This window comes from Micromonospora sp. WMMD1128 (genome assembly GCF_027497235.1).
Taxonomy (GTDB): Bacteria; Actinomycetota; Actinomycetes; order Mycobacteriales; family Micromonosporaceae; genus Micromonospora.
Window position 1 is genome coordinate 4500413 of record NZ_CP114902.1, and the last position, 113039, is coordinate 4613451.

The following is a 113039-nucleotide window of genomic DNA, read 5'->3' on the forward strand; positions in this document are numbered from 1 at the left end:
GGTCGTTCACCTTCTGACCTGACCTAACCATGGGATCCGCTTCGTTGCGCTCGGTCGTTCCATAACGGATGAGAGGATAGAAGCGAGAGAAGTCACGCGTCAGATTGCGGCGCTTGTGGGCAGCCTCTTCAAGCACTGTCGGTAGCAGTACCCGGTACGCCTTCTGCTGCAATTCAGCAGAGCATAGGAGTAAGTCTCGGCTAGCCAACTTTATCTGGAATCGAATGCTCTGCTCGCCCATCTCTGCCACTTGACCTGCAACTAATAACCTCCCGAGTCGCAGGTGCAGGACCAGTAGCAGTCGACCAAGCCGAGCCAGCGTCTCGTGGAGCCCTTCGTCGAGGCACGTAAGGGCCGCCAGAACGATCTTCTGTCGCAGCTCGACCAAGCTCTCGTTGTACTCTCCGGTCAGACGAACCACGTCGTCGTGAATAACGTCTGGATTGGTGGCGAACTCAACTAAGCTGCTCGCGATCAAATCATGCGATGTTACGCCGCCGGCGATCTGCGCGACGATAGTGCGAGCCTCGCGTCGATATTCATCGAGCCTCGACAGCTTTAGCGCTCGGCGCTCCTTGCGTTCATTCCACCACAGAGTCATGCCTACGCCAGCCAACGCGATCAGGGCTGTCACAACCGACAGGTATGCGACAATTAGGTCACGGTTAGTCTCAACTCGGCCCACCACACCGATTTAACAAGGCCAGCGCCATCCCTGTCTGCCGCCGACCCGCCGTCTGGCGAGCGGGCCTCTGCCCGGCCCGCCACGTCAATCGGCCTTGACGGACGGACGGGCGCTGCCGGAACAACCTGAGTCGGTGTCGGCTCTCGTGTCACGGACCGCGCCCCCGGCGGACACCGTCACAGTGGCGCAGTTGACCCAGCCTCGCCCGGCACGGACCCGGCTCCCGTCGGAGCTGGCCACCGGCGGCCACCCTCCCCTCCCAGGTGAGGGGTTGATCTGACCCAGGGCTGCTGCGTAGCCGGCTCTTGGACGACCGGAATGCCGTCGCGCGGGCACCGCCCCCATGCTTGGCGCTTGCCGCGCGGACCCGGCACGCGTCCTCCTTGCGCCGCGCCGCTCTGGCGCGGCGGCGGCCGGCTGCCGGCGACAGACCTCCGCCACTCTCAAGTATCCCCGTCTGCGGCGGCCCCTCCGGGCTTTCCGCTCTCCGCGCCAGCCGACGGGCGTTCTGCGTGGCCGGCGTGGAGCGACAGCGGAGCGACGGACACGCGCCCAAGCGGCGGCGCGTGCGGCCCGCTCAGGGCCGCCTTGATAGACGTACAGAAAGTCCTCCCACACCGGCCCGGCAGCCGGCGAGCCGCCCCTGGGAAAATGACGGCATGGACCACTTCGAGGGTCGGTGCTGGCTGGCCTGGTGGGCGAACTCGTCCACCCTGCTCGACTGCGTCGAAGTGGCCGTTGTGGTTGCCGCCGTCACCGGCGGCTGGGACGCCGACGGTAGCCTGGTCAGCGAGAGCGACGAGGACCGTGAAGCGTTTGCATCCCTGTGCGAAATCGACCCCGTCTTCACGCTTCGATTCGAAGACGAGAGCGCTGTCGCCGTTACTGTGCATCCCACCGATGGACACCGCCGCTTCGGCCTCACCGAGTACACCGGTGAACCGCCCCGAATCTTGTAGAGACTTCGGAGGTGCCCGTTCAGCCCTGGTCCGCTCCGACATCTGGCAGGTCGAGATAGGCCAACAGCCGCATGACTCCGGCAAGGTGTTGCAGGTCGTGCCAGAGCACCGGCGGGCCGTCCGCCGGCTGGCGCAGCAGCGCGTGCAGTTCGGCAAGGTCGTCGCTGGTCTGCCCGACGTCGATCCCCGCTACCGGGTCGCTGCCGATCTCGAACGCGGTCCGCAGGTCGACGTTCCAGTAAAAATCGACGCCGACGCGGGACAGATCGATCTCTGTTCCGAACCGCTCCTCCACCACGTCCAGCAGCGTTTTGCACACCTGCCGAAGTTGCTGAACCTGCAGGATGTCGGCCACGTCCACCAGCCTCTGACTACACCCAGACAGAGCGATCACTGTTTGCTGTACTTGACTGCTACGCAAGCAGAAAGGCCACCTCCCGAAGCCGGGAAGTGGCCTTTGACCTGCGTGGGCGATACTGGGATCGAACCAGTGACCTCTTCGGTGTGAACGAAGCGCTCTCCCGCTGAGCTAATCGCCCTCAGCGCGCATGACTCTACCCGATGGGGAGCCGGACCCAAAAACCGGGCCTCAGTGCGTCGCGAGGTAGTGCAGCGCCCGCGCCACCACGTCGATGCCCAGGCTGTACTTGAGCGACAGCCACACCACCACGGACACGAAGACCAGCCCGACCAGGCCGAGCACGAAGCGCATGCCGAGCGATCGGCTGGTGACCCAGCGCGTCCAGGCGTTGACGTGCCGGCGGGTGAACGCGAGCAGCCGGCGGGCCCAGTGGAACTCGACCGCCCAGACGCCGAGGCCGGCGATGACGAGCAGCCAGCCGGGGCCGGGCAGCGGGATGAGGGCGATGCCGACGGTGACCACGACGGCGCCGAGGATGCCGATGAATATCTTGAGGGCGATGCGGCCGGTGGGGTTGGCGCGGATGAGGTCGAGCGTGGTGTGCAGGCGGGCGCGCCAGCCCCGTCGCCGTCGTCGCTCCATGAGAGCGGTTTGCGAACGCCCGTCGACCGGCACGTCGTACCCCCGATCGGCTGCGGTCCTCGTCGCCACCGAGGAGGTCCTCCTCGCGGCCATTTCCACCCCCAGTGTCGCCCGGGACCGTCACCCCTGCTGACGACTGGACGTTACCGGAGTAAGTCGACGACTGAACCACCCGTTGCCGGGCGGAACGACGGAGTGGGCGGAATCGGAAATTTTACTCGGGGCCGGGCTGGTCCCGGGGGCTTTCCGACCCCCTTCCCACCACTGGGTGAAGTCAGCGTATGGCGGAGCGTAGCCAGGAGCAGCACCTGAGTATGGGAAAAGCGGGACACGCGCGTTCCGCAGCGGTGCCGGGGGGAGAACGTCCATGAGTGTCATTCGACCGACGACCGTCGAGGTTGAGACGTCGCTAAGGCTCGTCGCGCCTGACGCCACCGCCTTGCCGGTGCGTGCCAGCCTGCGTTACGACCCTGCTGACCCGTATGCGGTCCATGTCCTGTTCCATGCCGAATCGGCCGGTGGCGAGGCGGTGAGCTGGTCGTTCGCCCGCGAGCTGCTCGTCACCGGGCTCGACGAGCCGGCCGGCATCGGTGACGTCAGGGTCTGGCCGTGGGCCACCCCGCGCGGCGACTTCGTCGCGCTCGCGCTGTCGTCCCCGGATGGCAACGCGCTGTTCGAGGTCCCGCGCAGCGTGCTGGTGCGTTTCCTGCGCCGGACCTACGTCGTCGTTCCGCGCGGCCGGGAGGCCGAGCACCTGGACGTCGACACCGCGGTGAACCGGCTGCTCGCCGGTCGCTGACCACGCCACACCCGGGGCCGCGCGGATCTGCCGAGTCCGCGCGGCCCCGGGCCGTCTTCCACCCCCACACCCCGGGGGTACGCGGGTCAGCCGCGCGTGGTGATCCCGCCGTCGACCGGGATGACCGCCCCGGTGAGGTACGCGCCGGCGCGCGACGCCAGGTAGATCGCGGTGCCCGCCATGTCCTCGGGGCGTCCGATCCGGCCCAGCGGCACCTGCTGCCGGATGGCCGCGCGTGACTCGGGGTCGTCGAGCGCGAACGCGGTCATCTTGCTCTCGAACGGGCCGGGCGCGATCGCGTTGACCGTGATCGCCTCACCGGCGAGTTGGTGGGCGAGGCCGCGGGTGAGCATGTGCACGGCCGCCTTGGTGGCGGAGTAGGCGTACACCTCCATCCACGGCACCCGGAGTCCGTCGATCGACCCGATGTTGATCACCCGGGCCGGGTCGTCGGGGTCGGCGGCGGCGCGCAGCGCCGGCAGCAGCGCGGTGGTGAGCCGGAAGACGGCCTTGACGTTCACCGCCCAGAGCTTGTCGAAGGCGCTCTCCGGGTAGTCCTCCAGCGGCGCGCCCCAGGTGGCGCCCGCGTTGTTGACGAGCACGTGCAGCCGGTCGTGGCGTTGCCGCACGGCCTCGGCCAGGCCCAGCGCGCCGGTGTCGCTGCTCAGATCCGCCGGGATCGCCTCGCAGTGCCCGTCGGCGGAGAGTTCCTCGGCCACCGACTCGCACACGTCGGCCTTGCGGGAGGAGATGACGACCCGGGCGCCGGCCCGCACGAATCCGCGCGCGATCATCAGCCCGATCCCCCGCGAGCCGCCGGTGACCAGGACCGTCTTGCCGTCGACCGAGAACAGATCCGTCATGCCCATCCCATCGCCGTCCTCCCGGGTCACGGCCGTCGGCCGACCCATTCCTTACCGATCGGTAACCTAACCGTCCGTCAGGCGCCCCGACAAGGGTGAACCGCCGAGATGCAAGGTGCGGCCAAGCCGGTTAACGTCGGGTCAATGGTCACTACCGGTCAGCCCTCCCCGGCCTTCCGCACCGGCCTGTCGGAGCCCCGCCTCAGCGCCGACGAGATTTTCACCGGCGCGCTCGACGATCTCACCCCGGCACCCGGCTGGCCCCGGCCGGTCCTGCTCGACCACGATCTGCTGATCCTGGTCACGCACGGCCACGGCACCGCCGAGCTGGACTTCCGGGCGGTGTCCTGCCGGCCGGGCACGTTGCTGCACGCCCGGCCCGGCCAGGTGCTGCGTTGCCTCGGTCCGCAGCTCGACGCCACGGTGGTGTGCTGGGGGCCGGACGCGCTGCGCGGCCTCGACGTCGACCCGGACGCGGTGCCCACCTACCGCCAGCTCGCCGGGGAGGACGAGGACGCGGTGATCAGCGAGGTGACCCAGTTGGCCGTGGACGCCGACCGGCACGCGCTGGTGCCCGCCGCCGCGGCGCTGCTGCGGCACCAGCTCGCCGTGCTGCTGCTGCGGCTGAGCCTGCTGCCGCATCCCGGGGACGGGCCGGCGCCGGGCGCCGAGGCGGAGACGTTCCGGCGGCTGTGCCGGGAGGTGGAGCGCGGCTACCGGCGTACCCGCCGGGTGGAGGACTACGCCGCCCAGCTCGGCTGCTCCGTGCGTACCCTGACCCGGGCCTGCCTGGCGGTGACCGGCCGCAGCGCCAAGCAGGTCATCGACGAGCGGGTGGCGTTGCAGGCCCGGCGGTTGCTGGCCGCCACCGACGAGCCGATCGCCGGGATCGGCCGGCGGCTCGGTTTTCCCGAGCCGACCAACTTCGGCCGCTTCTTCACCCGGGAGGTCGGGGTGAGCCCGGGCGCGTTCCGGGCCGCCCGGGAGCAGCCGCTTCCGGTCCGTTCGGTGCGCCCGCGCCCTCCCGCCGACTCCCCCGTGCGGGCCGGCCAGGCATGATGTCAGGGTGCAGATCTCCGCGCGCGGCGACTACGCGGTCCGGGCAGCCCTGAGCCTGGCCACCGCGTACCCCACTCTGTTGTCCACCCAGGCCATCGCGGCGGAGCAGGAGATGCCCCGCAAGTTCCTCGAGGCGGTCCTGGCGGACCTGCGTCGCTCGGGGATCGTGCGGGCCCAGCGCGGCGCCGAGGGTGGCTACACGCTGTCCCGGCCGCCGCGCGACGTCACCATCGGGCAGGTGTTGCGCGCCGTCGACGGCCCGCTGGCCGGGGTACGCGGCCTGCGCCCCGAGGAGACCCGGTACGACGGCGCGGCGGAGAACCTGCCCCGGCTCTGGGTGGCGGTGCGCGCCTCGGTGCGGCGGGTGGTCGACGAGGTGAGCCTGGACGAGCTGGTCAGTGGCCGGTTGCCGGCGCACGTGCGCAAGCTGACCACCCAGCCGGACGCGTGGGAGCCGCGTTGACCGGGACGGTCACCACGACTCGGGCGTGGTGACGGGTCGGCCGCGCGGGTCGTCGTCCGCACCGAGGCCGAGCGCCAGCGGTTCGCCGAGCACGACGGTGTGGTCGTCGGCGGTGAGCCGGCGGACCACCCGGCAGAGCAGCACGGCCAGCGCGTCGCCGATCAGCGGCACCCCGAACGGGCCGGCGGTCCAGCCGGGGTGGACGGTGAGCCGGTCGATGCCGCTGGTGGCGAAGATCTGCGCGATCTCCTGCTGGTCGGGGGCGAGCAGGTGCACCGCCACGTGTTCGGCGTGCGCGACGGTGGGCCAGCTCGCCGAGGCGTGACCGAGGCGGACCGAGACCAGCGGCGGGTCCAGCGACACCGAGGTGAACGAGGTGGCGGTGAAGCCGGCCGGCGGCAGCGTCGGCAGGTGCCGGCCGCCGTGCAGGCCGGGCGTGGTGACCACGGTGACCGTGGTCGCCTGGCGGCGCAGCAGGCCACGGAACGAGTCGACGTCGACCGGGCGCAGCTCGACGGTGGCGGGCCGCTCCACGGTGGTCACGACGCCACCGCCTTCTTCCATGCAGTGAGATGTTGATCGTTACTCTCGCGCTGATCTTCTTCTACCAGCATCCGCCACCCCCTATAACCTACCCGTTGGATAGAGATTGTGCCCGGTGCGACATCCACCGTCCAGAGCGGAGGCGACCGGGTTTCGCTTTTCGTCGATCCGGGCATGTTCGATCCCGCAGAGGCAGGGAGACGAAGGAGGCACCCCCGATGGGCGTCCAGTTCCGTAAGCGCAAGAAGTTCGGGCCGCTGATCCTCCACTTCACCCAGAACGGGTTTTCCTCGTGGAGCATCAAGATCGGCCGCTGGTCCTGGAACTCGAACACCCGCGCCCACCGCGTGGACCTTCCGGGGCCGCTCTCCTGGAAGCAGGACAAGGCCTGATCCCCGGGCGAGGAGTGGGGTGCCGGCGATACGCCGGCACCCCACTCGTCGTTCGGGCGGGTGTGGCGGTCAGGCGGTCCGCACGGCGCTGATCACCACGTCCCCGCCGAGCCGGCCGGGCTCCGGGTCGCGGGTCACCGCGCCGTCGTCGAGCAGCGAGACGAGCGCGCGGTTGGCGTCGGCGGCCCGGTAGACCGTGGCGGTCGCGGCGAACCGGCGCAGCTCGGTCACCGTGAGCGGGCCGGAGCGGCCCAGCTCGGCCAGCAGCTCGCGGCGCAGCGGGCCGGGCTCCGGGTCGGGACCGATGTCGAGCAGCCGCCCCGTCGGGTCGGCCGGGTCGCGGTAGCGCACCCCGGCGAACTCGTCGACCGCCCAGAGCGCCTCCTTCAGCGCCTCCAGGCCCCGGTCCGAGCCGGTGCCGTAGCCGAGCAGCCGGGCCGGCGCGTCGCCGGCGGGCACCAGCTCGACCTCGGTGGCGAGCGGGAAGCCGGCGGCGGTGAGCGCCGGGCGCAGCGACCGGCCCGGCTCGGTGACAAGCAGCAGCTCGGCCGGGCGGCCGGACGCGACGGCGGCCAGCAGCGCCCGGTCGGGCTCGCCGCCGTCGACCACGGCGAGCAGCGGCGCCCCGGCCGCGCCGGCCGCCTTGAGCGCCACCGGCAGCCGGTCCGGCCGGCCGGACACCACGTGCACGGCGACGTCGGCCGGCAGGGTGGCCTCGACCGCGCCGATCCGCGTCGGCAGGTCCGCGTCGCCGTCAGCGAGCACCAGCACGGTCAGCCGCCGCCCGCGCAGCCGGTCGGCGAACTCCCCCACCACGCCCAGCGCCGCCTCCGCGCCGGCGGCGGCGTTGCCGGCGTACGCGAGGGCGAGCGTGGCCCGCCGCGCGCGCTGGAGTGCCGCGGGGAGCCAGTGGTCGAGCTGGCGGACGAGCAGCTCGCGCAGGACGGCGTCGGTCGACATGGTGCCGTTTCTACCGCACCGCGGGACCGGTCCGGCCGGGAACCCCGGTCAGGACGGGACGGAGACGCCCACGCCGCCGCGGGTCTGTCCGCCGTAGCGCTGCCGCTCGCGGTCGAGGTCGAGCCGGCCGATCCGCTTGCGGGCGGCGAGCGTGGCGTCGTCGAGCAGGTCGGCCGGGACGATCCAGACGATCTCGAACTCCAGCCCGTCCGGGTCGCGGCCGTAGAGGCTCTTGGTGGTGCCGTGGTCGGAGGCGCCGGCCAGAGCGCCGGCGGCGGCCAGCCGCTCGGCGGTGGCGCCCAGCTCGTCGAGCGTGTCCAGTTCCCAGGCGAGGTGGTAGAGGCCGACGGTGCGCCGGCCGGCCTCGGACGCCCCGGCCGCCGCGCCGATCTCGAACAGGCCGAGGTCGTGGTCGTTGGTGGAGTCGGGCGCCTGGAGGAAGGCGGCGCCGCGGAAGCCGTCGGGCGTCATCGGCACCCGGCGGAAGCCCAGCACGTCGCGGTAGAAGGCGACGCTGCGCTCCAGGTCACTGACGTAGAGGACGGCGTGGTTGAGGCGGTGGATTCCCATGCCACCGACGGTAGCGCGGCTTAGTTGAGCATTCAACTATTGCCGGTATGATGGGCGTCATGACCAGGTGGCTGGACCCCGACGAGCAGCGGACCTGGCGGGCCTTCCTCGCCGCCTCCCGCGCGCTGATGGACACGCTCGACCGCGAGCTGCAACGCGACGCCGGCATGCCGCACGCCTACTACGAGATCCTGGTCCGGCTCTCCGAGGCCCCCGACCGGCGGCTGCGGATGAGCGAGCTGGCCGACGCCACCGGCTCCTCCCGCAGCCGGCTCTCGCACGCCGCCACCCGGCTGGAGGCCGCCGGATGGATCCGCCGGGAGGACTGCCCCACCGACCGGCGCGGCCAGCTCGCCGTCCTCACCGACGACGGCTTCGACACCCTGGCCGCCGCCGCGCCCGGCCACGTCGAGGGGGTACGCCGACACCTGTTCGACGCGCTCAGCCCGGCCCAGGTCGACCAGCTGCGCCGGATCAGCGAAACGCTCGCCGACCACCTGACCGGATCGGAACCAAACTGATCCACTCCGGGGCTTGTACTAAACGTCGCCGGATGAGCACGATGGGGCGTGTCCTCCGGCTTCGCTGACCTGACCGTCCAGGCGCACCAACTGGTGTCCGAAGGCGACCTCACCGGCGCGCAGCAACTGCTCGCCGACGCGCTCAGCGACGCCGATCCCCGCCCCGGCAACGCCTCCCCCGAGCTGGCCGAGGCGGCCGGTCTCCAGGCGCGGCTGCTCGTCGCGCTCGGCGAGCCGCACTCCGCCCGCGGCTGGGCCGCGTTCGCGTACGCGGCGGCCACCCGGCTGTTCGGGCGCTCCGACGAGCGCACCGTCACCGCCGCCGCGACGCTCGCCGCGGTGCTGCACCGCGTCGGCAGCGACGCCCGGGCCGCCCGGCTCTACTCGGACGTCATCATCGAGCTGACCGCCCGTGACGGGCCGGAGTCCCAACGGGTGCTTGCCGCGCACGCCGACCTGGCCACTGTGGAATACGCGCGCGGCCAGTGCGACGTGGCCCGGGACCGGCTCCAGGACGCCTGGGAGCTGCACCGCGAGGTCTACGGCGACGGCCACCCCAGCGGCATCAAGATGCTTGCGAAGCTCGGCGCGATGGAACGCGACTGCGGCCGGTACGACGACGCGCACGAGCACCTGGCCCTCGCCGAGGACCTGTGCCGCCAGCACCTGGCCGTGGACGACCCGCTCGCCGTCCAGGTGGCCGGGCTGGCCCGCGCCGCCGCCGACCCCGACCACGTCTGCGCCGCGCCGCCCGAGCCGCCCGCGCGCGAGACGCCGGTGGTGCCCGCCGCCCGCGTCCCCTCGTCCGCCGAGGGGCCGCCCGACCTGCCGCCCTACGCCCCGCCCGCGCTCGACGACCCGGTGGAGACGCCGCTCTACCACCCGCCCGGCCGGGCCGCCGACACCGCGCACGTGCCGACGCCCCGTACCCCGCCCGAGGCCGACGGCGACCCGTACGACGACTACCCGTGGCCGCCCGACGAGCCGGCGGAACAGCCGTGGCGACCGGACGAGCCGGCCGAACAGCCCTGGCGGTCGAGCGAGCCGGCGGAACAGCCCTGGCGGTCGAGCGAGCCGGCGGAACAGCCCTGGCGGTCGAGCGAGCCGGCGGAACAGCCCTGGCGGTCGAGCGAGTCGACGGAACAGCCCTGGCGGTCGAGCGAGCCGGCCGAGCAGCCGTGGCGACCGGGTGAGGAGGCGCTGCCGCCGACCGTGGCCGGGCTCGCCGACGACGCGCCGGGCGTACGCCGGGTGCCGCCGCCCCCGGAGTCGCCGTCGCGCTACCTGCCGGTGCACGTGCCCCGCCCGCCCGTCCCGCCCCGGCGGGAACGTCCCTGGCTGCCGCTGGCGGTGCTCGGCGTGGTGGTGGCGCTGCTGCTCGGCACCATCGCGGTGATCGCCGGGGTGTCCAAGGTGGGCTCCCGCGACGCCCCGGTCACGCCGACGACCGGGCCGTCGGCGGGCCCGTCGAGCGGGCCGCCCGCCTCCACCCGCCCCACCGCGAGCGCGCCGCCGGCCGCCCGTCCGGGCACCCCACCGGGCCGGTTCACGCTCACCGACCGGCGCGACAGCATCGTGCTGAGCTGGACGTACCCGCGCGGCGCGGAAGGCCCGGTGGTGGTCGCCGGTGGCCGCGCGGGTCAGCCGCAGGGCACGTTCGCGACGTTGCCCGCCGGCAGCGGCGACTACATCGCCTACGGGCTCGACCGCACCACCGACTACTGCTTCACCGTGGCGCTCGTCTGGTCCACCGACACGGTCGCCCGCGCCGGGCCGGTCTGCACGAAGCGACGCCGCTGACCGTCACTCCGGGTCGGCGTCGGCGAGCACCGGCAGGCGTACCGTCACCCGCAGCCCCGGCGCGGCGGCGCCCGGCGTCGCATCGGCCAGCTCCACCGTGCCGCCGGCCCGGCGCACCAGCTCCCGCACGATCGCCAGGCCGAGGCCGGCGCCGCCGGCGTCGCGGGCCCGCGCGTCGTCCAGCCGGGTGAACCTGGCGAACACCCGCTCCCGGTCGGCCGCCGGGATGCCCGGCCCGTCGTCGGTCACCGTGACCAGGTGGTACGGCCCGTCCGGGCCGGAGACCGCCAGCTCCACCCCGTTGTCCGCGTGCCGCAGCGCGTTCTCGACCAGGTTGACGAGCACCCGGCGGAGCTCCCCCGGATCCCCCTCGGTCCACCGTGCCCCGTCCGGCGACGTCAGCCACAGCGGCGGGGACGGGTAGCGGGCGGCCACCCCGCGCAGCAGCTCGCCCAGCTCCACCGGACCCACCGGCGCCAGCCGCCCGTCTCCGGCGCGGCCCTGCGGCTCCGGCCCCCCGCCCCCGGCGCGGCCCTGCGGCTCCGGCCCCCCGCCCCCGCCCCCGGCGTGGCCCCGGTGCTCCGGCTGCCCGGCCCCGGCGCGGCCACGACGGTCCGGCGGCGGCTGCTCGTCCAGGCGGGCCAGCAGCAGCAGGTCGTCGACCAGGCGACTCAGCCGCTCGGTGTCGGCGAGCAGGTCGTCGGCCACCGCCGGCCAGTCGGTGTCGTCGCCGAGACGCCGGGCCACCTCCAGCTCGGTACGCATGTTCGTCAACGGGCTGCGCAGCTCGTGCGCGGCGTCGGCGACGAACGCCCGCTGCCGGTCCCGGGACGCGGCCAGCCGGTCCAGCATGTCGTTGAGCGTGACCGCGAGCCGGTGGATCTCGTCCTGCCCGGCCGGCACCGGCAGCCGTTCCGCCCCGGCCCGCCCGGTGATCTCGGCGGCGCCGCTGCGCAGCTCCTCCACCGGGCGCAGGGTCGCCCCGACCACCCGCCAGGCCACCACCGCCAGCCCCGCCACCAGCAGCGGGAAGCCGACGAACAGCAGGTTGCGCACCACGTACAGGCTGTGCCGCACGTCCGACAGCGACTTCGCGACAAGCACCGTACGCGGCTCCGCGGGCGTGCCGGCCGGCACCGTCACCACCCGCACCGGCCCGGACATGCCGACCCGCCGCCCGTCCACCACCAGCCGCTGCCGCTGCCCCGGGCGCAACCGGTCCGGGCCGAGCATCGGCACGAGTCGGTCCGCGTCGATGGAGGCGGCCCGGATCCGGCCCTGCGCGTCGACCACCTGCACGCGCAGCTGCCCGCCGGCCACCGGCAGCGGATCCGGCAGCGCGTCCTCGGCGGTGAGCAGCGCCACCGCGTCCGCGGTACGCAGCGCCTCCGCGTCGACCGAACGTTGCAGCGTCCAGCCGAGCGCGCCGAGCAGCAGCGCGCCGCCGAGCGCGAATCCGAGCACCAGCCCGAGCACGCCGAGCGCGAGCAGCCGGGCCCGCAGGCCGAGACGCGACCACGGGCGGCTCATGTGGCCAACCGGTAGCCGGCGCCGCGCACCGTCTCCAGCCGCTCCCGGCCGATCTTGCGACGCAGGTAGCCGACGTAGACCTCCACCGCGTTCGGGGCGGTCTCCACCGAGGCGTCCCAGACGTGGTCCAGCAGCTCGGTCTTGGACACCACCTCGCCGGCACGACGCATCAGGTAGTCGAGCAGCGCGTACTCGCGGCTGGTCAGCGCGACCTCGACGTCGGCCCGGGTGACCCGCCGTCGAGCCGGGTCCAGGCGCAGGTCGCCGACGGTGAGCACGGTCGGCCGGCGGGGCGCGCCGCGCCGCAGCAACGCCCGCAGCCGGGCCAGCAGCACCACGTACGAGAACGGCTTGGTCAGGTAGTCGTCGGCGCCGCAGTCCAGGCCGTCGGCCTGGTCGTACTCGCCGTCCTTGGCCGAGAGCATCAGCACCGGCAGCCAGCGCTGCTCGGCGCGCAGCCGGCGCACCACCTCGTAGCCGGAGAGGCCGGGCAGCATCACGTCGAGGATCATCGCGTCGTAGTCGCCGTGCCGGGCCGCGTCCAGCCCGGCCGGGCCGGTGGCCGCCACGTCCACCACGAAACCCTCCGCCGACAGGCCCCGGCGCAACGCCGCGGCGAGCCGCGTCTCGTCCTCCACCACCAGCAACCGCACCGGTCCAGGGTGCCACCCCCGGGTCACCCGTAGGGGATCAGCTCAGCGTCCTCACAGCGACGATCCCGCAGCATGGTGCGCAGGAGGTGCACACTATGTCTGTGATGAAGAACCGCGCCGTGCTGCGCTGGCTGGTCCCGGTGACCGCGGGGGTCGCCGTGATCGGGGGCGGCGCCGCCATCGGCGCGTTCGCCGCCGGCGCCGACCCGGCCCTGCCCCCACGCAGCGCCGCCCAGCTCCTGGACGACCTGCGGACGTCCCGCCTGGACGGGCTCTCCGGCACCGTGGTGCAGCGCGCCGACCTCGGCCTGCCGCCGATCGCCGCGCTCGCCGGCAAGGCCACCGGCAACGAGCTGGCCGGCCTGGTCTCCGGCACGCACACGCTACGGGTCTGGTACGGCGGCGAGGACCGGCAGCGGCTGGCCCTGGTCGACACGCTCGGCGAGCAGGACGTGCTGCGCAACGGCCGCGACGTCTGGACCTGGAACAGCCGGGAGAACACCGCGGTCCACCGCGAGCTGCCCGCCGACGGCAAGGACCTGCCGTCCGCGCCGGCCACCCCGGCCGACGCCGCCCAGCAGGCGCTGGCCGCGATCGACCCGACCACGGCGGTGACCGTCGGCCGGACGGCCACCGTGGCCGGACGGGACGCGTACGAGCTGGTGCTCACGCCGCGCGACAAGGCGTCGCTGGTGCACCAGGTGCGGATCGCGCTCGACGCGGAGGAGCACGTGCCGCTGCGCTTCGAGGTGCTCGCCGACGGTCAGGACGAGCCGGCGTTCGAGGTGGCGTTCACCCAGGTCGACTTCCGCACCCCGGCCGCCGACCAGTTCCGGTTCAACCCGCCGCCGGGTGTGAAGGTCACCGAGGAGTCCACCGACGCGCGCCCCGGCCCGGCCGGCAAGGCGTCCGGCAAGGTGCCCGGCTCGAAGCCCGGCCAGGCCGACGCGAAGCGGCCGGACGTGCGTACCGTCGGCACCGGCTGGACCACGGTGGTGGTCGCCGAGCTCGGCGACGCGGGCGGAGCCGACGGCGCGAAGGCCGGCGCGGACGCGCCGGACGCGGACATGCTCGCCCAGGTGCTCGGCGACCTGCCGAAGGTGAGCGGCGACTGGGGCAGCGGCCGGCTGCTCAGCGGCAAGCTGTTCAGCGTGCTGCTGACCGACGACGGCCGGGTGGTGGCCGGGCTGGTCACGCCGGAGCGGCTCTACCAGGCCGCGAAGGGCTGAACGACGCCGGGCTCGGGGCTCGGTCGGCACCCGCCGGCCGGGCCCCGAGCCGTGTCCGGGCTTGGTCGAATGGCGGGCGACGCGCTATCTTTCTCAGTTCAGACACAAAAAAGAATGGCATTTGAATGCCATTCTTGCGGCAATTCTAGTCAATGAGGAGCCGGCTTGTCAACGCACTCCGACGTGTCGGGTGAGCTGCACCAGGGCGACGAGATCGGTCGCGAGCAGGAGTACGTCTCGATGCTCTACGACCGGCTGGACGGGCTGCGCGAGCAGGCCGCCCGCCGGCTCGACGAGGAACTGCGCCACACCGGCGGCACCCAGCAGGCCCGCTCGCAGCGCGACTCCACCGTGGCGATGTACGCCGACCAGGTCGAGCAGTACTCCGCCGTCGAGTCCGGCCTGTGCTTCGGCCGCCTCGACGGCGACGACGACGCCGCCCGCTACATCGGCCGGATCGGCATCTTCGACCCGGCAGGCGACTACGACCCGCTGCTGATGGACTGGCGCGCGCCGGCCGCCCGCCCGTTCTACCTGGCCACCGCCGCCAACCCGCAGGGCGTACGCCGACGTCGGCACCTGCGCACCCGCGACCGCAAGGTCACCGGGCTCAACGACGAGGTGCTCGACATCACCGCCGCCTCCCCCACCGCGCACGAGGAGGTCACCGGCGAGGCGTCGCTGCTGGCCGCGCTCAACGCCGGGCGCACCGGCCGGATGCGCGACATCGTCGAGACCATCCAGGTCGAGCAGGACCGGATCATCCGCGCCGACCTGCCCGGCGTGATGGTGGTGCAGGGCGGGCCGGGCACCGGCAAGACCGCGGTGGCGCTGCACCGGGCCGCGTACCTGCTCTACACCCACCGCCAGCAGCTCTCCACCCGGGGCGTGCTGCTGGTCGGCCCGAACGCCACGTTCCTGCGCTACATCTCCCAGGTGCTGCCGGCGCTCGCCGAGACCGGCGTGCTGCTGCGTACCCAGGCCGACCTGTTCCCCGGCGTGCACGCCCGACGCGTCGAGCCGGCCACCACCGCCGCGCTGAAGGGCCGCGCCCTCTGGGCCGAGGCGCTCGCCGAGGCGGTCCGGGACCGGCAGTGGGTGCCGGCCGAACCGATCGCCGTCGAGCTGCCGCAGCGGGAGGTGCTCACGCTCGACCCGGAGACCGTGCGCCAGGCCCGCGACCGGGTCCGCCGCACCGGCCGCCCGCACAACCTGGCCCGCGCGCTGTTCGACATCGAGATCGTGCACGCGCTCGCCGACCAGGTGGCCGAGCGGATCGGCGCCGACCCGCTCGGCGGCGACAACCTGCTCTCCGAGGCCGACCGGGCGGAGATCCGCCGCGAGCTGCGCGAGGAGCCGGAGATCGTGGCCGCGCTGGACGAGCTGTGGCCGGTGCTCACCCCGCAGCGCCTGCTCGCCGACCTGTTCGCCTCGCCGGAGCGGCTCGCCACCGCCGCGCCGACGCTCACCGACGCCGAGCGGGCCGCCCTGCACCGGGAACCCGGCGGCTGGACCCCGGCGGACGTGCCGCTGCTGGACGAGGCCGCCGAGCTGCTCGGCGAGGACGAACGCGCCGCCGCCGCCCGCCGGGAGCGGATCCGCACGATGGAACGCGAGTACGCCGAGGGCGTGCTGGAGATCTGGCGCGGCTCCCGCTCGATCGACGTCGAGGACGAGGCCGACGGCGGTGAGATCCTCGGCGTGACCGACCTGATCGACGCCGCCCGGCTCTCCGAGCGACAGGAGGAGTCCGACCGGCTCACCACCGCCCAACGGGCCGCCGCGGACCGCACCTGGGCGTTCGGGCACGTGATCGTCGACGAGGCGCAGGAGCTGTCCCCGATGGCCTGGCGGCTGCTGATGCGCAGGTGCCCGAGCCGGTCCATGACGATCGTCGGGGACGTGGCGCAGACCGGCGCGCTCGCCGGCACCCCGTCCTGGGGCCAGGCGCTGCGCCCGTACGTGGCGGACCGGTGGCGGCTGGAGGAGCTGACCGTCAGCTACCGCACCCCGGCCGAGATCATGGCGGTCGCCGCCGGCGTGCTCGCCGAGATCGACCCGGCGCTGCGCCCACCCCGCTCGGTACGCGCCACCGGCGTACCCCCGTGGGACCGGACGGTCCCGGCGGACCGGCTCGTCGGCGAACTTGTCGAGGCGACCGCCCGGGAGGCCGCCTCGCTCGGCGACGGCCGGCTCGGCGTGATCGTGCCGACCGGGCGGGTGGCCGAGCTGGGCGGCGCGGTCGTGGCGGCGCTGCCCGAGGCCGCCGTCGGCGAGCAGCCGGAACTGGCGAACCGGGTGGTGGTGCTCACCACCGAGCAGGCCAAGGGCCTGGAGTTCGACTCGGTGCTGGTGGTGGACCCGGACCGGATCGTGACCGAGTCCCCACGCGGCCACAGCGACCTCTACGTGGCCCTCACCCGAGCCACCCAGCGCCTCGGCATCCTCCGGATGTAAGGAGGGGGCCCCGCTTAACGTTTTCGGTAGAGGCGGGGCCCCTTATTAACACCACTCACCCGGGGTCGGCGCCCTCGTCGGTGACGTTGCCGACCTGGGCGCCGGGCGCCGAGGCGTCACTCGTGGAGCCGCCGGCCGGGGTGCTCAGACCGCCGGTGGTGGCGTCCCCGGTGGTGGTCGGCGCCACCTTGCCCCGGTGCTGCTCCGGCTGCCGGGCCACCCGACGTGCGCTCGCCGGGCCGGCCGTACCCCCGGTCGTGGTCACCGCGCCCTGGCCCCGGGTCGGTCCGCCGTCGCGCAGCACGGTCGGGTCCACCGGCACGTCCGCCGGGTCGTCCGGGTCCAGTTCCTGCCGCATCCGCTCGACGTCGGTCTGCGGCACCGTGACCTCGTCGAGCGCGCCCTCGCCGTACACCCCGCCGGCGACCCGCTGTTCGGCCTGCCGGGCGGCGTCCTGCCGCATGTCGTCCTCACGCACGTCGACCACCTCGCAGCTCGTGATGTGGCTGTCGGTCATGCGTGCCCGACCCCCGACGGCTGAAACCGCCCACCGCCGCACCGCACTCCTTTCGTCGATCTTGAAGTTGTGGCACCTCCGATAACCGACAAAAAGGTCGAATCATGGCACCACAAGTCCAAGGTCTGTGCCGGCAAGGGCGCTGGCACGGCGCGGACAAGGGGCGGGTGCGGGGCGGGGATACGGCCGGGATCCGGCGGTTAGCTTGTCTCGGGGGCCGGGTAGACGGAGGGTGCCCCCGCCACAGAGCGCGAACCGTGCCGTGGCCGACCTGCGGTAGCGGGGCGAGGGTGTGCAGGTAACGACTCATCAAATCCTGAGGAGGACCAGATGAGCACGCAGGCTGCATCCACCAGGCCGATGAACCGGCCGATGTCCGACGTCCAGAACCGGACCGGCATGCAGGAGTCGCCGACGCGTCCGATGCCGTCGATGCACGACGGTCACCGGGAGGAGATGCCCGCCCCCGGCACCGAGACGAAGCAGGCGTTCCTCACCACCGAGTTCTGGGTGTACGCCGCAGCCGCCGCGGTCGTCGTGATCGCCGCGTTCTGGAAGGGCACCACCGCCAACGGCCTGAACATCAACAACCCGAACCAGGCCTGGTGGTACCTGACCGCGCTGACCGGCGCGTACCTGGTCAGCCGGGGCCTGTCCAAGGCGGGCAGCGCGCGCCGCTCCGGCCGGGAGCGTCGGGGCCGGCACTGACCGCTCCGCATGCGAACGGCGACGCCCCCGGGATCCGTCCCGGGGGCGTCGTCGCGTGTGGTCACTCCTCGCCGAAGTCCCCGCCGTCGTCGTCGCCACCGAACGCGTCGTCCATCAGCTCACCGGCGACCAGACCACCGGCGACGCCAAGCGCGGCGCCCGCCACCACGCCGCCCATGCCGGGGCCGCGCCGGCCGTGGTGACCCGGCGCGCCGTAGTGGCCGGGCGCGCCGTAGTGGCCCGGGGCGCCAAAGTGGCCGGGCGCGCCGTAGTGGCCGGGCGCGCCGTAGCCCTGGGCGCGCAGGCCGCCGTACCGGGAGGTGGTCTCCTGCAGCCAACCGTCGACCACAGGCACCCAGTCGGTACGGGCGGCGTCGGTGTGCGGGACGGAGTATCGCCCGAAGGCGTCGTGCCCGGCGGTGAGGAAACCGCCGCGCTTGTCGCACTCAAGGATCACCTCGATGCCCTGCTGGCTGGTCACGAACGTCAACTCGACCTCGTTGACGGTCTGCGCGTACTGCGGCGACGCGAAGAACTCGATCTCCTGGTAGAACGGCAGCGTCTGCGGCACGCCGTAGATGTGGCCGCGCTCCAGGTCCGCGTGCTTGAACCGGAAACCCAGCGCCTGGAACGCGTCGAGGATCCGCTCGTGGATCGGCAGCGGGTGCACCGACACCTGGTCCAGGTCGGACTTGTCGACCGCCCGGGCCACCGCGACCTCGGTACGCAGGCCCATCGTCATGCCGTGCAGCCGCTGGCCGTAGACGTCGGTGACCGGGGTCTCCCACGGCACCGGCAGCTGGAACGGGATGGCGAGCTGCTGCTTCGGCGCCAGCTCGAACGCGCCGCTGACCGGCATCCGGTGGAACTCCATGATCCCGGCGTACTCGCTGTCGCCGCCCTCCATCTCGACCCGGGTGACCAGGCCGACGCTGATCTGTTCGATGCGCGTCGGCGCGTCGCCGCCGACCAGGTTGACGTGCCCGTCCAGGGCCAGCCCGGGTCGGGTGTTCGGGTTGGCGAGCACCGTGTCGACGCTGGGGCCGCCCACGCCGAACGCGCTCAACATCTTCTTGAAGACCATCGTCTCTCCCGCGGGACGGCGCTCCGACATGGACCGTCGGGCGCATGGTGAGGGGACCCTAACCGCCGTCGCTGAGAAGTACCTGTGAGACGCGCAGAGTCACCGCGCGCAGGCGCGATCATTATGAACTGGAGATAACGCGCGCAGCCGACGGCGGGTGAGTCAGCCGACCTCCACCACGGTCAGCTCGCCCACCTGTTCGCCGAGTTCCCGGCGGGCCTCGACGGGCAGGCCGCCGTCGGTGATCAGCACGTCGGCCTCCTCAAGCGGGGCGATGGTGGCGATGCCGATGGTCTCCCACTTGGTGTGGTCGGCGAGCACCACCAGGCGGCGGGCGGCGCCGATCAGTCGGCGGTTCACCGCCGCCTCCAGCAGGTTGGGGGTGGTGAAGCCGGTGCGGCGGCTCATCCCGTGTACGCCGAGGAAGAGCAGGTCGACGTTGAGCGCGGCGATGGCCGCCTCGGCGACCGGGCCGGTCAGCGCGTCCGACGGGGTACGGATGCCGCCCGTCAGCACGACTGTCTGGTCGGTGCGCGGGTTCTGGTAGAGCGCGTCGGCGACCGGGATCGAGTTGGTGACCACGGTCAGTCCGCGTACCTCGGCGAGGCGTGCGGCGAGCGCGGCGGTGGTGGTGCCGGCGGAGAGCGCGACGGCCATGCCGGGTTCGACGAGCCCGGCGGCCCGCTCCACGATGGCCCGTTTCTCGGCCTGCTGCCGCGCCGACTTGGCGGCGAAGCCGGGTTCCTCGGTGGAGCCGGGGCCGGCGAGCGTCGCCCCGCCGTGCACCTTGTCGATCAGGCCGCGCTCGACGAGCACCTCCAGGTCACGCCGGATGGTCATGTCGGACACGCCGAAGCGGCTCACCAGGTGGCTGACCCGGACGCCGCCGCGCTGGCGGATCAGCTCCAGGATGGCGCTCTGCCGTTGCTGGGCGAGCATGTGGACCTCCTCGGCGCGCGAGCGGCAGGGTACCGGTCAGGTGGTCGCGGGCACGCGGTCCTCGCGGACCACCGCCACCTCGCCGGGCGGCACCGTCAGTTCGCCGTCGCACCGGTCGCCGGTGAGCAGTTCGACGCCGGTGACCGGCAGGCGGGCCGGCTCGTCGGTGTGGTTGACCACGAACAGCCAGCTCCGGTCCGCCGACCGGCGGCGGACCACCTCGACGCCGGCCGGCACGGGCGCCGCCGGGCGTACCCCGGCCTCGGCGAGCAGCCGGGCCACCAGCTTGTCGGTGGCCGCGTCGTCGAGCCGGGTGCCGACGTACCAGGCGGCGCCCGCGCCGACCACGCGCCGGGTCAGCGCCGGCACGCCCGGCAGGGGTCCGTCGGCGTACGCGGCAAGCACCTCGGCGTCCTCCGCGTGCAGCCACTCGGTCCACACGTCGGCGCGGGCGCCGTCGTCGAGGCGTACCGTCTCGCCGGCGCGCAGCGGGAAGAACTCCTCCACGCGTACGCCGAGCAGGTCGCGGAACGCGCCGGGGTAGCCGCCGAGCCGGATGTGGTCGTGTTCGTCCACGATGCCGCTGAAGTACGTGACGAGCGCGGTGCCGCCGGCCTCGACGAACCGGCGCAGCGCGGCCGTGTCGGCGTCGCGGGTGAGGTAGAGCGTGGGCACCAGGACCAGCCGGTAGCGGGACAGGTCGGTCGACGGGTGCACCACGTCCGCGGTGACGCCGGCCCGCCACAGCGCGCCGTGCAGCGCGGCCAGCCGATCGGTGTACGTGACGTCGACGCTGGGGTGGGAGTCGAGTTCCGCGCCCCACCACGCCTCGTAGTCGAACAGCAGGGCGACGTCGGCGTCGACCCGGCTGCCGCGTACCTCGGCAAGCGCCCGCAGGTCGGCGCCGAGCCGGCAGACCTCGCGGAACACCTTGGTCTCCGGCCCGGCGTGCGGCACCAGCGCGGAGTGGAACTTCTCCGCGCCGGCACGGGAGGCACGCCACTGGAAGAACAGCACCCCGTCGGCGCCGCGCGCCACGTGCGCCAGGCTGTTGCGGCGCATCTGGCCGGGCGTCTTGGCCACGTTGCGGGGCTGCCAGTTGACCGCGCTCGTGGAGTGCTCCATCAGCAGCCAGGGCGCGCCGCCGGCCACGCCGCGGGTGTGGTCGGCGGCGAACGCCAGGTCGACGTGCGGCTGCGGATCGGCGGCGGAGAGGTAGTGGTCGTTGGCGACCACGTCCACGTCGGACGCCCAGGAGTGGTAGTCCATGTGCTTGATGCCGGCGCCGACCATGAAGTTGGTGGTGACCGGCTGGGCGACGAGCCGGTTCAGCAGCTCCCGCTCGGCGCGGAGCTGGGCGCGTTGCTCGTCGGAGGAGAAACGCAGGAAGTCGAGCTGCTGGGTCGGGTTGGCGAAGGTCGGCGCGGCGCGCGGCGGGTTCACCTCGGCCCAGTCGTGGTAGCGCTGGCTCCAGAACGCGGTGCCCCAGGCGGCGTTGAGCGCGTCCAGGTCGCCGTAGCGCTCGCGCAGCCACCGGCGGTACGCCTCGGCGCTGACGTCGCAGTAGCAGTGCACGTTGTGGCAGCCCAGCTCGTTGGAGACGTGCCACAGCACGACCGCCGGGTGTGCCGCGTAGCGTCGGGCGACCGCGTCGACGAGCGCGAGCGAGCGGTCCCGGAACACCGGTGAGCTGGGGCAGTACGCCTGCCGGCCGCCGGGCCACAGCACCGTGCCGTCGGCGCGGCGGGGAAGCGTCTCCGGGTGCCGGTGGGCCAGCCACGGCGGCGGGCTGGCGGTGGCGGTGGCCAGGTCGACGCTGATCCCGCCGCGGTGCAGCAGGTCCAGCGCCCGGTCCAGCCAGCCGAACTCGTAGCGGTCCGGGGCGGGCTCCAGCAGGGCCCAGGAGAAGATGCCGACCGAGACCAGGTTGACCCCGGCGCGGCGCATCAGGTCGACGTCCTCGGCCCACACCTCCTCGGGCCACTGCTCCGGGTTGTAGTCGGCGCCGTACCAGATGCCCTCGCCGTGCCAGGTCCGCATGAGAGCTGAGGGTGCCCCCGAACGCCACCCAAGTCAACACTTTCCAACATCGACAGATGTTACAACGTTTACCATCTTTTTCCCCTGCCCAGTACACCTTTCCGCCCTATTGACAGCGCCGAATCAAGGGGTAGCTTCAACCGCCACCGGCTATTTCTGTTCGGACGTGTGGATTCTCGGTGGATCTCGTCGCACACCTCTCCACGCAGGAGGCGCAATGTCCCGTCCCCGCTCGCAAGCCGAATACCTCGCCCGACTCGTACCCCCGTCCGTCGCCGGCCTGCGACGGCGCTCGCTGCTGGCCGGCGCGGCCGGCGCGGGCGCGCTGCTCGGCACCGGCGCGCTCGCCGGCTGCGGCGACTCCGACTCCGGTTCCGGCGGCGACGCGAAGACCGTCTCGCTCGGCTCGAACCAGTCGGACCCGAAGCCCAAGGACGTCACCGCCAAGGTGATGGACGGTTTCAAGACGTCCTCCGGGGTCACCGTCAACATCAACACGGTGGACCACAACACGTTCCAGGAGAACATCAACAACTATCTCCAGGGCAAGCCGGACGACGTGTTCACCTGGTTCGCCGGCTACCGGATGCGGTTCTTCGCCGCCAAGGGCCTGGCCGGCGACCTCAGCGACGTCTGGGGCAAACTCGACGGCTACTCCGACGCGTTCAAGAAGGCGTCCACGGGCGACGACGGCAAGCAGTACTTCGTCCCGGCGTCGTACTACCCGTGGGCGGTCTTCTACCGCAAGTCGGTCTGGCAGCAGCGCGGCTACCAGGTGCCGACCACGCTCGACCAGCTCACCACGCTCGGCGCGCAGATGAAGAAGGACGGGCTGAACCCGATCGCCTTCGCCGACAAGGACGGCTGGCCGGCGATGGGCACGTTCGACATCCTCAACCTGCGGATCAACGGTTACCAGTTCCACATCGACCTGATGGCCGGCAAGGAGGCGTGGACCTCCGACAAGGTCAAGAAGGTCTTCGACACCTGGGCCGGGCTGCTCCCCCTGCACCAGCCGGACGCGCTGGGCCGCACCTGGCAGGAGGCCGCCCAGTCGTTGCAGCAGAAGAAGAGCGGCATGTATCTGCTGGGTCTCTTCGTCGGCCAGCAGTTCAGCGGCGCCGACCTGGAGGACCTCGACTTCTTCACATTCCCCGAGGTCGACTCCACCATCGGCGCGAAGGCCCTGGACGCGCCGATCGACGGCTACATGATGGCCCGCAAGCCGAAGTCCAAGGACGCGGCCACCAAGCTGCTGACCTACCTCGGCTCGAAGGACGCCGCCGACATCACGGTCAAGAACGACCCGAGCACGCTCGTGGCCAACAGCGGCGCGGACATCGCCAGCTACACCGCGCTCCAGAAGAAGGCCGCCGACCTGGTCGGCTCGGCCACCGAGATCGCCCAGTTCCTCGACCGGGACACCCGGCCGGACTTCGCCTCCACCGTGATGATCCCGGCGTTGCAGCAGTTCATCAAGGACCCGAAGGACATCGGCGGGATGCTCACGAGCGTCGAGAACCAGAAGAAGTCGATCTTCACAAGCTGACGGCGGAAGGGGGAAGGACACCATGTCCGACCTGCCCCTGATCCAAGCGGATCGCGCCGTGCCGCCACCGGCCGCGACCACCACCACGGGTGGTCGCGGCCGACGGCTACGGCTCCTGTCCCGCACCGACCGCGTGGTGATCACGCTGATGGTGGTGGTGCCCCTGCTGCTCGTCCTCGGCCTGGTCTGGTTGCCGGCGGCGGCGACGGTGCTGCTCTCCGGCACGAACTGGGACGGCATCGGCCCGGTCGGCGAGATCGACTGGGTCGGGTGGAAGAACTACGACGACGTGGTGCACAACTACCCGCCGTTCGTCCCCGCGGTGCGGCACAACCTGCTCTGGCTGGCCGCGCTCTTCGTGGCGGCCACCCCGTTCGGCATGTTCCTCGCCGTGCTGCTCGACAAGGAACTACGCGGCAGCCGGTTCTACCAGACCGCGCTCTACCTGCCGGTGGTGCTCTCGCTGGCGCTCGTCGGCTTCATCTGGCAGCTCATCTACAGCCGGGACCAGGGCCTGCTCAACGGCGTGTTCGGCGGCAAGACCGACTGGTACGGCGACCCGGACGTCAACATCTGGGCCGTGCTGGTGGCCGCCGGCTGGCGGCACGTCGGCTACATCATGCTGCTCTACCTGGCCGGCCTCAAGGGCGTCGACCCGACCTTGCGGGAGGCCGCCGCCGTGGACGGCTCCTCGGAGACCAGCACGTTCTTCCGGGTCGTCTTCCCGGTGATGCGCCCGATCAACGTCATCGTGCTGGTGGTGACCGTGATCGAGTCGCTGCGCGCGTTCGACCTGGTCTGGGTGATCAACAAGGGCCGCAACGGGCTGGAGCTGATCTCCGCGCTGGTCACCCAGAACGTGGTCGGCGAGGCCAGCCGGATCGGCTTCGGCTCCGCGCTCGCGACCATCATGCTGGCCGTGTCGCTCGTCTTCATCACCATCTACCTCTGGACCGTCATGCGGGAGGACAAGCGATGACCGCCGCCGTCTCCCCCGGGCGCCGCCGGCCGGTGCGGCCCGCCCGGGTCGTCCTGCACGTCTTCCTGGGTACGGTCGCCGTCGGCTGGCTGTTCCCGCTGCTCTGGGCGGTGCTGACCTCGTTCCGCTCCTACCGGTACACCGCCGTGCACGGGTACGTCTCGCTCGGCGGCTGGACGGTCGACAACTACGTCACCGCGTGGCGCACCGCCGAGTTCGGCAAGCACTTCCTCAACTCGCTCTACATCACCGTCCCGGCGGTGCTGCTCACGCTCTTCCTCGCCTCGTGCGTGGCGTTCGTGATCGCCCGGTTCAGCTGGAAGCTCAACATCGCGCTGCTCGGCCTCTTCACCGCGGCGAACCTGCTGCCCCAGCAGTCCCTGCTGATCCCGCTGTTCCGGATGTTCACCGAGATCCCGCTGCCGGCCTGGATGAGCGACTCGGAGCTGCTCTACGACAGCTACTGGGGGCTGATCCTGGTCAACGTGGCGTTCCAGTGCGGCTTCTGCGTCTTCGTGCTGAGCAACTACATGAAGGCGCTGCCGCACGAGCTGTACGAGGCGGCGATGGTCGACGGGGCGAGCGTGTGGCGGCAGTACTGGCAGGTGACCATGCCGCTGTGCCGACCGGCCCTGGCCGCGCTCGCCACGCTGGAGGTGACCTGGATCTACAACGAGTTCTTCTGGGCCACCGTGCTGATGCGTACCGGCGACAAGTTCCCGGTGACCAGCTCGCTGAACAACCTGCGCGGCGAGTTCTTCACCGACAACAACCTGGTCTCGGCCGGCTCGGTGCTTGTCGCGATCCCCACCCTGGTGATCTTCTTCCTGCTGCAGAAGCAGTTCGTCCGGGGTCTGACGCTGGGAGCCTCCAAGGGATGACGATCGTCCACCTGCGCCGCGCGCGGACCAGCCTGGTGCTCGACGCGCGCGGCCCCGGCCTGCCCCGGATCGTGCACTGGGGTGCCGACCTGGGGCCACTGTCCACCGAGGACCTGCCCGCCCTCGTCGACGCCACGGTCGCGCCCGTGGTGCCGAGCAGCTTCGACGCGCCGACCGTGCTGTCGCTGCTGCCCGAGGCGAGCGCCGGGTGGAGCGGGCGGCCCGGACTGGCCGGTCACCGCGACGGCCGGGACTGGTCGACGGCCTTCCGCCTCACCGGCATCGAGCTGCACGACGAGCTGTTAGGAGGGGCCCCTTCATCTACCCCAGGCGTTAACAAGGGCCCCCTCCTTCTGACCGTGCGGGCGGTGGACGCCGACGCGGGGTTGAGCCTCACCGTCGAGATCACGCTGGACGCCGCGGGGGTGCTGACGCTGCGGCACCGGCTGCGCAACGACGGCGACGGCCGCTACGAGCTGCGGGAGCTGACCCCGGTGCTGCCGGTGCCGGCGGTCGCCACCGAACTGCTCGACCTGACCGGCCGGTGGTGCCGGGAACGCGCGCCGCAGCGGCACCCGTGGCCGATGGGCGCCTGGGTCCGCGAGGGGCGGCACGGCCGCACCGGGCACGACGCCACGCTGCTGCTGGTCGCCGGCACCCCCGGCTTCGGCTTCGGGCACGGCGAGGTGTGGGCGGTGCACACCGCATGGAGCGGCGACCACGTCACGGTGGCCGAGCGCCGTCCCACCGGCGAGGCGACGCTCGGCGGCGGCGAGCTGCTCGCGCCCGGCGAGATCGTGCTCGGGCCGGGCGAGGAGTACGCCACCCCGCTGCTCTACGCGGCCTGGTCGGCCGACGGGCTGGACGGGCTCAGCCACGCGCTGCACACCCACCTGCGCGCCCGGCCAGGCCATCCGCGCACGCCCCGGCCGGTGACGCTCAACGTGTGGGAGGCGGTCTACTTCGACCACGACCTGGACCGGCTCCGCGGGCTCGCCGACCGGGCCGCCGAGGTGGGGGTGGAACGCTTCATCCTCGACGACGGCTGGTTTCGCGGCCGGCGGCACGACCTCGCCGGGCTCGGCGACTGGTTCGTCGACGAGCAGGTCTGGGCGGGTGGGCTGCAACCCCTCATCGACCACGTACGCGGGCACGGCATGCAGTTCGGGCTCTGGGTCGAGCCGGAGATGGTCAACCCCGACTCCGACCTGTTCCGCGCCCACCCCGACTGGGTGCTCCAGGTGCCCGGCCGGCTGCCCCCGCCGTGGCGGCACCAGCAGGTGTTCGACCTGGCCCGCCCGGACGCGTACGCGTACCTGCTCGGCCGGCTCGACGCGGTGCTTACCGAGCACGCCGGCATCGCCTACCTGAAGTGGGACCACAACCGCGACCTCACCGAGGCCGGGCACGCCGGCCGGCCCGGCGTGCACGCCCAGACGCTCGCGGCCTACCGGCTGCTGGACGAGCTGCGCGCCCGCCACCCGGGCCTGGAGATCGAGAGCTGCTCGTCCGGCGGCGCCCGGGTCGACCTGGAGGTCCTGCGCCGCACCGACCGGGTCTGGGCCAGCGACTGCAACGACGCGCTGGAACGGCTCGCCATCCAACGCTGGACCGGGTTGCTGCTGCCACCGGAGCTGATCGGCACGCACATCGGCCCGGAGCGCTCGCACACCACGCGCCGCGTGCACGACCTCGGCTTCCGGGCGGTCACCGCGCTCTTCGGCCACCACGGCATCGAGTGGGACATCAGCGCGATCGACGCGTCCACGCGGGCCGAACTCGCCGCCTGGGTCGCGCTGCACAAGCGGCTGCGCCCGCTGCTGCACGGCGGTCGGGTGGTCCGGGTCGACCACCCGGACCCGGCCGTGCAGGCCCACGGCGTGGTCGCCCACGACCGCTCCCGAGCGGTGTACGCGATCAGCCGGCTGGCCACGTCCGTCGCGCAGGCGCCGGGCGCGGTGCGGCTGCCGGGGCTGGACCCGGCGCGGCGCTACCGGGTGCGCCCACCGGCCGGGGTGCCGGCACCGGCGGCGTTGGAGTTGACCCCGCCGGCCTGGCTGGCCGTCGCCGTCGCCGGTGCTGGCGCCGGTGCCGGTACTGGTGCTGGCGCTGATGCCGGTGCTGGTGCTGATGCCGGTGCTGGTGCTGGTGCTGGTGCTGGTGCTGGTGCTGGTGATGGTGCTGGTGCTGGTGCTGGTGCTGGGGTGGTGCTGGCCGGGTCGGTGCTCGGCGTGGTCGGCCTGCAACTGCCGGCCCTGCATCCGGAGCAGGCGCTGCTGCTCGAGGTCACCGCCGTCTGACCAGTTCGGGTGTGTCTGTCGTCGCTCGGGCAACGTCAGACGCACCCGAAGCCGAGCGGACGTCAGATCGGCCGGCGGTGCCGTGCGTCAGGCCGGCCAGCGGGTTGGTGCCGTGCGTCAGGTCGGCCGGCGGGTGGTGTCGCGCAGGGCCAGGGCCACGGTGGCGAAGAGGGCGGCGCCGCAGCCGACGCCGGAGACCAGGCCGACCGCTCCCGCGTCGCCGCCGAAAGCGTAGGTGAGAAAGCCGGCCACGCCGAGCGCGGTCATCACCGCGCCGAGCCAGTGGTAGCGCGGCATCCTCCAGACCGCCGCCAGGCCGAAGAAGTGCACGCCGACCACCACCGCGACCCAGGCCACCGCCACGGCGGGCCGGTCGAGCACGCCGTTGATCACGGCCAGGCCGCCGAAGAGGGCGACCGCCTCCAGCGCCACCACGATCCAGTAGCGGCGGTCCATGAACCCGGCCGCCTCCGGTCCCTGCGCTGCCGGTGGGGCGTGCCGGGCCACCCGGAACAGGCCGACCAGGAGCAGTGCGGCCACCAACAGACCGAGCACCCGCACCACGAGCGGCCACGGCGAAGGCAGTCCTCCGCTGTTGACCAGGATGAAGACGGTCCCGAACGAGATCGCCACGAGCGAGCCGATCACCAAACCCGACGGTCGTCCCCTGGTCCCCGGCGTACTCATCGCGTCCCCTCCCGACGATCGCGCGCCGGCCGGTCGGCGCGACGCGCGCCAGATCGTACGGCAGCTCGGCCCGTACGCCCGCACCTCGCCCAGTGTCAGGATTCGAGCCGAGGCCGTTTCCTGAGGATCGTCGCCGGGCGCCTACGCCTCTGCAACGTATGTTCCCGACCCCGGCACGCCCACCACGATGCCGTGCGCTTTGAGGATGTCCACGGCACGTGCGACGGTGCGCCGGGCCGAGCCGTACTCAGCGGCAAGTGCGTCGTACGTCGGCAGGCGGGTCCCGCGCGGAAACTCCCCGGCGCCGATGCGGCGGGTCAGATCGTCGGCGATCTCCTTCGCCGTGTGCGGGATGGGCACGGGCGTCATCGTGCCGCCTACCCGGATCAGCACCGTTGACACGCCTGGCACTACTTGCCTTACTTGCACTTCTGGCACTACATTTTCAGGAAAGGCGCGGCCCGTAGTGGACGTCATGTCGGTGCGGGCAGTCGGCCATCGGAGGGCGTCCTGACCCCCGGCACGGATCAGGGCGCCTCACCGACTTGTAACGGAGGTGGATCGGTGCTGTCGGAGGAAGAGCCGATGCGCGTTCCAGTCAACACCAACGTTTGGTGGTGGCCTACCCGGATTGACCGGTTGGAGTGCGGCGAGTGCGGCTCACCGTTGCCAATGCATCGACTCACGGCGCTGTCCGAACTGGCTGAGGCTATCGAGGACCACGCCCGAGAGTGCGTCGCCTTCCGAGAGGACGGTTCGGGTTAGGAGCGTTTCCAGGCGAGGATGAGTACGCCGGGTTCGTCTTCGTCGCTTCGCGCGGATGCTCTCGACGGGCGCCGGAGACACCCATAGCGTTCCACCCATGCCCCGCCCGGCTAGTGGGTGGAACGGAATGGATGTGTCAGGGCGCCGGAGTGACCGCCGAATGGTTCGGTCGAAGCGAAGCCGGGGCGGCGGAGGCTAAGTCGTCTCTGCCCTCACGGCAGGCACGCCGACGGTCCGACCGCACCGGCCTGAGGCGTACCCGAAAACGGGTGGCCGGGTCCGTGCGGACCCGGCCACCGGCGTGCGCGGGGTCGGTCAGCTCGCGGTGCAGGTCACCGCGGGCGTGCTGTTGGTCCCGGTCCAGCTGCCGATGAAGCCGAAGCTGGTGCTCGCGCCGGCGCCGAGCCGGCCGTTGTAGTCCACGTTGCGGGCGGTCCAGGTCGACCCGCTGTTGCTGACCGTGGCGTTCCACGCCTGGCTGACGGCCTGGCCGTTGGCGAACGTCCACTTCACCGTCCAGCCGCTGATCGCGGCGGAGCCCGCAGTCACCTTGACGTCGCCCTGGAAGCCGCCCTGCCACGAGTTGGTGACGGTGTAGGCGGCGGTGCAGCCACCGGCCGGCGGGGGCGTGCTGGTCGGCGGCGTGGTCGGGCTCGGGCTGGTGGTGGGGCTGGTGGTCGGGCTCGGGCTGGTGGTGGGGCTGGTGGTCGGGCTGGGTGAGCTGCCGGAGTAGACCGACGCCTCGCGGGAGGTGGCGGTGATGCCGTTGGCCCCGGCGAAGATGCGCTGGCCCCAGGTGGTGAGCTGGGCCGGGTTGAAGTTGGTGGTCATGTCCAGGTATTCGACGCCGCCGCCGTTGCCGCTCCACGACCAGCCCAGGTAGCCGATCCGGTTGGCCTGGGCGTACGACATGATGGTGTCCTCGTCGGGGTTGCCGTCGGAGTGGTTGAAGCCGAACTCGCCGACCACGATGGGCAGCCCGGCGGTGCGGAACCGGCCCAGGTAGTCGGTGATCTCCGCGGCGGTGTCGAAGACGCCGTACATGTGGATGGAGAAGACGGTGTTGCGCTGCGGGTCGGCGGCGAACACGGTGCCGGCGTTGTCGCGCATGGTGAACGTCCAGTCTTGGCCCCAGTTCGGCGCGTCCACCATGATCGTGTGGGTGAGGCCGCCGGCGCGCAGCCGCTTGATCGCGTTCGAGGTGTCGGTGGTCCAGGCGCTGTAGCCCTGGTTGCCGAACGGCTCGTTGCCGATGTTGACGATGACGTACTTCTCCTGACCCTTGAGCACGTCGGCGATGCTCAGCCAGTAGTCGGTGGCCTTCGCCAGCGTGGTGGCCGCGCCGTCCTCGCCGTACCCGGTGGTGTCGTGCGCCTCCAGCACGCAGATGAGGCGGTTGGTCTTGCACAGCGAGATCACGTTGGCCACGTCGGCGGCGCTGTTCTTCGTCCAGCGGTCACCGGTGGCAAGGACCACCCGGACGGTGTTGGCGCCGAGCGCCTTGATGTTGGCGAACGAGCTGGTCTGTTGCGGGTACCAGGTGTGCGCGTGGTTGACCCCGCGCATGACGAACTCGGTGCCGTTGGCGTCGTAGAGCCGCCCGTTGGAGACGGAGAAACCGGTGGCGGCCTGCGCCGGCTGCCCGAAGGCGAAGACGGAGGCGAGGGCCGTCAGCAGGGCGACGCCCGCGACGGAGAGCATTTTCTTCATGGCTGTCCTCAGAAGGTGGCGACGTCCCGGACGCCGGCATCAGCGTAGGACGATGCGCCCTCGAAGGCAACCGGTTAAGTCCTGCGGCGGCCCGTGTCGCCACGGGCCGCCGCAGGGGCGGTCATCCCCACCACAGGATGGTGCGCCTCCCGGCCTGAACCGGTTAAGCCGGACTCTAGGCAGCGTCGAACCACGCGTCAAGGTTGACCGGCGCCCGGCGGGGTATCCCGGGACGATCCACCCCGGAAGGAGAGGCGCCATGGTCAACGTCGGCTACACCCTGATGTGCGAGCAGGCCGGCCCGAAGGACCTGGTCGACCACGCCGTGCGCGCCGAGGCCGCCGGTTTCGACCACCTGGTCATGTCCGACCACTACTACCCGTGGCTGGAGTCGCAGGGCCACTCCCCGTACGCCTGGTCGGTGCTCGGCGCGGTCGCGCACGCCACCACCCGGCCCGAGCTGCTCTCGTTCGTCACCTGCCCGATCCGGCGCTACCACCCCGCGGTGGTGGCGCAGAAGGCCAGCACCATCGGCGTGCTCTCGGACGGGCGGTTCACGCTCGGCCTCGGCGCCGGGGAGAACCTGAACGAGCACGTGGTGGGCGGATGGCCGCACGTGCAGCAGCGGCACGAGATGTTCGAGGAGGCGCTCCAGATCATCCGGCCGCTGCTCAACGGCGAGACGCTGACGTTCTCCGGCAACCACTTCGACGTGCCCGACGCGTACGTCTGGGACCGCCCGGAGCGTCCGGTGCCGATGGCGGTGGCCGCGTCCGGCCGGCAGTCGGCCACGCTCGCCGCCGAGTACGCGGACGCCATGATCGCCACCGATCCGCTGCCTCACCTGATCGACATGTATGAGGAGGCCGGCGGCGCGGGCCGACCCCGCTACGGCCAGGTGGCCATCTGTTACGGCCCGGACGAGGACGAGTGCCGCAAGATCGTGCACGACCAGTTCCGCTGGTTCGGGATGGGCTGGAAGGTCAACGCCGACCTGCCGAACCCGGACGCGTTCGCGGCGGCCACCCAGTTCGTCCGCGAGGAGGACGTGGCCGAGGGCATTTCCTGCGGTCCGGACACCGACCGGCACGTCGAGGCGTTCAAGAAGTTCGTCGACGCCGGCTTCACCCACGTGGCGCTGGTCCAGGTGGGTGGGGACAGCCAGCCGATGTTCATCGACTGGGCCCGGGAGGAGCTGCTGCCCCGACTGCGCGAGCTGTGACGCCGTGCGTTTCCGGAACCGGCCGCGCCACCGCAGGGGCGGCAACAGAATGAGCCCATGAACCTGCTGACCGTGCTGCCGCTGACGCTGGTGATGATCGCTGGGCCGCAGCTGATCAGCGCGGTCTTCCTGGCCGCCAGCCGCGACCCGCGCCGCAGTTCGGTGGCCTTCCTGGCGGGCGCCGCGCTGGGCACGCTGATCCCGTTGACCGTCTGGTACGGCGTGTTCCGGCTGGTGCGCCACTCCGCCGGCAACGGGACGAAGGACAGCGGCAGCCGGCACCTGATCGACTGGATCGTGCTGGTGCTGCTGCTCGTACTCATGGTGATCACGTTCCTGCGGCGCAAGCGGAACCAGCCCCCGGGCTGGATGCGCAGGTTGGAGGACCCGCGGCCCACGTTCGCGTTCGGTCTCGGCGTGGTGCTCTTCCTCGCCATGCCCAGCGACGAGGTCACCATGGCGTCGGTCGCCGGCAGCCTGGCCGGCCACGACAAGCCGTGGTGGCACCTGCTGCCGTTCCTGGTGCTGACCGTGCTGCTGCTGGCGCTGCCGCTGCTCGCGCTGGTGTTGCTCGGCGCCCGCGCGGAGCGCCTGCTGCCGAAGGTCCGCGACTGGTCGAACGCGCACTCCTGGATCATCAGCGAGGCGGTGATCCTGATCTTCGTGGCGATCGTGCTGTCCGACCTGGCCTAGCCGGCCGCGAGGTCCAGCTCGGCCAGCACCGGGTAGTGGTCGGAGGCGACGTCGGCATCGCCGTCGCGGACCACCCGCACCGCCCGGACCCGCTCGGCCAGCGCCGGCGTGGCGAGCAGGTAGTCCAGCCGCATCCCGGCGAACTCCGCGCCGCCGTGCCCGGTCGGCACGGTCAACCCGCCGGGCCCGTCGCCGCCGGAGCGCGGCCAGAGGTCGACCAGGCCGCCGTCGAGCAGCCGGGCCACCGCGCGGGTGTCCACGGTACGGCCGTCGCGGCGCAGGTGCCGACGCCGGTAGCCGGGGGCGAGCCCGGCCAGCCGGTCGGTGTGGTCGACGGCCGGCTCCAGCGTGTTCAGGTCCCCGACGAGCAGGGCCAGCTCTCCCCCGGTGCGCCGCACCGCCGCCGCCAGCCAGTCCGCCTCCATCCGCCGCCGCCCACCCGAGTACGGGTTGAGGTGGGTGCTGAACACGGTCAGCGGCCCCGCCCCGGTGGCCACCTCGACCCGGGCGGCGGCGTGGTGGAACGGCCGGCGCACCCGCCCGGTGCGCAACACCCGCAGCGGCGGCCGGACCAGCACCGCCACCGGCTGGCCGAAGCAGGACCGGGCCAGGTACGGCACCAGCCCCGTCCGCTCCGCCAGCCCGCCGAGGGTACGGTCCAGCCCGCGCAGCTCCTGGAGGGCCAGCACGTCGGGGCGCTGCGCGGTGACCACCGAGACGATCCGGTCCCGGCGGTCGGTGCCGTCGCGGTCGCGCCCGCCGGTGCGGATGTTCCAGGTCATCACCCGCAGCATCGGGGTCAGTCCGCCCGGCCGGCCCGGGCCAGCTCGTCGTCCAGCTCGTCCACCTGCTCCGACTCGATCGCCGGCTGGTTGCCCCGCGCCACGTCGGCGTTCGGCCGGACCACCCACCACAGCAGCGACAGCCAGAGCGTGCCGAGGATGATCGCGCCCATGAAGTCGGTCGGGTGGTGCATGCCCCGGTACATCCGGGAGGTGGCCACGCCGACCGGCATGATCACGGCCATCGCCACGAACAGCCACCGCCACCACCTGTCGGTGCGGGGGAACACGATGATCGCCATCGCGGCCCAGAGGCAGATGGTCGCCGCGATGTGCCCGGACGGGAACGACGAGGTGGGCATCTGCCCGTCCAGGTTCTCCACCGGCGGGCGGGGCCGCTCCACCACCCGCGCGCTGGACAGGAAGAGGCTCAGCTCGCCGAACATCGCCAGCACCACGAACAGCACCGGCCGCCAGCGACGCCACACGGCCAGCACGATCGGGCAGAACACCAGCGAGACGAGCAGGATGGCGTGGGTGTCGCCGAACTTGCTCCACCACCAGCTCAGATCCGTGAGCGCGTCGGTGTGCCGGGCGGCGAACCAGCGGGGCACCTCGGTGTCGAGCCAGTCGAAGACGGTGCCCTTGGCGTGGTAGCTGACGTACATGCCGAACGCGTAGAGCGCGCCGAAGACGATCACCCAGCCGACCAGCAGCTCGGCCACCGCGGACCGGGGGTGCTCCAGCACCTTCTCCTCGGCCGGGGCGGGGGCGATCTCCTCGCCCGCCTCCGGCTCCAGGCCCTCGGTGAGCGGCGACACCGGCCGGCCGCGCTCGCGCCGCCACAGCCGGAAGGCGTACGCGGTGACGCCCAGCCAGGCCGCGCCGAGCAGCCAGCCGCCGAGCACGTCGGAGACGAAGTGCACGCCCAGCGCGATCCGGGTCAGCCCGACCAGGAAGATCAGCACGGCGGCGACGGCGATGGCCGGTTTGCGCCAGCGCGGCGCCATGGCCGGCAGGAACACCAGCAGCAGCGCCCCGTACGCGACGAACGAGCCGAGCGCGTGGCCGCTGGGGAAGCTGTTGCCGGGCGCGCTCGCGACCGGCACGTCCACCACCGGACGCAGCCGCCCGACGAGCGCCTTGAGCGACGGGTCGAGGATCAGCCCGCCCACACCGGTGATGATCAGGTAGACCGCCAGCCGGGACTGCCGACGGATCAGCAGGCCCACCACGGCGATGGTGACCAGCCAGATCAGCACCGGCCGGCCACCCAGGTCGGTGATCGCCTGGAGCACCGTGACCAGCGGGTGGTGCGGCGCCACGAGGTTGTTGAACCACTCGGCCGCCTCGTGGTCGGCGTGCTGGAGCGGGCTCCACCGGAACCGGACGAGCATGAGCAGCACGCCGAACGCCACGCCCGCCCCGGCCACCGCGAGCAGCCCGACCAGGCTCCGCTCCGCGAAGTGGCCGAGCGGCCGGCGACCGGACTCCCTGACCTCGGTCACACCGCACCTCCCTCTTCTTCTGCGAGGCGCGGTGTACCCGATCGGTGTGTTTCGTACACGCCGGGCCGGCGCGGCGTCAGAGCGCGGTCATCTCGCCGGTGTCGAACAGCTCCTCGCGCTGCGCGTCCGGCTCCCACAGGTCCGGCTGGGCCGGCTCCTCCACCCCGATCCGCATCGCCTCCAACTGGGCGGCGAAGGCCAGCCCGCCGAAGAGCGCCATCCCGGTGAGGTTGGCCCAGAGCAACAGCGCCATCATGCCTGTCAACGCGCCGTAGGTCTGACCGAAACCGCCGCTGTACCGTACGTACGCGGCGAGCAGCAGGCTGGCCACCCACCAGATGGCGATGGCGATGCCGGCGCCGAAGAAGAGCCAGGACAGGCCGGGCTGCCTGCGTCGAGGGGCGTGCCGGAACAGCGCGGCGACGGCGAGCACGGTCAGGCCGAGGCTGAGCGGCCAGCGGACCACGTCCCAGATCACGGTGGCGACGACGCCCCACTCGTAGTGCCGGCGGACCGAGTCACCCACCGCGCCGCCGCCGACCAGGATCAGGAACCCGACCAGCGCGGGCACACCGGCGACCACGGCGAGCACCGCGGCGCGCACGTACTTGGGGAACGCCGGGCGGTCCCGCTCCACGCCGTAGATCCGGTTGGCGCCGCGCTCGATCTGCGCCATCGTGGTGGTCAACGCCACCAGGCCGGTGATCAGGCCGAGGGTCAGCGCCAGCTCGCCGACGTCCTCGGTGCGGTCCGAGTCGGACAGCAACTCCTGCACCATGGACTCGCTCTGACCCGGCGTGATCGCCAGCACCGTGTCGGCCACGACCTTGCCGCCCTCGTCCACCCCGAGGTCGGTGATCAGACCCGTGAGCGCGATCAGGAACGGCACCACGGCCAGGCAGAGCTGGAACGCCAGGGCCCGGGAGTGGCTGAAGCCGTCGCCGTAGCGGAACCGGATGAAGGCGTCCCGCAGCAGGTGCCAGCCCCCGTGCCGCCGCAGCGTGTGCCAGGCGTCGTCGGCGGAGAGCTCCTCGGAGGCCATCAGCCGGGTCTCGGGGACGAGCTTGGTGCTACTCACGGCGCGCCTCCTCGACCAGGTGCTCGCCGCGCTCACCGGCCGCCTCGGCGTCCTCGGCCAGGTCGGGGTGGTCCTCGGGCTGCGGGACGCAGAGCCAGAGCGACTCGGGCCGGATGGTGGCGCTGAGCGAGCGGCCCGGCTCGATCAGGTCGCCGTCGAGCTGGCGGGGCTGGGCCCGGTTGCTGGCGATCTCGACGGTGCGCGCCCGGAACACCTCCATCCGGGGCACGCTGCCGCGGCGCCGCATCACCGCCCAGCCCATGGCCACCCAGTGCCCGAGCCGGCGCGGGGTCAGCACCGCCACGTCGAGCCAGCCGTCGTCGGGCTCGGCGTCGGTGAGCAGGCGTACCCCGCCCTGGAGGCGGCCGACGTTGGCGACCAGGACCGAGCGGGCGCGGCGGCGCAGTGGCGGCCCGCCGTCGATCCGCACCGAGACGCGCATCGGCCGGTCCCGCAGGTGACGGGCGGCGCCGACCAGGTAGGCCGGCCAGCCGATCCGCTTCTTGGTGGTCTCGGAGGTGGAGTCGAGCATCTGGGCGTCGAAGCCCATCCCGGCCATCACCGCGAAACACTGGTCGTCGACCACGCCGACGTCGAGCCGGCGCATCCCGCGCTCGACGGCGACCTGGAGCCCGGCGGCGAGGTCGCCGGAGAGGCCGAGGTTGGCGGCGAGCAGGTTGCCGGTGCCCTGGGGCAGCACGGCCAGTGCCACGTCGGTGCCGGCGAGCGCGGTGACGCAGGCCATCACGGTGCCGTCGCCGCCGCAGGCGAAGACCACCTCGGCCCCGGCCTTGACTGCCTCCTCGGCCTGGCCGCGACCCGGGTCCTCGACCGTGGTCTCGTGCCAGGTCGGGGCCGGCCAGCCGGCGGCGTCGAGCGCGCCGTCCACGGTCCGCCGGAACTCGTCCAGGTCGGCGACCTTCACCGGGTTGACCACCACGGCGGAGCGCGGGGTCGGGTTCTCCGCGGTCACCGGGCGCTTGTCGTCTGCACCGTCCACGGCGTCAGTGTGCAGGACGCCGGGCGCGGCGGCGAGCCGGCGGGCGCGGTCGTTGCGAGGACCGCAATCAGGTTTGAAATCCCGACCCCGCGTCAGGCCGCCTCGCGCAGCGCCGCCTCGACCCGCAGCCGCAGGTCGTCGAGGTCGGCGCCGGCCTCGGTGAGCACCTGCGCGGCCAGTCCGTCGCCCTCCCGGAGCAGGCCGAGCAGGATGTGCTCGGTGCCGATGTGCCGGTGGTGCAGCCGCAGCGCCTCGCGCAGCGACAGTTCGAGCACCTTTCTGGCCCGGGGTGAGAACCGGCCGCTGCCGTGCCGGCGCCGCCACCACCGGCGTGGGCGTGGCGCCGCCTCGCGCAGCGCGTCCGGGCCGAAGGACTCCTCGATCCGGGCCACGATCGCGGCGAGGTCGATGCCGATCTCGCGCAGCGCCGCCGCGTCCGCCGCGCCGAGCCCGTCGACGCCCTGCGCGGTGTGGCGGGCCACCGCCGCGCGCAGGCCGTCGGCCTGGATGCCGTCGGCCGACAGCAGCCGGACCGCCAGGTTGTCGCGATCGGCCAGCACGCCGAGCAACAGGTGCTCGGTGCCGACCGGACGCCGGCCCTCGGTCCGGGCCTCGTCGACCGCGTGGTGCACCACGGCCCGGGCCCGGTCGGTGAATCGTTCCAACATCATGCCTCCCAGCTCTGGCGCACCGCCGGCCGCCCGGCGTGCTTCTTGTGGACCGCCTGCCGGCTGACCTCGAGCGCGTCGGCGATCTCCTGCCAGGACCAGCCCTGCCGCCGGGCGTTGTCCACCTGGACCACCTCGAGCCGTTCGAGCAGCCGGCGCAGGGCGAGAACCGCGCGCAGGCCGACCTTCGGGTCGGTGCTGCCGGCCGCCGCCGCGAGTTCCGTCGCTTGACTCATGCTGTCAATGTAGGTTGACACCCGTCTTCTGTCAACCCCGGTTGACAGGAGACACGCCCTCGCCTAACCCCCGCCCACCACCACCCGGTGTTACGTTCCGTAGGTGTTCCGTCGCCGTCCGCTGGACCAGCCGGTCGGTGTCGCGCGCCGGCTCGCCGCCGGCCGGTTCACAGTGGAGATCGCCGGGGGCAGCGTGGTCGGGCACCACTACCCGGAGAACTACGACGTGCTGCACGTCGACGAGACACTGCCGCTGGCCGTGGTCTGCGACGGCATGGGCGAGGGCGACGGCAGCCGGGTGGCCGGCGCGACCGCGACCCGGACCTTCGTCGAACAGGTCCGCGCCGCCTGGCCGACCGTCGACGCCGCCGGGCTGCGGACCGCCGCCGCCGTGGCCCAGACCCGGGTACGCCAGGCCGGCGCGGCGCTCGTCGGGCTGACCGGGTGCACGCTCACCGCGCTCGTGGTCGAGCCGGACGGTGGCCAGGGCTGGCTGGTGCAGATCGGCGACTCGCGGGCGTACCGGCTGCGCGACGGGCTGCTGGAGCTGGTCACGGTCGACCACACGATGGCCTGGCTCGGCGTGCTGCACGGCTGGTGGCCGGCCGGCTCGCCGGAGGCGGTCCGGGCCCGCTACCAACTGCTGCGCTACGTCGGCCACCCGGACCGGCCCGATCCGGACCTGCTCGCCGTGCCGCTGCGGCGCGGCGACACCTGGCTTCTCTGCACCGACGGGGTGAGTGACCAGCTCGGCTACCACCGGCTGCGGGACCTGCTCGCCGCCCGGCGGGACCCGAAACGCACCGCCCAGGCCCTCCTCGACGCCAGCCTCGACGCCGGCGGCGACGACAACGCCACCGCCGTGGTGCTGCGCGTCCACCCCACCCTGCCCGCCCCGCGCTGAGCATCCCGACGCCCGCCGATTCCGGCGACCCGGTCCGGCCGACCCGACCACCCGTCTACCGTGGGGGAAAGCGCGGTCGGGAGGTGAGCCGCAATGGCCGCACCCGGCCACGGCGCGGTGGTCGTCGGCGTGGGCCCGTCGACGGAGGCCCTCACGGTGGTCCGCACGGCCGCCGGCGAGGCCGCCGCACACGACCGGCCGCTGCACCTGCTGCACGCGTTCAACTGGGCCGCGACCTCCGGCCCGGCCCCGGCCGGCGGCACCCGCACCGACGCGGAGGACCTGCTCGAACGGGCCAGCCAGATCGCCGCCGCCGCCGCGCCGGAGGTGCCGGTGAGCGGCGAGATCGTGGAGGGCTCACCGGTCGAGGCGCTGCTGCGGGCCGCCGACGCCGCGTTCCTGGTCGCGCTCGGCGACGGCGGCATGGCCACCTGCTCGGCCTGCGTACCGGCCGACGCGCCGGCCGTCGAACTGGCCGCCCGGGCCGGCTGCCCGGTCCTGATCGGTCGGACCGAGCCGGCCCCGCCCGGTCCGCTGCTCGTCGGCTACGACGGCTCACCGGGCTCCCGCGCCACCCTCGGCTACGCCTTCGACTGCGCCGAACGCCGGGGCGCCCGGCTGCTCGCCGTCCGGGTGGTCGAGCCGGACCGCGGCGACGACGACGGCGTACTCGAAGAAGCGGTCAACCGGCACGCCGCCCGGCACCCCAGGGTGGCCGCGAGCTGCCAGACCGTGCGCGGCGACCCCCGGACCGTCCTGCTCGACCGGTCCCGCTCGGCGCAGCTCGCGCTCGTCGGCGCGCGGGGCGACGGGCCGGTGCAGTCCAGCCTCGGCGAGGTCAGCCAGTCCCTGCTCTACCACTCGCCGGCCCCGCTGATCGTGGTACGCGGGCTCGACCCGGACGCCCGGGACGGGTCATGACGCCCACCCGGCCCGGGACCTCCGGCCCTGACCGGCGCCACCGCCCACGGGAGAGATTGGACGTGCCGGGGACGGCAGACACCTCCCCGAGTGGCAGACGACCCCGAGCCACGAGAGGCTAACGCAGCATGGAGACCGCGCTGGACCTGCACAGCCCCCTGACCGACGACGACCTGCGCCGGCTGGACGCCTACTGGCGGGCGGCGAACTACCTCACCGTCGGGCAGATCTACCTGCTCGACAACCCGCTGCTCCGCGAGCCGCTGCGGCCCGAGCACATCAAGCCGCGGCTGCTGGGCCACTGGGGCACCAGCCCGGGCCTCAACCTGCTCTACGCGCACCTCAACCGCGTCATCGTCGACCGGGACCTGTCCGCGATCTTCGTCACCGGCCCCGGCCACGGCGGCCCCGCGCTCGTCGCCAACACCTGGTTGGAGGGCACCTACAGCGAGCTCTACCACCACATCCCGCGGGACGAGTCCGGCATGCAGCGGCTGTTCCGCCAGTTCTCCTTCCCCGGCGGCATCCCCAGCCACGTGGCGCCGGAGGTGCCGGGTTCGATCCACGAGGGCGGCGAGCTGGGGTACGCGCTGAGCCACGCCTACGGCGCCGCGTTCGACAACCCGGACCTGCTCGTCGCCTGCGTGATCGGCGACGGCGAGGCGGAGACCGGCCCGCTCGCCGGGAGCTGGCTGTCGAATGTGTTCCTCAACCCGGCCCGGGACGGGGCGGTGCTGCCGATCCTGCACCTCAACGGCTACAAGATCGCCAATCCGACCGTGCTGGACCGGATCCCCGCCGAGGACCTGCTGGACCTGATGCGCGGCTACGGCTACCACCCGTACGTGGTCGAGGGCGACGACCCGACGGCGGTGCACCACCTGCTCGCCGCGACGCTCGACCGGGCGGTCGACGAGATCGCCGAGATCCAGCGCCGGGCCCGTTCCGGCGGCGACGTCGAGCGCCCCCGCTGGCCGATGATCGTGCTGCGTACGCCGAAGGGCTGGACCGGGCCGGCGGACGTCGACGGCAAGCAGGTCGAGGGGACCTTCCGCGCCCACCAGGTGCCCATCTCCGAGGTACGCGACAACCCGGCGCATCTGGCCGAGCTGGAGCGCTGGCTGCGCGGCTACCGGCCGGAGGAGCTGTTCGACGCCACCGGCGGCCCGGTCGCCGAGCTGGCCGCGTTGCCACCGACCGGCGACCGGCGGATGAGCGCCAACCCGGTCGCCAACGGCGGCAAACTGCTGCGCGACCTGGACCTGCCGGACTTCCGCGACTACGGGTTGGACATCGAGGAGCCGGGCGGCACGGTGGCCGGCGCGACCGGCACGCTCGGCCCCTGGGTCCGCGACGTGATCACCCGTAACCCGGAGACGTTCCGCCTGTTCGGCCCGGACGAGGTCGCCTCCAACCGGCTCGGCGCCGCGTTCGAGGTCACCGACCGCGCGTTCGTCGGCCGCCGGGAACCCGGCGACGACCACCTCTCCCCCGACGGCCGGGTGATGGAGGTGCTCTCCGAACACCTCTGCGAAGGCTGGCTGGAGGGCTACCTGCTGACCGGCCGGCACGGCCTCTTCACCAGCTACGAGGCGTTCATCCACATCGTCGACTCGATGGTCAACCAGCACGCCAAGTGGCTCAAGGTGACCCGGCACATCCCCTGGCGGGAGCCGATCGCCTCGCTGAACTACCTGCTCTCCAGCCACGTCTGGCGGCAGGACCACAACGGCTTCTCGCACCAGGACCCGGGCTTCATCGACCACGTGGCCAACAAGAAGGCCGAAGTGGTCCGCGTCTACCTGCCACCGGACGCCAACACGCTGCTCTCCACCATGGACCACTGCCTGCGCAGCCGGCACTACATCAACGTGGTGGTGGCCGGGAAGCAACCCGCGCCGAACTGGCTGACCATGGACGAGGCGGTCCAACACTGCCGCCGTGGCCTGGGCATCTGGGACTGGGCCAGCACCGACGACGGGGCCGAGCCGGACGTGGTGCTCGCCTGCGCCGGCGACGTGCCGACGCTGGAGACCCTCGCGGCGGCCGACCTGCTGCGCCAGCACCTGCCCGACCTGAAGGTGCGGGTGGTGAACGTGGTCGACCTGATGCGCCTGCAACCGCCCTCGGAACACCCGCACGGCCTGCCGGACAACGAGTTCGACACCATCTTCACCCGCGACAAGCCGGTCATCTTCGCCTACCACGGCTACCCGTGGCTGATCCACCGGCTCACCTACCGCCGGACCAACCACGAGAACCTGCACGTACGCGGCTACAAGGAGGAGGGCACCACCACCACGCCGTTCGACATGGTGATGCTCAACGACCTGGACCGCTTCCACCTGGTCATCGACGTCATCGACCGGGTGCCCGGGCTGCGGTCACGCGCCGCCCACCTGCGCCAGGAGATGGTGGACACCCGCCAGTCCTGCCGCGACCACACCCGCGAGTACGGCGAGGACGACCCCCGGGTCGCCGAGTGGCGCTGGATCCGCGAGACCGAACCGGCCCTGCGGACCGGTGAGCGGGAGCAGTGAGCTCGCCGACCCCGCAGTCGCGAACGAAAGGTAGGCACGGCGAATGAACGAGGAGATCCTGGTCGGCTACGACGGCTCCGCCGACGCGTCGGTGGCCCTGCGCTGGGCGCTTGACGAGGCCGGCCGCTCGGGCCGGCCGGTGCGGCTGGCGTACGTCTTCGAGTGGTTGACCGTGGCCGGCTGGATCGGTCCCGGTGTGGCCCCGGGGATCTGGCCGGACGAGCACGCCCGGGGGCAGGTGGAGGAACTGGTCCGCAAGGCGGCGGCGGACGCCGCCGCCGAACGGCCCGGCGTCACCGTGCACGGTGAGGTGTTCGACGGCCCGCCCGCGCTGGTGCTCCAGGAACGCTCCGCCGAGGCGGGGATGCTGGTGCTCGGCAGCCGGGGGCACGGCGGTTTCGGCGGCCTGCTCGCCGGCTCCACCGCGGTCTCCGTCACCGCGCACGCCCACTGCCCGGTGGTGGTGGTCCGGGACGGCCAGGTCGCCACGTCGGGGCCGGTGGTGGTCGGCACGGACGGCTCCGAGCCGGCGCTGCGGGCGCTCGGTTTCGCCGTGGAGCGGGCCGCTCAGCGGGACGTGCCGCTGCGGGTGCTGCGGGCCTGGGATCCGCCACGCGACAGGTGGGCGTCGCCGGGCTTCGACCCGGAGGAGAGCACCGGGATCGAGCGGGCCGCCGTCGAGGCGGAGCTGGCCCCGTGGCGGGAGACGTTCCCGGACGTGCCGGTGGAGATCTCGGCGGTCCCCGGCAGCGCGGCGTCGTTGCTGGTGGAGGCGAGCCGGTCGGCGCAGCTCGTGGTGGTCGGCAGCCGCGGCCGGGGCGGCCTGCGCGGCATGCTGCTCGGTTCGGTGAGCCAGCAGCTCATCCAGCACGCCGCCTGCCCCGTCGCCGTCGTCCGGGAGTAAGGCGGGGGCCCCGCTTAACGCCTTTGGTAGAGGCGGGGGCCCCGCTTAACGCCCCGCCGACCGCCCCGCCGACCGTCACGCGGGGCGGTCGGCGGGGTTGAGGGAGAAGAAGTCCTCCTCCTCCTGGGCCAGGTGCAGACGCAGCACCGCGTCCAGTCCGTAGAGCGCCGCCAGCAGGTCGGGCACCTCCTGCGCGGGCAGCCGGCCGTCCAGGGTCGCCAGGTGCCCGCCGATCCGCTCCACCAGCCGGACGATCTCCACATGCGCCCGGCTCATCGTCGAGGTCGCCTCGTCGCTGCCGAGCGGGCCGGCCAACGCCGGGTAGAGCTGCCGTTCCTCCGCCTCCTCGTGCGGCAGCACCTCGTCGACCAGCCGGCGGTGCACGTCGCGCAGCGCCGGCCCGCACTCCGGGGCGTCCGGGCGGGTCGCCACCAGGTCCGCGGTGTCGCGCAGCCGGGCCAGCACGTCACGCACGCCGCCGTGTTCCCGCTCGTACCGGTCGAGCAGCTCCCGGGTGTGCGGCGGCACCTCCCGCCGCCGCAGGCCGCCGCCGAGGGCACGCAACGCGTTGAGGATCACCAGCACGTCGATGCCCTCCTGGAGGAACGCGCCGGCCACCGGCGGCAGCCGGCCGGCGGCGGCCACCAGCATGGCCAGCACCGCCAGCCCCATCCCCACGGTGGCGCTCTGCACCGCGACGCGGCGGGCGTACCTGGCGATCTCCACCGCGTCGGCGAGCCGGTCCAGCCGGTCCACGGAGAGCACCGCGTCGGCCACGTCGGCGGAGGCGGTCGCCCCGGTCGCGCCCATCGCCACCCCGACGTGCGCCTCGGCGAGCGCCGGCGCGTCGTTCACCCCGTCGCCGACCATCACGGTCACCGCCCGCGCCGACTCCGCGCGTACCCGATCGGCCTTCTCCCGCGGAGAGCACCGCGCGATCACGTCGTCCACGCCCACGACCTGCGCCACCTGCCGGGCCGTGCGCGGCCGGTCGCCGGTCACCATGATCAGCCGGGTCAGCCCCGCCTCCCGCAACCGCCGCACGGTCCGCCGGGCGTCCGGGCGGACCGGGTCCTCCAGCAGGATCGCGCCGAGCGGCCCCCGCTCGTCGCTCACCCACACGGTGGAGCGGCCGGACAGCTCGGCCCGCTCCCGCGCCCGGTCCGCCCACGGCGGCGGCTCGCCGTCGAGCTGGCCGACCCGGACCGTCCGGCCGTCGACCCGGCCGGCCACCCCGCGCCCCGGTTCCTCGGTCACCCCGGTCGGTTCGGCCAACGGCAGGCCCCGCTCGCGGGCCTGCCGGACCAGCGCGGCGGCCAGCACGTGCGGCGAGAGCTGCTCGACGGAGGCCGCCAACCGCAGCACCTCGTCCCGGTCGCCGCCCGGCGCCACCACCGTCTCCGCGGCCCGCGGCCGGCCGACGGTGAGCGTGCCGGTCTTGTCCATCAGCAGGGTACGGGCGCGGCCGAGCTGCTCCAGCGACCCGCCGTCCCGCACCAGCACACCCCGGCGGGCCACCCGGGACAGCCCGGAGACCACCGCGATCGGGGTGGCCAGCAGCAGCGGGCACGGGGTGGCCACCACCAGCACCGCCACCGCCCGCACGAACTCGCCGGACAGCAGCCACGCCAGGCCCGCCAGCAGCAGCGTGAACGGCACGAACCCGGCCGCGTACCGGTCGGCGAGCCGCACCATCGGGGCCTTGCGCGCCGTCGCCTCCCCGGCCAGCCGGACGATGCCGGCGTACGTGCTCTCCGCCGCGTTGCGGCTGGCCCGCAACCCGAAACCGGCACCCGCGTTGACCACGCCGCTTGCCACCTGCTCGCCGGCGGCGCGGCCGACCAGCCGCGACTCGCCGGTCACCACCGACTCGTCGAGCGTGGCCGCCTCCTCGACCGTGCCGTCCACCGGCACCACGTCACCGGGGCCCACCACCAGCCGGTCGCCGGCGGCCACCCGGTCCAGCGGCACCACCTCGATCCCGCCACCGGGGGTGCGCCGGCGGGCCTGCCGGGGCGCGCGCTCCAGCAGCGCCCGCAGGTCGCGGGTGGCCCGGCGACGGGCGTACTCCTCAAGCGCCCGCCCGGTGGCGACCATCACCGCGATGACGGCCCCGGCCAGGTACTCCCGCACCAGCAGCGCGCCGAGCAGGGCCAGCACGGCGATGACGTCCACGCCGAACTGCCGGCGCCACAGCTGACGCAGCACCGACCAGGCGGCCGGCACCAGGGCGAACACGGTGACCGCGGCCCAGACCAGACCGGCCACGCCCCGCGCGCCCGCGAACCACAGCGCCGCGCCGCCGAGCACGGCCAGCGTGAGCAGCGCCAGCGGGACCCACTCGGCGGTCACGGCCCGCCGGGCCCGGGCCGGCCGTTCGGGTACGCATTCGCGCGGTTCGGTTCCCACGTGCGGATCGTCTCAGTGCCGGCGCGGGGCAGGTAGGGCGAACGCGGGTAATCCGGGAGGTCGAAGGACCCGTGCGATCCGCCCGACCATGCCAGAGGATGGAGCGGCAACCCCACCCGGCGCGTCCCGGGCGTGGGGCACGATGGGGAGAAACAGGAAAGGTCGTGACGATGAGCCACGAGACGCCGGCCACCGACCGCCCGCTGACCACCGCGCTCGCGGAGGCCGCCGGGATGGCCGGCCACGCGCCCTCGGTGCACAACACCCAGCCCTGGCACTGGACCGTCCTGCCCGACGCGCTGGAACTGCGGGTCGTCCGGGAACGGCACCTCAGCGTCATGGACCCGGAGGGCCGGCTGCTGGTGGTGAGCTGCGGCACCGCGCTGCACCACGCCCGGGTGGCGCTGGCCGCCGAGGGCTGGACCCCGGCGGTGGAACGCCTGCCCGACCCGCACCAGCCCGACCTGATGGCCCGCCTCACCGGGCTGCGCCACACCGGCGCCGACCCGGACGCCATGCGCCTGGTGCAGTGCATGCGGGTGCGGCACACCGACCGGCGGCCGGTGAGCGACGAGCAGGTCCCCACCGCCACGCTCGGCGACATCGACCGGGCCGCCACCCGCGAGGGCGTGAATTTGCAACTCCTCAACGACATGCAGAAGATCGAGCTGGCCGGCGCCGCCCAGCAGGCCGCCGTCGTCGAGTCGGAGAGCCCGGAGCTACGCGAGGAGCTGGCCTACTGGATCAGCCGGGCCGGCGCCGGCACCGGCCTGCCGCCGGAGGTGCTGCCCGACCAGGCGGCGCAGACCACCGTGCCGGGCCGCGACTTCGGCACCCCGGGCTCGCTGCCGATCGGCCCCGGCCACGACAAGGCCGCCGTCTACGCCATCCTCTGGGGTTCCGAGGACGAGCCGATGAGCTGGCTGCGCGCCGGCGAGGCGCTCTCCGCCGCCTGGCTCGAAGCCACCCGGCACGGGGTGTCCCTGGTGCCGCTCTCCGGCGTGGTGGAGGTCGACGGCACCCGCGAGGTGCTGCGGCAGACGCTCGCCGGTCTCGGCCACCCCTACCTGAGCATGCGTCTCGGCCTGGCCGACCCGACGCAGGCCGCCCCGCCGCACACCCCGCGGCTGGACGCCGCGCAGACCGTCGACACCTCGGCGGTACGCGACCACAGCTCCTGAGGGTCTCGTCGGCGCGCGCCACCTGGCGATAGCATCGCCCGGTGGCCGCCGCACCGAACCCCCGGCACGAGCACGTCACGCCGTCGCTCGGGCTGACCCCGCTGTCCCGGGTCCGCCTCGACGAGCTGTTGCAGGAGATGCTCGACCGGGTCGGCGAGGTGGTGACCAGCCGGGAACGGCTACGCGCGCTGCTCGACGCGGTCGTCGGCATCGGCTCCGACCTCGACCTGCGCAGCACGCTGCAACGGATCGTGCAGTCGGCGTGCGAGCTGGCCGGCGCCCGCTACGGCGCGCTCGGGGTGATCGGCCCCGACCGTCTGCTGCACGACTTCATCGTCCACGGCATCGACGCTGAGCTGCACGCCCGCATCGGCGAGCTGCCGCACGGGCGGGGCGTGCTCGGCCTGCTCATCGACGACCCGAAGCCGCTGCGCATGCCGGACATCACCCGGCACCCCCGGTCGTACGGGTTCCCGCCGAACCACCCGCCGATGCACAGCTTCCTCGGCGTGCCGGTGCGCATCCGCGACCACGTCTGGGGCAACCTCTACCTGGCCGAGAAGCAGGGCGCCGCCGAGTTCACCGACGACGACGAGGAGATCGTGACCGCGCTCGCCGCCGCGGCCGGCGTGGCGATCGAGAACGCCCGCCTCTACGCGCTGGCGCACCGGCGGGAACGCTGGCTGGCCGCCGCCGCCGAGATCACCTCGGTGCTGCTGGGCGAGGTCCGCCGCACCGACGCGCTGTCGCTCGTCGCCCGCCGCGCCCGCGAGGTCGCCGAGGCGGAACTGGCCCTGGTCCTGCTCTACGACGAGGACGAGGCGCAGTTCACCGTCGAGGTGGTCGACGGCGCCGACCCGGCCGCCCGGGAGCTGGTCGGCGCGGTCCTGCCGGCCGCCGAGACCAGTTTCGCCGGCTCGGCCACCGAACGCCGGCACGAGCAGGTCGACGACCTCGCCGGGGCGGCGCCCTGGCCCCGCCCGGTGATCGCCGGGCCGGCCGTGGTGTCCCCGCTCGCCGCGGCCGACACGCTGCACGGCGTACTCGTGATCGCCCACCGGTCCGACCACGGACCCGCCGCCGACGACGACCTCGCCCTGCTCGCCAGCTTCGCCGGCCAGGCCGCGCTGGCCATGGAACGCGCCCGCGGGCAGGAGGAGCGGGAGCTGCTCGTGGTCCTGGAGGACCGCGAGCGGATCGCCCGCGACCTGCACGACGTGGTGATCCAGCGGCTCTTCGCCACCGGCCTGCAACTGCAGAGCGGCGCGATGAACGCCCGCCCGGAGGCGGCCAAGCGGATCAACCAGGCGGTCGACGACCTGGACGCCACCATCCGCGACATCCGCCGCACCATCTTCGAGCTGCGCACCCCGATGAGCGCGGCGCTGCGCACCGAGATCCGGGAGGCGGTCGAGGCCGCCGCCGAGTCGCTGGGCCACCGGCCCGACCTGGAACTGGTCGGCCCGGTCGACAGCGCCGTCCCGGACGAGCTGCGCCCCGAGCTGGTCGCCGTGCTGCGCGAGGCGCTGTCCAACGCGGTACGCCACGCGCACGCCGACCGGGTGGCGGTGCGGGTGGCGGCGGACGGCGGCCGAATCGACGTCACGGTCACCGACGACGGGATCGGCTGCGACCCGGAGGCGGCCCGCAGCGGCCTGGTCAACCTGCGCGAGCGCGCCGAACGGCTCGGCGGCCGGTTCACCCTGCGCCGGGTCGAGCCGCACGGCACCGAGCTGCGGTGGAGCGTCCCGCTCGACTGAGATCAGTGGGTCTTGCCGAGCAGCCGGGTGGCCAGGACCGCCGCCTGGGTCCGCCGTTCCAGGCCCAGCTTCGCCAGCACGCTTGAGACGTAGTTCTTCACCGTCTTCTCCGCCAGGAACATCTTGCCGGCGATCTCACGGTTGGTGAGCCCCTCGGCGACGTACTCCAGGATCCGCCGCTCCTGCTCGGTGAGGGACTTCAGCTCCCGCGGCTGTTCCACGCCGCTGCGGATGCGCTCCAACACCCGGGTGGTGATCGCCGGGTCGAGCAGCGACTGCCCGGCCGCCACCCGGCGCACCGCGTCCACCAGATCGGTGCCGCGGATCTGCTTGAGCACGTAGCCGGCGGCACCCGCCATGATCGCCGCGAACAGCGCCTCGTCGTCCTCGTACGAGGTGAGGATCAACCCCTTGATCGACGAGTCCACGGCGCGGACGTCCCGGCAGACGTCGATGCCGTTGCCGTCGGGCAGCCGGGCGTCGAGGATCGCCACGTCGGGGCGGAGCGCGGGTATCCGACGCGTCGCCTCCTGGGCCAGGCCGGACTCGCCGACCACCTCGATGTCGCCGCTGCTGGTCAGCAGATCGGCCAGGCCACGGCGGACGACCTCGTGGTCGTCGAGCAGGAACACCCGGATCATCAGTCCTTTCTACCGTTCCCCCGGCGCCCCCGCACGGGCCGAAGGTCCCGTCCGACCCGTCCGGTCCGGGACGGTCGGCCCCGCCCGGGTGGGGACCTCCGGCCCTGCTCAGGGCGCGTCGCGGTGACGCACCGTGGGGGTGGACCGAGCGGAGGGAGCACGACCATGGGATACACCGTCCGGCAGCTGCGGGGCGCGGTCGCCGACGCGGTACGCGCCCCGTCGCTGCACAACACCCAGCCGTGGCGGTTCCGACTGCGCGACGGCGGCATCGAGGTCACCGTCGACCCGCGGCGCGCCCTGCCCGCCACCGACCCGACCGGCTGGGGCGCGCGGGTCGCCTGCGGGGCGGCCCTGTTCAACCTGCGGCTGGCGCTCGCCGTGGCGGGCACCCCGGCCACGGTCCGGCTGCGCCCCTACCCGACCGACCCGGACGTGGTGGCCCGGCTCGAACCCGACGTGCCGCGCCGGCCCACCCCGACCGAGCAGAGCCTGCACGGGGCGATCGCCCGCCGGTTCAGCAACCGCGCGCCGTTCTGGCCCGACCCGGTGCCGGCCGAGGCCCGCTGGCGGCTCGGCGAGGCGGCCCGGGCCGAGCAGTGCTGGCTGGAACTGGTCATCGGCGCCAGCGCGGTCAACGCGCTCGCCGAGGTCGCCCGCAGCGCCCACCGGGTGCTCGAACGCGACCCCGCGTACGTGGCCGAGCGGGTCGACTGGATGCGCTCGGAGCCCGCCCCCGACGGGGTCCCTGCCGCCGCCGGCGGGCCGCAGAGTGAGCCGCAGGACCTGCTGCCGCAGCGCGGCTTCGGCGGACGCAACCGCGCCCCCGGCCGGGACTTCGAACCGGAACCGCTCGTCGCGGTGCTCGGCACCCCCGGCAACACCGGCACCGACCAGGTCGTCGCCGGGCAGGCCCTGCAACGGGTGCTGCTCACCGCCACCGACGCCGGCCTCGGCGCGTCGCTGCTCTCCCAACCGATCGAGGTGCCGGCGGCGCGGGAGGCGCTGCGGTTGTCCCTGGGCCGGTTCGGCACCCCGCAGATGGTGATGCGGATCGGCTACGGGCAGCCGGGACGCGCCACCCCGCGCCGCCCGGTCGACGAGGTGCTCGACCTGCCGGTCGTGCCGGCCTGACCTGCGCGCCCCGGGTCGCTCTCAGGCGGCCGGCAGCGAGGCCAGCAGCGCAGCCTCCCGCTCCGAGGCCAGGCCCACCGTCGCCCGCGCCGGCCGTCCCGCCCGCGCCGGCACCCGACCCACCTCGCGCAGCCACCGCCACGTGTCGGCGACCGTCTCGGCGACCGGCCGGCAGACCAGACCCGCCGCGTACGCCCGCTCCACGTCCCGCTCCTGCAACCAGCGGTATTCGTGGCCGCGTGGGATCCAGACCGGCAGGTCGTTCCACGGCTCCACCCCGGCGGCCAGGATCGGCTCCGGCTCCGTCCAGCGCAGCGTCGCGTCCGACCCGGTCGTCGCCACCACCGCGTCGAGCAGCTCACCCATCGTCGTGTGCCCGGTGCGACTGACCACGTTGTACGCCCCGCCGACGCCCTCGGCGCCCCGGTCCAGCAGCCAGCTCGCCAGGTCGCGGACGTCGACGTACTGCACCGGGAGGTCGCGCGGGCCCGGCGCCAGCACCGCACCACCCCGGGCGATCCGGTGCAGCCACCACGGCAGCCGGCCGATGTCCTCCCCCGGCCCGAGGATCAGACCGGCCCGGACCAGCAGCGCCCGGTCGCCGAACACCTCCACCGCGGCCCGCTCCCCGCCGGCCTTGTTGCTCGCGTAGTCGCCGTCGTCCGCGTCCGGCTCGGCGGCGACGGTCCGCGCCTCCTCCCCGCTGCCCGGGTCGACCGGCGGCGCGTACACCGAGCCGCTGGAGACGTAGACGTAGTGCGGCACCGCGCCGGCCAGCGCCCGCGCCGCGTCCCGTACCGCCCGGGGCGCGCCGTCCCAGGTGTCCACCACCAGATCCCACTCGCCGCCGGCGAGCGCGGCGAGCCCGCCGGGCGCGTCCCGGTCACCCCGCAACCGGTGTACGCCGGCCGGCGCCTCCCCGTGCACCCCCCGGTTGAACACGGTGACCGACCAGTCGCGGCGTACCGCCTCGGCCACCACCGCCCCACCGACGAAGCCCGTGCCACCCAGCATCAGCAGTCGCATGGCCCCCACCCTGCCCGGCAGCCTGGACCCGGGGCACCCCGTTTCTCGGTGAGCGGATCTGCCAACGGCAGAACGGCCCACCCGCCCTGCGCGGCGTCCCGAGGGGCCGGGTGGGCGAGATGTGCCCGAACGCACTCATGCCGCTCCACTCACGGCCTGGCTGGAACGTATGGATCTATCACGACACTTGGAGACACCCACACCGAGTCGTGGCCCGGGTGGAACGCTGTGGACGTCTCGGGCGCGCTGAGACGTCCACAGCGTTCCAGTCGTCGCGTCAACGGCGCGCGGGTGGAACGCTATGGCCCTCTCGGGCGCGCTGAGACGTCCATAGCGTTCCAGTCGTGCATAGCGTTCCAGTCGTGGCCTGGGTGGAGCGCGGACGGAACGATATGGCCGTCTCGGGCGCGTTGAGGCACCCGTGGCGTTCCCGTCGTGGGCCTGGGGGTGTTGACGGCGTGTGGAATCCGGTCGCCGTGTGCGGCCGGGTGGGTGGGGTGTCCGGTTCGGGGGTGGTGGGTGGCACTCTGGCGGCGGAATCGTCGCGGGGGTGCGGGCGTTGTAACCCGGTGAACGACCGAGGAAGGCCAGCGCACCCATGCCGCGCGGTCGACCCGCCCCCGGGAATGACGGTGGGCAGCCGGTCGTTACACAGTCACTCCGGCGCCCCGCGGTGCGGCCCTGCCCCGCGGACCACGTCGGATCCCCCCGAAACTTTGAGCGCCTGACGGTGCTCGCCCGCGCGCCACCCTCCCACGGTGCGTGTGTCGACCCCCGGAATGGAGCCCCCTGATGAACACGATCCTGCGCAAGAGCGTCCTGGGTATCGCTGGTCTGGCGTTCACCGGTGGTGTGTTCGCCGGTCCGATCGCCGCTCACGCCGACACCCCCACCCACACCACCGCCGCCAAGCCCGCCGCCGCCGCGGCCGTGGCGCAGGCCGAGGGCAAGCAGTCGACGATCACGCTCAACGGCGAGCAGACCGCCAACGTCAAGGCGATCATCGCCGCGACGAAGAAGGCGGGCCTGCCCGAGCGGGCGGCGGTCATCTCCATCGCCACCAGCCTCCAGGAATCCAAGCTGGAGAACCTGGGCCACCTCGGCGACACCAACGACCACGACTCCCTCGGCCTGTTCCAGCAGCGCCCCTCCTCCGGCTGGGGCACCCCCGAGCAGATCACCGACCCCGAATACTCCACCCTGGCCTTCCTCAAGGGCTTGAAGCAGGTCGACGGCTGGCAGGACATGCCCCTGACCGAGGCCGCCCAGACCGTCCAGGTGAGCGCCTACCCCGACGCCTACGCCCAGTGGGAGAACCAGGCCACCGACCTCGTCACCAAGCACTGGAACAGCTGACGAACAACGCTGAAGGCCGGCACCCGCAACAACGGGGTGCCGGCCTTCACGCGTACCCGGATCAAGCCGGCGGCAGGATGAACGTCCACGTGGTGGTGGTCGTGCTCGCCGCGGCGCCGACCGCGGCCAGTCCGCCGTAGCTGCCCACCGGGACGCTGCTCGCCGCGTCGGCGAGCAGACCGGTCACCCGGCCGCCGCCGGTCTGCGAGCTGTTGCTGCGGACCGCGACCCCGGCCGGCGGGGTGAGGCTGGTGGTGGCGGCGTCGCCGTGCAGCCAGTACGACACGGCCCAGCTCTGTGCGGTGGTCACCGGCGCGTACGGGGTGGTCCGGGTGGCGGCGCTGGCCGGGTCGGTGGTCCGGGCGAACACCGGCGGGCCCGGCGCGACCCCGCGGTACGCGGCCAGCACCAGGTTGCCCTTCGCCTGGCTGTCCAGTGCCACCCGTACCGCCGTGCCCGCGTCTCCGGCGGTCGCGGTCTTCCACCATGCGGTGGTGGTGGCGTAGCCCCCGTCGAGCCGGTCGAGTCGGTTCCAGCCGGTCACCCCGGTCGGCTCCCCGGTGCCGGTGTGGGTGTTCTGGCTGAGCAGGAGCAGCAGCGTGTCCCCGGGCTGCACGGCGGTCGGGACGGTCACCGTGTGGCTGGTCCAGTTGGCGTTCGCGGTGGCCTGCCCGACGAAGGAGATCCGCTCCGGCACCGGCGCGACGGTGACGTCCACGGTCACGGTGCCGGCGGCGCCCCGGTCGTCGGTGACCGTCAGCGTGACCGGATAGGTGCCGGCCGCCGCGTACGTGTGGGAGGTGGTCGGCACGGACACGGTGTCGGTGGTGGACCCATCGCCGAAGTCCCACAGGTGGTCCTGGACCGCGCCGTCGGCGTCGGTCGAGCCGGCCCCGGAGAACGTGCACACCAGCCCGGAGCAGGACGGTGTCAGGTCCGCCACCGGCGGCTGGTTCGCCGGGCCGCCCGAGCCCTTGAGGATCTTCACGTAGTCGATGTCACCGGCGAAGTAGTCGCAGGTCACCTTCGTACCGTCGCACTGGCTCTTGCCGCCCACGGACAGCGGCCAGGAGTTGGCGATGGTGCTGGTCGGCCCGTTGAGCCGGCTGGTCCGCACGCCGTCGACGTACATCTCCACGTAGGCGGCGGTGCGGTTGCACGTCACCGTGTGCCACTGGCCGTCGGCGATCGGCACGTCGGTGTAACCGGTCCGGGAGGCACCGTCACCGCCGCGGAACAGGCACTTCGGCCGGCCGCCCGGCGCCTCCAACTTCCAGTAGCCGCCGGCGGTGTTGCCCTGTCCCTTCTGGAGGATGTTGCCGAAGGAGTACGTGGTCCGGTAGCGGATGGTCACCGAGAAGTCCCCGGCGTCCGGGTTGAAGTCGGTGCTGTGCGGCACCAGGTTCACGTGGTCCGGCACGTACTCCTGGTCCGTGGGCAGGTGGGTGGCGAAACGGTGGCCGGTCGCCCCGGCGTAGATCGCGCCGGTGACCACCTCGCCGCCGACGGTCCCGTGCCGTCCGCTGCCGCTGCTGTCCCTCAGGAGGGTCGACGAAGCCGGTTCGTCCATGCTCCAGAAGGCCACGGTCCGCGTCGCATTGGCCTGTGCGGGCACGGCCCCCACCGTCACCCCGGCCGCCGCGACGATCGCCGCCACGCCGAGTCGGGCGGTGTTCCGCCGCCATTTTCCCTGCCCGATCGCCCGCATGTGACCGCCTCCCTGCGCATCGGGCCTCACCCTGACATGCGCCGGAGCTGGGCTCCATAATCCGCTCGGAGGATGCCGACCAGGCTGTCGGCGCGATGGGCGACCGATGTGGCCGGTGCCGGCCGGCCGGTGGGATACGCACGCCGATCAACCGGCGGCGGAGGATGTTTCTTCGGGTGGGCGATACTGGGTTTGAACCAGTGACCTCTTCCGTGTCAAGGAAGCGCGCTCCCACTGCGCCAATCGCCCGGGGCAGTTCGCGAGCGGACGACGGGATTCGAACCCGCGACCCTCACCTTGGCAAGGTGATGCGCTACCAGCTGCGCTACGTCCGCGTCGTCACCGGCTCGCGCCGGCGACGGGGGAAACTCTACCCGACGCCCGGACCCACCCGCGGCAGCCCCCCGAGCGATGGCGATTGCGCTGCTCGCCACCGGGGTACTGAGCGACACGACAGCACAACCATCACCCTGAAGGAGGCTGTCGTGGGTATCGGTACGAGCATTTTCCTGATCGCGGTCGGCGCGATCCTCACGTTCGCGCTGAACGCCAACGTCGGTGGCGTCGACCTCGACATCGTCGGCTGGATCCTGATGGCGGCCGGCGTGGTCGGCCTGATCTTGACGACGCTGGTCTGGGGCCGGCGCCGCCAGGTGGTCACCACCACCGCCGAGCAGCCGGTGGAATATCGCCGGGTGGAGGAGCGGCGGGACGTCACGCCGCCGATGTGATCCGACCGCACCGGGGGCCGACGGAGCTGATCGGTCCCCGGCCTGGTCCGGACGGGGGGCGCCCAGCGGCGCCCCCCGTCCGCGTACCCGGGTCAGCCTCGCATCAGCTCGTTCAGCGTGCCGTGGTCGAGCCCCTCGGCGAGCGTCTCGTACGTCCCGGCGCGAAGCGCCTCCGCCGCCGCCCGACCGGCCACCGCGTACGCGGATGCGGCCACCCTCGACCCGAGGCTGATCCGGGCCACCCCGAGCCGGGCCAGCTCGGCGACCGGCGGCGCTCCCGGCCCGACGAGCACGTTCAGCGGCGCCGGGATCGCCGCCACCAGCGCCGCCACGGTCTCCGGGTCGACCGTCCCCGGCACGAAGATGCCGTCCGCGCCGGCGGCCAGGTACGCCTCGGCCCGGGCGACCGTCTCCGGCACCCCGCCGGCCCGGCGCAGGAACGTGTCCACCCGCGCGTTGAGGTACAGCGGAACGTCGGCCCGGTCGGCGGCGGACCGGACCGCGGCGAGCCGGGCACACTGCTCGTCGACCGCGCGCAGCGGCCCGTCCCCGTCGTACCGGGCGTCCTCCACGTTCACGCCGACCGCGCCGGCCGCGAGCACCGCGGTCACGGTGTCGGCGACGTCGTCGGGGGTGTCGCCGAACCCGGATTCGATGTCGGCGGTGACCGGGAGGCGCACCGCCGCGGCGACCAGGCGGATCGCGTCGACGGCGGTCTCCCGGGCGAGCGCGTCGCCGTCGGGCGCGCCGCGGCTCCAGGCCACGCCGGCGCTCGTGGTGGCGACCGCGCGGGCTCCGGCGGCGGCCACGATCCGGGCGCTCGCCGCGTCCCAGGCGTTGACCAGGACCAGCGGCTCGCCGGGCAGGTGCAGGCTACGGAATTGCTGGGCTCGGATGCGCTGTTCGTTCACCCGGCCAGTCTCGGGCACGCGGGGCGCTCGCGGTGTCCCGCCCGAGCGACGAGAAAGGCCGTGTCGAGTGATCGACACGGCCTTTCCGTTGGTGGGCGATACTGGGTTTGAACCAGTGACCTCTTCCGTGTCAAGGAAGCGCGCTCCCACTGCGCCAATCGCCCTCGTCAACTGCCGAGGTGGAGACGGGATTTGAACCCGTGTACACGGCTTTGCAGGCCGTTGCCTCGCCTCTCGGCCACTCCACCGAGGTTGCCCCCGACGTGCGTGGCGGCATCTCCGAGCGGACGACGGGATTCGAACCCGCGACCCTCACCTTGGCAAGGTGATGCGCTACCAGCTGCGCTACGTCCGCACGCCCCCGGCGTTTCCCGGTGACGGATGAGAACTTTAGCCGAGCGGAGGAAGGCTTGCCAAATCGGATCCCCCTTCCGGCGCGTTCGGGGTGAACGGTGCGCACCCCTCCAAGCTTCCTAGGAGCCTGGGTGGGGTGGTCGGCCGAGCGATCACAGGCCCGTCCACCTGCGAATCTAGCCGGCGGGCCGAGTGTCCGGCATCCGACTGTCCCACCCTCGACAGGCCGGTCTGGTAACTCCTCGTGGTCATTCGGATGGGTTACCGTAACGGCGTGACGAGACGAGCCGCCGAGATCCGCCTGGACGCGCTGCTGCGTACGGCCTGCGAGGTGATCGCGGAGCGAGGGCTCGCCAACACCCGCACCGCCGACGTGGCCGAGGCCGCCGGGGTCAGCCAGGCGCTCGTCTTCTACCACTTCGCGACCAAGGACCGGCTGCTCGCGCAGGCCTTCGCGTACGCCGTCGAGCAGGACCTGGCCCGACTCGACGCGGTGCTCCGCTCCACCGCCCCGCCCCTGGCCAAGCTGCGCCGGATGCTCCGGCTCTACGCGCCGACCGGCCGCTCCGCCTCCTGGTCGATCTGGATCGACGGCTGGTCGGAGTCGTTGCGTACCCCGGAGTTGGAGAAACTGTCCCGCCGCCTCGACCTGCGGTGGCGGCAGGACCTGGCGGCGGTGATCGCGGACGGCGTCGCCGACGGCACCTTCGCCTGCCCCGACCCGGCCGGCGCGGCCTGGCGGATCAGCGCCGTGATGGACGGCCTGGCGGTGCAGCTCGCGGTGCACGAACGGGTGATCACCCGTCGGCAGATCGCCGAGTGGGTCCGCCTGGTCGCCGCCCGCGAACTGAGCCTGGAGCCCGGCCAACTCGACTGAGGCCACCAGCTCGACCGAGGCCGGCGCCACCCGCCAGCCCCGGGCCGCCGGCCAGCCCCGGGCCAAGGGCGAAGCGGGCGCGGGCCGGCGGGTGGACGTTCGCCGCGGACAGGTCGCCGCCGTAGTGGGCCAGCACCCGGTGGTCCATGATCCGCCGCCAGAGCGGGGGCAGCAGCGCGGCGACCACCATGGTGGCGTAGCCGGCCGGCAGCTGCGGCGAGGCGTCGAAGCTGCGCAGCGCCTGGTAGCGCCGCAGCGGATTGGCGTGGTGGTCGCTGTGCCGCTGGAGCTGGAAGAGGAAGACGTTGGTGACCGTCCGGTCGCTGTTCCAACTGTGTCGCGGGTCGACCTTCTCGTAGCGGCCGGCGGCGGTGCGCTGCCGGGCCAGGCCGTAGTGCTCCAGGTAGTTGACCACCTCGAGCAGGGAGAAGCCGACCACCGCCTGGAGCACCAGGAAGACGAGCACGCCGGGGCCGAACACCACCGCCAGCACGGCGTAGAGCAGGACGGTCATGGCCCAGGCGTTGAGCACGTCGTTGCGCCAGGTCCACGGGCTGCGACCGCGGAGCCGGAAGCGGCCGGTCTCCAGCCGCCAGGCCGAGCGCAGGCTGCCGGCGACGGTACGCGGCCAGAACGCCCAGAACGACTCGCCGAGCCGGGAGCTGGCCGGGTCCTCCGGGGTGGCGACGCGGGTGTGGTGGCCGCGGTTGTGCTCGACGAAGAAGTGCCCGTACCCGGCCGGGGCGAGCGCGATCTTCGACAGCCAGCGTTCCGCCTGCTCCCGCTTGTGCCCCAGCTCGTGGGCCGTGTTGATGGCGATGCCGTCCACCACTCCGACGGTGGCGACCAGACCGGCGGCGGCCGGCCAGGAGAGCCGGCCGCCGGCCCAGACGGCGCAGCAGAGCACCAGGGCCGCGTACTGGGCGGGCAGGTAGAGGTAGGTGAGCCAGCGGTAGTAGCCGTCGGCCTGCAACGCCGGCACCGCGGCCTCGGGCGGGTTCTCCCGGTCGTCGCCGATCAGCAGGTCGATCACCGGGATGACGCCGAAGACCACCGCCGGGGTGAGCCACCAGGCCCAGCCGGCGCCGCCGGCGTGCCAGATCGACCAGGCCACGAACGGCAGCGCCGGGACGAGCAGGGCGAGCGGCCAGAGCGGTCGGCGGGGGTCCCGCCACGGAACGGTGCCGGTGCGCATCGTCGTACTCCGATCTGTTGCTCCTGACCCGACTGTGTCAGCCGGGGAGCAGTTTTACAAGACCGGAGTTTTTGTAAAGGGGCGTCAGCGCCATTCCCGCCGGACGGTCCGCCGCCGCCCGAACGACGCCGTCTCCTCCTCCGCCGGCTCACCCGCGGGACGGAGCAGGCGCCGCATGCGCAGCAGCAACCCGCCGCCGAGGAAGAGCAGCAGCCCACCCAGCAGGAAAGCGGCCTGCACCACACCGAAGCCCCCGGTCTCGGCCACCGGCCGGCCGGCCGCGCCCGGCAGCGGCGGCTCCACCACCGCCGCGTCGGTCGGCTCGTCCGTCACCGGCTCCTCGGTGGGCGGCTCCTCGCTCGGCGGATCGGTGGGCGCGGCGCTCGTCGGCGACGGCTCCGGCGTCGGCTCGACCGCCTCACCCACCACCTGGCGCGAGGCGGTCCGCCGGGCCAACAGCCGCAACTGCGGGTCGTACGCCTCGGCGGCGATGCTCACCCGGCCGCGCCCCACGTCCTCGGCGAACGCCACCCGGTACTGCGCGGTCACGGTCCGGCCCGGGCAGAGCACCCCCGGATCCAACTGCCGGTCGGTCAGGCGCGCGGTGTCCCCCTCGGTGCGGATCTCCAGCGGGAACGAGCCGGTCTCCTCCACCCGGTCCACCTTGACCTGGTCCAGCCGCAGGCCCTGCACCTGGAGAAGCATCGACCAGCGCACCTTCACGCAGTCGTTGCGGTCGGCGCGGTCGGACCGGGACACCACCGCGGAAAGCGTCTCCACCCGGTTGCCCGCGGTGAACTCGTCCGGCAGGCCGCTCAACTCCGTGGAGAAGGTCGCCGCCGCCCGGGCCGGCGCGGCCCCGCCGTACCCGGCTCCCGCCAGGCAGGTCAGCACCAGCCCGATCCGCAGCGCCTGCCGCCACCCGCTCACCACGCCTCCCCACCTCGGTCGTATCCACCCGCAACGCTAGGAGCGCGACCACCGCCCCGGTAGACGGGCGTGTTCGCACCCAACGTCAACATCGGGGGGCGGTTTCACCGACGGTGGTGAACCGGTCACGGCCACCCGCCGACACGCCCGGGATCGGCGGTGGGCCACAATCTCCGGGTGTCCGAGCTGTCCGCCGCGTTCGTCCGGCTGCACGCCCGCCTCACCCCGGTCGCGTTCGTCCCCGAGGTGCGGCTCTACCAGGCCGACGAGCCGATCGGCCTCTGGGAGCTGACCGAGGGCGAGTTCCGCAGCGAACAGCCGCCCCCGTTCTGGGCCTTCGCCTGGGCCGGCGGGCAGGCGCTCGCCAGGTACGTGACCGACCATCCGGAGCTGGTCGCCGGCCGCCGGGTGCTCGACCTGGCCGCCGGCTCCGGCCTGGTCGCCATCGCCGCCGCGCGCGGCGGCGCGGCGGCCGTCCGGGCCGTCGAGGTGGACGAGCGGGCCGTCGCGGCGGTCGCCCTCAACGCCGACAGCAACGGGGTACGCGTCGACGCCGAACTCGGGGACATCCTCGACTCCGACGCCGGGGACGCCCAGGTGGTGCTGGCCGGGGACGTGTTCTACAGCGAGGCGATGGCCCGCCGGGTGCTGCGCTTCCTGCTCCGGGCCGCCCGCTCCGGCGCGCGGGTGCTGGTGGGTGACCCGGACCGGGCGTACCTGCCCCGCGAACGCTTCCACGAACTGGCCGCGTACGACGTGCCCGTCCCCGAGGCGCTGGAGAGCGTCCGGGTGAAGCACACCCGGGTATGGGAGCTGAACCCCGACCCGCCCGGCACCCGCCGCCCCGCCCGCGCCGGTTAGGCGGGGGCCCCGCTTAACAGGTGGGGTTAAGCGGGGCCCCCGCCTCTACCAAATGCGTTAAGCGGGGCCCCCGCCTTACATGCTCAGCCGGCCTCCTCGGCCCAGGCCCGCCAGTCGTCGAGCACGCCGTACAGGGCGGGGGTGAGCCAGCCCGGCGCCGAGCGGCGGAACACCCCCGGGTCCATCCCGCCGGCGCCGGCCGGCAGCGCGCCGAGCAGGTTCGGCACCAGCTCGGACAGGTTGAGCCAGTGCACCAGCTCCGCCTCGGCCGGCCAGGCGCCGATCACCACGCCGGCCGGCACGGCCCGCCGCTCCAGCGCCTCCAGCGTCAGCGCGGTGTGGTTGAGCGTGCCCAGCCCGGCGCGGGCCACCACCACTGCCGGCGCGCCGAGCGACACCGCCAGGTCGGCCACCGTCCACGGCTCGCCGGACGGCCGCACGCCCATCGGCACCAGCAGGCCGCCGGCGCCCTCGACGAGCACCAGGTCGTGCTTGTCGGCCTCCTCGCGGATCGCGTCGACCGCGTGGTAGAGCTCCAGCGGCGGCAGCTCGGCGACCCGGGCCGCGGCGAGCGGGGCCAGCGGGTCCGGATAGCTGGCGAGCGTCCGGCCGGTGAGCGGGGCGGCCAGCCGGTTCACCGAGTCGACGTCGCCGGGCTCGCCGGTGGCCGTACCGGTCTGACCGGGCTTGACCACCGCGACCCGCAGGCCGGCGGCCTGCGCGGCGGCGGCGACGGCCGCGGTCACCACGGTCTTGCCGACCTCGGTGTCCGTGCCGGTCACCAGCACCGCTCCGGTCCAGCCGTCACTCATGAGCTTTCCTTCGTTCGCGACTGCGGGGCTCGCAAACCCGGCTCACTCCTCACGCTCACGGCTGCGCACTCCACGACCACGTCCAGCGCCCGTTCGAAGTCCGCCCGGTCCACCCCGGCGCTGATGGTCAGCCGCAGCCGGGAGCGCCCGTCGGGCGTGGACGGCGGGCGGAAGCAGCCGACCGCCACGCCCCGGTCCCGGCAGGCCGCCGCCCACGCGGTCGCCGCCTCCGGCCCGGGCGCCGTCACCGACACCACCGCCGCGTCGGGCGCGGAGACGGCCAGCCCCGCCGCGCCCAGCCGGCGCACCGCGAACGCGACCCGGTCGGCCAGCTCGGCGCGGAGCGCGTCGCCGGCCCGGGCCAGCCGCGCGGCGGCGTGCACCCCGGCCGCCACCGCCGGTGGCGGCGCGGTGTCGAAGATGAACGTGCGGCCGGTCTCCACCAGGTGCCGGACGAACTCCGCCGGGCCGGCGACCACGCCGCCGGCGCCGCCGAGCGCCTTGGACAGCGTCGCCGTGACCACCACGTCGGGCTCGCCGGCGAGCCCGGCGGCGGCCACCCCACCGGCCCCGGCCGGGCCGGTGACGCCGAGCGCGTGCGCGTCGTCGACAAGCAGCAGCGCGCCGTGCCGGCGGGCCACCGCGTGCAGTTCCGCGAGCGGGGCCAGGTCGCCGTCGACGGAGAAGACCGACTCGGTCACCACCACGGCCGGGCGGCCGGGCGCGGCGGCCAGCGCGGCGGCCACCGCGGTCACGTCGGCGTGCGGCGTCACGAGCGTCTCGGCGCGGGAGATCCGGCAGCCGTCGATCAGCGAGGCGTGGTTGTGGGCGTCGGAGACGAGCAGCGTACGCGGCTGGGTCAGGCCCCGGACGGCGGCGAGGTTGGCCAGGTAGCCGGAGGAGAACACGAGCGCCCGGTCGACGCCGAGCCAGTCGGCCAGCTCGCCTTCGAGCGCGTGGTGCGGGTCGGTGGAGCCGCGCACCAGGCGCGACCCGGTAGCGCCCAGGCCGTACCGGGACAGGGCCGTGGTGGCGGCGGCGGTGACCTCCGGGTGGGTGGCCAGGCCGAGGTAGTCGTTGCCGGCCAGGTCGACCACGGCGTCGCCGGCGGCGCGCGGGCGCAGCGTGCGGGTCAGGCCCGCCTCGGCCCGCCGGGAGGCGGCGCGGTCCAGGGCCGCCAGCCAGTCCGCCACCGCGTCGTCCCCTCCCGCCGAGCGTCGCCCCCGCCGGGCGCTTCCGCGGGGCGAAGTTACCACCCGGGCCGGCGGTCCCGGCGTGGCGCGGTCCCGGCTCGCCGGGCCGCTCACGACGGTTTCCCGCCGCTCCGGCGGCCTGTTAGGTTACGAGCCATGCCAGAGATCCTCGACCAGGCCCGGACCCGGGTGCTGGGCAGCGGCGTCGGCCTGGACGAGGCGGACATCCTCGCCGTGCTGAACCTGCCCGACGAGCACCTGCCCGCCGCCCTCCAACTCGCCCACGAGGTCCGGATGCGGTGGTGCGGACCGGAGGTCGAGGTCGAGGGCATCGTCTCGCTGAAGACCGGCGGCTGCCCGGAGGACTGCCACTTCTGCTCCCAGTCAGGTCTGTTCACCTCGCCGGTCCGCTCGGTCTGGTTGGACATCCCGGCACTCGTCGAGGCCGCGAGGCAGACCGCGGCGACCGGGGCCACCGAGTTCTGCATCGTGGCCGCCGTGCGCGGCCCGGACGCCCGGCTGATGAAGCAGATGCGCGAGGGCGTGGCGGCCATCCGCGCGGCTGTCGACATCCAGGTCGCCGCGTCGCTCGGCATGCTCACCCAGGAGCAGGTCGACGAGCTGGTCGAGATGGGTGTGCACCGCTACAACCACAACCTGGAGACCTGCCGCTCCCACTTCCCCAACGTGGTCACCACGCATTCCTGGGAGGAGCGCTGGGAGACGCTGCGGATGGTCCGCGAGTCCGGCATGGAGGTCTGCTGCGGCGGCATCCTCGGGCTCGGCGAGTCGGTGGCGCAGCGGGCCGAGTTCGCCGCCCAGCTCGCCGAGCTGGACCCGCACGAGGTGCCGCTCAACTTTCTCAACCCGCGCCCCGGCACGCCCCTGGGCGACCAGCCGGTGGTCGAGGGCAAGGACGCGCTGCGGGCCATCGCCGCGTTCCGGCTGGCCATGCCGCGCACCATCCTGCGGTACGCGGGCGGCCGGGAACTCACCCTCGGTGACCTCGGCACCCGCGACGGCCTGCTGGGCGGCGTGAACGCGGTCATCGTCGGCAACTACCTCACCACGCTGGGCCGACCGGCGACCGACGACCTGAAACTGTTGAACGACCTGAAGATGCCGGTGAAGGCGCTCTCGGCGACACTGTGAGGCGATGGTGACGGAGCTGACTCGACCCGCCGTGCCGGCCGGCGACGTGGGCGCGGCGGCGCGCTGGTGCGACAGGTGCGGCGAGTCGGTGGCCGCCGGCCCGCACCCGGCGTGCGCGGCGGCCCGGGCGTGGGAGCCGCCGCGCTGGTGCGCGTCCTGCCGGCGGCGGATGAAGGTGCAGGTCGTGCCGGCCGGCTGGTCGGCGGTCTGCGTCGAGCACGGCGAGCGGCGGGGCTGAGGCGGTGCTGCGGGGACGGGCGGTGACGCTGCGGCCGGCGACGGACGCCGACGTGGAGGCGCTGGCCGCGATCCGGGCCACCCCTGAGGTCCGCCGCTGGTGGCGCGGCGACGACGACCTGGCCGGGGCGGTCCGCGCCGACCTGGCCGACGACTCGCTGAGCATCTACGTGATCGAGCACGACGGCCGGCTGGTCGGCGCGATCCAGTGGTACGCCGAGTCCGACCCCGACTACCGCCACGCCAGCCTGGACATCTTCCTCGACCCGGCGGCACGCGGGTCCGGTCTGGGCGGGGACGCCATCCGCACGCTGGCCCGGCACCTGGCCGACGAGTACGGCCACCACCGGTTCACCATCGACCCGGCGGCGGCGAACACGGCGGCGATCCGGGCGTACGCGAAGGTGGGGTTCCGCCCGGTGGGGATCATGCGCCGCTACGAGCGCGGCCCGGACGGACGCTGGCACGACGGCCTCCTGATGGACCTGCTCGCCGAGGACCTGGCCGACTGAGCGACGGCCGACAGCCGACAGCCGGAGGGGCGTGCCCGGCACGGTGCCGGACACGCCCCTCGGGTTGAGCCTCGTTCCTAGCGTTGCAGGGTCAGCACACCCGGCCGCCACGGCAGCAGGTTGTAGTCGCCTCCCGCGTTGGGGTTCTTGCCCTGGTAGAGGAGCTGGAGGTTGCAGGCGTCGACGGTCTTGGTCTGGTCGGGGTTGGTGCGGACCAGGTCACCATGGCTGATGTCGTTGGTCCACGTCGCGCCGCTGTTGGCCTTGCCCGCGAACGGGTTGCTCTCGGTGGCCGCGTTCGGGGTCCACGAGCCGCCCAGGCTGCTGGCCGTGAACGAGCGGAAGTAGCGCCCCTGGCTGCCGATCGCCTCGACCAGCATGAGGTACTGGTTCTGGCCGGCCACCTTGTAGACCTCGACGCCCTCGAACAGGTTGTTCGTCGAGTCGCTCATGACCGTCGTGTAGCTGGAGCCGAAGCTGCCCGGGAAGTTCCCGAGCGGCATGCTCGACCGGTAGATCTTGCCGTTGTCCCCGGCGAAGAAGAGGTACATGTTCTGGTCGTCCCCGATGAGCGTCTGGTCGATCACGCCGTACGGGGCGTCGGGGAGGCTGGCGGTGGAGAGCGTCTGCGCCGAGGACCAGCCGTTGGCGTTCGTCGGGTCGCTCGACGTCTTGTAGCTGAACGAGGTCGGTCCCCACTGGTACGCCAGCACCCAGATGTTCTTCGGGGCGAAGTACAGCAGCGTGGGCGCCACGGTGCCCTGGCCCATCCCGGTCTGACCGGCCGAGGCCATGTCGGACCAGTTCGTGAACAGGCTGAAATTCATCGAGCCGTACTGGCCACTGCTGTTGACGTTCGACCCGTAGACCAGGTGCTTGCCGTTGTAGACGACGTTCGTGAAGTCCTTCAGCGAGACCCAGCCGTTCTGCGGGTTGGCCAGCGCGCCGGTCGACGACCACCGGTAGGTCGACGGAAGCGCACAGCCGTTCGGCGGCGGCGTCGTGGTCGGCGGCGTGGACGTCGGCGGCGCCGAGGTGGAGCCGTTGAAGTCGGTCCGCCACTGCTGGTTGCTCTGCCCGTGGCAGTCGTAGAGCTGGATCTGCTGGCCGTTGCCGGTGCCCCAGACGTCGAGGCAGCGGCCGGACTGCACGCCGCTGATGGTGCCGTTGGAGTTGATGTTCCACTGCTGGTTCGACTGGCCGTTGCAGTCGTAGATGATGATTCCGGTGCCGTTCGCGGTGGCCGCGCCGTTCGCGTCGAGGCACTTGGTGCCGTAGACCATCAGCTGCTTGCTCGACGTGTACGTCCACTGCTGGTTCGACTGGCCGTTGCAGTCGTAGAGCTGGACCCGGGTGGCGTTCGTCTGGGTGGCGTTGGGCACGTCGATGCACCGGCCCGACTGCACGCCGACGATCCGTCCGGCGCCGCCGGACGGCGGCGGGCCGGTGGTCGGCCCCGAGGTCGGCCCTGAGGTCGGTCCCGAGGTCGGTGCCGCCGCGTTGAGGGCGTTCAGGACCGAGTTGTACGCGGCCTTCTTGTTGCCGCCGCCGTCGAAGAGCAGCGGACTCTCGTTGGAGCGCCACGAGTCGCTGTCGCGGACACCCCAGACGGTGATGCCGATGCACCGGGGCACGTTGATGCACGCCTGGGTGAGCCCGGCGTACTGGGAGGTGGAGGAGTTGGTGACGTCGACCTCGGTCAACGCCACGTCCACGCCGAGGGCGGCGAAGCTGGACAGCGTGGTCTGGAAGTTGCTCGGCAGCGAGCTGCCGCCGGTGAAGTGGGTCTGCAACCCGACGCAGTCGATCGGCACACCACGGGACTTGAAGTCCTGGATCATCCGGTAGACGCCCTGCGTCTTGCCGTACGACCAGTTCTCGATGTTGTAGTCGTTGTAGCAGAGCTTGACCGACGGGTCGGCCGCCCGCGCGGTCCGGAACGCCACCTCGATCCAGTCGTTGCCGGTGCCCTGGAGGTTGGAGTTACGGCGGCTGCCGTCCTCGTTGAACGCCTCGTTGACCACGTCCCACGCGGCGAGCTTGCCCTTGTAGTGGCCCATCACACCGTTGATGTGATTGATCATCGCGTTGCGCAGCGCGCTGCCCTGCATGTTCTGCATCCAGCCCGGCTGCTGGCCGTGCCAGGCCAGCGTGTGCCCGCGGACCTTCAGGCCACGCTGGGTCGCCCAGTTGTAGATCTGGTCACCGGAGTTGAAGTTGAACTGATTCTGGTTCGGCTCCGTCGCGTCCGGCTTCATCTCGTTCTCAGCCGTGATCATGTTGAACTCACGCGCCGCGATCGTGCTGTACGTCGAGTCGTTCAACCTGCTCGCGGCGATCGCGGTGCCGAAGTACCGCCCCGACTGCGCGGCTGCCGCGCCGAGCGTGCTCGCCGCGGCGTTCGCCGACGGCATCATCACCGCGACTGCGGCCACCGTCACGGCGCTTACCGCGCCGGCGATCAGCGCCCTGACGGCTGGCGGTCGCCGCCGCCGGGTCCCGCCGGGATGAACGGATGGGCTCATTGGCACTGTGGCCTCCTCACTGGCCAGCACCCGAGCCGTCTGGGCGGGGACGACTGGACGTCTGGGTCAATAAATCTATGTATGCCGATGCTTTCATCGGGCATCCGTCCGGACAATATGTTTCGGAAAAGTTTCGGTGGTTTCTCGCTGGCGTGCCGTGGCCGGTCACCGGATGCGGTGACCGGCCACGCGCCGGTCGGCGGTCAGGAAACGGTGCAGGCGGAACCGTTGAGGGTGAAGGCGGTGGGCTTCGGGTTGCTGCCGGTGTGGGTGCCGTTGAAGCCGAAGCTCGTCGACGCCCCCGCCGCAAGCGTCCCGTTGTAGGCCAGGTTCGACGCGGTCACCGACGTGCCGGTCTGGGTGACGTTCGCCGACCACGCCTGCCCGGCCTTCTGCCCCGAGGAGGGGAAGGTGAAGGCGAGCGTCCAGCCGTTGAGCGCCGTCGTGCCGGTGTTGGTGACGGTGACGTTCGCGGTGAACCCGGTGTCCCAGGTGTTCGCCGTCCAGGTCACCGCGCAGCCGCCGCCGGTCGGCGGGGCCGTGGTGGTGACCGTGACGCCGGACGAGGCCGGCGAGACGTTACCGGCCGCGTCCACCGCGACCACGGTGAAGGTGTACGTGGTGGAGGCGGTCAGGCCGGTCACCGCGAGCGTGGTGCCGGTGGTGGAACCGACCAGGACGTTTCCGCCCCGGTAGACGCGGTAGCCGGTGACCCCGACCGCGTCGGTGGCCGGGCCCCAGGTCAGCGTCAGTCCGGTCGAGCCGACCGCGGAGGCGGTGGGCGTACCGGGCGCGGTCGGCGGGGTGGTGTCCGGCGCCGGGGCGGCCGGCGTGGTGACGCTCACCGCCGCCGACGCCGCGGACCGGTTGCCGGCGCCGTCGAGCGCGCGCACGGTGAACGAGTACGTCCGCTCGGGCGTCAGGCCGGTCACCGCGAGCGTGTTCGTGGTGGCCTGGCGCAGCACCAGCGCGTCGCTGCCGGTCTGCGCCTGGGTGACCTCGTAGCCGGCCAGGCCGCTGCCGCCGGTGTCGGTGGAGGCGGGCCAGGTCAGAGTCACACCGGTGGCCGTGACACTGGACGCCACCGGGGTGCCGGGCACACTCGGCGCGGTGGTGTCCGGCGTGGCCGGGCCGGGCTCGTCGCCCCACACCCGGACCCCGCCGGAGTAGAGCGGCACCTTACGGTTCGGCCCGGCGGTGGCCTGGTACGACGGGTCGTTCGTCGGGTCCCAGGTGCCGCCCTCCGGCACGCCGATCTTGAACTGCACCTCCATCCGGTGCTGCGACTGCCCGGCCGGCGCGATGGTGTAGCCGGTGCAGTCCACCTCGACGTACCAGATGTCGCCGCTGAACTGCTTGGCGGTCGACGGCGACGGGCAGCCCTGGGTGTAGCCGGGCGTGACGGTCACCGGACCGGTGCCGTCGGGCCGGAAGTAGTACCGGAACTTTCCGGTGGTCAGCGCGCGGGCCGGGAACGCCGACTTGTTGTAGATGATCGCCTTGAGCCCGGTGGCCCGTGGCTCGGCCTGCATCACCGTGGTCTCCACGGTCAGCTCGTCCATGTCGGGCGTCTCGGCGGTCGGGAAACCAGCGCGCGGGCTGCCGCCGTACTCGTTCGCCAGCCGGGCCAGCGCGGAGGTGAAACCGGCGTTGTAGTCGGTGGCCACCTCGTTCATCACGTAGTCGGAGCGGCTGTCGCTGTAGGCGTCGTTGGCCGACGACGGGCCGCCGACGAGCGCGCCGTAGAGCACGTGCCGGGTCTCGGTGGGCACGGTCTGGCTGTCCCACCAGGAGCCGTGCGCGGTGCGGTGGTGCGGGTTCTTCGGCGAGTTGTTCCCGAACCCGATCATGTAGCTGGAGTTGCGCGGGTTGTCGCCGAGCGCGTAGTTGACCTGCCGGACCGCGAAGTCGTGGTAGCGGGCCTTGCGGGTCGCGTCGGTGGTCTTGTCGCTGTAGACGAGCGCGGCGAACGACGTGTTGGCGGCGTAGCGCAGCGCGCCCCAGGAGTCGAGCACCGCCATCCCGCCGGGCGAGTAGGGCACCTTCTGCCCGTTGACGCCCACGGTCCAGTAGTCCAGCCACCGGTTCGCGTCGTCGACGTACTTCTGCTTGCCGGTCAGGTTGGCCAGCAGCACGTACGCGCCGAACTGCTTGTTGTCCCAGGCGAGCGTCCACTTGTAGGAGCGGGTGGTGGACTGCGGCTCGGTGCCGAGCTTGTCGTACTCGCTCTCCGCCTTGGTCAGGTAGGCCGCGTCACCGGTGGCCCGGTAGAGCCAGATCGCGCCCCAGACCAGCTCGTCCTGGTAGCCGCTCCACGACTTGTAGAACGCCGCCGCGTCGGTGATGCACTCGCTGTACGCCTTCCGCACGGTGTCGGCGAACGTGTAGAGCTGCTTGGCGTGGCCGAGCAGCTTGTCGGCGTAGGCGGCGTCGGTGGAGCGGAACACCATGGACGACGCGGCCATCGCCGCCGCCGTCTCGCCGGCCAGGTCCGCGCCGCCACAGCTCGCATCGATCTTGTACGCGGGACGCGCCATCGGCAGCACCTCGGCCGGCCCCCACCACTTGTGGTCGTCGTCGCCCTTGCCGACCTGGCCGTAGAGGACGTTCGGGGCGGGGTGCGCCTTGACGAAGTAGTCGTTGACGAAGCGCAGGTTGTTGAGCAGGTGGCTGAGCTGGCCGGAGGCGACATAGCCGTCCCGGTACTCGACCGCGCCCCAGGCCAGCATGGTGGTGCTGAACGCCATCGGGAAGCCGAACTTGACGTGGTCACCGGCGTCGTACCAGCCGCCGGTGAGGTCCACGCCGACGTCCGCGCCGTCGGTGAGCGCCGAGTCGCCGCGCCAGGAGACCCGGTTCCAGGAGGGCTTCTTACCGGACTGCTGCGCCTCGTAGAAGAACAGCGACTTCTGCAACGCCTCGGCGTAGTTGAAGGTGGCCGCGGCGGCCTGCGCCCCGGCGGCCCGGGCGGGTGCGGCGGGCGCGGCGGCGGCCGGCAGTGGCGCGGCGGCGGCGAGCGCGGCCACCAGCGCGGCGCCGGCGGCGAGCAGCCGGCGGTGGGGACGACCGCGCGGCGGCGGGGTCGGTCGGGGCATGGCGAGCTCCTGTGGAGGAAGCCACACGGCGGCCCGACTCGACCGTGGGCCGGTCGGGCCGCCGTGCGGCAGCGGTGGTGGTGGTGGTCCATGGACGCGCGGGAGCGCTCCCATGGATAGTTGACAATGTAATCTCACGCCCGCCGGTTGGGAAGACGACCGCCGATCCACCCTCGTGCGTTACTCGCCGGTGCCCCGGGTCGCTGCACCGGGGCAAGCTCGACGGCGCGCCCTTCCTCGACGGGCAGGACACCTCGGCGTACGTGGCCCGGCCGTGCTGCTCGCCCCGCCCGGCCGGTCCCGCCTGATGCACGCCGAGCCGTTCGGCCCGGTCGACACCATCGTCGTGGTGGACACCACCGACGAGCTGCTGGCTGCGATGAACGCCTCCAACGGCGCGCTTGTCGCGTCGCTGGCCTGCGACGACGAGGAGCTGGCCGGGCGACACCAGTTCGGTGAAGTGGTGGCATCGCCGGTGGTCGGATACCACCATTTCACCGAACTGGCGTCCGGCCTACCGATGCTCGGCCCAGGCGGTGAAGCGGTCTTCGAGGTTCACCGGGCGCCGACCGCCGTCCAACCCGGCCAGTTCCTCGGCCGCGGTCTCGTGCAGGCTCAGGAGGTACGCCCTCAGCTCGGCCTTCCGCTCGCGGTAGCGCGCGAGGAGGCTCAGTTTCGCCGTCGAGCACGGCCAGGCCACCCCGCAAGCACGGCAGCGCCAGGTGGGCCGCGACGGGACGTGGTCGGCGGGGCCGGGGCGGCGGGCCATCACACGAGAGCGCCGACGCGTGGGCGGCGCTGCGACACCGGCGGCCCCGCGGTCAGCACACGCACCCCGCTCCGCCGCAGGAACACCGACCGGCGGGCGGTCGCGTCGCCGTCCGGGCCGAGCTGGTAGACGTCGGCCCACAACCAACCGTCGTACGTCGTCCAGTCCAGCACCCGGATCAGCCGGGCCATGATCGGCCGGGCGAACTGCGGCGACGCCGCCCGGGTGAGGTGCAGGACGTCGCCGGCACGCAGCGCGGGCACCTCCGGCCGGCGGCGACGCGGCGCGGTCACCGGCCGTCGCCCGGTCGCGGGAAGAGCGCCGTCGCGGCCGGCGACGTCGGGAATCGGATTTTCCTCGGGCACGGACACGCCCTCCTTCCGAGTGGAAACGGGAGGGGAACCGCCCCGCGCTGGTGCCTGCCGGACGAGGCGGTCCCCTGACTGACACGGCCGCCGGGTCTCGGGTGGTCCCTGCCGGCCGCGCCGTCTGTTCCAGGTTGGACGGCGAGGCGCTACCGTCGGAAGGCAAAAGCGCACGTTGAACCGGGTGTGGCGGTGATTGCGGGGGCGCGAAGGAAACGCCGGGGAGTCTGAAGGGATGGTGGGGGCGCGGTGAAGTCTGGCGCTGACTTCCTATTGGCAGAGCTTCGGGCAGCACGGACGGCGCGCGGGATGAGTCAAGAGGACTTCGGGAAGCTCATCAACTATTCGGGCACGCACGTAGGCAACGTCGAGAGCGGCACTCGCCCGCTGAAGGCTGACTATGTTGCTGCCGTCGACCAGGCGCTCAACACGAACGGGCTGTACTCACGTTTGATGGAGCGGCTCGGCGCCCCGATCTGGCTTCGCGAGTGGATCGATGAAGAGCAACGCGCTACGGCCCTTCGTTGGTATGAGCCAGCATGGATGCCCGGTCTGTTGCAGACGCCCGAGTTCGCGCGGGCAACGCTTGCCGATGAGCTGTTGAGCGCGGATGTGGTCGACCGGCTCGTTACGGCCAGGCTCGCGCGACAGACGCTGTTGCAGAGGGACCCGCCGCCGTTGGTGACGGTGGTCCTTGATGGGACGGTAATTCGGCGCGTGGGTGACGGGCAGGAAAGTATGATCGCGGCGCAGCTCGCGTACCTCGCCGAGTGTGCCGAGTTGCCGCATGTGCAGGTGCACATCGTTCCGGAGAGCGTGGGAATCTACACGGGCCTGACGGGGCCCTTCGTGCTCGCTAGCCAGCCCGGCGGGGGCTGGGTCGCATGCGTGGACGGGCAGCTCACCGCGCAGGTAACTGACCGGCCCGAGGACATTGCTACGCTCGAAAGCGATGGGACCGCATCTGCAGCGTGGCGCTCCCGCGCCGCGACTCCCTAGAACTCATCAGGAAAGCGGCAGGATCATGGACATGACCGGCGCGTCGTGGCGCAAGAGCACCCGCAGCGGCAGCAACGGCGGCAACTGCGTGGAGGTCGCCGACAATCTCTCCGGCGTCGTCGGCGTGCGGGACAGCAAGGACCCGACCGGCCCGGCGCTGGTCTTCGTGCCGGAGTCTTGGCGGGCGTTCGTTGCCCAGGTTGCCGCGCGCGGCTGACCGTTCCCGACCCGAGAGCACCCCACACCCGTACGGCTCGGGGCGCTATGCTGCCGGGCTGGCGGTCCTGGCGTGATGGCCGAGCAGGTCGGGCACCTGATGACCTGCGCGGATCAGCCCCGAATTCAGTTGCATATCGTGCTGGGGTCCGCTGGCATCTACTCCGGGCTGGGGAGCCCCAGGTAGGACAAGCTGGCCGTGCGCTACCAGGCCACCCCCCACGTCGTCGCGATCAACGAATGGCTATGACCATAGTTTCGCAGACGGTCTAGCTTCCTGCGGCCGGCAATCGCATTCTGTAGATGTTGCGTAGCCCCCCGTTCACTTCGGCCGTTTTCCACCACCGGAACCCCAGCTTTCGACTGACGTTCTGTGATGGCTGGTTGCCCGGGTGGATGATCGCGAGTAAGTCGCCGCTGTACTCCCCGGCAGCTTTGACCAGGAGCGCTTCAGTTGCCTCAGTGGCGTAGCCCTTGCCGCGAGCCGCTCGAACGAGTCGGTAGCCCCACTCCAGCCATCGGTGACCCTCTAAATCGATCCAGTCAACTCCTGTGTAGCCGACGACAACCCCGGACGACAGTTCAACGATCGCCTGCTTAGCGAACGAGACTTCCGCGCATCGCGCGAGCATCCGGTCGAACCGCTCATGGGCTTCGCTGAGTGACAGGACACCGTCGGAGAAAGTCATGAAGGTCTCGTCGCAGAAGAGCTCGACGAAACGTGGCCGGTCCGCCTCAACGACGTGACGAACCATGACCCGCGGCATCGTCACGGTATGACGATCTGTTAGCTGCTCCGGCACGCTGACCATTATGCCGTTGGCGGCGGGCCACACCGCCCGAGCTGCCGTCGGACGGCTTGCGGTACGGCCTGATCACCTCCGGGTTGCCGCGGTAGCCGACGGCGATGACCAGGCGGGTGGGGGCGTCGATGGCGACCTGCAGGTTCGTCGAGTACCGGTAGTTCTTGCTCCGGGCCGCCAACCGGTGATCGCGGGTCGGGACCAGCGTGCCGTCGACGATCGCGATCTGCTCCACCGACCGCTTGCGCACCGGCGCCAGGGCCAGCAGCGGGGCGAGGGTGTCGATGACCAGGTGCGCGGCGGAGTGTGACACCCCAAGCAACGGGCCGATCTGCCGCATCGTGAGGTTCGTGCGCCAGTAGATCGCGACCAGCAGCACCCGGCCGGGCAGGTCGAGGGCCCACTGCCGGCCCCGGGCAGACACTCGACATACTTCAGGAAGCGGCGAACCTCTGCCGATCTCGGACTTGTGGCACCTCCGATTTCATGCCGAATCGCACATTTCCTGGCACCACAAGTCCATGATCGACGAAACCCTCAACTCGAGCCCGCCGCAATTCCACGTCGAGCGGGTGATCATGAGGTTGACGGCGGTGTTGATCTCCGTTGATGCCGCCAACTTCATGATCACCTCGCTGTCACGCCGCTTGTCCGGCCATCGGAGGTCCTGGAGGCGTGATCAAGGAGGACATGGAGGACATGACGGGGGCTCAGGCCAGGTTGCCGGGCGCGGCTGAGCCGAGCGCGGCCCGGACCCGTGCGGCCCGGGCGCTCCGCCATGTCGGGCGGCGGTCGACGTCGGTGTCCGCCGAGCCTGGCGGCGCGTCGTCGGCGAGCAGGTAGCGGCGGACGAACCGTCAGCTACCTGCCCCCGGAACACGAACGGGGCCCCCGCACCGGAGGCCCCGTCGTGTCACCGTCCCCCGCATCGGAGGTCGGTCAGGGTGGCGCCGCATCGGCGCCGGTGTCGGCTCCCCGCCGGGCCCGTCGGCGTGCCGCGCCGTTGCGGCTCGCCAGTGGACCCGGCCGGGCTACCGTCAGCTCAACCCGGCCGCTGCGCCGGCAGGCCCGCCGCGGTGTCCCGGCCGGTCCACGCCGGTCGGACGGCCCTCGGCTCTCGGGCGGCCGGCACGCCCACCCGTTCGGCGGGAGCCAGCGGCACGGCCGCGGTCAGCACACCACCGTCGCGTTCCAGGGCCGCCGGCCGGTCCAGCCGGCGCAGCGTGCGCAGCATCGGCGTGTTCTCGGCCTGCACGTGCAGCAGCACCGCGGCGTAACCGGCCCGGTCGGCGTGCCCGACCAGGCGGCGCAACAGCGCCGAACCGAGGCCCCGACGCTGCCAGTCGTCCCGGACCAGCAGCGCCGCCTCCGCCTCGTCCCCCTCGCCGACCAGGTTGGCCATCGCCACGACCGGCTCCGCCGCCCCGCCGGAGCCCGCCGTGGCGAGCAGGGTCAACCCCCGGGCCGGCTCCAGCAGCCGGCGCAGCCGGGCCGGCGACGGGTCCGCCGCCCCGCTCAGGTAACGCCGCTGCCGGCTCCGCTCGGAGCAGCCGGCATGCAGCTCGCGTACGGCCGGGACGTCGTCGACGCTGGCCGTGCGCACCGACACCTCGGCGCCGTCGGGAAGCACCAGGACGACCCGGTCGGTGTCCCGCCGGCCCACCGTCGCCGCCAGCTCGACCAGGGCCTGCGCCCGGGCGTACTCGGCCGGGGTGAAGGTCGGCTCCCGGCGGCGCAGCTCGTAGGCGCCGCCCGCCGGGTCGGTGAGCAGCATCGTGGTGCCGCCCACGCCACCGGGTGCCGACGCCGGAATCGGACGCCAGGTCACCGCGTCGGCGCCGAGCAGCGTACGCAGCGTCGCGCCGGCCGCCTCCGGGTCACGCACCAGCCGACCGGCCAGCCCGAGCGCCCGGGTCGGCTCGTCGGCCAGCCCGCGCGCCTCACTGCGCGCCACCCAGCAGTCCCGCCCCCGGCCCCGCTCCACCGCGGCCCGCAGGTCCGCCTCGGTCAGCGAATCCGGTGCGTCGACCAGGAAGTCGTCGACCGCACCGACCTCGGTGGTGTGCACCTGCACGGTGAGGATGTTGACCCCGCGCAACGCGAGGCTCGCCGTGAGCACCGACAGGTAGCCCGGCCGGTCGTCCACGGTGGCTCGGATCCGCCACAGCGCCATCGTTGTCTCCCTTCCTCACCGACGACCATGCCGGTCGCCTGTTGCGCGCCCGTTGCCCCCGGGTGACGCTCCGCCCCGGCTCAGGTGACGGTGGTCACGGGCGGCGCGCCCACCAGGTCGAGCCGGTCGCCGAGGATCACCGCGCTGGCGCGGACGAGCTGGGCGAGCCGGTCCACCTCGGTGGAGTGGAACCCGGCCGCCGAGAGCGGTTCGCTGTGGTCACGGGAGACCACGAGGACCAGGCCGGCCCGGCCGAACGGCGCCACCGCGTAGTGGTGCCCCTCCGGGCTGGTCATGGCGCGGGCCCGCAACGGGGTCACTTCGGGCAGCCGGGGCGGCGCCGGCGCGCGCCAGCTCGCGTGCCCGACCGTGGCCGAGCCGGACCCGCCGCTGCGCGACGCCCAGTCCAGCGGCACGACCGCGGCCACCGCCCAGTCCGCGGCGAGCAGCCCCGGCACCGCGTCGACGAGCGTGGCCACCCCGTCGGTCGGGTTCGCCGCCACCTGCGCGAGCAGCTCCGCGTCCTGGCCGGTGGTGGTCGGCGCGCCGATCGCCCGCCACACCCCGTCCACCCGTACGCCGGGGATCGCGGCCAGCCCGGCGAGCAGCCGTTCCACCCGCGCCGCGCCCGGCCAGACCACGGTGAAGTCGTCGACCGCCCGCCCGCCGAGCCGCTCCAGCACCACCACCTGCACGATGTCGGCGCCGGAGACACCGAGTGTCCGGGCCACCTGGCCGAGCGTGCCCGGTCGGTCCGGCAGGGTCACCCGAACTCGCAGCAGCATGTCTGATCCCTCCGCTCGGCGGGCCGGCGGTGGCCGGCAGGCTGGGCCCCAGCCTGCCGGCTGACCATTTCGACCCCGTTGCGGCGGCATGTCCCGCCGGGAAAATCCGGCCTTGACAACAAAGCTGAGCTGCCATCAACTATCCCGATGACCGATCCGGCCGTCGACGCCGCCCGACCCCCGACCGGTCCGACGCCACCCGGGCTCGACCTCGACCGGCTCGCCGCCCACCTGGCCGCGCACCGGCCGGACCTGACCGGGCCGCTGTCCGCGCGGCTGATCGCCGGAGGCAAGTCCAACCTGACCTACCTGCTGCGGGCCGGCAACCGCGAGGTGGTGCTGCGCCGGCCACCGCTCGGGCACGTGCTGGCCACCGCGCACGACATGGCCCGGGAACACCTGGTGATCTCGGCACTGGCCCCGACCGGGGTGCCGGTCCCCGAGCCGCTCCTGCTCTGCCCGGACGACAGCGTGATCGGCGCGCCGTTCTACCTGATGGCCAAGGTCGACGGCGAGGTCTACCGGCGCCGCGAGCAGACCGACGCGCTCACCGCCGGGCAGCGGCGTGACCTGGCCATGGCGATGATGGACACGCTCGCCACGCTGCACCGGGTGGATCCGGCCGAGGTCGGGCTCGCCGACTTCGGCCGGCCGGAGGGCTACCTGGCCCGGCAGGTCCGCCGCTGGGCCGGTCAGCTCGACCGCTCCCGCAGCCGCCCGCTGCCCGGCGTCGACGAGCTGCGCGACGCGCTTGCCGGCAGCGTGCCGGAGGGCGCGAACGCCGGCCGGATCGTGCACGGCGACTACCGGCTGGACAATCTGCTCGCCACCGTCGACCCGGTGACGGTACGGGCCGTGCTCGACTGGGAGATGGCCACGCTCGGTGACCCGCTCGCCGACCTCGGCCTGCTGCTCACCTACTGGGACGTGCTCGGCGACAGCGACCACGCCGAGGGCAACCCGGTCGCCGACGGCCTCGGTCCCCGGGCCGGCTTCCCCACCGGGGCCGAGCTGATCGACCGCTACGCCGGTCGCAGCGACGTCGACGTCGGCCCGCTGCACTGGCACGTGGCGCTCGGCTGCTTCAAGCTGGCGGTGATCTGCGAGGGCATCCACTACCGCCACACCCTCGGCCAGACGCTCGGCGAGGGCTTCGACCGGATCGGCGAGATGGTGGCGCCGCTCGTCGCGCACGGTCTGCACGCGGTCAGGGAGAAGTAGATGGAGTTCGCGTACGACGACCGGACGCTCGAGCTGCGGCAACGGCTGGAGGCGTTCCTCACCGAGTGCGTCTACCCGGCCGAGCCGGTGCACCACGAACAGGTGACCGCGGCCGGCGACGCGTGGGCCCGCCCACCGGTGCTGGCCGAGCTGGCCGCCGAGGCCCGGGCCCGCGGGCTGTGGAACCTGTTCCTGCCGGACGCGCGCTACGGCGCCGGCCTGACCAACCTCCAGTACGCGCCGCTGGCCGAGCTGACCGGCCGCAGCCCGCACCTGGCCCCGGAGGCGCTCAACTGCGCCGCGCCGGACACCGGCAACATGGAACTGCTCGCCGAGTTCGGCTCCGACGCGCAACGGGCGCGCTGGCTGGCGCCGCTGCTGGCCGGGGAGATCCGCTCCGCGTTCTGCATGACCGAACCGGAGGTCGCCTCCTCCGACGCGACGAACATCGCCACCCGGATCGCCCGCGACGGCGACCACTACGTCGTCACCGGCCGCAAGTGGTGGTCGTCCGGGGCGATGGACCCGCGCTGCGAGATCCTCATCGTGATGGGCAAGACCGACCCGGACGCCGAGCGGCACCGCCAGCAGAGCATGATCCTGGTCCCCCGGGATACACCGGGCGTGACGGTACGGCGCGGAATGACCGTCTTCGGCTACTCCGACGCGCCGCACGGCGGGCATGCCGAGATCGACTTCGCCGACGTCCGGGTGCCGGTGGAGAACCTGGTCGGCGCCGAGGGCACCGGCTTCGCCATCGCCCAGGCCCGACTCGGGCCGGGCCGCATCCACCACTGCATGCGGCTGGTCGGCATGGCCGAGCGGGCCCTGGAACTGCTCTGCCGGCGCGCCCTCGACCGGGTCGCGTTCGGCCGCCCGCTCGCCGAGCAGGGCGTGGTGCGGGAGTGGATCGCCGAGTCCCGGGTCCGGATCGAGCAGGCCCGACTGCTGGTGCTGAAGACCGCCTGGCTGATGGACACCGTCGGCAACAAGGGCGCGCACACCGAGATCCAGGCCATCAAGATCGCCACCCCGGCGATGGCCGAGTGGGTGATCGACAAGGCGATCCAGGCGTACGGCGGGGCCGGCGTCAGCCAGGACACCCCGCTCGCCGCGCTCTGGGCCCAGGCCCGCACGCTGCGCCTGGCCGACGGCCCGGACGAGGTGCACCGCGCCTCCCTGGCCCGGCGCGAACTGCGCCGCTGGTCCTGAGCGCCCGGCGCGGGGTCAGGCGGAGGCGCGGTGGATGAGTTCGGTGTCCAGCAGGACGTGTGGCGAGGGCACGTCCTCACCGCGGATGCGGGCGACGAGCATGCGGGCCATCTGCCGGCCCATCTCCTCCACCGGCTGGAACACCGTGGTCAGCGGCGGGTCGGCCTGCCGGGAGACCGGGGCGTCGTCGAAGCCGACCACCGCGACGTCCTCCGGCACCCGGCGACCGGCCTCACGCAGCGCGCGCAACGCGCCGAAGGCCATCAGGTCGGAGGCGACGAAGACGGCGTCCAGATCCGGGCAGGCGTCCAGCAGCCGGCGCATGGCGGCGGTGCCGCTGCCCTCGCTGAAGTCCCCGTACGCGATCATGCCCGCCTCGACCGCGCTCCCGGCGGCCCGCACCGCCTCCCGGTAGCCGGAGAGCCGGGCCAGGCCGGCGCCCATGTCCTGCGGGCCGGCGATGGTGGCGACCCGCCGCCGCCCCTGGGTGAACAGGTGCTCCACCGCCTGCCGGGCGCCGCCGACGTTGTCGACGTCGACGAACCACGCCGGCTGGGCGTTCGGGTGCAGCATCCGGGCCGGCCGGCCACCGAGCACTGCCGGCAGGCCGCGCTCCTCGAGCAGTGTGGGCAGCGGGTCGGCGTCGTGCAGAGAGAGCAGGAGTACGCCGTCCACGTGCTGGTTGGTCAGGTGGTGCTCGACCCGCTCCCGCTCGATCGGCGACTGCACCATGGCCAGCCAGAGCTGCATCGGCGTCTCCAGCAGCCCGGAACTGACGCCCCGGACGATCGCCGCGAAGAACGGCTCGGTGAAGACCCGCTCCCCCGACTCGGAGACGACCAGGGCAACCGAGTCGGTCCGCTGGGTGACGAGCGCCCGGGCGGCCCGGTTGGGCACGTACCCCAGCTCGGCGATGGCCTGCTGGACGGCGGCCCGGGCTTCCGGACTGACCTGCGGCGAGCCGTTGACCACGCGGGAGACCGTGCCGCGCCCGACGCCGGCGCGCGCCGCGACCGCGTCGAGGGTCGGGCGCCCGAGCGAGCGGGTGCGCTGCGTTGTCATCGTCTGTGCTCCTCCGACGGTCGGGCGGGCCCGGCACCGGTTGAGGCCCCCGGCGCCGGGCCGCCCGTTACTGGCTGGCCCAGCTTATTGTGCGGCCAGGCCGTTTCGTCGGATCACATCGGCGTACCACCTGGCGCTCGACTTCGCGATCCGGGCCTGGCTGTCGTAGTCGACATAGACCATGCCGAACCGCTTCGTGTAGCCCCAGGCCCACTCGAAATTGTCCATGAGCGACCAGGCGAAGTAACCCTTCAGCGGCACCCCGGCCTCGATCGCGGCGTGCGACGCGCGCAGGTGCGAGGCGAAGTAGGCCAGCCGGTCCGGGTCGTCGACCCGCCCGTCGACGAGCGTGTCGACGAACGCCGAGCCGTTCTCGGTGACGTAGAGCGGCAGGTCGGTGTATTCCCGGTGGACCCGCTCCAGCGTCTCCACCAGGCCCGGGGCGTCGATCTCCCAGTCCATGTCGGTGACCGGCACACCCCGGGTGACGAACCGGACAGCCTCGCTGCCCGGCCAGCAGGACGACGCCCGCCAGTAGGGCTCCGGCTCCGTGCCCTCGACCGGCGCGGCGACCACGTGCCGGCTGTAGTAGTTGACCCCGACCATGTCCAGCGGGGTGGAGATGATCGCCAGGTCACCGTCGCGGACGTGCCCGAAGTCGGTGACGCCGCGCAGGTCGGCGACCAGGTCGGCCGGGTACGCGCCGCGCAGCACCGGGTCGAGGAAGAAACGGTTGGCGAGCGCGTCGATGCGACGGGCCGCGTCGGCGTCCGCCGGCGAGTCGGTGGCCGGGGTGACCGGGTAGAGGTTGACCGTGATGCCGAGCTCCGCCTCCGGGCGGGACGCCCGCACCGCCTGCACGGCCAGGCCGTGCCCGAGCATCAGGTGGTGGCCGGCCCGGACCGCGTCCGCGCCGTTCGACCGCCCCGGCGCGTGCACGCCGGAACCGTAGCCGAGGAACGCCGAGCACCAGGGCTCGTTGAGCGTGGTGAAATACTTCACCCGGTCGCCGAGAGCGTCGGCGACGAGCGCCGAGTATTCGGCGAACCGGCCGGCGGTGTCCCGCGCCGGCCAGCCGCCGGCGTCCTCCAGCGGCTGGGGCAGGTCCCAGTGGTAGAGCGTCACCCAGGGCTCGATGCCGTGGCCGAGCAGCTCGTCGACCAGGCGGTGATAGAAGTCCATCCCCTCCTGGTTGACCGCGCCGGCGCCGCCCGGCTGCACCCGCGGCCAGGAGACGGAGAAGCGGTAGGACCGCAGCCCCAGGTCGGCCATCAGCCGCACATCGTCCGACATCCGGTGGTAGTGGTCGCAGGCCACGTCGCCGGTGTGCCCGGACACCGTCCGACCCTCGGTGTGGCTGAAGGTGTCCCAGATCGACGGCGTACGGCCACCCTCCGCCGCGGCGCCCTCGATCTGGTACGCGGCGGTGGCCGCACCCCAGAGGAAGCCGGGCGGGAAGGTCAGGGCCGGGCCCCCGTCGAGAACGCCGACGGCGGGCGGGCTGGCTGGGTTGCTCACGACTTGACGGCGCCTTCCATGATGCCGCCGATGATCTGGCGGCCGAACAGAACGAACACGACGAACAGGGGCAGGGTCGCGATCAACGTACCGGCGAAGATCTGCGAGTTGTCGGCGAAGTAGGCGGTGTTGAGGCTCCGCAGCGAGATCTGGACGGTGGGGTTGGACGGGTCGGCCAGCACCACGAACGGCCAGAAGAACTGGTTCCACTGCTCCATGAAGGTGAGCAGGCCGAGCACCGCGGCGGCGGGGCGCAGCGCGGGCATCACCACGTGCCAGTACACCTTCCAGGTGGAGCAGCCGTCCACCCGGGCGGCCTCGATCAGCTCGTTCGGGACCGCCTGCTCCGCGTACTGGCGCATCATGAAGATCCCGAAGCCGCCGATGAGGAACGGCACGGTCACCGACGGCATGGTGTTCAACCACTCGAGCTTCGCCATCAGGATGTAGAGCGGGAGCACACCGAGCTGGATCGGCACCATCATCGAGGCGAGGATGATCAGCAGCAGCGCGTTCTTGCCCCGGAAGCGGAGCTTGGCGAACGCGAACCCGGCGAGCGAGCCGAAGAAGACCGTGGCGATGGTGATCGTCCCGGAGACCAGGAACGAGTTCATCAGGCCCTTGACGATGTTGGCGTCGCTGTTCGACAGCACCCGCTCGATGTTCTCGCCGAGCTTGCCGCCGGGCAGGAACGGCGGCGGCCAGGAGTTGGCCGCGTCGTTGGTCCGCGAGGCGATCACGATCATCCAGTAGAACGGGAACAGCGACAGGAGCACGCCGAGGACCAGCCCGACCCAGGTGAGCGGGCTGGCCTTCCAGAGCCGCTCGGCCTGGTGGGTGGCCTTCGCCGGCGCGGTCGGCCGGGCGGGTGGACGGAGCGTGGTGGTCGTCATCTCGTCACCTTCACTTGTCGGAGCTGATGCGTCGGGCCAACAGGTAGTTGACCAGCGACACCAGCGCGATGAGCACGAAGAGCACGAGCGCGACCGCCCCGGCGTAACCCCACCGGAAGCGCTGGTTCATCACGTCGAGCAGGTACATCGTGATGGTCTGGAACTGCCCCTCGGAGCCGCCCGAGAGGGCGCCGGCGCCGCTGGTGAACATCAGCGGCTCGGTGAAGAGCTGAAGCCCGCCGATCGTCGAGATGATCAGCGTGAAGATGATCGTGGGACGCAGCTGCGGGACGGTGATCGACCAGAACTGACGTCGCCGGGAGGCCCCGTCCAGCGCCGCGGCCTCGTACATGTCCTTGCTGATCGACTGCATGGCGGCCAGGTAGATCAGCGCGTTGTAGCCGACCCAGCGCCAGTCGACCATGGTGGAGATGGCGAACCATGAGGCGAAGCGGTTCGCCCGCCAGTCGATCGGATCCAGGCCGACGCTGTCCAGCAGCCAGTTGACCAGGCCGAATTCCTTCGCGTAGATCATCGAGAAGATCAACGCGACCACCGCGGTCGAGGTGATGATCGGCATGGCGATGGCCATCCGGAAGAAGGTCTGCGCGCGCAGCCTCCGGTTGAGCGCGTTCGCAAGAATCAGCGCCAGCATCAACTGCGGCACGGTGGAGAGCACGAAGATGCCGAACGTGTTCACCACCGCGTTCCAGAACTGCGGATCGTTGGTGATCAGTTCGACGAAGTTGTCCAGCCCGACGAAGGAGATCGTCGGGTTCAGCGGCGACCGGTCGGTGAGCGCGATCCAGACCGTGTACGCGATCGGATAGGCGCTGAACACCGCGAAGATCACGAAGAACGGCAGGACGTACAGGTACGGCGAGTACTTCAGGTCCAGCCTGGTTGTCGATGTGGCGCGACGGTGCGCGGGGCGGGTGGCGCGCGACGGGCCGGGCTCGGGCGGCGCCGTGGCGTGCAGGTCGAGGCTCATTGGAGGTCCTTCTCCTCGGCCGGTGTCACCCGCTACTCGGGCGACACCGGACTCTGCGGGCACCGCGGGTGGCGCCGGCAGCACAGGGCTGCCGACGCCACCCGCGGGCGGCTCAACCGGGTCACTTACCGGCAGCCGCACCGTTCTTCAGCGCGTCCTGCCAGGCGGCGTCCGCCGACTTGCCCTGCTCCACCGAGCGGAGGCTGTTCTCCACCGCGGTACGCACCGCGCTGTTCTTCGGGCCGAGGTAGACCGGCTTCAGGTCGGTCGCGCCGGCGGCGAAGATCTTGCCGACCGGGGCCTTGCTGAAGTACTCGTTGGTCGAGTCGGCCACGGCCGGGTCGGTCAGCGCCTGCGGGTTCGACGGCAGGTTGCCGACCGCCTTGTACGCGCCGATCTGGCCCTGCGCGCTGGTCAGGAACTTGGCCAGCTCGACGGCCTCCTTCTGGTGCTTGCTCGACTTCGGCACGCCGAGGAAGGAGCCGCCCCAGTTGCCGCCGTTGCCGGGGGCCTTGGCGATGTCCCACTTGCCGGCCGCCGTGTCACCGGCCTGGCCCTTGATGACACCGGTCATCCAGGCCGGGCAGGCGATGGTGGCGAAGGTGCTGTTCTTGAAGCCGGCGTTCCACTCGTTCGAGAAGGACTGCAGGTTGTTCGACAGCCCGGCGCCGACCATCTTGGTGGTGAGCTGGTACGCGGCCTGCACGTCCGGGTTCTGGTCGATGACCAGCTTGTTGCTCTTGTCGTAGTACGTGTAGCCGGTGCCCTGGCCCGCGATCTGCATCAGCACCACGTTGTAGAAGTTGGTCGCCGAGTCGACGAACTTGTGCTTCTTGTCGGCGGCGGCGAACTTCTGGCCGGTGGCGATGAACTCGTCCCAGGTGGGCCAGAGCGCACCGACCTGCTCGCGGTCGGTGGGCAGGCCGGCGGCCTTGAACAGGTCGCTGCGGTAGCACAGCGCCATGCCGCCGACGTCGGTGCCGAGGCCCAGCACCTTGCCGTCGGGCGTGGTGCCCTGCTCCCACTTCCACGGCAGGAAGTTGCCCTTGAGGTCGTTCGCGCCGTGGTCGGCGAGGTTCACGAACTTGTCGGCCTGGGCGTAGAACTGGACGATGGTGCCCTCTTCCAGGGCCACCACGTCACCGGCTCCGGACCCGGCGGTGATCTGCTGGGTCAGGCGGGTGTTGTAGTCGTCCAGGCCGAGGCCCTTGCCCCGCTCCTGGATCTTGACGTTCTTGTGCTCGGCTTCGTACTGCTTGTACAGGTCCTCGTAACCGAAGCCCTGATCGCCGAAGACGTCGACGACCAGGGTGACCGGGCCGTCGCTGTCGCCGCCGCTGCCCGAGTCGTCATCGCTGCACGCGGTCGCGGTGCCGAGCACCACGACAGACGCGAGCGCGATGGCCGCGAGCTGCCGACGGCGAATTGGGACGCTCATCTTTCAGACCCCTCTTTTCGGTGGTGAGGCGAGTTATCTGTGTGGTGGGGGGTGCGTGTCGCTCGTGCCGGAGCGGGCAGGGTAAGAGATCCACGCCACTCCCGGGAGCGCTCCCATGAGATTGCCGGCAGGTAACAGGGGTGTCAATAGGCCGCTGGGAGCGTTCCCATTTCGTTACCCCTGATCCGTGCCCTCGGCCGGGCCGGGTATCAGCAGCAGCGGCGGAGCAACGTGGTGGCGCGATCGGCGGCGAACCCGGCCGGGTCGAACGCCGGGCCGGCCCAGTCCCGCATGGTCAGGTGCTCGGGATGCGCCGGGTCGGCGAGCGCGGCCAGCAGCACGGCGTACCCCTCCGGGCCGCCCACGCCCTCCGGCGGGGCAGCGCGCTCGCCGTCCGGACAGACCGGGTAGCGCTCGTCCGGGTCGGCGGCGCAGACGTCCTCCACCACGAGGTCGTGCTCCCACCAGTCACCGAAGTCGTAGGTGTAACGGAACCGGTCGCCCTTGCCCACCACCGCGTCCAACCGGACGTCCAGCTCGTCGCGGAGCGCCAGCTCGCCGTCCGGGTCGGGCTCGCCGTACTGCCGCCCACCGACGTCGAACGAGTGCAGGTGGCAGTCGCGCCAGCCCACCGCGTGCTGGATCACCCGGTGCAGCCGGTCCAGGGTGTAGCCGCCGGGCACCAGCACCCGCCGCCACACCGGCGGCCGGACCCCGGTCAGGGACACCATCAGCTGGAAGATCTGACGCGGCACGTGGTCCCATCCTTCCTCGGCATAGGCTGCCTTCATGATCTGCCGAGCCTGCCGGGAGCGGCGGCACGACGACTGTCCTGGCCGGAAGTGGTGCGACTGCCAGCACCGTACCCCCGAACCCACCCCGCCGGTCACCGGTCCGGCCGGCGAATGAGCGTCGGAACCCCGATCGAACGGATCTGGCCCGCGCCCGTCACCGGCCCGCTGACCGACCCGCAGCTCACCGCGCTCTACGACCGCGCGCCCACCCCGCGCCTGCGGGTGAACTTCGTCGCCAGCGCGGACGGCGCGGTCACCCTGGACGGCTACTCCGCCGGGCTCTCCGGCGAGCCGGACAAGCGCGTCTTCGGGCTGCTGCGGATGCTCTGCGACGGCCTGCTGGTGGCCGCCGGCACGCTGCGCCACGAGGGCTACCGCGCGGTGCGGCTCAGCCCCGGGCGCCGGGCCTGGCGACGCGACCGGGGGCTGGCCGAGTTCCCGACGCTCGTCGTGGTCTCCGGCTCGCTCGACCTCGATCCGGCCCAGGCGTGCTTCGCCGACGCCCCGGTCCGGCCGCTGGTGCTCACCCGGGCCGACGCCGCGCCGCCCGCCGGCCTGGCCGAGGTGGCCGACGTGATCCGCTGCGGCGCCGACCGGGTCGACCTGGCCGCCGGCCTGACCGAACTGCGCCGACGCGGGCTGGGCCAACTCCTCTGCGAGGGCGGGCCGCACCTGTTCGGCGCGCTCACCGAGGCCGACCTGGTCGACGAGCTCTGCCTGACCGTGGCGCCGCTGCTCGCCGGCGCCGGCCCCGGCCGCATCGCCGCCGGCCCCGCGAGCCCCCCACGCCACCTTTCGCTACGCCACGCCCTGGCCACCCCCGACGGGATGCTGATGCTGCGCTACGCCCGCGGCCCCCTCCCCACCGCGCGCTGATTCACGGAAAGCGTGGCCTTGGCCGGCGGAATGAGCCCTCTTTCCGTGAATCCGCGCGCGCAAAGGGTGCGGGGTGCGCACGTACGGTGGTCGGCCGGATCCACGCGGCGACCGGCCGGGACACGACGGGCGTGGCGTCCGCCGCGTCGCGTGGCAACCTGTCGCATCCCTCGGGCAGGATGCAGGACGTGCGCCGTGACCGGAACGACCAGCCGACCGGAGACCGCCGATGACCGACGACCAGCTCGACGGGCCCGGCGAGGGTGTCGGCCGGGTGCTCGGCACCGCCGACGCCACCCCGCTCACCTTCTGGACCGCCGTCGCCCCGGGGAGCTACCTGCAACTCGACGACGTGGTGGTCACCCGGCGCGACCTGCCCGACCGCGAGCCGGTGACCATCGCCGGCGTGGTGACCCAGGTGCGGGCCCGGCACGAGGGGGCGCAGTTCGACTCCGACGTCTTCGCCATCGCCGACGGCACGCTGCCCGCGCAGGTGCAGGAGGCCGCCGAGATCACCACCACCCGGGTCGACCCGGAGTTCTACGTCCCGCCCACCCCCGGCGCGGTGGTGCACCGGGCCGAGGGCGACGCCCGGGCCCGGGCGCTGCACTTCGACCGGATGGAACGGCGGGTCCCGATGGGGATGGGCCGCGACGGCGTGCCGGTCTACCTCAACGCCGACTTCCTCGACGGCACCCGGGGCGCGCACGTCTCCATCTCCGGCATCTCCGGCGTCGCCACCAAGACCAGCTTCGCGACCTTCCTGCTCTACTCCGTGTTCCGCTCCGGCGTGCTCGGCGGCGACGCGGTCAACGCCAAGGCGCTGATCTTCAACGTCAAGGGCGAGGACCTGCTCTTCCTCGACCACCCCAACAGCCGGCTCGACGACCCGACCCGCGCGGCTTACGCGAAGCTCGGCCTCGACGCCGGCGCGTTCCCCGACGTCCGGGTTTACGCGCCGCCCCGGGTCGGTGACTCGTCCGGCACGCCCGACGTGAGCAGCCGGCTCACCGGCGTGGACAGTTTCTACTGGACGCTCACCGAGTTCTGCGCCGACCGCCTGCTGCCCTACGTCTTCGCCGACGCCGACGACGAGCGCCAGCAATACACCATGGTGGTCCACTCGGTCGCCGCCCATCTGGCCCGCTACGCCCAGCCCGCCGACGGCGGGGTGAGCATCGACGGGGTCCGCCTCGGCTCCTACGCCGATCTGGTCGACCACGTCGTCGAGCAGCTCAACGACGACGAGACCCGGGGTGAGTGGGCCGGCAGCGCGGTCGGGCTGGGCACGGTCAACGCGTTCGCCCGCCGGTTGATCGGCAGCAAGAAGGACCTGGGCCGGCTGATCCGCGGCGATTTGGCGACCCGCCGCCCGCACTCGATCAACACCGCGGAGAGCGCCCAGGTCACCGTGGTCGACCTGCACAACCTGCCGGACCGCGCGCAGCGCTTCGTGGTCGGCGTGACGCTGAAGAGCGAGTTCGAGCGCAAGGAGAAGGCGGGCACCGCCAAGCCGTTGCTCTTCGTCGTGCTCGACGAGCTGAACAAGTACGCCCCCCGGGAGGGGTCCTCCCCGATCAAGGAGGTGCTGCTCGACATCGCCGAACGGGGCCGGTCGCTCGGGGTGATCCTGGTCGGCGCGCAGCAGACGGCGAGCGAGGTGGAACGGCGGATCGTCACCAACTCGGCGATCCGGGTGGTCGGGCGGCTCGACCCGGCCGAGGCGTCCCGCCCGGAATACGGCTTCCTCCCGCCCGCCCAGCGGCAGCGGGCGCTGCTGGCCAAGCCGGGCACCATGTTCGTCAACCAGCCCGACATCCCGGTGCCGCTGTGCCTGGAGTTCCCGTTCCCGGCGTGGGCCACCCGGGTGGCGGAGGCCGGCCGCGCCCCGTCGGAGACGCTACGGTCGATCACCCAGGCCGCCGATCCGTTCGCGGTGGTCGGCTCCGGCTCCTCCGACGACGACATCCCGTTCTAGGCGGCACCAAGATGAAGATCCTGCACACCTCCGACTGGCACGTCGGCAAGGTCCTCAAGGGGCAGTCCCGGGCCGAGGAACACACCCAGGTCCTGGCCCAGGTGATCGACATCGCCCGTGACGAGCGGCCCGACCTGGTGATCGTCGCCGGTGACCTCTACGACACCGCCGCGCCCACGCCGGAGGCGACCCGGCTGGTGACCCGCGCGCTCACCGCGCTGCGCCGCACCGGCGCCGATGTGCTGGCCATCGGCGGCAACCACGACAACGGCGCGGCACTCGACGCGCTGCGCCCGTGGGCCGAGGCTGCCGGCATCACGCTGCGCGGCAGCGTGCGGGAAAATCCGGCCGAGCACGTCGTCGACGGGGTGACGGGCGACGGCGAGCGCTGGCAGGTCGCCGCGCTGCCCTTCCTCTCCCAGCGCTACGCCGTCCGCGCGGTGGAGATGTACGCCCTCACCCCGGCCGAGGCCAACCAGACCTACGCCGACCACCTCGGCCGGGTGCTCGGCAAACTGGCCGAGGGCTTCACCGAGCCGGACCGGGTGCACCTGGTCACCGCCCACCTCACCGTCGTCGGGGCGAGCACCGGCGGCGGCGAGCGGGACGCGCACACCGTGCTCGGCTACGCGGTGCCGGCCACCGTCTTCCCCGGCAACGCGCACTACGTGGCGCTGGGCCACCTGCACCGCTCCCAGCGGGTGATCGGCCCCTGCCCGATCCGCTACAGCGGCAGCCCGCTCGCGGTCGACTTCGGCGAGCAGGAGAACATCGGCTCGGTGACGATCGTGGAGGTGACCGCGAGCACCGCCGCGCGCATCCGGGAGGTGCCGGTGCCCGGCGCGGTGCCGCTGCGCACGGTGCGGGGCACGCTCGCGCAGCTCGCCGAGATCGAGCCGCCCGACGGCTGGCTGCGGGTCTTCGTCCGGGAGCAGCCCCGAGCCGGGCTGCGCGAGGACGTCCAGGAGCTGCTTCCCCGCGCGCTGGAGATCCGGATCGACCCGGAGCTGATGCCGGCGCCGGGCAGCGGCACCCGCACCGCCCAGCGGGCCGGTCGCTCCCCGCGCGAGCTGTTCGCCGACTATCTGGGCAGCCGCGGGCACGCCGACGAGGGCGTGCGGGAGCTCTTCGACGAGCTGCTCGAGGAAGTTGAACACTGATGCGGCCGATGCGGCTGGACATGGCCGGGTTCACCGTCTTCCGCGAGGAGACCACCGTCGACTTCACGGACGCGGACTTCTTCGCGCTGGTCGGCCCGACCGGCTCGGGCAAGTCGACGGTGCTCGACGCGATCTGCTTCGCGCTCTACGGCACGGTGCCGCGCTGGGGTGGCACGCGGGGGTTGGCGAACGCGCTGGCGCCGTCGGCCGCCGAGGCGCGCGTCCGGTTGGTCTTCGAATCCGCCGGCGACCGCTACGTCGCCACCCGGGTGGTCCGCCGCGACGGCCGGGGCACGGTGAAGACGACGAACGCCGGGCTCCAGCTCATGCCGCCCGGGTTCGACATCACCAAGCTCGACACCGGGCTCAGCCCGGAGGACCTGGGCGACGTGGTGGCCGGCACCCCGGCCGAGATGGAGCAGGCGGTGCTCGACGCGGTCGGGCTGCCCTACGAGCAGTTCACCTCGTGCGTGGTGCTGCCGCAGGGGCAGTTCGCCGACTTCCTGCACGCCAAGCCGGCGACCCGCCAGCAGATCCTGGTCAACCTGCTCGGGCTGGGCGTCTACGAGGGGGTGCAGAAGAAGGCGGTCGAGCGGGCCGGGCAGGCCGAGGCGAAGCTGGAGACCGTCGACAAGATGCTCGGCGGGCTCACCGACGTCGACGACGCGAGCCTGGCCGACGCCCGGGGCCGGGTCGACGTGGTGCGCGAGCTGGCCGGCGCGGTCGCGGTGGCCGTACCGGAACTGGAGCGGGCCCGGGTCACGGCGGGTGAGCGGGCTGCGGCGCTGGCCGCCCTCGACGCCGAGCTGGGCGTGCTGGCCGGGGTCCGGCCGCCGGACGGCATCGCCGAGCTGGCCCGGGCGGTGGCCGCCGCGCGGGTGACCGCCGACGAGACGGCCGCGGCGGTCGGGCTGGCCGAGGAGCGGGAGGAGAAGCTGCGCGGCGAGCTGGCCGCCGCCGGTGACGAGAGCGCGCTGCGGCTGCACCTGCGGGCGTACGCCGACCGGGAGCGGCTCACCGGCGAGGCGGCCACGGTCCGCGCGGCGGTCGACGCGGCGCGGGTCGAGCACGACGCGGCGGTGGCGGCGCTGGCCGCCGCGCGGGCCGACACGACGCGGGCCGAGGCCGAGCTGGAGGCGGCGTTCCGGGCGCACGAGGAGGCGAAGGCGGCGGACCAGGCGGTGGCGTTGCGGGCGCACCTGGTCGACGGCGCGCCCTGCCCGGTGTGCGAGCAGGTGGTCACCGCCGTGCCGGCGGTGCCGAAGGGCTCGGCGGTGAGCCGGGCGCTCGCGGCCGGCAAGGCGGCGCGGGCGGCGAGCGAGTCCGCCAAGCGGGTGGTGCAGGAGCGCGACACCGCCGCCCGTGACCTGGAGCGGGTGCTGCTGCGCGTGCGGGCCGAACACGACGGGCTCGGTGCGCGGCTGGCCGAGGTGGACGGGCAGCTCGCCGACGCCCCCACGCCGGACGCGCTGCGCGCGTCGCTCGCCGAACACGCCCGGCTGCGGGCGGCGCTGGACGAGGCGGCCGGCGCGGTCCGGGCCGGTCGGGAGGCCGCCCGGCGGGCCCGGGGCACGCTCGACGGCGCGCAGGACCGGTTGCGCCGGGCCTGGCGCGACTTCGACACGGCGCGGGACGGGTTGGCCCGGTTCGGCCCACCGGCCGCCGACCGGGACGACGTGGCCGCCGCCTGGGCGGCGCTCGCCGGTTGGGCGGGCGAGCAGGCCGAGCGGCGACGGGCCGACCGGGGCGGGCTGGCCGACGCGGTCGACGCCGCCCAGCGGGCGGTGACCGAGGTGGCCGACCGGATCGCCGCGTCGTTCACCGCCGCCGGGCTGGACGCGCCGGACGACCCGCTGCGCGACGTCGCGGTGGCGGTGGAGCGGGCCGAGGCGGAGCTGCGCCGGTTGACCGAGCGGCGCGAGCAGGCGGCCGGGTTGCGGGAGCAGCGGACCGGCCACGAACACCAGGCGCGGGTGGCCCGCGCGCTCGCCGGGCACCTGCGGGCCAACAACTTCGAGCGCTGGCTGCTCACCGAGGCGCTCGACCTGCTCGTCGACGGCGCGTCACGGATCCTCCGCGAGCTGTCCGGCGGGCAGTACGACCTGGTCCACGACAAGGGCGAGTTCTTCGTGATCGACCATCACGACGCCGGCCTGCGGCGCGGCGTGCGGACGCTGTCCGGCGGGGAGACGTTCCAGGCGTCGCTGGCCCTGGCGCTGGCGTTGTCGGAGCAGCTCGCCGGCATGTCCACGAGCGCGGCGAGCCTGGAGTCGATCGTGCTGGACGAGGGCTTCGGCACGCTCGACGCGGCGACGCTCGACACGGTCGCGGCGACCCTGGAGAACCTGGCCGCCCGGGGCGACCGGATGGTCGGCGTGGTGACGCACGTGCCGGCGCTGGCCGAGCGGATCCCGGTCCGCTTCGAGGTCCGCAAGGACGCCCGCACGGCCCGCATCGAGCGGACCGGCCTGTGAGCGCGCGGTTCTTCGTCGACTCGTGGGATCCGGCGTACGGGGCGTCGTTCGAGGCGGCGGGCGGGGCCGGGCCGGCGACGCCGAGCAGCGCCCAGGTGGAGGCCGACGTCGAGCTGCCGGTGACCGACTGGCGGGCCATCGACCCCCGGCCGGGGGTGCGGGCGCCGGACGTGGTGCTGCTCGTCGACGGGGTACGCCGGATCGACGCCAGCATCTGGACGGCGGAGGAGGACGGCGGTTCGTTCCCCGGCATCGCCGCCTCGTACGCGGCCGGGGTGGTCCGTTGTGACCTGGACCGGGGTGCCGCCGAGCTGGCCGGGTCCCGGGTGGGTCGGGGCCTGTTCACCGCCAGCCCGTCGGCGGGGGACGTGGTGGCCGGCGCGATCCGCTACCCGGTGCACCGGGTCGGGGGCACCGGCGAGTTGAGCAAGCTGCCGGCGGCGGTGCAGGGCCCGCTCACCGCGCTTGAGGTGGACGTGTCGGACGCGGTGCGCGCCGACGGCGACCTGTTGGTGGTGGACGGTCCGCTGCGCAGCCGGCGGAACCTGCCGCGCACGCTCGGCTACATCAAGACGCAGCACAGCCAATACCTCGACGCCCGGCTGACCGCGGTGGTGACCGGGCTGGCGCCGGGCCAGCGCTGCCCGGTGTTCCGGTTGGGCACCGCGTGGGGCGGCTGGTCGTGGTACCTGCGACTGCCGGTGGCCGCCGGGGCGCCCTGGGCGGGCATCGTGCGGATGGAGTGCTCGGCCGAGCTGAGCGTGCCGGAGGCGGTCGCGCTCGCCGACCTGTCGCTGGTCACGCTGCCCCGGTTCGCGTCGACGCCCTACAAGGACCCGCGCGCGCCGCAGAACCTGGTGCCGATCGCCGGTCTGGAGCGCAAACTGCGCGGGATGCTCGGCGACGCGCGGCTGCTGCACCGGGTGCTCACGTCGGCCGCGCGCGGGATGCGGCGCTGATGGGCCGGCGACGCGACACCGACCGGGTGGTGGTCGACGTCGACACCGGGCGGGCCGAGCTGGTGCCGGACCGGGACCGCCCCGGCTCGTGGACGCTGCTGCTGGACGGCGCGCCGCAGTCCCACGTCGACCTGGCCGACCCGACGCACCTGGAGTTCGAGTACGTGCGGCGGCTGGCCGCCGCGATCGACCTGGTCGCGCCCGTCGGCGCGGCGCTGCGGGTGCTGCACCTGGGCGGCGGCGCGCTCACCCTGCCCCGCTACGTGCAGGCGACCCGGCCCGGCTCGACGCAGCGGGTGTCCGAGGTGGACGGCGCGCTCGTGGAGCTGGTGCGGCGGGAGCTGCCCTGGCCATCCGATCCGCGGCTGCGGGTCCGGGTGGCCGACGCCCGCGCCACGCTGGCGTCGAGCCGGGCCGCCGGGTACGACGTGATCGTGGCGGACGTCTTCGCCGGCGCCCGCACCCCGGCCCACCTGACCTCGGTGGAGTACGCCGCCGAGGTGGCCCGGGTGTTGGCGCCGGGCGGCACGTACCTGGCGAACGTCGCCGACGGCCCGCCGTTGCGGCACGTCCGCGGGCAAGTCGCCACCGTGCGTACCGTGTTGCCCCGGGCCTGCCTGGTGGGTGATGCGGCGGTGCTGCGCGGCCGGCGGTACGGCAACCTGGTGCTCGTGGCGTCCCGGGTGGAGCCGCCGGTGCCGGAGCTGGCCCGCCGCGCGGCCGGCGACTGGTTTCCCGGCCGGGTGGTGGCCGGCGCGGAGTTGGACCGGTTCGCCGGCGGCGTGCCGGTGGTCCACGACGCGGACGCCGTCGACTCCACTCCGCCACCGCCAGGAATTTTTTCTGTCAAACGTTGATCCGTTCGTGGGTTCGGTGCGTATCACCGGGCGGCCATGCCCGTGGGGGGCCGGCTGATGTCATTGGACACCGGAGGTCTGCATGCATGCGGTGGCGGCCGGCTGGCACGGCGAGGTGGCGAGGCCCGAGTGGATGTTCGCCCGGGCGCAGTCACACTCCCGGGCGGCGCGCTCGGATCGGGGGGTCGACGCCCGACCCGCCGATCGCCAGAATGATCCGGTGCCGCCGCGACCCGCTCCCGGACGCCACCAGGCGACCTCCGCCGAGGCCAGCCATTCCGACCAGCTGATCCGCCTGCTCTACGCCGAGCACGCCGGCCCGCTGCTGATGTTCGTGATGCGACTGACCGGTGGGGACCGGCAGCGCGCCGAGGACATCGTGCAGGAGACGCTGCTGCGGGCCTGGCGCAACGCGCACCGCCTCGGTGTGCAGGGCCAGGGCTCGTTGCGTCCGTGGCTGGTCACGGTGGCCCGGCGGATCGCCATCGACGAGCACCGCAGCGAGCAGGCTCGCCCGGCGGAGACGTACGACCGGGACCTGACCGCGTTCGCCGAGTCGGACAGCACCGACCGGGTGTTGCGCACGATGACCGTGGCGGACGCGCTGCGGACGCTGAGCCAGTCGCACCGGGAGATCCTGGTGGCGACGTACTTTCGGGGTCGTACCGTCCCCGAGGCGGCGGAGGAGCTGGGCCTTCCGCTCGGCACCGCCAAGTCACGGGTCTACTACGCGCTGCGCGCGCTGCGCACCGCTCTGCAGGAGAGGGGGGTGACGGAATGAGCCGGGCCGACCACATGGACGTCGCCGCTTATGCGCTCGGCGTGCTCGACGCACAGGACGCGGAGCGGTTCGAGGAGCACCTGGCCACCTGCTGGGCGTGTGCCGCCGAGTTGGAGACGATGGTCCCGGTGGTGGGGATGCTCTCCGGCATCGACGGCGAGGCGATGGCCGCGCTGGAGCAGACCCACACCGATCCGGCGCTGCTGGACCGCACGTTGGTGGCGGTACGGCGGGACCGGCGGCGTACCCGGGTCCGGCAGTTGCTGGCCACCGCGGCGGCCGTGGTGGTGCTCGGTGGCGTGAGCGGGGTCGCGGCCGGGATGCTCGGCGACGACTCGGCGCCGGTGCCGCGGGCCGAGCCGACGCAGAGCGTGCCGACGGCCGCGCCGAGCGGCGGTCCGGTCGATCCGAACCAGCCGGGCGTCGGCGGGAACGAGCAGGAGGGCGAGGAGCACAACGCCACCGACGCGGGCACCGGGGTGAAGACCACGATGTGGCTGGCGAAGAAGGAGTACGGCACGCAGATCGCCCTGCAACTGAGCCGGCTGCCCGGTCCGCGCACCTGCCGGCTGCTCGTGGTGCGGAAGAACGCCACGAGTGAGGTGGTCGGCACCTGGTCGGTGCCGGGCAGCGGGTACGGCACCAACCAGAACCCGCTCGGGCTGGAGCTGACCGCGTCCACCTCGGCCCCGCTCGGCGACATCGAGAAGGTGCAGGTGCAGTCCGTGGACGTCAACGGGGTGGCCAGCCCGCTGGTGACCGTCTCCGACCTGTAGATCCACCGCGCCGACGGCGCCGGGCGGCGAGACCGCCCGGCGCCGTCGTGTCGTTTGCGGACGGCCCGTCGTGGTGGCGTACGCGCGGCGGGCGGGATCGGTTCAACCGGTCCACTGTGAAATGGACCACGCTTCTGCGTTCAACCTTGACAGCACTGCCGCCCGTACTACTCGGCGAACTGCCAAGAACGAGGAGGGCACGTGGCACACCACAAGCGGACGACCGTCATCGTCGCGAGCGCGATGGTCGCACTTACGGCCTGCGCCCCAGCAGGCTACGACGGGGCGAACTCGAGCGCGGCGGAGCCGGTCGCCGTCGCCGCGGCCGAACCCACCGCGGCGGCCGAGCCGGAGGCGTCGGCCACCCCCGAGGCGCCGACCGACGACCAGGCGGCACCCCCGTCGGACGTGAAACTCACCGATCAGCTCGTCGGCAAGACCCTGCCTCGGATGGGCAAGGTCGTCACCGACCAGGACGGCTGGGTGCTGTACCGGTTCGACAAGGACTCGTCGAAGCCGGCGCAGTCCAACTGCGTGGACAAGTGCGCCGAGGTCTGGCCGCCGGCGCTGACCGACGGCAACCCGCAGTTGCAGGGCGTCTCCGACGACAAGATCGGCACGGTGACCCGGCAGGACGGCACCCGGCAGATCACCATCGGGGACTGGCCGGTCTACCGGTACATCGGCGACAAGAAGCCCGGCCAGTGGAAGGGCCAGGCCGTCGGCGGCACCTGGTTCGTCGTCGACCCCAACGGCAAGAAGAACCTGACCTGCCTGCCGAAGGGCACCCCGAAGGCGGTCGCGCCCCCGTCGTCGAGCGACTCGGGCGACTCGGGCGGCGGCTCGGACTACTCGTACTGACCGCACCGGACACGGTGACCGGCCGCCGCCGGGGAGGGCGCGGCCGGTCACCGTCGTGAACCCGGGAGGCGGGGCGTACCGGCATCGCCCCGCCTCCCGGCACCCACACACCGACACCGCCGTGAGCCCACCGCCCACGGCGGTGTCGTCCGTCCCGGCCCGGCCACGTGGCAGAGTGGCGGGGTGACCCCGCCCGACGCCCGCCGGACGCTGCGACCGCCGGCCGGCTACCGACTGGCCGCCTCGGTGCGGGCGTTGACCTTCAGCCCGTACGACCCGTGCGCGCGGATCGCCGCCGGCAGCTTCTGGTGGGCCACTCGCACCCCGGACGGACCAGCCACGCTGGCGCTGCGCCCGGAGGCCGGCGAGCTGGTCGCCGAGGGGTACGGGCCCGGCGCGTCCTGGGTGGTCGAACGCGCCGACGGCGTCGCCGGGCTGCGCGACGACCTGACCGGGTTCGCCGCGCTCGCCGCCGCGCACCCGCTCGTGGCCCGGCTGGCGCAGGCGCACCACGGGCTGCGGATGCCCGCCACCGGCCAGGTCTTCCCCCGGCTGCTGCGGGCCGTGTTCGAGCAGAAGGTCACCGGCAAGGAGGCGTACCGGGCGTACGCGGCGACCGTGCGGCACTTCCGCGAGCCGGCGCCCGGCCCGCTGCAACCGCTGCTGCTGCCGCCGGCGCCGGCCGCGGTGGCGGCCACGCCGTACTGGGTCTTCCACCCGTTCGGGGTGGAGCAGCGCCGGGCCGACACGCTGCGCCGCGCCGCCGCCGTCGCGGACCGGCTGGAACGCTGCGTGGACGCCGCCGAGGCCACCCGCCGGCTCACCGCGATCCCCGGCATCGGCCCGTGGACCGCCGCCGAGGTGGTCCGGATCGCGTACGGGGACCCGGACGCGGTGAGCGTCGGCGACTACCACGTACCGAACACGGTGGCCTGGGCGCTGGCCGGGGAGCCGCGTGGCGACGACGCCCGGATGCTGACGTTGCTGAAGCCGTTCACCGGGCACCGGGGGCGGGTCTGCGTGCTGCTGGAGGCCGCCGGCATCCAGGCGCCGAGGTACGGGCCGCGCGCCCCGATCCGCTCCTTCGCCCGCTACTGAGCGGTGAGCCGGCGCAGCGTCCGACCCAGCCACCACGCGTACGCCCGCTGGAAGCCCCGGGTGACCGGCCCGGCCGCGCGCACGTACCAGTGTGCCGGCCGGCTGAACGCGGTCACCTCGAACCAGGTCCCGTCCGGCTCGCGGGTGACCAGGAACGCCTCCTCGCCGACTTCCGGGTGCCCGGGCAGCGTGCCGTAGCCGAAACCGGCCCGGTCCGGCTCGTCGACGGCCCAGACCACCTCGGTCGGCCCCCAGACCCGCGCCGGCCCGACGCCCAGCCCCGGTGTGACCCGCACGCCGGGGGCGGCGCGCGCCGCGTCGGCGCGCATCACCACGCCGGCGGCGCGGTGCAGCCGCCAGCCGAGCACCGCGTCCGCCGCGGTGGCGAAGGCGCCGTCCGGCAGCCGGATCCGGTGGCGCAGGTGGTGGTAGCCCGCCGGCAGGTCGCCGTCGCGGGTCGCGCCCACCTCGGGGTACGTCAGCTCGGGCACCTCGGCCACCTCTCCTCGGACGGGGACACCCGCCAGGGTACGACCGCCCGGCGCGGGTGTGGTGTGCTGACCGGGTGACCGACGACGTGACCGTCGCCCCCGCCGTGGGCAAGCGTGGACGGCGACACCGCCCACGTCGGCCGTCTCTCGGTCGCCCCGGACCAGCAGGGTCGCGGCATCGGCGGCCGGCTGCTGGCCGCGATCGAGGCGGCGTGCGCCGACCGGGTGGCGCGGTTCGCGCTGTTCACCGGTGCGCGGAGCGCGGAGAACCTGGGGTTGTACGCGCGGCGCGGTTATCGCGTGGTGGCGCACCGGTCGGACGAGAACGGCAACCGCCTGGCGGTGTTGGAGAAGGTCACGCCCGCTCGCAGCGGCGCCTGAGCCCGTCCGCCTCCTGCCGCAGATAGCGGCGCATGGTGGCGCCGCCGAACAACCCGACCAGCCCGGCCAGCGGCCCGGTCTGCACGAGCGCCAGCTCGACCCGGGTGCGCCGGTCGTCCAGCCGCACCAGCCGGTGTTCGCCGCGGCTGCGCACGCCGGGGCTCGCGGACTCCCAGACGAAGGCGTACGGCGGGTCGATCTCGGTGACCCGCCAGATCGCCGGCCGCAACCGGGGCTGGGAGAGCCGGACGGTCGAGCCGAGGACCAGCGGACCGGGCTCCAGGCGGCGGGCGGCGCTGACCGAGGGCGTCCACTCGGGCCAGCTCTCCACGTCGGTCTGCACCGCCCAGACCCGGTCGACGTCGGCGGCGATCTCGACGGTCTCGACGAAGCGCATGGCGTTCCCTCCCGGAGCCGGTCCGCCTCAGGCTACGCGGGACGCCGCTCAACGGTGGTCCCGTGTCCCAGGCGGTCCCGTGTCCCAGACGGTCCCGTCTCAGGCGGCCTCGTGCAGGTCGGCGAGGCCGACCGGGGCGTACCGCAGCAGCAGGCGTTCCAGCTCGGCCACCGAGCCCACCTCGCCCACGACGTTCGCGCCGCCGCCGTGCTCCGGCGGGTAGCGGTGCACCAGCCGGTAGCGGTACCGCCCACGGACCAGTTCCACGCTGACCCGCCAGCGACCGCAGCATCCGCAGCTCCACTCCGGCACGCCGCGACGGTAGCGCTGACCTGCGCCTCCGCCATCCGGTCGCGGGGGATGAACGGGTCCGGGGCGGGACACGCCGCCCGCCGCCGGGTGGTGATCTGCCTCACGGGTGTCGGTGGGGTCTGGTTGACTTGTCGCCGTGGACCTGCCGATCAACCCACCGGTCGAGCCGATGCTGGCCAAGAGCGTGGCCGAGCTGCCCACCGACCCGGGCCTGACCTACGAGCCGAAGTGGGACGGCTTCCGCTGCATCGTCTTCCGCGACGGCGACGAGGTCGAGCTGGCCAGTCGCGGCGGCAAGTCGATGACCCGCTACTTCCCCGAGGTGGTCGAGCAGGCGCGTCGCCAGCTCCCGGCCCGGTGCGCGGTCGACGGCGAGCTGATCGTGATCCGCCGGGACGGTCCCGGCGGGCAGCCGCGGCTCGACTTCGAGCTGCTGGCCCAGCGGATCCATCCGGCCGCCTCCCGGGTGAAGCTGCTCGCCGAGACCACGCCTGCCGACTTTGTCGCGTTCGACCTGCTCGCCCTCGACGACGAGCTGCTCACCGACCGGCCCTACCCGCAGCGCCGGGAGCGGCTGGAGCGGGCGCTGGCCGGGGTCCGGCCGCCGGTGCACGTGACCCAGGTGACCACCGACCCGCAGACCGCCCGGCGTTGGTTCGAGGTGTTCGAGGGCGCCGGCCTGGACGGGCTCATCGTCAAGCCGGCCGACCTGCCCTACGAGCCGGGCAAGCGGCTGATGTTCAAGGTCAAGCACGCCCGCACCGCGGACGCGGTGGTGGCCGGCTTCCGCTGGCACAAGTCCGGCCCGGTGGTCGGCTCGCTGCTGCTGGGGCTCTACGGCGACGACGGGTTGCTGCACCACATCGGCGTCAGCTCCTCGTTCACCATGGCCCGCCGCAAGGAGCTGCTCGACGAGTTGGAGCCCTACCGCGAGGTCGGCGGCGACCACCCGTGGGCGCACGGCGACCACGAGCGGGGCCAGCGCATCCCGGGCGGGGTGAGCCGGTGGACCGGCGGCAAGAACCTGGAGTGGGAGCCGCTGCGCCCCGAGCTGGTGGTCGAGGTGGCCTACGACGCGATGGAGGGCGACCGGCTGCGGCACACCGCCCGGTTCCTGCGCTGGCGGCCCGACCGCGATCCCCGCTCCTGCGACTACGGCCAGCTCGACCGCCCGATCCGCTACGACGTCGACGAGGTGCTGCGCGGGGATCCGGCGGCGACGGTGAACGACGCCGGCGGCCGGGCGTAGCCTGACGGTCGACACGATCATGGAGGGTGCCCTCGTGACCCGCTTCCCCGCCCGGCCCCGCCGGATCCGGCCCGCGCTGGCCGCGTTCGTCGCGGCGGTGGTGCTCACCGCCGGCTGCACGCTGCCGGCGTTCGCCCCGCGCGCCGAGAGCGAGGTCGAGGCGGCCCCACCGGGCACCGCGCCCACCTGGCGGGACTGCCCGGAGGTGCCCGGCGAGCTGGTCGGCCGGGGCGCGTCCGGCATGCGCTACGAGTGCGCCCGGATCGCCGTGCCGCGCAACTGGGGCGGCGGGGCGGCCACCGGCTCGACCGCCGGTCCGGGCACCGGCGAGACGTTCGAGATCGCGCTGATCCGGATCCGGTCGGCCACCCAGCGCGACCGGATCGGGTCGCTCGTGGTCAACCCGGGCGGCCCCGGCGCCTCCGGCGTGGACACCGCGGTCTACCTCTCCTTCGGTCCGGCGTTCGGCGGCCTGCCGACGGCGGTCACCGACCGGTTCGACATCGTCGGCTTCGACCCACGCGGGGTGGCCCGGTCCAGCCCGGTCAAGTGCATCCCCGACGCCGACCTGGACGCCAGCTTCGGCTACGACCCCGACCCGGAGAGCCAGGCGTCCTTCGACGGTTTCGTCGACCTCAACCGGCGCATCGGGCAGCGCTGCGGCGAAAAGTACGGCGACCAGCTCTCGCTCTACAGCACCGCGCAGGCCGCCCGGGACATGGACGCGGTGCGCGCGGCGGTCGGCGACGACAAGCTGACCTACCTGGGTTACTCCTACGGCACGTTGCTCGGCGCCACCTACGCGCAGCTCTATCCGCAGCGGGTGCGGGCGCTTGTCCTCGACGGCGCGGTCGACCCGCGACAGCAGCTCATCGCCGGTTCGGAGAGCCAGGCCAAGGGCTTCGAGCGGGCGTTCGACAACTTCTCCCGGTGGTGCGCGGCGAACGCCGGCCGCTGCCCGCTCGCGCCGGACGCTCGCGGGGCGGTCACCGCCGCGATCGACAAGGCCAACGCCTCCCCGGTACGCGGCGCGGACGGTCGGGAGGCCACCGCCGGCTGGGTGTTCTACGCGGTGATCTCCTCGCTCTACACCGAGCCGGGCTGGCAGGAGCTGGCCCAGGCGATCGACGACCTCCAGGGCGGCGATCCGGCGGGGGTGTTCAAGCTCGCCGACGCGTACGCGGGCCGCGCGGACGACGGGCACTACTCCAACCTGTTCGACGCCAACCTGGCGGTCAACTGCGCCGACGAGACCGAGAAGCCGACCCGGGAGCAGGTCCGGTCGTTGCAGTCGCAGTGGCGGCAGAAATACCCGCTGTTCGGCCCGGCGCTGGCGGTGGGGATGCTCGGCTGCGTGGAGTGGCCGGGTGGGCGGGATCCCTATCCGACCGGGCGGGCGGACGGCGCGCCGCCGATCCTGGTGGTGGGCACCACCGGCGACCCGGCCACGCCCTACGAGCAGACCGCCGCGCTGGCCTCGATGCTCGGGGTGGGGAGGGTGCTCACCTGGGAGGGCGAGGGACACACCGCCTACCCGCAGACCCGGTGCGTGACCGCGGCCGTCGACGCGTACCTGATCTCGCTCACCGTCCCCCGGGAGGGGCAGCGCTGCCCCGCCCGGTGACGGCGGCGTCCAGCCGGTCCCGCATCTCGATCACCTTGACCACGCCGGCGGTGCCCGGGGACCATCCACTGGTGGTGGGCGCTACGGAGCTGGCTGGACGGCTGCTGAACGTCCGTGCCAAGCTGCCCGCGTGACCGATGTGATCTTCCGGGAGGCGGTCCGGGCCGACCTGCCCGCTGTGCTCGCGCTGCTCGCCGACGACGTGTTGGGCCGCACCCGCGACCTTCCTGAGGTCGACGCCGCGTACGAGCGGGCGTTCGCCGACCTCGACGCCGACCCGCGCAACCACCTGATCGTCGCCGACGATGGCGGTGAGCTGGTCGGCTGCCTGCAAATCACGTACATCCCCGGGTTGGGCCGGCACGGCGCGGAGCGTTCGCTGATCGAGGCCGTGCGGGTCCGCTCGGACCGGCGCGGACGCGGGCTGGGCCGGGCGATGATGCGCTGGGCGATCGACCGGGCGCGCGAGCGCGGCTGCGCGCTGGTGCAGCTCACCACCGACAAGCGGCGCGTCGACGCGCACCGCTTCTACGTTGACCTCGGGTTCGTGCCCAGCCACGAGGGCATGAAGCTGGCGCTGTAGGACGCGCCGGCTCAGTCGGTCACCAACTGCCCGTCGCGCAGGACCAGGGTGCGGTCGGCCAGCTCGATCAGCGCCGGGTCGTGCGTCGCCACGAGCGCGGTCATCCCCCGGGCGTGCACCACGGCGCGGAGCAGATCCATGATCGACCGTCCGGTCTCGGAGTCGAGCTGCCCGGTCGGCTCGTCGGCGATGAGCAGGTCCGGCTCGTTCGCCAGCGCCCGGGCCACCGCCACCCGCTGCTGCTGCCCGCCGGACAGCTCGTACGGGCGCTGCGCCGCGTGCGCGCCCAGCCCGACCAGCTCCAGCAGCACCGCCACCCGCTGCTCCCGTTCCGCCGCCGGCACCTTGGCCAGCCGCAACGGCACCCCCACGTTCTCCGCCGCGGACAGGATCGGCACCAGGCCGAAGGTCTGGAAGACGAAACCGACGGTGCCCCGCCGCAACGACAGCAGCTCCCGCTCCCCCGCCGCCGTCACGTCGTGCCCGGCCACCCGGATCAGCCCGCTGTCCGGCCGGTCCAGGCCGCCGACCAGGTTCAGCAGCGTGGTCTTGCCGGCGCCGGAGCGGCCCCGGACCGCGACCAGCTCACCGCGCCCGGCGGTGAACGAGACGTCCCGTACGGCGTGCACGGCGTGCTCCCCCCGGCCGAAGGTGCGGCTCACCCCCTCGACCCGAACCACCTTCTCGACGGTGGTCGCCGGCAGCACCGCGGCCTGGTCGCTCATCGCTCACTCTCCTCGGCGTGCGCCCGGTCGCCGGGGCGCACCTCGACGTGGTCGGGTTCCAGGTTGAGCCGGACCCGGTCGCGCAGGGACAACGCCTCCACGAACGGCGCCGGCAACTGCATCCGGCCGGTGCGGTCGAGCACCGCGTACTCCTCGCTCACCATCTCGGTGCCGCCGTCGGCGGTGACCCGGGCGGTGCGCCGTACCTCGGAGGCGGTCCGGCCGTCGCGGATCGCGACGGTCCGGCGGACCTGACCGGCCACGGCGTGGTCGTGGGTGACCACCACGATGGTCACCCCCAGTTCGGCGTTGATGGTGCGCAGCGCCGCGAAGACCTCCGCGCCGGTCGCCTCGTCCAGCTCACCCGTCGGCTCGTCGGCGAAAAGGATCTCCGGGTCGTTGGCCACCGCCACCGCCACCGCACACCGCTGCTGCTCGCCGCCGCTCATCTGGCCCGGCCGCCGGTCCGCGCAGTAGCCGACCCCGACCAGGTCGAGCAGGCGGCGGGCCCGCTCCCGCCGGTCCCGCCGGCCGCCGTGCCGCCCGGCCAGCTTCATCGGCAGCTCGACGTTCTCCAGCGCGGTCAGGTACGGCAACAGGTTGCGGCCGGTCTGCTGCCAGATGAACCCGACCATCTCCCGCCGATAGGCCAGGCGTTTCCGGTTCGACAGGGCCAGCAGGTCGTAGTCGGCCACCCGGGCGATACCGGCGGTCGGGGTGTCCAGCCCGGACAGGATGTTGAGCAGGGTGGACTTGCCGGAGCCGGAGGCGCCCACGATCGCGACCAGCTCACCCCGGTCGATCACCAGGTCCAGGCCCTGGAGGGCGACCACCTCGACGCCCTCGGTCTTGAAGATGCGCACCAGCCCGTCGCAGACGATGTGCCCGCGCAGCCGGTCCCGCCCGCCGGCCCGTTCGGCGGCACGCTCGGCCGCGCGCTGGTGCAGGGCGGCCAGGTCCGGTGCGGAAGCGGTCGCGGTCATCAGCTCTCCTCTCCGAGCCGCAGCACCTCACCGAGGCGCATCCGGCGGTTGTTCACGGCCTCCACGGTCAGCGCGAAGCCGAGGGCCAGCAGGGCCAGGGCCGACACCCCGGCCACCAGGCCGGGCTCGAAACGGGGACGCACGCTCACCCCGCCGGTGAACGCGGGCAGGCCGAGCACCGGGGTGAGCAGCAGCGGCAGCAGCGCGCCGACCACCGCGCCGGTGAGCACCGCCACCAGCACCAGCGGCGTCAGTTCGACGAGCAGCATCCCGCGCCACTGCCGGCGGGACAGGCCCATGGTGCGCAGCCGGGAGAGCACCTGCCCGCGGGACCGGGCGCCGGCGAGCACCGCGAACGCCAGCCCGAGCAGGCCCAACACCGCGCCGCCGCCGGCACCGAGCGCGAAGCCGAACACCAGCAGCCCGTTCACGCCGCTGCCGCCCAGCTCGGCCCGGACCGCGGCCCGGGTGGTCACCTCCGGCGCGCGCGCCTTGTCCGCGGTGGCGACCGCGCCGATCCGCAGGTAACGGCGCTGCCCGTCGATCGCCACCCGGTTCACCTCGGCCGGGTCCACGGTGGGCCCGGCCAGCACGAAACCGTTTGGCGCGAGCGGGTGCAGGGCGTCCGCCGGAAGCGCCGGCCAGGGCAGCACCACGAACCGGCTGACGTCGGCGTCGACGAGCGGGAACCCGTCGACGGTGGCGGCGGCCCGCACCGGCAACCGGTTGCCCTGCACGTCCAGCCAGGCGGGACGCCGCCCCTGCGCGTCCGCAAGCCCGGCCTCGGCCAGTTCCCCGGCGACCGCCGGGGACACCAGCGCCGGCAGCGGGGCGCTGCCGTCACCGCCGGCGCGCAGCAGGTCCGGCACCCGCACCGGTACGCCGGCGCGGCGGGCCACCTCGGCGAAACGCTCACCGTCGACGAGCAGCACCCGCAGTTCCCGGAGCGGAGCGGGACGGCCGGCCCGGTCGGCGTACGGCCGCTCGGCCGGGACGGTCAGCAGCGGCGCCACCGCGCGGACGCCGGGAAGCGCGGCCAACTGCGCGGCGGTGTCCGGCGCGAACCGCTCGCCGCCGATCAGGACGTCCCCGGGCACGGCGTCGACGGCGGCGGTGTCCCGGCCGGTCTCGATGCCGGTCGCCACCACCCCGCAGAACGCGGCGGTGGCGACCGCCAGCACCACCACGACGAGCGGGCCGGTGCTGGCCGCCCGGCCGGCGCGGGCCGCGCCGAGAAACGCGACGCTGCCGCGCGCCCGGGCCGCGGCCCGGCTGAGCAGCCGCAACGGCCACGGGTACGCGCGCAGCGCCAGCAACGCCGCGGCCACCGCCAGCAGCACCGGCACCGACACCAGCAGCGGGTCCACCGATCCCGGGGTGAGCCCGCGCCGGCGCAGCAGGAACGCGCCGAGCAGGGCGACCGCGAGCACCGCCACCTCGACGGTCAGCCGGACCGCCGGGGACCGGCCGCCGAGATCGGACCGCTCGCTGCCCCGGTGGCCGGCGGCGAGCGCCGCCAGCGGCGGAAGTGCGGTGGCGAGCAACGCGGCCAGCAACACCCACCTCGGCGACGTGCCGGTGCCGGGCAGCAGGCCGCCGAGCAGCCAGCCGATCCCGGCCGCGGCCGGCAGCACAAGCGCCGACTCGGCCAGGCCCCGACGCAGCAGGTCACCTGTCGAGGCGCCCCGGGCCCGGATCAGGTGGAACTCGGCGCGCCGGCGACGCGCGGCCAGCCGGGCGGCCAGCAGGGACAGCCCGGCCAGCGTGGCGAGCAGCCCGGCGGCGATGACGGCGAGCAGCGTACGGGCGGCGGCGAGCGCGGCGGCGAAGCGGCGCAGCGCGATGTCCACGCCCTGGTTCAGCCGGACCGAGGCGGGGCGGACCCGCTCCAGCCCGTCGAGACCCGCGATCAGCGCGTCGAGCCGGCCGGGGGCGAGCCGGTCCGGGGCGATGCGGTACCGCCAGGCGAAGCTCACCGGCCAGCCGACGGCCGCGGCGGCGTCGACCCCGGCGTCGGCGGTGTAGCCGACCGCCACGTACGGCTTGCCGTCGCCCTCGGGCGGGGTGAGCCGCAGCATCGGCGGCAGCCCGTCCCAGGCCCCGTCCTTCGGGTCGTTCGCCCGCCACACCCCGACCAGCTCGACCGGGCGGGACATCAGCACGTCACCGTTCGGGCTGTTCGGTTGCAGCAGCGACAGGCGGAACCGGTCGCCGGGTGCGACGCCCAGGCTCGTGGCCACGGTGTCGGCGAGCGCCACCTCGATCGCGCCGGTTTCGGTGACGCCGCGTTCCGGCCACCGCCCGCCGCTGAGGGTGGCCGCCTCGCGCAGCCCGTTCCCGGTACGCAGGACCAGGTCGATCAGCCCCTTGTCGCTGGCGAGCGTCGGGCCGCGCAGCCGACCCGACGCGGTGTTCGCCACCCACCAGCGCTCCCCGATCGTCTCCCGCACCGCGCCCGGCATCCCGTGCTCGATCGCCGCGAGCTGGGCGGCCTGGCCGGCGACGACCGGCTGGCGGGTCGGCGGGAACGTGGCCGGCCCGGTGTCGTACGTGAGGTCGCGCAGCGCCACCGGCTGGTTGGCGACGTGCTCGCGCAACCCCTGGCCGGTGAGCCGGTCGGCGGTCCGCGGCACCCCGGTGATCAGCAGGGCGGTCACCACGGTCAGGACGGCGAGCAGCAGGAACTGCCCCCCGTACGCCCGGACCCGGCCCGCGGCACCTGGCAGGCTCACGGCTACGGGACTCATAGGGCTCCTCCGATCCGGAGCTGCGCGGCGGCGATCCGCTGGCGGATCCCGGTGGTGATGACGGCGGCGAAGGCCAGCGCGGCGAGCAGCAGCCCGGCGGCGGTCAGCCCGATCGGCGCCCAGGGCACGACGAAGACCGCCTCCGGCACCGGCCGGCCGGCAGCCGGGGTGAGGATCACCAGCGGCACCATGGTCGCCGCGACCACGGCACCGATCGCCAGCCCCACAGCGACCCCGATGGCGGCCAGGAACGTCTGCTCGGCCAGGTAGGCGCGGGCCAGCAGCCGACTGGTCGCGCCGAGCGTGGTGAACACCGCGAACTCGCTGAGCCGGCGGCGGGTGGTGGCCCAGACGTCCACCGCCAGGCCGACCAGGGCGAGCAGCACCGAACCGAGTGCGGCGGCGAGCAGCCCGGTGCGGGCGCCCCGCCAGTACGGGTCCCGGGCCGCCTCCTGCGCCACCTGTCGCCGGTCGTGCAGGGTGGTGCCGTCGAGCGCGGCGAGCGTCGAGGCCGCGGCGGCGTGACCGCCGGGCCCGGCCCGCAGCCACCACTCGGCCACCGGCCGGACACCGCCGCGCCGTTGGAGCATCTGGTCGGTGGCGGCCGGCAGGTCGAGGAGCACCCCGTCGCCGGCGGTGCCGGGAACCGCGGCGACCTTGCCCACCACCGTGACCTCGAGCGTCACCTCGGCCAGCGTCAGCTTCAGGGTGTCGCCGGTGCCCACGCTCAACGCGGTCGCCACACCCGGTGTGACGAGCACCGGCACCGGTGGGTCGTCGCCCCGGGGCACCACGGCGAACCGGGTCGGTGGTGTCGTCGCGTACACGAGCATCCCCTCCGGCACGACGAACGTCCGGGTGGCGTCCACGCTGGTCGGGGTGGTCCGGGCGGTGCCGCGCGGACCGTTCGCCGGGTCGATCACCCGCCACGCGCCGTCCACCGGGAGCGGCAGCGTGGCGCCACCGGCGTCGGTGAGGCGCAGCCCGTCCAGGCGCAGCCGGTACGCGGAGCCGAGCACGTCCCCGCCGTCGGCCTCGAAGCCGACAAGCCGCAGCGGTACGCCGCCGGCGTCCGGTAGCGCGACGGAGAAACGCACCGGCCGGCCGTCGCCGCCGGCCTCGGCCAGCCGCAGCCGCCAGGCGGCGCCGGCGTCGGTGGTGAACAGGGCGGTCACGGTCACCGTCGGCGGCCCGAATTCGGTGTCGACCGGGGTGCGGACGGTCCCGGCCAGGGTCCGAGCCCCGGCGGGCAGGACGCCGCCGGCGGGCGCGCCCCGCCCGCCGACCAGCCGGTCCAGCAGCGCCGCGGTGGACGCACCGCCGTCGGCGTCGTCGAGGCGGATCATCCCGCGCGCGGCGGCGGCGTCCAGGGCGATCGCGGTGGCCGGCAGAGCCTCCCGGCCGAGGCGGATGTCGTCCCGCCAGGCCGGCAGCGCCCGGTCCACCCCGGGAACGGCGGCCAGCCCGGCGGCCCGGTCGTCGGGGGCGGTGCCGTCCCGCTCGGTCAGCCGCAGGTCGGTGCCGACGGTGTGCCAGGCCTGGTCGCGCTGCGACCGCTCCCAGGAGGCCACGAGCGACCAGGCCAGGGTGCTGCCGCCGACGGCGAGCGCGAGCAGCAGCACCGGCCCGGCGTGCGGGCGGCGGCCGGCCTGCCACATGCCGAACATGGTGGCGTTCCACGGCCGCCGGTCGACGAAGCGTTCGGCGAGCCGGGTGGTCGGTGGCAGCAGCCGCAGCGCGATCACGGCCCCGGCCAGTACGCCGATCGTGGGCGCGGCGGCGAGCAGCGGGTCGATGCCGAGGCTGCCGTTCGCGCCGGCCAGCGGTGAGGAGTACTGCCGCAGCTGGGTCCAGGCGAGCACGGCAAGCGCCACCAGCACCAGGTCGACGCTTGCCCGCTGCACGGCCGCGCCCCGGGTGGGCCGGGAGCGGGCTGCCAGGTCCGCGACGTAGGTGCCGGCCCGGCGCAGGGCCGGCAGCACCATGGCGAGCAGGCAGCCGACGGCGGCGCCGACCGCGACCGACCAGACCCGGACGACATCGCCGTCGGTGAGCCCCAGGTCCGCGCCGAGATACCGGACCGCCTGCCCGGTCAGCGCGGGGGCGAGCAGCACGGCCGGCGCCACCACGAGCGTCGCCTCGCGTACGGCGAGCCCGGCGAGTTGGCCACGCGCGGCGCCCCGGGCCCGCAGCAGCGCGGTCTGCGCCCGCCGGTCCTCGTTGAGCAACGCGGCCACGAGCACCAGCGCGTACCCGCCGAGCACCACGATCAGCAGCAGCGGGGTGAGCAGGGCGGACCGGCCCACCAGGTCGGCCCGGCCGAGCCGGTCGACAAGCAGGTCCAGGTGGCTGACCTGCTGCGCGGAGGACCCCAGGCCGGTGGCCTCGGGCAGCCGGCCGGTGACGTCGGCGAGCGCGGCGGTGACGTCGGACAGCCGGGCCGGCTCGACCCGGACCAGGTCCGGGGCGACGAGCCAGGCCGCCGACACGGACCCCGGGAAGGTACGCGCGAAGTCGGCCGGGTCCAGCGCGAACGGCCCGTACGAGTTGCTCGCCGCGTCGCCCTGGCTGTCGCCGACGCCGGGGGCCAGCCGCCAGTAGGCGTCGGACGGGTCCCGGGGCCGCCAGAGGCCGGCGACCGTCACCGAGCCGGCGCGTTCCGCCGCCCGGTCGAACAGCGGCACCCGCTCCCCGACCGTCAGGCCGAGCCGCGCGGCGACCTTCTCCGGGACGGTGACCTGGAGCGGGGTGGCGCCCGGTGTCGGCCACGTGCCGGCGGTCAGCTCGGCGCGCGCCGGCAGGTCGTCCAGGACGGCGAGGTTGGCGAACATCGGGTCGTCGTCGGCGCGGGCGGCGCCCACGTCACCGGTAAGCTCCCGCCCGGTGCCGTAGCGGGCGGAGGCGACGGTGACGGGAGCCCCGCCCAGTCCGTCGGCGAACTGCGCCCGGACCGCCCGGTCCCGCTCGGCGAACGCGGTGGCGTCGGCGCCGCCGGAGCCGCTGACCAGCAGGCTGCGCTCCTCCGCCGGGGCGGCGTCGAGCACCGCGCGGGCGCCTGCCTCGACCGCCCGCCGGTTGTAGTCGGAGAGCCCGGTGACCAGCCCGACCGCGACGAGGGCCGCGACCGCGGCGGCGAGCAGCAGCCCACGGGCCTCGACCGCCCGCCTCCACACCAGCTTCATCCGACGTCCCTCCCTGGCCCGGGTGGGCCGACGACCAGAAAGACCCGCCACCCCCACGAAAAGGTTCGCGCCCGTTACATGATCGTTACGCGCCCACACCGCCGGCGTCGGTTCCCGTCTCGTCCCGCCTCAGCCGAGCCGGGTCAGGGCCCGCTACCCGGGGCCGGGCCGGCCGGCACGGGGTTTCGAGGCCCGAGGGCCCGGGCAGACAGGACGCGATGCGGGACTACCACCGGTACGGCGTGCTGGCGCGGCAGCGGCTACGTGCCGGTGCACGGGTCGGGTTCGAGGTGGGCGTCGGCACCGCCAAGGGAGCGATGCGGGACCGCGTACACGGGCTGGCAGCCGAGGCGAGCTTCTGGACGATGATGTCCATGCCGCCGCTGCTGCTGGCCCTGCTAGCCCTGATCGGCCAACTCGGCAGCGTCATCGGGGCCGACACCTCCGGTTGGGTCGCCCGGTCGCTGTTGGACTGGGCCGACGGCGTCTTCACCGACCGCACCATGCAGGAGATCGTCGAGCCGCTGGTGCTGGACACCCTGCGGGAGGGGCATTCCGGTCTGCTGTCCCTCGGGGTGGTCCTCGCCCTGTGGAGCGGCTCGGCGGCCATCAGCAGCTACGTGTCAGCCGTCACCACCGCCTACGAACTGGGCGGACTGCGCAGCTTCTGGCGCTCCCGGCTGCTCAGCCTGGCCATGTACCTCGCCGGACTGGTGATCGGCGCGGTGCTGTTGCCGCTGATCGTGATCGGTCCGGGCATTCTGGGCCGCCTGCTGGCCCGGATCTCCGGCTCCGATCTGAGCTGGTTGGTCACCGCGGCCTACTGGCCGGCGGTGGTGGCGCTCTCCCTCGTCGCCATCACCTCGCTCTATCATCTCGCCGTGCCGGTGCGGACCCGGTGGCGTAAGGACCTTCCCGGCGCGGTGCTCGCGTTGTTGATCTGGGTGCTGAGCAGCGTGGGTCTGCGCCTGTATCTCGGCTCGGACCTGCGCGGCGACGCCGGCCCGGCGGCCGCACCGATCGCGGTCCTGCTGTTCTTCTTCCTCACCGCCCTGGCCGTGCTGATCGGCGCCGAGTTCAACGCCACCATCGACGATCGCTGGCCGGAGCCCGAGACCGAGGAGGGGAGGCGCTCGGCGCGGGAGCGGCAGGCAGAGGGCGAGGGTCGGCGCCGGCCCTCGTCGCCGGCGGTCAGGTGACCGTCGGGTCAGCGGGCATCGAGCACGGCCCGCAGGAAGTCCTGGCTGCGTTCGTGTTGCGGCGCCGTGAAGATCTGCTCGGGCGGGCCCTGCTCGATCACCTGACCCTGGTCGAACATCATCACGCGGTGCGAGACGTCCCGGGCGAAGTTCATCTCGTGCGTGACGATCAGCATCGTGATGTCGGTGCTGTCGGCGATCTCCCGCAGCACGTCCAGCACGCCGACCACCAGCTCCGGATCGAGGGCCGAGGTCACCTCGTCCAGCAGCAGCACCTTGGGTTCCATGGCCAGCGCGCGGGCGATGGCGACACGTTGCTGTTGACCGCCGGAGAGCTGGCTCGGCCGGGCGTCCGCCTTCTCGCTCAGGCCGACCCGGTCCAGCAGGTCCCGAGCCCGCTGCTCGGCCTCGTCCCGTGGCACGTTGAGCACCCGCACCGGCGGCTCGGTGACGTTGCGCAGCACGCTCATGTTCGGAAACAGGTTGAACTGCTGGAACACCATGCCGATGGAACGGCGCGCCCGCCGCAGGTGCTTCTCCTGTGCCGGACGGAGCCGGTCGCCGTCACGCACGTGCCACAGCGGTTCGCCGTCGACCCAGATGTGCCCGCCGTCGGGCCGTTCCAGGGTCATCAGCAGTCGCAGGATGGTGGTCTTGCCGGAGCCGCTCGGGCCGATCAACGTGACGCGTTCGCCCGGAGCGACGTCGAAGTCGAGCTCACGGAGCACGACGTTGTCTCCGTACTTCTTCACCACCCGGTCGAACCGGACGATCGGTTCGGTGGTGGACGACGCTTCGGCGGTCTCGGCGGCGGGTCTAACGTCCAAGGCGGATCTCCAATCGGCGTAGCGCGATGGCGGTGGGATAGCTGGCGGCCAGGAAGATCAGGCCGACGAGCGTGATGGGCTCGACGTAGCGGAAGCTGTAGCCACCGATGGATCGAGCCTGCTGGACCATCTCCGGCACGGTGATCAACGCCAGGAACGGGGTCTCCTTGAACATGGAGATGACGTTGTTGCCGAGGGCCGGCAACACCCGCCTGATCGCCTGCGGGAGCACCACGTGCGACCAGGTGAAGCGCCGGGGAAGCGACAGCGCGGTGCTGGCCTCCCACTGCCCCTTGGGAACTCCGTCGATCCCGGAGCGGTAGATCTCGGCGTAGTAGCAGGCGTAGTGGACGCCGAGACCGAGTACGCCGGTGGTCAGGGCGGGAAGCGTGACGCCGGCCAGCGGCAGCACGTAGAACAGGAAGAACAACTGCACCAGCAGCGGCGTGCTCCGGACGAACTCGATGAATGCCCACACCAGTGGCGAGAGGATCGGCACGCGCAGCCGCCGGATTACGGCGAACACGAGCCCGAGCGACGCGCCGAGCAGAGTGCCGAAGACCGTCGCCACCAGTGTGAACCGCAGGAACGCGGAGAGCAGGTCCGGCAGGATCTCGAGGGCATAGCCCCAGTCCCAGCTCATCCGGCCACCCCCCGCGCGAACCGGGTGCGCAGTCGCCACCTGTCACGGGCGGGCTCCGGCTCGCCGACGGCGGCCTTCGCCCGGCGTTCCAGGATCCGCATCCCGGACGTGAACAGGTACGCCAGCACGAGGTACACCAGGAGCGCGAGGCCGAAAATGTACGCCTCGTGGCCTTCGGCCGCCCGGAAGTCCTGGACCACCGCGGTCACGTCGATCACCGTCACGGTGTAGACCAACGGCGTGGACTTGAGCAGTTGGATGAGGAGGTTGCCGAAGGGGGGAATCATTCCCACCAGCGCCTGGGGCAGGATGACAAGCCGCATCCGCTGATAGGCGGTCATGTTGCAGGCCACGGTCGCCTCCCACTGGGCACGGGGCACCGCGTTGATCGCCCCTCGCACCACCTCGGCGCCGTACGCGCCGAAGTTCAGCGCGAAGGCGACCACTCCCACGGCGAGCGGCTGGAGCGTCCAACCGAAGGCCGGCAGCACGAAGAACAGCCACCACAGCTGCACCAGCACGGAGGTGCCGCGGAAGAACTCGATGAAGAGCCGGGCCACGAACCGCGGCGCCCGCCCCTTGGCCTGCGCGAGCAGGCCGAAGATGAAGGAGACGACCAGTGCCCCGGCGGCGCCCAGCACCGTGACGAGCACGGTGATCCAGACACCGCCGATCAGGTCGTCGACCCAGGGGGTCACGTCGGTGAGGAAGTCCACGACTGGTCCGGGTCAGCCCTGGCAGAGCTTCTCGGTGGTGAGGTCCGCCGGCGGGATCGTCTCCGGGCCGAACCCGAACGGCTCGATCAAGCTCAGCAGCTCGCCCGACTCCTTGAGTTTGGCCAGTTCACCGTTGAACGCGTCGAGCAGATCCTTGTTCTCCCTGCGGAACACCGCCGCACCGGCGCCCAACTGCTCCTTGCCGTCGATGACCGGCGTG

At 73.1% G+C, this 113039-nt stretch carries 103 protein-coding genes, 6 tRNA genes and 4 pseudogenes (2 of these 113 running past the window's edge); 51 read left to right on the forward strand and 62 right to left on the reverse strand.

Annotated features, from left to right (window positions below):
* Positions 1–634, reverse strand: the 5' portion of a protein-coding gene (locus O7602_RS19895; protein ID WP_281584151.1) for a hypothetical protein. The gene continues 32 nt to the left of window position 1, outside the view; 634 of the gene's 666 nt are visible here — the first part of the coding sequence; the start codon lies at positions 632–634; its stop codon lies beyond the left edge, outside the window.
* 710 nt (positions 635–1344) lie between these two features.
* On the opposite strand from O7602_RS19895, the gene O7602_RS19900 reads away from it, so the two are divergent.
* Positions 1345–1644: a hypothetical protein gene (locus O7602_RS19900; protein WP_281584152.1), complete on the forward strand. Its 300-nt coding sequence runs from the start codon at positions 1345–1347 to the stop codon at positions 1642–1644.
* 19 nt (positions 1645–1663) lie between these two features.
* Here the strand turns inward: O7602_RS19900 and O7602_RS19905 are convergent, their stop codons facing one another.
* The 3 genes from O7602_RS19905 to O7602_RS19915 all read right to left on the reverse strand — a co-directional run bounded on the left by O7602_RS19905 (position 1664) and on the right by O7602_RS19915 (position 2647).
* Positions 1664–1999 (reverse strand): hypothetical protein, encoded by a 336-nt coding sequence (locus O7602_RS19905; protein ID WP_281584153.1) that lies wholly within the window; start codon positions 1997–1999, stop codon positions 1664–1666.
* Positions 2000–2111: 112 nt separating this feature from the next.
* Positions 2112–2183 (reverse strand) — tRNA-Val (locus tag O7602_RS19910).
* A 50-nt stretch (positions 2184–2233) separates the two neighbouring features.
* Positions 2234–2647 (reverse strand): TIGR02611 family protein, encoded by a 414-nt coding sequence (locus O7602_RS19915; RefSeq protein ID WP_281584154.1) that lies wholly within the window; start codon positions 2645–2647, stop codon positions 2234–2236.
* Between the two features lie 367 nt (positions 2648–3014).
* Here O7602_RS19915 and O7602_RS19920 point away from each other — a divergent pair, with 367 nt between their 5' ends.
* Positions 3015–3446, forward strand: a complete 432-nt coding sequence (locus O7602_RS19920) for an SsgA family sporulation/cell division regulator (RefSeq protein WP_007457244.1) — start codon at positions 3015–3017, stop codon at positions 3444–3446.
* An 86-nt stretch (positions 3447–3532) separates the two neighbouring features.
* Here O7602_RS19920 and O7602_RS19925 read toward each other — a convergent pair whose 3' ends face one another.
* On the reverse strand, positions 3533–4309 hold the full coding sequence (locus O7602_RS19925; protein WP_281584155.1) for a glucose 1-dehydrogenase: 777 nt from the start codon (positions 4307–4309) through the stop codon (positions 3533–3535).
* Positions 4310–4453: 144 nt separating this feature from the next.
* Here O7602_RS19925 and O7602_RS19930 point away from each other — a divergent pair, with 144 nt between their 5' ends.
* Positions 4454–5368, forward strand: coding sequence for an AraC family transcriptional regulator (locus O7602_RS19930; protein WP_281584156.1), 915 nt, complete (start codon positions 4454–4456; stop codon positions 5366–5368).
* Positions 5369–5375: 7 nt separating this feature from the next.
* The gene (locus tag O7602_RS19935; RefSeq protein WP_281584157.1) at positions 5376–5831 is read left to right on the forward strand and encodes an Rrf2 family transcriptional regulator; all 456 of its coding nucleotides are present in this window, start codon (positions 5376–5378) and stop codon (positions 5829–5831) included.
* 9 nt (positions 5832–5840) lie between these two features.
* Here the strand turns inward: O7602_RS19935 and O7602_RS19940 are convergent, their stop codons facing one another.
* Positions 5841–6374, reverse strand: coding sequence for a flavin reductase family protein (locus tag O7602_RS19940; protein ID WP_281584158.1), 534 nt, complete (start codon positions 6372–6374; stop codon positions 5841–5843).
* Between the two features lie 218 nt (positions 6375–6592).
* Here O7602_RS19940 and O7602_RS19945 point away from each other — a divergent pair, with 218 nt between their 5' ends.
* A complete protein-coding gene (locus O7602_RS19945; protein ID WP_269701047.1) occupies positions 6593–6766 on the forward strand; it encodes a DUF4236 domain-containing protein in 174 nt (57 codons plus the stop codon).
* A gap of 69 nt (positions 6767–6835) precedes the next feature.
* Here O7602_RS19945 and O7602_RS19950 read toward each other — a convergent pair whose 3' ends face one another.
* Together O7602_RS19950 and O7602_RS19955 are read right to left on the reverse strand one after the other, a co-directional pair.
* Positions 6836–7726 carry a hypothetical protein gene (locus tag O7602_RS19950; protein ID WP_281584159.1) on the reverse strand — a complete coding sequence of 297 codons (891 nt, stop codon included), beginning with the start codon at positions 7724–7726 and terminating at the stop codon, positions 6836–6838.
* 48 nt (positions 7727–7774) lie between these two features.
* Positions 7775–8296: a VOC family protein gene (locus tag O7602_RS19955; protein WP_281584160.1), complete on the reverse strand. Its 522-nt coding sequence runs from the start codon at positions 8294–8296 to the stop codon at positions 7775–7777.
* Between the two features lie 50 nt (positions 8297–8346).
* On the opposite strand from O7602_RS19955, the gene O7602_RS19960 reads away from it, so the two are divergent.
* Positions 8347–8817, forward strand: a complete 471-nt coding sequence (locus O7602_RS19960) for a MarR family transcriptional regulator (protein ID WP_281590411.1) — start codon at positions 8347–8349, stop codon at positions 8815–8817.
* 48 nt (positions 8818–8865) lie between these two features.
* A complete protein-coding gene (locus O7602_RS19965) occupies positions 8866–10617 on the forward strand; it encodes a tetratricopeptide repeat protein (RefSeq protein ID WP_281584161.1) in 1752 nt (583 codons plus the stop codon).
* A 3-nt stretch (positions 10618–10620) separates the two neighbouring features.
* Here the strand turns inward: O7602_RS19965 and O7602_RS19970 are convergent, their stop codons facing one another.
* The gene (locus O7602_RS19970; protein WP_281584162.1) at positions 10621–12147 is read right to left on the reverse strand and encodes a HAMP domain-containing sensor histidine kinase; all 1527 of its coding nucleotides are present in this window, start codon (positions 12145–12147) and stop codon (positions 10621–10623) included.
* Positions 12144–12800 carry a response regulator transcription factor gene (locus O7602_RS19975; protein WP_281584163.1) on the reverse strand — a complete coding sequence of 219 codons (657 nt, stop codon included), beginning with the start codon at positions 12798–12800 and terminating at the stop codon, positions 12144–12146. The genes O7602_RS19970 and O7602_RS19975 overlap by 4 nt, the downstream gene beginning before the upstream one ends.
* A gap of 95 nt (positions 12801–12895) precedes the next feature.
* On the opposite strand from O7602_RS19975, the gene O7602_RS19980 reads away from it, so the two are divergent.
* Both O7602_RS19980 and O7602_RS19985 read left to right on the forward strand, forming a co-directional pair.
* Complete coding sequence (locus tag O7602_RS19980; protein WP_281584164.1) at positions 12896–14029, forward strand: sigma-E factor regulatory protein RseB domain-containing protein; 1134 nt, start codon at positions 12896–12898, stop codon at positions 14027–14029.
* Between the two features lie 240 nt (positions 14030–14269).
* The gene (locus O7602_RS19985) at positions 14270–16486 is read left to right on the forward strand and encodes an AAA family ATPase (protein WP_281590412.1); all 2217 of its coding nucleotides are present in this window, start codon (positions 14270–14272) and stop codon (positions 16484–16486) included.
* A gap of 55 nt (positions 16487–16541) precedes the next feature.
* On the opposite strand, the gene O7602_RS19990 is transcribed toward O7602_RS19985, so the two are convergent.
* Positions 16542–16964, reverse strand: coding sequence for a hypothetical protein (locus tag O7602_RS19990; RefSeq protein ID WP_281590414.1), 423 nt, complete (start codon positions 16962–16964; stop codon positions 16542–16544).
* A gap of 411 nt (positions 16965–17375) precedes the next feature.
* On the opposite strand from O7602_RS19990, the gene O7602_RS19995 reads away from it, so the two are divergent.
* Positions 17376–17711, forward strand: a complete 336-nt coding sequence (locus O7602_RS19995) for a hypothetical protein (protein WP_281590416.1) — start codon at positions 17376–17378, stop codon at positions 17709–17711.
* A gap of 61 nt (positions 17712–17772) precedes the next feature.
* Here the strand turns inward: O7602_RS19995 and O7602_RS20000 are convergent, their stop codons facing one another.
* The 3 genes from O7602_RS20000 to O7602_RS20010 form a co-directional block, all read right to left on the reverse strand.
* Entirely contained in the window at positions 17773–18795 is a 1023-nt protein-coding gene (locus O7602_RS20000) for a sporulation protein (RefSeq protein ID WP_281584165.1), read from the reverse strand.
* A gap of 162 nt (positions 18796–18957) precedes the next feature.
* The gene (locus tag O7602_RS20005; protein ID WP_281584166.1) at positions 18958–19734 is read right to left on the reverse strand and encodes a DeoR/GlpR family DNA-binding transcription regulator; all 777 of its coding nucleotides are present in this window, start codon (positions 19732–19734) and stop codon (positions 18958–18960) included.
* A gap of 36 nt (positions 19735–19770) precedes the next feature.
* Complete coding sequence (locus O7602_RS20010; protein ID WP_281584167.1) at positions 19771–21774, reverse strand: beta-galactosidase; 2004 nt, start codon at positions 21772–21774, stop codon at positions 19771–19773.
* A 217-nt stretch (positions 21775–21991) separates the two neighbouring features.
* On the opposite strand from O7602_RS20010, the gene O7602_RS20015 reads away from it, so the two are divergent.
* From O7602_RS20015 to O7602_RS20030, 4 genes are read left to right on the forward strand one after another with little or no spacing between them, the layout of a single operon-like run.
* Positions 21992–23323, forward strand: a complete 1332-nt coding sequence (locus O7602_RS20015) for an ABC transporter substrate-binding protein (RefSeq protein ID WP_281584168.1) — start codon at positions 21992–21994, stop codon at positions 23321–23323.
* 22 nt (positions 23324–23345) lie between these two features.
* A complete protein-coding gene (locus tag O7602_RS20020) occupies positions 23346–24302 on the forward strand; it encodes a sugar ABC transporter permease (protein WP_281584169.1) in 957 nt (318 codons plus the stop codon).
* Positions 24299–25183, forward strand: a complete 885-nt coding sequence (locus O7602_RS20025; protein ID WP_281584170.1) for a carbohydrate ABC transporter permease — start codon at positions 24299–24301, stop codon at positions 25181–25183. The genes O7602_RS20020 and O7602_RS20025 overlap by 4 nt, the downstream gene beginning before the upstream one ends.
* On the forward strand, positions 25180–27483 hold the full coding sequence (locus O7602_RS20030; RefSeq protein ID WP_281584171.1) for an alpha-galactosidase: 2304 nt from the start codon (positions 25180–25182) through the stop codon (positions 27481–27483). Before O7602_RS20025 ends, O7602_RS20030 begins: the two co-directional genes overlap by 4 nt.
* 117 nt (positions 27484–27600) lie before the next feature.
* Here O7602_RS20030 and O7602_RS20035 read toward each other — a convergent pair whose 3' ends face one another.
* The 3 genes from O7602_RS20035 to O7602_RS20045 form a co-directional block, all read right to left on the reverse strand.
* Positions 27601–28131 (reverse strand): hypothetical protein, encoded by a 531-nt coding sequence (locus tag O7602_RS20035; protein WP_281584172.1) that lies wholly within the window; start codon positions 28129–28131, stop codon positions 27601–27603.
* A 180-nt stretch (positions 28132–28311) separates the two neighbouring features.
* Positions 28312–28572 carry a winged helix-turn-helix domain-containing protein gene (locus O7602_RS20040; protein WP_281584173.1) on the reverse strand — a complete coding sequence of 87 codons (261 nt, stop codon included), beginning with the start codon at positions 28570–28572 and terminating at the stop codon, positions 28312–28314.
* 678 nt (positions 28573–29250) lie between these two features.
* Positions 29251–30645: a cellulase family glycosylhydrolase gene (locus tag O7602_RS20045; RefSeq protein WP_281584174.1), complete on the reverse strand. Its 1395-nt coding sequence runs from the start codon at positions 30643–30645 to the stop codon at positions 29251–29253.
* A gap of 259 nt (positions 30646–30904) precedes the next feature.
* Between O7602_RS20045 and O7602_RS20050 the strand changes: the two genes are divergently transcribed.
* Positions 30905–31867: a TIGR03557 family F420-dependent LLM class oxidoreductase gene (locus O7602_RS20050; protein WP_281584175.1), complete on the forward strand. Its 963-nt coding sequence runs from the start codon at positions 30905–30907 to the stop codon at positions 31865–31867.
* Positions 31868–31924: 57 nt separating this feature from the next.
* Complete coding sequence (locus O7602_RS20055; RefSeq protein WP_281584176.1) at positions 31925–32560, forward strand: GAP family protein; 636 nt, start codon at positions 31925–31927, stop codon at positions 32558–32560.
* Here O7602_RS20055 and O7602_RS20060 read toward each other — a convergent pair.
* The 6 genes from O7602_RS20060 to O7602_RS20085 all read right to left on the reverse strand — a co-directional run bounded on the left by O7602_RS20060 (position 32557) and on the right by O7602_RS20085 (position 37832).
* Positions 32557–33354: an endonuclease/exonuclease/phosphatase family protein gene (locus O7602_RS20060; RefSeq protein WP_281584177.1), complete on the reverse strand. Its 798-nt coding sequence runs from the start codon at positions 33352–33354 to the stop codon at positions 32557–32559. The two genes, O7602_RS20055 and O7602_RS20060, sit on opposite strands and share 4 nt — an antisense overlap.
* Before the next feature lie 5 nt (positions 33355–33359).
* Positions 33360–34850, reverse strand: coding sequence for a phosphatase PAP2 family protein (locus O7602_RS20065; RefSeq protein ID WP_281584178.1), 1491 nt, complete (start codon positions 34848–34850; stop codon positions 33360–33362).
* 76 nt (positions 34851–34926) lie between these two features.
* Positions 34927–35928 (reverse strand): YihY/virulence factor BrkB family protein, encoded by a 1002-nt coding sequence (locus O7602_RS20070; protein WP_281584179.1) that lies wholly within the window; start codon positions 35926–35928, stop codon positions 34927–34929.
* Positions 35921–36928 (reverse strand): diacylglycerol kinase family protein, encoded by a 1008-nt coding sequence (locus O7602_RS20075; protein WP_281584180.1) that lies wholly within the window; start codon positions 36926–36928, stop codon positions 35921–35923. The genes O7602_RS20070 and O7602_RS20075 overlap by 8 nt, the downstream gene beginning before the upstream one ends.
* Before the next feature lie 92 nt (positions 36929–37020).
* Positions 37021–37596 (reverse strand): Clp protease N-terminal domain-containing protein, encoded by a 576-nt coding sequence (locus O7602_RS20080; protein WP_281590418.1) that lies wholly within the window; start codon positions 37594–37596, stop codon positions 37021–37023.
* A complete protein-coding gene (locus O7602_RS20085; protein WP_089153892.1) occupies positions 37596–37832 on the reverse strand; it encodes an HTH domain-containing protein in 237 nt (78 codons plus the stop codon). Before O7602_RS20085 ends, O7602_RS20080 begins: the two co-directional genes overlap by 1 nt.
* Before the next feature lie 103 nt (positions 37833–37935).
* Between O7602_RS20085 and O7602_RS20090 the strand changes: the two genes are divergently transcribed.
* From O7602_RS20090 to O7602_RS20105, 4 genes are all read left to right on the forward strand, one after another.
* Positions 37936–38736 (forward strand): PP2C family serine/threonine-protein phosphatase, encoded by an 801-nt coding sequence (locus O7602_RS20090; RefSeq protein ID WP_281584181.1) that lies wholly within the window; start codon positions 37936–37938, stop codon positions 38734–38736.
* A 93-nt stretch (positions 38737–38829) separates the two neighbouring features.
* A complete protein-coding gene (locus O7602_RS20095; RefSeq protein WP_281584182.1) occupies positions 38830–39657 on the forward strand; it encodes a universal stress protein in 828 nt (275 codons plus the stop codon).
* 128 nt (positions 39658–39785) lie between these two features.
* A complete protein-coding gene (locus tag O7602_RS20100) occupies positions 39786–42197 on the forward strand; it encodes a phosphoketolase family protein (RefSeq protein ID WP_281584183.1) in 2412 nt (803 codons plus the stop codon).
* 43 nt (positions 42198–42240) lie between these two features.
* Entirely contained in the window at positions 42241–43101 is an 861-nt protein-coding gene (locus tag O7602_RS20105) for a universal stress protein (RefSeq protein ID WP_281584184.1), read from the forward strand.
* Positions 43102–43176: 75 nt separating this feature from the next.
* Here O7602_RS20105 and O7602_RS20115 read toward each other — a convergent pair whose 3' ends face one another.
* The gene (locus tag O7602_RS20115; RefSeq protein ID WP_348651290.1) at positions 43177–45510 is read right to left on the reverse strand and encodes a heavy metal translocating P-type ATPase; all 2334 of its coding nucleotides are present in this window, start codon (positions 45508–45510) and stop codon (positions 43177–43179) included.
* Between the two features lie 170 nt (positions 45511–45680).
* On the opposite strand from O7602_RS20115, the gene O7602_RS20120 reads away from it, so the two are divergent.
* Together O7602_RS20120 and O7602_RS20125 are read left to right on the forward strand one after the other, a co-directional pair.
* Positions 45681–46691: a nitroreductase gene (locus O7602_RS20120; protein WP_281584185.1), complete on the forward strand. Its 1011-nt coding sequence runs from the start codon at positions 45681–45683 to the stop codon at positions 46689–46691.
* Positions 46692–46783: 92 nt separating this feature from the next.
* Entirely contained in the window at positions 46784–48451 is a 1668-nt protein-coding gene (locus tag O7602_RS20125; RefSeq protein WP_281590421.1) for a GAF domain-containing sensor histidine kinase, read from the forward strand.
* Between the two features lie 2 nt (positions 48452–48453).
* Here O7602_RS20125 and O7602_RS20130 read toward each other — a convergent pair whose 3' ends face one another.
* Positions 48454–49092, reverse strand: a complete 639-nt coding sequence (locus O7602_RS20130) for a response regulator transcription factor (protein ID WP_181572435.1) — start codon at positions 49090–49092, stop codon at positions 48454–48456.
* A gap of 165 nt (positions 49093–49257) precedes the next feature.
* On the opposite strand from O7602_RS20130, the gene O7602_RS20135 reads away from it, so the two are divergent.
* Positions 49258–50226: a nitroreductase family protein gene (locus O7602_RS20135; protein ID WP_281584186.1), complete on the forward strand. Its 969-nt coding sequence runs from the start codon at positions 49258–49260 to the stop codon at positions 50224–50226.
* A 21-nt stretch (positions 50227–50247) separates the two neighbouring features.
* Here the strand turns inward: O7602_RS20135 and O7602_RS20140 are convergent, their stop codons facing one another.
* Positions 50248–51252 carry an NAD-dependent epimerase/dehydratase family protein gene (locus tag O7602_RS20140; protein ID WP_281584187.1) on the reverse strand — a complete coding sequence of 335 codons (1005 nt, stop codon included), beginning with the start codon at positions 51250–51252 and terminating at the stop codon, positions 50248–50250.
* A 792-nt stretch (positions 51253–52044) separates the two neighbouring features.
* Between O7602_RS20140 and O7602_RS20145 the strand changes: the two genes are divergently transcribed.
* Positions 52045–52608 carry a hypothetical protein gene (locus O7602_RS20145; protein WP_281583943.1) on the forward strand — a complete coding sequence of 188 codons (564 nt, stop codon included), beginning with the start codon at positions 52045–52047 and terminating at the stop codon, positions 52606–52608.
* A 61-nt stretch (positions 52609–52669) separates the two neighbouring features.
* Here O7602_RS20145 and O7602_RS20150 read toward each other — a convergent pair whose 3' ends face one another.
* The 3 genes from O7602_RS20150 to O7602_RS20160 all read right to left on the reverse strand — a co-directional run bounded on the left by O7602_RS20150 (position 52670) and on the right by O7602_RS20160 (position 54651).
* The gene (locus tag O7602_RS20150) at positions 52670–54316 is read right to left on the reverse strand and encodes a PKD domain-containing protein (RefSeq protein ID WP_281584188.1); all 1647 of its coding nucleotides are present in this window, start codon (positions 54314–54316) and stop codon (positions 52670–52672) included.
* A gap of 177 nt (positions 54317–54493) precedes the next feature.
* Positions 54494–54565 (reverse strand) — tRNA-Val (locus tag O7602_RS20155).
* A gap of 13 nt (positions 54566–54578) precedes the next feature.
* A tRNA-Gly gene (locus O7602_RS20160) sits at positions 54579–54651 on the reverse strand.
* Between the two features lie 150 nt (positions 54652–54801).
* Between O7602_RS20160 and O7602_RS20165 the strand changes: the two genes are divergently transcribed.
* The gene (locus O7602_RS20165; RefSeq protein WP_281584189.1) at positions 54802–55047 is read left to right on the forward strand and encodes a DUF6458 family protein; all 246 of its coding nucleotides are present in this window, start codon (positions 54802–54804) and stop codon (positions 55045–55047) included.
* A 92-nt stretch (positions 55048–55139) separates the two neighbouring features.
* Here the strand turns inward: O7602_RS20165 and O7602_RS20170 are convergent, their stop codons facing one another.
* The 4 genes from O7602_RS20170 to O7602_RS20185 form a co-directional block, all read right to left on the reverse strand.
* Positions 55140–55958, reverse strand: a complete 819-nt coding sequence (locus O7602_RS20170) for an isocitrate lyase/phosphoenolpyruvate mutase family protein (protein WP_281584190.1) — start codon at positions 55956–55958, stop codon at positions 55140–55142.
* A gap of 89 nt (positions 55959–56047) precedes the next feature.
* Positions 56048–56122: transfer RNA gene (locus O7602_RS20175), tRNA-Val, on the reverse strand.
* Between the two features lie 13 nt (positions 56123–56135).
* A tRNA-Cys gene (locus O7602_RS20180) sits at positions 56136–56206 on the reverse strand.
* A gap of 34 nt (positions 56207–56240) precedes the next feature.
* Positions 56241–56313 (reverse strand) — tRNA-Gly (locus tag O7602_RS20185).
* Between the two features lie 273 nt (positions 56314–56586).
* Here O7602_RS20185 and O7602_RS20190 point away from each other — a divergent pair.
* Entirely contained in the window at positions 56587–57189 is a 603-nt protein-coding gene (locus O7602_RS20190) for a TetR/AcrR family transcriptional regulator (RefSeq protein ID WP_281584191.1), read from the forward strand.
* On the opposite strand, the gene O7602_RS20195 is transcribed toward O7602_RS20190, so the two are convergent.
* Both O7602_RS20195 and O7602_RS20200 read right to left on the reverse strand, forming a co-directional pair.
* Positions 57110–58384 carry an alkane 1-monooxygenase gene (locus tag O7602_RS20195; RefSeq protein ID WP_281584192.1) on the reverse strand — a complete coding sequence of 425 codons (1275 nt, stop codon included), beginning with the start codon at positions 58382–58384 and terminating at the stop codon, positions 57110–57112. The two genes, O7602_RS20190 and O7602_RS20195, sit on opposite strands and share 80 nt — an antisense overlap.
* 84 nt (positions 58385–58468) lie before the next feature.
* Positions 58469–59314, reverse strand: coding sequence for a hypothetical protein (locus O7602_RS20200; protein WP_281584193.1), 846 nt, complete (start codon positions 59312–59314; stop codon positions 58469–58471).
* A gap of 177 nt (positions 59315–59491) precedes the next feature.
* Here O7602_RS20200 and O7602_RS20205 point away from each other — a divergent pair, with 177 nt between their 5' ends.
* Complete coding sequence (locus O7602_RS20205; protein ID WP_281584194.1) at positions 59492–60175, forward strand: 50S ribosomal protein L11 methyltransferase; 684 nt, start codon at positions 59492–59494, stop codon at positions 60173–60175.
* A gap of 83 nt (positions 60176–60258) precedes the next feature.
* Here the strand turns inward: O7602_RS20205 and bioD are convergent, their stop codons facing one another.
* Both bioD and O7602_RS20215 read right to left on the reverse strand, forming a co-directional pair.
* Positions 60259–60987, reverse strand: a complete 729-nt coding sequence (gene bioD, locus O7602_RS20210; protein WP_281584195.1) for a dethiobiotin synthase — start codon at positions 60985–60987, stop codon at positions 60259–60261.
* Positions 60988–61049: 62 nt separating this feature from the next.
* Positions 61050–62180 (reverse strand): annotated as a pseudogene (locus tag O7602_RS20215) (8-amino-7-oxononanoate synthase); the annotation flags it as partial.
* A 156-nt stretch (positions 62181–62336) separates the two neighbouring features.
* Between O7602_RS20215 and bioB the strand changes: the two are divergent.
* The 3 genes from bioB to O7602_RS20230 are packed head-to-tail and all read left to right on the forward strand — an operon-like array spanning position 62337 to position 64081.
* A complete protein-coding gene (bioB, locus tag O7602_RS20220) occupies positions 62337–63332 on the forward strand; it encodes a biotin synthase BioB (protein ID WP_281584196.1) in 996 nt (331 codons plus the stop codon).
* Between the two features lie 4 nt (positions 63333–63336).
* Entirely contained in the window at positions 63337–63570 is a 234-nt protein-coding gene (locus O7602_RS20225) for a hypothetical protein (protein ID WP_281584197.1), read from the forward strand.
* 4 nt (positions 63571–63574) lie between these two features.
* Positions 63575–64081 carry a GNAT family protein gene (locus tag O7602_RS20230; protein ID WP_281584198.1) on the forward strand — a complete coding sequence of 169 codons (507 nt, stop codon included), beginning with the start codon at positions 63575–63577 and terminating at the stop codon, positions 64079–64081.
* Positions 64082–64158: 77 nt separating this feature from the next.
* On the opposite strand, the gene O7602_RS20235 is transcribed toward O7602_RS20230, so the two are convergent.
* Entirely contained in the window at positions 64159–66612 is a 2454-nt protein-coding gene (locus O7602_RS20235; protein WP_281584199.1) for a non-reducing end alpha-L-arabinofuranosidase family hydrolase, read from the reverse strand.
* 197 nt (positions 66613–66809) lie between these two features.
* Complete coding sequence (locus O7602_RS20240; RefSeq protein WP_281584200.1) at positions 66810–69701, reverse strand: glycoside hydrolase family 9 protein; 2892 nt, start codon at positions 69699–69701, stop codon at positions 66810–66812.
* 203 nt (positions 69702–69904) lie between these two features.
* Here O7602_RS20240 and O7602_RS20245 point away from each other — a divergent pair.
* A pseudogene (locus tag O7602_RS20245) lies at positions 69905–70134 on the forward strand (aldehyde dehydrogenase family protein); the annotation flags it as partial.
* Between the two features lie 81 nt (positions 70135–70215).
* Here the strand turns inward: O7602_RS20245 and O7602_RS20250 are convergent.
* Both O7602_RS20250 and O7602_RS20255 read right to left on the reverse strand, forming a co-directional pair.
* Entirely contained in the window at positions 70216–70401 is a 186-nt protein-coding gene (locus O7602_RS20250; protein ID WP_281590641.1) for a flavin reductase, read from the reverse strand.
* 68 nt (positions 70402–70469) lie between these two features.
* Entirely contained in the window at positions 70470–70733 is a 264-nt protein-coding gene (locus O7602_RS20255) for a hypothetical protein (protein ID WP_281590423.1), read from the reverse strand.
* 411 nt (positions 70734–71144) lie between these two features.
* Here O7602_RS20255 and O7602_RS20260 point away from each other — a divergent pair, with 411 nt between their 5' ends.
* The 3 genes from O7602_RS20260 to O7602_RS20270 all read left to right on the forward strand — a co-directional run bounded on the left by O7602_RS20260 (position 71145) and on the right by O7602_RS20270 (position 72237).
* Positions 71145–71834: a helix-turn-helix transcriptional regulator gene (locus tag O7602_RS20260; protein WP_281584201.1), complete on the forward strand. Its 690-nt coding sequence runs from the start codon at positions 71145–71147 to the stop codon at positions 71832–71834.
* Between the two features lie 25 nt (positions 71835–71859).
* Positions 71860–72051, forward strand: coding sequence for a DUF397 domain-containing protein (locus O7602_RS20265; RefSeq protein WP_281584202.1), 192 nt, complete (start codon positions 71860–71862; stop codon positions 72049–72051).
* A gap of 99 nt (positions 72052–72150) precedes the next feature.
* Complete coding sequence (locus tag O7602_RS20270) at positions 72151–72237, forward strand: hypothetical protein (protein WP_281590425.1); 87 nt, start codon at positions 72151–72153, stop codon at positions 72235–72237.
* Positions 72238–72319: 82 nt separating this feature from the next.
* Here the strand turns inward: O7602_RS20270 and O7602_RS20275 are convergent, their stop codons facing one another.
* The 4 genes and pseudogenes from O7602_RS20275 to O7602_RS20290 all read right to left on the reverse strand — a co-directional run bounded on the left by O7602_RS20275 (position 72320) and on the right by O7602_RS20290 (position 75811).
* Positions 72320–72853 (reverse strand): GNAT family N-acetyltransferase, encoded by a 534-nt coding sequence (locus O7602_RS20275; RefSeq protein WP_281584203.1) that lies wholly within the window; start codon positions 72851–72853, stop codon positions 72320–72322.
* A 94-nt stretch (positions 72854–72947) separates the two neighbouring features.
* Positions 72948–73268 (reverse strand): annotated as a pseudogene (locus O7602_RS20280) (transposase family protein); the annotation flags it as partial.
* A 627-nt stretch (positions 73269–73895) separates the two neighbouring features.
* Positions 73896–75026, reverse strand: a complete 1131-nt coding sequence (locus O7602_RS20285) for a GNAT family N-acetyltransferase (protein WP_281584204.1) — start codon at positions 75024–75026, stop codon at positions 73896–73898.
* Between the two features lie 80 nt (positions 75027–75106).
* Complete coding sequence (locus tag O7602_RS20290; RefSeq protein WP_281584205.1) at positions 75107–75811, reverse strand: amino acid-binding protein; 705 nt, start codon at positions 75809–75811, stop codon at positions 75107–75109.
* 147 nt (positions 75812–75958) lie between these two features.
* Here O7602_RS20290 and O7602_RS20295 point away from each other — a divergent pair, with 147 nt between their 5' ends.
* Complete coding sequence (locus O7602_RS20295; RefSeq protein WP_281584206.1) at positions 75959–77032, forward strand: phosphotransferase family protein; 1074 nt, start codon at positions 75959–75961, stop codon at positions 77030–77032.
* Positions 77033–78244, forward strand: a complete 1212-nt coding sequence (locus O7602_RS20300) for an acyl-CoA dehydrogenase family protein (protein WP_281584207.1) — start codon at positions 77033–77035, stop codon at positions 78242–78244.
* Between the two features lie 15 nt (positions 78245–78259).
* On the opposite strand, the gene O7602_RS20305 is transcribed toward O7602_RS20300, so the two are convergent.
* The 6 genes from O7602_RS20305 to O7602_RS20330 all read right to left on the reverse strand — a co-directional run bounded on the left by O7602_RS20305 (position 78260) and on the right by O7602_RS20330 (position 84901).
* Complete coding sequence (locus tag O7602_RS20305; RefSeq protein ID WP_281584208.1) at positions 78260–79306, reverse strand: LacI family DNA-binding transcriptional regulator; 1047 nt, start codon at positions 79304–79306, stop codon at positions 78260–78262.
* 84 nt (positions 79307–79390) lie between these two features.
* The gene (locus O7602_RS20310; RefSeq protein ID WP_281584209.1) at positions 79391–80824 is read right to left on the reverse strand and encodes a GH1 family beta-glucosidase; all 1434 of its coding nucleotides are present in this window, start codon (positions 80822–80824) and stop codon (positions 79391–79393) included.
* On the reverse strand, positions 80821–81717 hold the full coding sequence (locus tag O7602_RS20315) for a carbohydrate ABC transporter permease (protein ID WP_281584210.1): 897 nt from the start codon (positions 81715–81717) through the stop codon (positions 80821–80823). The genes O7602_RS20310 and O7602_RS20315 overlap by 4 nt, the downstream gene beginning before the upstream one ends.
* A gap of 10 nt (positions 81718–81727) precedes the next feature.
* Positions 81728–82708: a sugar ABC transporter permease gene (locus tag O7602_RS20320; protein ID WP_281584211.1), complete on the reverse strand. Its 981-nt coding sequence runs from the start codon at positions 82706–82708 to the stop codon at positions 81728–81730.
* A gap of 121 nt (positions 82709–82829) precedes the next feature.
* Positions 82830–84146: an extracellular solute-binding protein gene (locus tag O7602_RS20325; protein ID WP_281584212.1), complete on the reverse strand. Its 1317-nt coding sequence runs from the start codon at positions 84144–84146 to the stop codon at positions 82830–82832.
* A gap of 209 nt (positions 84147–84355) precedes the next feature.
* Positions 84356–84901 (reverse strand): plasmid pRiA4b ORF-3 family protein, encoded by a 546-nt coding sequence (locus O7602_RS20330; protein WP_281590427.1) that lies wholly within the window; start codon positions 84899–84901, stop codon positions 84356–84358.
* A 150-nt stretch (positions 84902–85051) separates the two neighbouring features.
* On the opposite strand from O7602_RS20330, the gene O7602_RS20335 reads away from it, so the two are divergent.
* The 10 genes from O7602_RS20335 to O7602_RS20380 all read left to right on the forward strand — a co-directional run bounded on the left by O7602_RS20335 (position 85052) and on the right by O7602_RS20380 (position 96760).
* Complete coding sequence (locus O7602_RS20335; protein WP_281584213.1) at positions 85052–85816, forward strand: pyrimidine reductase family protein; 765 nt, start codon at positions 85052–85054, stop codon at positions 85814–85816.
* A gap of 229 nt (positions 85817–86045) precedes the next feature.
* A complete protein-coding gene (locus tag O7602_RS20340) occupies positions 86046–87794 on the forward strand; it encodes an ATP-binding protein (RefSeq protein ID WP_281584214.1) in 1749 nt (582 codons plus the stop codon).
* An 11-nt stretch (positions 87795–87805) separates the two neighbouring features.
* Positions 87806–88954 (forward strand): exonuclease SbcCD subunit D, encoded by a 1149-nt coding sequence (locus O7602_RS20345; protein ID WP_281584215.1) that lies wholly within the window; start codon positions 87806–87808, stop codon positions 88952–88954.
* Complete coding sequence (locus tag O7602_RS20350; protein WP_281584216.1) at positions 88954–91428, forward strand: SMC family ATPase; 2475 nt, start codon at positions 88954–88956, stop codon at positions 91426–91428. The genes O7602_RS20345 and O7602_RS20350 overlap by 1 nt, the downstream gene beginning before the upstream one ends.
* The gene (locus tag O7602_RS20355; protein WP_281584217.1) at positions 91425–92387 is read left to right on the forward strand and encodes a hypothetical protein; all 963 of its coding nucleotides are present in this window, start codon (positions 91425–91427) and stop codon (positions 92385–92387) included. The genes O7602_RS20350 and O7602_RS20355 overlap by 4 nt, the downstream gene beginning before the upstream one ends.
* Entirely contained in the window at positions 92387–93244 is an 858-nt protein-coding gene (locus O7602_RS20360) for a fused MFS/spermidine synthase (RefSeq protein ID WP_281584218.1), read from the forward strand. The genes O7602_RS20355 and O7602_RS20360 overlap by 1 nt, the downstream gene beginning before the upstream one ends.
* A gap of 82 nt (positions 93245–93326) precedes the next feature.
* Positions 93327–94025 (forward strand): sigma-70 family RNA polymerase sigma factor, encoded by a 699-nt coding sequence (locus tag O7602_RS20365; RefSeq protein ID WP_281584219.1) that lies wholly within the window; start codon positions 93327–93329, stop codon positions 94023–94025.
* On the forward strand, positions 94022–94801 hold the full coding sequence (locus tag O7602_RS20370; RefSeq protein ID WP_281584220.1) for a zf-HC2 domain-containing protein: 780 nt from the start codon (positions 94022–94024) through the stop codon (positions 94799–94801). The genes O7602_RS20365 and O7602_RS20370 overlap by 4 nt, the downstream gene beginning before the upstream one ends.
* Before the next feature lie 201 nt (positions 94802–95002).
* Entirely contained in the window at positions 95003–95662 is a 660-nt protein-coding gene (locus tag O7602_RS20375) for a hypothetical protein (protein ID WP_281584221.1), read from the forward strand.
* A 183-nt stretch (positions 95663–95845) separates the two neighbouring features.
* A complete protein-coding gene (locus O7602_RS20380) occupies positions 95846–96760 on the forward strand; it encodes a DNA-3-methyladenine glycosylase 2 family protein (protein WP_281584222.1) in 915 nt (304 codons plus the stop codon).
* On the opposite strand, the gene O7602_RS20385 is transcribed toward O7602_RS20380, so the two are convergent.
* On the reverse strand, positions 96754–97251 hold the full coding sequence (locus O7602_RS20385; protein ID WP_281584223.1) for a DUF1990 domain-containing protein: 498 nt from the start codon (positions 97249–97251) through the stop codon (positions 96754–96756). The genes O7602_RS20380 and O7602_RS20385 overlap by 7 nt on opposite strands.
* Before the next feature lie 114 nt (positions 97252–97365).
* Here O7602_RS20385 and O7602_RS20390 point away from each other — a divergent pair.
* Positions 97366–97632 (forward strand): annotated as a pseudogene (locus tag O7602_RS20390) (GNAT family N-acetyltransferase); the annotation flags it as partial.
* On the opposite strand, the gene O7602_RS20395 reads toward O7602_RS20390, so the two are convergent.
* Positions 97607–98029 carry an SRPBCC family protein gene (locus O7602_RS20395; protein WP_281584225.1) on the reverse strand — a complete coding sequence of 141 codons (423 nt, stop codon included), beginning with the start codon at positions 98027–98029 and terminating at the stop codon, positions 97607–97609. The pseudogene O7602_RS20390 and the gene O7602_RS20395 sit on opposite strands and share 26 nt — an antisense overlap.
* Positions 98030–98128: 99 nt before the next feature.
* Positions 98129–98341, reverse strand: coding sequence for a hypothetical protein (locus tag O7602_RS20400; protein ID WP_281584226.1), 213 nt, complete (start codon positions 98339–98341; stop codon positions 98129–98131).
* A 136-nt stretch (positions 98342–98477) separates the two neighbouring features.
* Here O7602_RS20400 and O7602_RS20405 point away from each other — a divergent pair, with 136 nt between their 5' ends.
* From O7602_RS20405 to O7602_RS20415, 3 genes are all read left to right on the forward strand, one after another.
* Positions 98478–99590, forward strand: coding sequence for an ATP-dependent DNA ligase (locus O7602_RS20405; RefSeq protein ID WP_281584227.1), 1113 nt, complete (start codon positions 98478–98480; stop codon positions 99588–99590).
* A 34-nt stretch (positions 99591–99624) separates the two neighbouring features.
* Positions 99625–101214: an alpha/beta hydrolase gene (locus tag O7602_RS20410; protein WP_281584228.1), complete on the forward strand. Its 1590-nt coding sequence runs from the start codon at positions 99625–99627 to the stop codon at positions 101212–101214.
* 130 nt (positions 101215–101344) lie between these two features.
* A complete protein-coding gene (locus O7602_RS20415) occupies positions 101345–101797 on the forward strand; it encodes a GNAT family N-acetyltransferase (protein WP_281584229.1) in 453 nt (150 codons plus the stop codon).
* 11 nt (positions 101798–101808) lie between these two features.
* Here the strand turns inward: O7602_RS20415 and O7602_RS20420 are convergent, their stop codons facing one another.
* The 4 genes from O7602_RS20420 to O7602_RS20435 are packed head-to-tail and all read right to left on the reverse strand — an operon-like array spanning position 101809 to position 109434.
* On the reverse strand, positions 101809–102522 hold the full coding sequence (locus O7602_RS20420) for an ABC transporter ATP-binding protein (RefSeq protein WP_281584230.1): 714 nt from the start codon (positions 102520–102522) through the stop codon (positions 101809–101811).
* A complete protein-coding gene (locus tag O7602_RS20425) occupies positions 102519–103505 on the reverse strand; it encodes an ABC transporter ATP-binding protein (protein WP_281584231.1) in 987 nt (328 codons plus the stop codon). Before O7602_RS20425 ends, O7602_RS20420 begins: the two co-directional genes overlap by 4 nt.
* Positions 103505–106252: an FtsX-like permease family protein gene (locus O7602_RS20430; RefSeq protein WP_281584232.1), complete on the reverse strand. Its 2748-nt coding sequence runs from the start codon at positions 106250–106252 to the stop codon at positions 103505–103507. The genes O7602_RS20425 and O7602_RS20430 overlap by 1 nt, the downstream gene beginning before the upstream one ends.
* Entirely contained in the window at positions 106249–109434 is a 3186-nt protein-coding gene (locus O7602_RS20435) for an FtsX-like permease family protein (RefSeq protein ID WP_281584233.1), read from the reverse strand. Before O7602_RS20435 ends, O7602_RS20430 begins: the two co-directional genes overlap by 4 nt.
* Before the next feature lie 218 nt (positions 109435–109652).
* On the opposite strand from O7602_RS20435, the gene O7602_RS20440 reads away from it, so the two are divergent.
* Positions 109653–110633 carry a YihY/virulence factor BrkB family protein gene (locus tag O7602_RS20440; RefSeq protein ID WP_281584234.1) on the forward strand — a complete coding sequence of 327 codons (981 nt, stop codon included), beginning with the start codon at positions 109653–109655 and terminating at the stop codon, positions 110631–110633.
* An 8-nt stretch (positions 110634–110641) separates the two neighbouring features.
* On the opposite strand, the gene ehuA is transcribed toward O7602_RS20440, so the two are convergent.
* The 4 genes in view from ehuA to ehuB are tightly spaced (at most 12 nt apart) and all read right to left on the reverse strand, a layout consistent with a single transcriptional unit that may run on beyond the window.
* Entirely contained in the window at positions 110642–111460 is an 819-nt protein-coding gene (gene ehuA, locus O7602_RS20445; RefSeq protein WP_281584235.1) for an ectoine/hydroxyectoine ABC transporter ATP-binding protein EhuA, read from the reverse strand.
* A complete protein-coding gene (gene ehuD, locus O7602_RS20450; protein ID WP_281584236.1) occupies positions 111450–112103 on the reverse strand; it encodes an ectoine/hydroxyectoine ABC transporter permease subunit EhuD in 654 nt (217 codons plus the stop codon). Before ehuD ends, ehuA begins: the two co-directional genes overlap by 11 nt.
* Complete coding sequence (gene ehuC, locus O7602_RS20455) at positions 112100–112819, reverse strand: ectoine/hydroxyectoine ABC transporter permease subunit EhuC (RefSeq protein ID WP_281584237.1); 720 nt, start codon at positions 112817–112819, stop codon at positions 112100–112102. Before ehuC ends, ehuD begins: the two co-directional genes overlap by 4 nt.
* Before the next feature lie 12 nt (positions 112820–112831).
* On the reverse strand, positions 112832–113039 hold the 3' end of the coding sequence (gene ehuB, locus O7602_RS20460; RefSeq protein ID WP_281584238.1) for an ectoine/hydroxyectoine ABC transporter substrate-binding protein EhuB. Its footprint extends 704 nt past the window's final position; the window shows 208 of its 912 coding nt (coding positions 705–912); the start codon falls outside the window, past its right edge; the stop codon is at positions 112832–112834.

Bases quoted from the DNA above. Each gene is read 5' to 3' on its own strand.
- O7602_RS19900 (WP_281584152.1), top strand. From the start codon at position 1,345: ATGGACCACTTCGAGGGTCGGTGCTGGCTGGCCTGGTGGGCGAACTCG.
- O7602_RS19915 (WP_281584154.1), bottom strand. From the start codon at position 2,647: ATGGAGCGACGACGGCGACGGGGCTGGCGCGCCCGCCTGCACACCACG.
- O7602_RS19920 (WP_007457244.1), top strand. From the start codon at position 3,015: ATGAGTGTCATTCGACCGACGACCGTCGAGGTTGAGACGTCGCTAAGG.
- O7602_RS19925 (WP_281584155.1), bottom strand. From the start codon at position 4,309: ATGACGGATCTGTTCTCGGTCGACGGCAAGACGGTCCTGGTCACCGGC.
- O7602_RS19930 (WP_281584156.1), top strand. From the start codon at position 4,454: ATGGTCACTACCGGTCAGCCCTCCCCGGCCTTCCGCACCGGCCTGTCG.
- O7602_RS19945 (WP_269701047.1), top strand. From the start codon at position 6,593: ATGGGCGTCCAGTTCCGTAAGCGCAAGAAGTTCGGGCCGCTGATCCTC.
- O7602_RS19950 (WP_281584159.1), bottom strand. From the start codon at position 7,726: ATGTCGACCGACGCCGTCCTGCGCGAGCTGCTCGTCCGCCAGCTCGAC.
- O7602_RS19955 (WP_281584160.1), bottom strand. From the start codon at position 8,296: ATGGGAATCCACCGCCTCAACCACGCCGTCCTCTACGTCAGTGACCTG.
- O7602_RS19960 (WP_281590411.1), top strand. From the start codon at position 8,347: ATGGGCGTCATGACCAGGTGGCTGGACCCCGACGAGCAGCGGACCTGG.
- O7602_RS19970 (WP_281584162.1), bottom strand. From the start codon at position 12,147: ATGAGCCGCCCGTGGTCGCGTCTCGGCCTGCGGGCCCGGCTGCTCGCG.
- O7602_RS19980 (WP_281584164.1), top strand. From the start codon at position 12,896: ATGTCTGTGATGAAGAACCGCGCCGTGCTGCGCTGGCTGGTCCCGGTG.
- O7602_RS19985 (WP_281590412.1), top strand. From the start codon at position 14,270: ATGCTCTACGACCGGCTGGACGGGCTGCGCGAGCAGGCCGCCCGCCGG.
- O7602_RS19995 (WP_281590416.1), top strand. From the start codon at position 17,376: ATGTCCGACGTCCAGAACCGGACCGGCATGCAGGAGTCGCCGACGCGT.
- O7602_RS20000 (WP_281584165.1), bottom strand. From the start codon at position 18,795: ATGGTCTTCAAGAAGATGTTGAGCGCGTTCGGCGTGGGCGGCCCCAGC.
- O7602_RS20005 (WP_281584166.1), bottom strand. From the start codon at position 19,734: ATGCTCGCCCAGCAACGGCAGAGCGCCATCCTGGAGCTGATCCGCCAG.
- O7602_RS20010 (WP_281584167.1), bottom strand. From the start codon at position 21,774: ATGCGGACCTGGCACGGCGAGGGCATCTGGTACGGCGCCGACTACAAC.
- O7602_RS20015 (WP_281584168.1), top strand. From the start codon at position 21,992: ATGTCCCGTCCCCGCTCGCAAGCCGAATACCTCGCCCGACTCGTACCC.
- O7602_RS20020 (WP_281584169.1), top strand. From the start codon at position 23,346: ATGTCCGACCTGCCCCTGATCCAAGCGGATCGCGCCGTGCCGCCACCG.
- O7602_RS20025 (WP_281584170.1), top strand. From the start codon at position 24,299: ATGACCGCCGCCGTCTCCCCCGGGCGCCGCCGGCCGGTGCGGCCCGCC.
- O7602_RS20030 (WP_281584171.1), top strand. From the start codon at position 25,180: ATGACGATCGTCCACCTGCGCCGCGCGCGGACCAGCCTGGTGCTCGAC.
- O7602_RS20045 (WP_281584174.1), bottom strand. From the start codon at position 30,645: ATGAAGAAAATGCTCTCCGTCGCGGGCGTCGCCCTGCTGACGGCCCTC.
- O7602_RS20050 (WP_281584175.1), top strand. From the start codon at position 30,905: ATGGTCAACGTCGGCTACACCCTGATGTGCGAGCAGGCCGGCCCGAAG.
- O7602_RS20055 (WP_281584176.1), top strand. From the start codon at position 31,925: ATGAACCTGCTGACCGTGCTGCCGCTGACGCTGGTGATGATCGCTGGG.
- O7602_RS20060 (WP_281584177.1), bottom strand. From the start codon at position 33,354: ATGCTGCGGGTGATGACCTGGAACATCCGCACCGGCGGGCGCGACCGC.
- O7602_RS20080 (WP_281590418.1), bottom strand. From the start codon at position 37,596: ATGTTGGAACGATTCACCGACCGGGCCCGGGCCGTGGTGCACCACGCG.
- O7602_RS20085 (WP_089153892.1), bottom strand. From the start codon at position 37,832: ATGAGTCAAGCGACGGAACTCGCGGCGGCGGCCGGCAGCACCGACCCG.
- O7602_RS20095 (WP_281584182.1), top strand. From the start codon at position 38,830: ATGGCCGCACCCGGCCACGGCGCGGTGGTCGTCGGCGTGGGCCCGTCG.
- O7602_RS20100 (WP_281584183.1), top strand. From the start codon at position 39,786: ATGGAGACCGCGCTGGACCTGCACAGCCCCCTGACCGACGACGACCTG.
- O7602_RS20105 (WP_281584184.1), top strand. From the start codon at position 42,241: ATGAACGAGGAGATCCTGGTCGGCTACGACGGCTCCGCCGACGCGTCG.
- O7602_RS20120 (WP_281584185.1), top strand. From the start codon at position 45,681: ATGAGCCACGAGACGCCGGCCACCGACCGCCCGCTGACCACCGCGCTC.
- O7602_RS20130 (WP_181572435.1), bottom strand. From the start codon at position 49,092: ATGATCCGGGTGTTCCTGCTCGACGACCACGAGGTCGTCCGCCGTGGC.
- O7602_RS20135 (WP_281584186.1), top strand. From the start codon at position 49,258: ATGGGATACACCGTCCGGCAGCTGCGGGGCGCGGTCGCCGACGCGGTA.
- O7602_RS20140 (WP_281584187.1), bottom strand. From the start codon at position 51,252: ATGCGACTGCTGATGCTGGGTGGCACGGGCTTCGTCGGTGGGGCGGTG.
- O7602_RS20145 (WP_281583943.1), top strand. From the start codon at position 52,045: ATGAACACGATCCTGCGCAAGAGCGTCCTGGGTATCGCTGGTCTGGCG.
- O7602_RS20150 (WP_281584188.1), bottom strand. From the start codon at position 54,316: ATGCGGGCGATCGGGCAGGGAAAATGGCGGCGGAACACCGCCCGACTC.
- O7602_RS20195 (WP_281584192.1), bottom strand. From the start codon at position 58,384: ATGCGCACCGGCACCGTTCCGTGGCGGGACCCCCGCCGACCGCTCTGG.
- bioD (WP_281584195.1), bottom strand. From the start codon at position 60,987: ATGAGTGACGGCTGGACCGGAGCGGTGCTGGTGACCGGCACGGACACC.
- bioB (WP_281584196.1), top strand. From the start codon at position 62,337: ATGCCAGAGATCCTCGACCAGGCCCGGACCCGGGTGCTGGGCAGCGGC.
- O7602_RS20225 (WP_281584197.1), top strand. From the start codon at position 63,337: ATGGTGACGGAGCTGACTCGACCCGCCGTGCCGGCCGGCGACGTGGGC.
- O7602_RS20240 (WP_281584200.1), bottom strand. From the start codon at position 69,701: ATGCCCCGACCGACCCCGCCGCCGCGCGGTCGTCCCCACCGCCGGCTG.
- O7602_RS20260 (WP_281584201.1), top strand. From the start codon at position 71,145: ATGAGTCAAGAGGACTTCGGGAAGCTCATCAACTATTCGGGCACGCAC.
- O7602_RS20265 (WP_281584202.1), top strand. From the start codon at position 71,860: ATGGACATGACCGGCGCGTCGTGGCGCAAGAGCACCCGCAGCGGCAGC.
- O7602_RS20270 (WP_281590425.1), top strand. From the start codon at position 72,151: ATGACCTGCGCGGATCAGCCCCGAATTCAGTTGCATATCGTGCTGGGG.
- O7602_RS20285 (WP_281584204.1), bottom strand. From the start codon at position 75,026: ATGGCGCTGTGGCGGATCCGAGCCACCGTGGACGACCGGCCGGGCTAC.
- O7602_RS20290 (WP_281584205.1), bottom strand. From the start codon at position 75,811: ATGCTGCTGCGAGTTCGGGTGACCCTGCCGGACCGACCGGGCACGCTC.
- O7602_RS20295 (WP_281584206.1), top strand. From the start codon at position 75,959: ATGACCGATCCGGCCGTCGACGCCGCCCGACCCCCGACCGGTCCGACG.
- O7602_RS20300 (WP_281584207.1), top strand. From the start codon at position 77,033: ATGGAGTTCGCGTACGACGACCGGACGCTCGAGCTGCGGCAACGGCTG.
- O7602_RS20305 (WP_281584208.1), bottom strand. From the start codon at position 79,306: ATGACAACGCAGCGCACCCGCTCGCTCGGGCGCCCGACCCTCGACGCG.
- O7602_RS20315 (WP_281584210.1), bottom strand. From the start codon at position 81,717: ATGACGACCACCACGCTCCGTCCACCCGCCCGGCCGACCGCGCCGGCG.
- O7602_RS20320 (WP_281584211.1), bottom strand. From the start codon at position 82,708: ATGAGCCTCGACCTGCACGCCACGGCGCCGCCCGAGCCCGGCCCGTCG.
- O7602_RS20325 (WP_281584212.1), bottom strand. From the start codon at position 84,146: ATGAGCGTCCCAATTCGCCGTCGGCAGCTCGCGGCCATCGCGCTCGCG.
- O7602_RS20335 (WP_281584213.1), top strand. From the start codon at position 85,052: ATGAGCGTCGGAACCCCGATCGAACGGATCTGGCCCGCGCCCGTCACC.
- O7602_RS20340 (WP_281584214.1), top strand. From the start codon at position 86,046: ATGACCGACGACCAGCTCGACGGGCCCGGCGAGGGTGTCGGCCGGGTG.
- O7602_RS20345 (WP_281584215.1), top strand. From the start codon at position 87,806: ATGAAGATCCTGCACACCTCCGACTGGCACGTCGGCAAGGTCCTCAAG.
- O7602_RS20350 (WP_281584216.1), top strand. From the start codon at position 88,954: ATGCGGCCGATGCGGCTGGACATGGCCGGGTTCACCGTCTTCCGCGAG.
- O7602_RS20360 (WP_281584218.1), top strand. From the start codon at position 92,387: ATGGGCCGGCGACGCGACACCGACCGGGTGGTGGTCGACGTCGACACC.
- O7602_RS20365 (WP_281584219.1), top strand. From the start codon at position 93,327: ATGCATGCGGTGGCGGCCGGCTGGCACGGCGAGGTGGCGAGGCCCGAG.
- O7602_RS20370 (WP_281584220.1), top strand. From the start codon at position 94,022: ATGAGCCGGGCCGACCACATGGACGTCGCCGCTTATGCGCTCGGCGTG.
- O7602_RS20395 (WP_281584225.1), bottom strand. From the start codon at position 98,029: ATGCGCTTCGTCGAGACCGTCGAGATCGCCGCCGACGTCGACCGGGTC.
- O7602_RS20420 (WP_281584230.1), bottom strand. From the start codon at position 102,522: ATGAGCGACCAGGCCGCGGTGCTGCCGGCGACCACCGTCGAGAAGGTG.
- O7602_RS20425 (WP_281584231.1), bottom strand. From the start codon at position 103,505: ATGACCGCGACCGCTTCCGCACCGGACCTGGCCGCCCTGCACCAGCGC.
- O7602_RS20430 (WP_281584232.1), bottom strand. From the start codon at position 106,252: ATGAGTCCCGTAGCCGTGAGCCTGCCAGGTGCCGCGGGCCGGGTCCGG.
- O7602_RS20435 (WP_281584233.1), bottom strand. From the start codon at position 109,434: ATGAAGCTGGTGTGGAGGCGGGCGGTCGAGGCCCGTGGGCTGCTGCTC.
- O7602_RS20440 (WP_281584234.1), top strand. From the start codon at position 109,653: ATGCGGGACTACCACCGGTACGGCGTGCTGGCGCGGCAGCGGCTACGT.
- ehuD (WP_281584236.1), bottom strand. From the start codon at position 112,103: ATGAGCTGGGACTGGGGCTATGCCCTCGAGATCCTGCCGGACCTGCTC.